Origin of the sequence: Klebsiella sp. 54, assembly GCF_018223875.1 — a bacterium.
Taxonomy (GTDB): domain Bacteria; phylum Pseudomonadota; class Gammaproteobacteria; order Enterobacterales; family Enterobacteriaceae; genus Klebsiella; species Klebsiella quasipneumoniae.
Map to the genome: position 1 here is coordinate 111,632 of NZ_JAGRRA010000006.1, position 112,023 is coordinate 223,654.

The following is a 112,023-nucleotide window of genomic DNA, read 5'->3' on the forward strand; positions in this document are numbered from 1 at the left end:
CGAGCTGTGGTGTGCGAACGCCTTTTACGTCTATGACCCGGATAGCGTGGCCTTTTATCTGCTCAGCGATGAGCACACCCGCCACGGCCAGATGACCGGCGAGCGGGCGAAGGTGGCCGGCACGGTCAACGGCCAGCCAAAAACCGTGGCCCTGATCCGCGGCGTGCAGTTCCAGGGCGAGATCCGCCGACTGCGCGGCGACGAAGAGGCGCGTATGCGTCAGCGCTACGTCAAGCGCTTCCCGGTGGCCCGCATGCTGTCGGCGCCGGTTTGGGAGATTCGTCCGGACGAAATCAAGTTTACCGACAACACGCTGGGGTTCGGGAAAAAGCTACACTGGCGGCGCGATGCCGGCGCCGAGCAGGCGTAGCGCTTCGCGATTGAAGGCCGGCAGATCGTCCGGCGTTCTGCTGGTGACCAGCTGTTCGTTATCGACCACCACCTCCTGGTCGTAAAACTCGCCCCCGGCGTTTTTCACATCCACCACGATCGGTTTTACCGCCGTGAGCTTACGCCCGCGGATCACATCGGCGCTGATCAGCAGCTGCGGGCCGTGGCAGATGGCGAAGACCGGCTTCCCGCCGTTGACAAAATCGCGGGTAAAGGTGACAAAGCGTTCATCCCCGCGCAGCTGGTCAGGGGAATAGCCCCCGGGCAGCAACAAGGCATCAAATTCACCCGGTGTGACGTCATCAATGGCCCGATCGATGGCGACCTCTGCTTCTCCCTGTTTACCCTTCACCGTCTTGCCAGCCTGCTTTTCGATGGTCACGACCTGATGCCCGGCGAGCTTAAACGCCTCGGCGGGAGAGGTAAATTCAGAATCTTCAAAGTCGTCGGTAATGAGCACGGCTATCTTTTTACTCATGTTTCCTCCGCTATCTGGATGGTCAATGAGGTAATTCCATGATGATGGTGGATACTTACCTTGTAAGGTATTAAGCCTGGAACATGAGCCCGAAAGTGCAAGGCGGAGAATTCTGTAAAGGAGAATCAATGAGTCAGGTATTATTGACCGGCGCGACCGGGTTAGTTGGCGGTCACTTACTTCGGCTGCTGCAGAATGAGCCGAGCATCAGCGCCATCGCCGCCCCGACGCGTCGCCCACTGGCGCCGGCGGAAGGGGTTTTTAATCCGCACGATCCCCAGTTGACCGATGCCCTGGCGCAGGTGGTTGACCCGGTGGATATCGTTTTCTGCTGTCTGGGAACGACGCGCCGGGAGGCCGGGAGCAAAGAGGCCTTTGTCCATGCTGACTACACGCTGGTGGTTGATACCGCACTGACCGGCAAACGGCTGGGTGCGCAACATATGCTGGTGGTTAGCGCGATGGGCGCCAACGCCCACTCACCGTTTTTCTACAATCGGGTGAAGGGGGAAATGGAGGCGGCGCTGATCGAGCAGGGTTGGCCGCGGCTGACCATTGCCCGGCCGTCGATGCTCTCAGGCGAGCGGGAAAAAAAGCGGGCCAATGAGACCTTCCTCGAACCGCTGTTCCGACTCTTACCGGGGAACTGGAAATCCATTGCGGCCCGCGACGTGGCGATTGCCCTGCTGGCGGAGGCGCTGTCGCCTACTCACGAAGGGGTGCAAATTCTCTCATCGTCCGAGCTGCGGGAGCGTGCCGCGCGGCAGGCGGAATAGCGGTTTGCAAACGCAGGCTTCCGGCGTAGTATTCACGGCTTCAATTCATATCCACATTTCTTGCTGGGGAATGCTATGGCTGGTCAGTCTTCATCTCAGGCGGCGTCACCATTTCAATGGTGGAAGCCCGCGCTTTTCTTTCTCGTCGTGATTGTCGGCCTGTGGTTCGTCAAATGGCAGCCATACTACGGGAAAGCCTTCACCGCTGCGGAAACCCACAGTATCGGTAAATCCATTCTCGCCCAGGCCGACGCTAACCCGCTGAAGGCGGCGTGGGACTACGCGGTGGTTTACTTCCTTGCCGTCTGGAAAGCGGCGGTGCTCGGCGTGCTGCTCGGGTCGCTGATCCAGGTGCTGATCCCGCGCGACTGGCTGCTGCGCACCCTGGGACAATCGCGTTTTCAGGGGACGCTGCTGGGGACGATTTTCTCGCTGCCAGGTATGATGTGCACCTGCTGCGCCGCGCCGGTCGCGGCCGGGATGCGCAAACAGCAGGTGTCGATGGGCGGGGCGCTGGCGTTCTGGATGGGCAACCCGCTGCTCAACCCGGCGACGTTGGTGTTTATGGGCTTCGTGCTGGGCTGGCAGTTTGCGTTGGTTCGCCTGGTGGCGGGCCTGGCGACGGTGTTGATTGTCGCGACGCTGGTGCAGAAATGGGTAAAAGAGGCGGCGACGCAGCCTGCCGTGGTGCCTGAAGCGCAAGCGAAAGCGGCCCAGGGCGGCTTCTTTAGCCGCTGGCTGCGGGCGCTGTGGACGTTGTTCTGGAACACCATCCCGGTTTATATCCTCGCGGTACTGGTGCTGGGGGCGGCGCGCGTCTGGCTGTTCCCGCACGCCGATGGCGTGGTGGATAATACCTTGTTCTGGGTCATCGCGATGGCGATTGCCGGCTGTCTGTTTGTGATCCCTACCGCGGCGGAAATTCCGATTGTCCAGACGATGATGCTGGCGGGGATGGGCGTTGCGCCGGCGCTGGCGCTGCTGATTACGTTGCCGGCAGTGAGCGTGCCATCGTTGATTATGCTGCGCAAAGCCTTTCCGGCTAAAGCGCTGTGGCTGACTGGCGGACTGGTGGCGCTGTGCGGGGCGATTGTCGGTGCGCTGGCGCTGGTGTAGTTTGCCGTAAACGTACGCATAGCCGGATGGGGTGTCGGGTGGCGGCTACGCCTTACCCGGCTCACAACGGACAGGGGGCGGTAGCCCGGCTAAGCGCAGCGCCAGCCGGGAAATTGCAGCTTTATTTAATATAGGTAAAGGCGGTGGTCACCCGGGACACGCCGCTCACCCGGCTGGCGATATCCGCCGCCGCGCGGCCTTCACGGTCGGTCACCAGTCCCATCAGGAAGACTTCGCTGTTTTCCGTGGTCACCTTCACGTTCGAGGATTTGACCTGATCGGTGCTCAGCAGCTGCGAACGCACCTTGGTGGTAATCCAGGTATCAGAAGAGGCGGTGCCTAAACCAATCGGCTGGCCCTGGCGCACTTCGTTAAACACTTCCGTGGTTCCTTCCACGCCCATGGCGATTTGCTTGGCGCGGGCAGAGAGATCCGGCGTCGGCGACTGACCGGTCAGCAGGACTTTGCCCTGATAAGCGGTAACGTTGATGCGGGCCTGTTTCTTAATCTGTTCATCTTTCGACAAGGCGCTATTGACGCGCAGTTCCAGGGTGCTGTCATCGACCTGGGTTCCCACCGTACGCGGGTCCGTTGCGGCTTTAGTGCCGACTGCTGCCGTTCCGACAACCGCGGCGGCAACGCAGCCCTGCAGCAGTAGTGCTGAAAGCAGGATGGCGAGGGGCGAGAGAGCCTTCATGTGTTCTCCTTAATCGTCCTGGTGTGGAAAAAGAGTGTTATCTATCAAATCGCACAGACAGTTGACGGTCAGCATATGCATCTCCTGGATACGCGCGCTGCGGTGTGAGGGGATGCGGATTTCGACATCCTGCTGACCTAACAGGCCCGCCAGCTCACCGCCGTCATAGCCGGTTAACGCGACGATGGTCATGTCGCGGGTCACGGCGGCTTCCACCGCCTTGACGATGTCCCGACTGTTACCGCGTGTGGAGATTGCCAGCAGCACATCGCCAGCGTGTCCCAGGGCGCGCACCTGCTTGGCGTAAATCTCGTCATGCAGGCGATCGTTAGCGATGGCAGTTAAGACCACATTATCGGTGTTTAGTGCAATGGCGGGTAAACCAGGGCGTTCCGTTTCAAAACGATTAATCATGCTGGCAGCAAAATGCTGTGCGTTGGCGGCGGAAGTGCCATTACCACAACAGAGGATTTTGTTGCCGTTGAGCAGGGACTGCACGAGCGTCATCGCCGCCCGGGAGATGGCGTCCGGGAGTGCTTCTGCTGCGGCAATTTGGGTTTGAATGCTTTCGGTAAAGCAGGCTTTGATTCTGTCGAGCACGGGATCCCTTACTTCTGGTATTACGCTATTCGCCAAAGGCGTTTTTTAGCCATTGGATGTCGTTTCCGGTGAAGGCTACCACATCGAAACGGCAATCCACAGTCTCAAAGCTCCCATTCTGTCGGCAGAGCCACAAACGGGCGGCTTTAAGCAGGCGTTGCTGTTTTTGCGGGGTGACGCTGGCCGCCGCGTCACCGTACAGAGCGCTGCGGCGGTAGCGCACCTCGACAAAGACGGTGACGGCGCCGTCGCGCATAATGAGGTCAATTTCGCCGCCACGCTCGCGAGCATTGGCGGCAATAAAACGCAGGCCCTGGCTTTCCAGCCAGCGGCGAGCACGGTTTTCCCATGCATCGCCGGTCTGTTTGCTTAGCTGGCCGGGACGATTTGTCCCTGCTGGTATTTGAGCCATGACAGTTTCCTGGTAATCACGCAGTCCTGAGTCGCCGTCAGATCGCCGGTATTCCCGTTCAGCTCGAAGCCCGGCGTCTGGCGCATTTGCGTGAAGTGGTTTGCCAGCGACCAGGCGTCAGCGCCCATCGCATACAGACGCGCCAGCGAGTAGTCATTGCGCACCGCAGACAGCGCCTGCTGCATCAACGCCGGGTTGCTGCCAGCCAGCATCGGGATTTCGCTATACTGCAGGCCTTCCATCTCCAGACGGAAATCCGGACCTGCGGTGCCCTGTGCGCTGCGCGAGCTGGCGTACAGGGTGACATTGCTCTGGCTGCCGTTGCGCATCGCGATCATGGGTTTGATATAGCCAATCTGTTCCGGGGTGGCGAGGATATAGGCCGCGTCGACGCTGCCGCCGCTGCTAACCGGCATTTCATCCGCCGTGCCGAGGACGCTGTTCTGCGCTGATGGCAGGGTGGAGACTGGGGTGCCGCTCAGCGCAATGCCCCCTCCGCCGTTAACGCCGGCGCGCAGCTCCGCCGTGGAGCCAAAACGCTGCTGCAGGACGCTGGCGCCGCCCAGCTTCAGCCACTCGTCGGCAAACGCGTTGACCACACGATCGCCCAGCGCGCCGCGCGGAACCAGCAGCAACGGCGTCTGTTTGCCCTGTTGATGGATGTGTCGGGCGGCGTCACGCGCTTCGTCTTCCGGCGACAGCGCGAAATAGCAGATATTAGCGCGGCCTTCGACCTTCTCCGGCTGGTTGAGCGCCAGCACATTGAGCGGCGTATTGCTCTTGAGAACATCTTCGACATTCTCTTTCAGCAGCGGCCCGACGACGAGGGTGGCGCCGTCCTGCTGAGCCTGGGCAAGGAGCTGGCCGATCGGCTGGCTGGTGGTATCGTAAATTTTCAGTTCCGCAGAGGGATTGGCGGCGGTGGCGACCACTGGCTGCGGCTGTGCGGCCGGGGCGGTGACCGGCTGGGTGGACGCGGTGGTTTGCGGCGTGGTGGCCGCTGCCGGCGCCTGAGCCGCCGGCTCCGCCGCTGGCGTTGCCTGAGTTTGCGCCGGGGCCTGCACCGGTTCAGCGCGACTTCCGGCAGCCGTCAGATCGCTAATTTCCGCCTGCGACGGGCTTACCACGTCATCGTTACCGGACGTGTTCGCCGCCTGAGCGACCTGAGCGGGAACCGCGCTGCCCGTCACCGACGGCGCGCCGTTTTTGGCGGCTTCGAAGCCCTGCTGGATGGTGCGGCCGAAGATCGAGGCCTGGCCGTTCAGCGGCAGGAAAAGCGCAATCTTGTTGATGGAGGCGGGCTTATAGTTTTGCATGTTCACCAGCGCCGTTGGCAGCATTTTGGCGCCAGGGTTTTGCGGGTAGCGCGTCTGCCAGTCTTTGACGCCGGCTTTCAGCAGCGTGGGATCGTTGCGGTTGTCAAACCACATCCGCTGCAGATCCAGCCAGCCCTGGAGGGTGTTTTCATCGGCATTGATCACCAGCGCATTGGCCTGATCCTGGGTCATCGCAGTCAGCGCTTGCCAGGTCGCGTCAATATTTTGCTGGCGCTGTTTGGCATCGCTCAGCAGCGGCTGCTGGGCGATTAAGGCGCGCAGCAGAGTCACCGAGGGTTTGCCCTGGCTGGCATCGATTTGCGCCTGCCAGTAGCGCGCCTGCTGAGGCTGCTCCAGGCTTGCCGGGTCAAGCTTAGCCAGCAGAGTACGGGCACCCTGATAGTCGTTCTGCGCCAGCTTCACTTCTATCGACAGCAGTGACTGTTCACGGGCCTGGGTGCTGTCCAGGTTTGACGGCAGCTGGTTAAACAGGTCGATGGCCTGCTGCTGCTTTCCTTCCTGCAGCAGTGCACGAATGGCGAGTAATTGCCAGTTGGTCTTGCTATCATTCGTGCTTTGCTGCATCTGCTGCAAGTAGAAACTGGAGTTGGCCTGCGACGTACCCTGCATAAACGCCGTGCTTTGATCCTGCGTGTGGGTGCCGCAGCCAGCAAAAAGAAGAGTCGCCAGCAATACGGGCAGACAGCGCGCGGGCTTAGAACGAAGAAATGTTGACGGTACCATAAGTGTCCAGTGATATTTTTTTGGCTCAATGCTCAATATTAAATCGGCAATACGGACGAGACAATGAAACAACACGAATCAGCGGATAATTCTCAGGGGCAGCTCTATATTGTGCCCACTCCGATAGGAAATCTGTCTGATATCACGCAGCGCGCACTGGAAGTGTTGCAAGCCGTTGATTTAATTGCTGCGGAGGATACCCGCCACACCGGTTTGCTGCTGCAACATTTTGCGATTAACGCCCGTTTATTTGCGCTTCACGACCATAACGAGCAGCAAAAGGCGGAAACACTTCTCGCTAAACTGAAAGAAGGGCAAAACATCGCGCTGGTCTCCGATGCGGGCACGCCGCTGATTAACGACCCAGGCTATCATCTGGTGCGTACCTGCCGCGAAGCCAATATCCGCGTCGTGCCGCTGCCGGGTCCTTGTGCGGCTATCGCCGCCCTGAGCGCCGCTGGCCTGCCTTCCGACCGTTTCTGTTATGAAGGCTTCCTGCCGGCGAAATCGAAAGGCCGTCGCGATACCCTTAAAGCGCTGGAAGAAGAGCCGCGCACCCTTATCTTCTATGAGTCGACCCACCGGCTGGTGGAGAGTCTGGAAGATATCTGCGCGGTACTGGGAGAATCTCGCTATGTGGTGCTGGCCCGCGAGCTGACCAAAACCTGGGAATCGATCCACGGCGCGCCGATTGGCGAGCTGGTGGCGTGGGTCAAGGAAGACGAAAACCGTCGCAAAGGCGAGATGGTGCTGATCGTCGAAGGTTTTAAGGCGCAGGAAGAGGCGCTGCCGGCAGCCGCGCTGCGGACTCTGGCGCTGCTGCAGGCGGAACTGCCGCTGAAGAAAGCCGCCGCGCTGGCCGCGGAAATCCACGGCGTGAAGAAAAATGCGTTGTATAAGTATGCCCTGGAGCAGCAGGGGGAGTGATCCTGTAGACCCAATTGAAGTCTGGCAAGCAGCCCTTCAGATAGTGAAGAGCTGCTTGAGCGTCATCCGACATGTCGGAAGAAATGTCGGAAGAAATGTTGGATGAAAAGTGCAGCCCCGCCTTCCTTGCCGCACAGCATTCCTGGCCAACAAGCCCGGATAAATCCGGGCTAAAAATGGTTAAAGCCTTACGCTCTCGATCAGGTCACCGGCGCCGGGTTGAATACCGCCAGTTGGTTATGCAAGCCCCACTGATCGGAGAAGGTTTTCTTGCGTCCGCTGGCGACGTCGAGAATAAATTCGAACAGCTTCAGCCCCACCTCCTCAATCGTCTCTTCGCCGGTGGCGATGGTGCCGGCGTTAATGTCCATTAAGTCATACCAGCGGTTAGCCAGCTCGGTGCGAGTCGCCATTTTTATCACCGGTACCGCCATCAGTCCGTAAGGCGTGCCGCGGCCGGTGGTGAACACCTGCACCGTGATGCCAGAGGCCACCTGCTGGGTGCCGCAGACAAAATCGCTGGCGGGGGTGGCGGCGTAAATCAGGCCACGTTTGGTCGGGCGCTGCCCGGGGGAAAGCACCTCAACGATGGCGCTTTTTCCTGATTTGGCAATCGACCCCAGCGCTTTTTCCACCACGTTGGCCAGGCCGCCTTTCTTGTTACCGGGTGAAGGGTTGGCGCTGCGGTCGGTTTTGCCCATATCGAGATAGTTATCGTACCAGGCCATCTCTTCCAGCAGGCGTTTACCCACCTCTTCGTTGATCGCCCGCGGCGTCAGCAGATGGATAGCGTCGCGGACTTCGGTCACCTCTGAGAACATCACCGTCGCGCCGCAGCGCACCAGCAGATCGGAAGCGTAACCCACCGCCGGGTTGGCGGTCACGCCGGAGAAAGCGTCGCTGCCGCCGCACTGCATACCCACCACCAGTTCAGAAGCCGGGCAGGTTTCCCGCTGACGCTGGTTGAGTTTCGCCAGATGGCGCTCGGCGACCTGCAGAATGTCATCGACCATCGATTTAAAGCCCACGTGCTTTTCATCCTGCAGGCTGACGATACTGGCGCTGTCCACCGGGATGCTTTTGACATCTTCCGTCCCCTGCAGCAGCCGCTCGGGCTGCAGCTTTTCACAGCCAAGGCCAATGACCATCACTTCGCCGCCGAAGTTCGGGTTAAGGGCGATATTGTGGATGGTGCGTATCGGCACCACCGCCGCTGGCGCATTAATCGCAACGCCGCAGCCATAGAGGTGATTCAGACCCACCACGCCGTCGACGTTGGGATATTTCGGCAGCAGGTCGCGTTCAATGAGTTTCACCACGTAATCGACCACGCCCGCAACGCAGTGCACGCTGGTGGTGATACCCAGCAGATTTTTGGTGCCCACGCTGCCGTCGGCATTGCGGTAGCCTTCGAAGGTGTAGCCTTCCAGCGGCGGCAGCGGGGCGGGCACTTTGGTGGCCAGCGGCAGGGTGTTCAACGGCGGGGCGGTGGGCAGCTCCACTAACGACTCGTCAATCCAGCTTCCCTGGGGGATGTCGCGCACCGCGAAGCCAATGACTTCTCCGTAACGGATAATTTCACCGTGGGCTGGGATATCCACCAGGGCGACTTTATGACCCTGTGGAATGTGCTCGATGAGCGTCAGGCCGTCCGGGAAACGCGTTCCGGCGGTTAATCCCCGATCGTTGACAATAATCGCCACATTATCTGTCGGGTCAACTTTTATATAAAACGCGGTAGGCGATTGTTGTCGAATTGAAATATCAGCCATTGTCCAGTTATCTCCAAACAGGTGCTAAAAATATCATTAAATGGTAATTCTGGCGCTGTTAAGCAGAATAATGAAATAAAGCATGTCAGGTGTGTCGGCGTGAAGATGTGATCTGAATCACTCCTTGTCGCCATGGACGCGCGCGGAGGGTGGGGAATCGTAAGAAGTGTGGATTAGCGCCCATAGCTTAAGGCGATTGCCCAACTAAGGCTTTAAAAAATGTGTTTATATTGTGTTTATGCATAGTGTCTGGCGAGTGGGAGCTGACTATACTGAGTCGTGTTTTTGTGACGTCCGATATGCGCATGGTTTGCCTTTTAATCGCGGGTTAATAATTTAGCAGTCACCTAACGAATATTAAAAGATGGTTAATTTGCGATGGGCTTACATTTTCCGGACTCAAGGGCAGGAAATAAAAAAGGACACCCATTCGCTGGTTTATTCTGCGGATAATATTTGGGGTCAGGCGATACGCTTTTCCAGCCTAATGGGGCTCTCTCGCCGGGCTGGTGATATAACGAATGAATTGCAGAAGTTAGCAACGATTAACGCAAGGTAAAAATCATGGATAACGCAATTTTCCCGAACAAATTTAAGGCCGCGCTGGCGGCTCATCAGGTGCAGATTGGCTGCTGGTGCGCGCTGGCCAATCCGATCAGCACCGAGGTGTTGGGTCTGGCGGGTTTCGACTGGCTGGTACTGGACGCGGAACATGCGCCGAACGACGTCACCACGCTTATCCCACAGCTTATGGCGCTGAAAGGCAGCTCCAGCGCTCAGGTGGTGCGCGTGCCGACCAACGAGCCCATCATCATTAAGCGCATGCTGGATATCGGCTTCTATAACTTCCTGGTGCCATTTGTCGAGACAGCGGAACAGGCGGCGCAGGCGGTGGCTTCTACTCGCTACCCGCCGGAAGGGATCCGCGGAGTCTCCGTTTCCCATCGCGGCAATATGTTCGGCACCGTGCCGGACTACTTCGCCCAGTCCAATAAAAACATTTCCATTCTGGTACAGATTGAGAGCCAAACCGGGGTGGACAACGTCGAGGCGATTGCCGCGACCGAAGGTGTCGATGGCCTGTTCGTCGGCCCGAGCGACCTGGCCGCCGCGTTAGGTCATCTGGGCAATGCCGCCCATCCTGAGGTGCAGCGCGCCATCCAGCATATCTTCGCCAGCGCGAAGAAGCACGGTAAGCCAAGCGGCATTCTGGCGCCGGTGGAGGCCGATGCGCGGCGCTACCTGGAGTGGGGCGCCACTTTTGTCGCCGTCGGCAGCGATCTGGGGGTCTTCCGTTCCGCAACCCAGAAACTTGCTGATGCCTTTAAAAAATAATCACCAGGATGAAGAGAGAGAACAATATGACAATCAAAGTGGGTTTTATCGGTCTTGGCATTATGGGCAAGCCGATGAGCAAAAATTTGCTGAAGGCGGGTTACTCGCTGGTGGTGTCTGACCGTAATCCGGAAGCGATTGCCGACGTGATCGCCGCGGGCGCAGAGACCGCGGCCACGCCGAAGGCGATTGCCGAGCAGTGCGACGTGATCATCACCATGCTGCCGAACTCGCCGCATGTCAAAGAGGTGGCGCTGGGGGAAAACGGCATTATTGAAGGCGCGAAACCGGGCACCGTGGTGATCGACATGAGCTCTATTGCGCCGCTGGCCAGCCGGGAAATTAGCGAAGCGCTGAAGGCCAAAGGTATTGATATGCTGGACGCGCCGGTAAGCGGCGGCGAACCAAAAGCGATCGACGGCACCCTGTCGGTGATGGTCGGCGGCGACAAGGCGATCTTCGACAAATATTACGATCTGATGAAAGCGATGGCCGGCTCCGTGGTGCATACCGGCGACATTGGCGCGGGCAATGTGACCAAACTGGCCAATCAGGTGATCGTCGCCCTGAACATCGCTGCCATGTCCGAAGCGCTGACCCTGGCCACCAAAGCCGGCGTCAATCCGGATCTGGTTTATCAGGCGATCCGCGGCGGTCTGGCGGGGAGTACCGTGCTGGATGCCAAAGCGCCGATGGTGATGGATCGTAACTTCAAGCCGGGCTTCCGGATCGATCTGCATATTAAAGATCTGGCCAATGCGCTGGATACCTCCCATGGCGTGGGCGCTCAGCTGCCGCTGACGGCGGCGGTAATGGAGATGATGCAGGCGCTGCGTGCGGACGGTCTGGGCACCGCTGACCATAGCGCGCTGGCATGCTACTACGAAAAGCTGGCGAAAGTGGAAGTGACTCGCTAACAAGAAGAGCCCCTGCGCGGCCTGGTGGTTATGCCTGGTGCAACAGTGCCAGACTGCCACGGCGGGGCTAGCATGGACGCGGTATTGATGCCGTTTCCGCGTGTTAACCTCAGTTGCGACGCAGGAAACGGCGTTTCGCGCGCGTTGGACAATATTTATCATGCATCGCGCAATATCGCCGCCACCTTGCTGGTCGGGATGACGACAGAGGGATGACAACGGGCGGTAAACCCACTATACTGCGCGCCGAAGCTGACCAGACAGTCGCCGCTTCGTCGTCGTCCTCCTTCGGGGGGAGACGGGCGGAGGGGAGGAAAGTCCGGGCTCCATAGGGCAAGGTGCCAGGTAACGCCTGGGGGGTGTCACAGCCCACGACCAGTGCAACAGAGAGCAAACCGCCGATGGCCCGCGCAAGCGGGATCAGGTAAGGGTGAAAGGGTGCGGTAAGAGCGCACCGCGCGGCTGGTAACAGTCCGTGGCACGGTAAACTCCACCCGGAGCAAGGCCAAATAGGGGTTCATAAGGTACGGCCCGTACTGAACCCGGGTAGGCTGCTTGAGCCAGTGAGCGATTGCTGGCCTAGATGAATGACTGTCCACGACAGAACCCGGCTTATCGGTCAGTTTCACTCCTTAGAAAACCCCGCTTCGGCGGGGTTTTTGCTATCTGAATACCGGACGCAGGATGAATGACTGTCCACGACGCTATACCAAAAACACGCGGCTTATCGGTCAGCTAGCGTTATTTAACCACCTTAGGATTCTGCAGCGTCGGTACCGTAGAATCTTGCACCTGATGAACCTGGCCGATAATCATGGCGATGCTGCCATTGCTTAAAGACTCGACGTCTGCGCTGTTATGCGATCCAAAATTAAAGGTCAGACGTTTATCCGTTTTATTCTGCTCATCGCGCATGGTCACGGTAAAATAGTAGCTGCCGGCGATGCCGCTCATTCTGCGAATGTCGACAATCACGCCGCGCACGTTAACCCATTTACCCAGATAATCGCTGCTGGCCTTCGCCGGATTGAGAGTAAACGGCTGCAGAAACTGCGCGACGGAATACGTTTGCATCGAAGCGACGGCGTCATCTCCCGGCTGAAATAATTTATCGCCTGCGGAATAAAAGGCTTTAGAGGCCAGGCCGCAGCCGCTTAACAACAATATGAAAAATACCAACGGTAATACACGAAAGCGTAATAACATACCTATCTCCTTATTTATTTTTTTAATGATATCCCTGATTCACTGGATAACGTGATGTGCGCTGATTAAATTAAAGAAAAAGTCACCACTGTCAACTATTTGATCTGCTTCTTTAATTGAAAGTAATGAGTTAATGTTGTTGTATGGAGTGTACGAATTAACATAGTGACCTCATTCATGTAATCAATGTGTTTGGTGTTTTTATTCTTATCACGAATGAAAATAATCTTTAGCTATTATTTTTTACAATTATTCACTCCCGGCTGTAAAATAATAAACCGCTATTTCTGGCAATTTCACATCAGGATAAGACAATGAAATTAATAACCCGTATTGCGTTCGCCACCCTTCTGACCAGCGGTTTCTCTCTGACGGCACAGGCCGCGGACGTGCAGGCGGCGCCAGCGCCAGCGCAGGATCCTATTGTCCAGCACTTAAAACTCACCAGCGATCAGGTGGCGAAAATTAAAAGCCTGCATCAGCAGCTGGAAAATAATGTGCAGCAGATTTCACAGCAAGACATTAAAGATGGCGCGCTGATTAACGTGATTGATTCCGGTAAATGGAATGAGAAAGCGGTGAAGGATCAGCTGGCGGCTTTCAGTAAAATTGATCAACAGGTACGTTATTATCGCGTGAAGTACTATTTTGATGTGAATCAAGTACTAACACCCGAGCAGCGTACCCAGGTGAAAAAAGATCTTGCCGACGCGCTGAGTGAATAATGCCATCGGCCCCTTTCGGGGCCGATATAAGTGGGAAGTCATCAAGGATAGCCGAATAATCCATACTGCAGGTTCAGGCGAGACTTTCTTCATCCCGCAGGCGAATCTCCGCCTCGGCAACAATGGCTTCCAGTTCGCTAAGCATCTCATCATAACCAAAGCTGACGACGCCGACGGTTTCCGGCGGCGTCGGGGCTAGCGGCGTCGGAGACGCCTTTTTTCTGTTTTTCTTCTTACTCACTGACAGACTCCATCACTTCCGTTGTTACACCGGTAAATCTATCAGCAAAGCGCGCAGCGGCGTATCGGCGACGAGGGTAATGTTAGCTTCGTCACGAATAAATGCCCCATCACCACAGGTGAGAGCCTGTTTTGGTTGTTCCTGCGCGATGGCATGGACCGTGCCGTGGATCGACTGCAGGTAGGCGCGTGGCCCATGCAATTGCACGTTGATCTGCTCACCTTTTTCCAGCGCGATATGATAGACCCAGGCCTGCTGGCGAAGCTGGAGGCTATTATTCCCCCCATCCGGTGAGGCCAGCAGCTGTAGCGGCGCGTTGGCGACCTCGATTTTCTGCTGCAACGGGTTTTCCCGCTGCGGGCAGGCATCGAGCCACAGCTGCATCCGCGTTAACGACTGCTCTTTGCTCAGATTGTGCTCGCTATAGCTCACGCCAGGCTGGGTGGCGATCAGCAGTGCTTCACCGGCTTTGGCCTGCACGTGGTTGCCGTCGCTGTCGCGATACTCCGCTTCGCCTTCCAGAATCAGGTTCAGGATATCGACTTTTGGGTACGTTCTGGCCTGGAAGGAAGCGCCTGGCGCCAGCACTTCCTGATTGAGAACGCGTAAGGACGCGAAGCCCAGTAATTTCGGGTCGAAGTAGTGGCCAAAGGAGAAGGTGTAGCGGGCCTGCAGCCAGCCGAAGTCTGCTTGTCCGCATTGTTTGGCTGTTCGGGTAGTAATCATGTTCTTGACCTCTCTTTACACTAAATCAATGGTAAAGGTATGGACGCTGTATTGTTAGCCAGATATTCTGCCCGGTATGTTCAAATTTCCTGAATGAGAAAGCGATGGCCAAAGAGAGAGCATTAACGCTGGAAGCGTTACGCGTGATGGATGCGATCGACCGTCGCGGGAGCTTCGCTGCCGCGGCTGATGAGCTGGGACGCGTGCCTTCCGCCCTGAGCTACACCATGCAAAAACTGGAGGAGGAGCTGGACGTGGTGCTGTTTGACCGCTCAGGTCATCGCACAAAGTTCACCAATGTCGGACGGATGCTGCTGGAGCGCGGGCGCGTGCTGCTCGAGGCGGCGGACAAGCTCACCACCGACGCCGAAGCCCTGTCACGCGGCTGGGAAACTCACCTGACGATCGTCACTGAAGCGCTGGTGCCCACGCCGGATCTGTTTCCGCTGATTGAGAAACTGGCGACCAAGTCCAACACTCAGCTGTCGATTATCACCGAGGTGCTGGCCGGCGCCTGGGAGCGGCTGGAGCAGGGGCGGGCGGATATCGTTGTCGCGCCGGATATGCATTTTCGTTCCTCCTCGGAGATTAACTCGCGCAAACTCTATTCGGTGCTCAGCGTGTACGTCGCGGCGCCGGACCACCCGATCCATCAGGAGCCTGAACCGCTCTCTGAGGTCACCCGCGTGAAATACCGTGGCGTCGCGGTGGCGGATACCGCGCGCGAGCGGCCCGTTCTCACCGTTCAGCTGCTGGATAAACAGCCGCGCTTAACGGTGAGCACCATTGAAGATAAGCGCCAGGCGCTGCTGGCCGGGTTAGGCGTGGCGACCATGCCCTATCCGCTGGTGGAAAAGGATATTGCCGAAGGACGCTTGCGGGTGGTCAGTCCGGAATATACCAATGAAATTGACATTATCATGGCCTGGCGACGGGACAGCATGGGCGAAGCGAAGTCCTGGTGCCTGCGCGAGATCCCTAAGCTTTTTGCCGGCAGATAGTCGAGGACGCTCCTCCCGCTAGCGGGAGGAGCAGGAAGATTTAGTATGAAAAGGGTTTTGGATCGGGCCCGAATCGGTTGTTGCCTTCCGTTCCGCGCTGGCAGTTAAAGATCAGAATCACCAGCCAGCCGATGACCGGGATCAACAGCAGCAGCAGCCACCATGCCGAGCGGTCGGTGTCGTGCAGACGCCGAAACTGCACCGCCCACCACGGTAAAAAGACCAGTATGCCATAGATGGTCGTCAGAATGCCTTCGCCGCCCGCCCGCTGCCAGCCCAGCATTTTATCGATGATGCTCAATACGCCGGTCAGGATGAGGTTGACCAGAATAAACATCCAGTACTCTTTGCGCCGCGCACGGCCGCCAAATCCTATATAGTTTTTTAATACCTTGAGATACCAGTCCATTTCTACGCCTCAATTAACCGTCAATCACTTGTTTTTTAAGCGATCGCAATAAGAATAGACGTGAATGAATGGTGGGTAAATATCTGTTTTCTGAATTATTGGGCGCCATCACTGGCGCCCGACGGATCAACGGAAGCGCTGGTCGCGACCGTGTGGTTCGCTGAGATCCTGCTGCGGCCCAATGGAGATGATGCCGGTAGGGTTAATGGTTTTATGGCTGCGGTAATAGTGGTGACGAATATGCGGAAGACTCACCGTCTCCGCGATACCCGGCATCTGGTAGATGTCGCGCAGGAAACCGTAGAGATTGAGATAATCGCTGATGCGTCGTTTGTCGCATTTAAAATGGGTCACATACACCGGGTCGAAGCGTACCAGCGTCGTCCACAGGCGAATATCCGCTTCCGTCAGCTGATTGCCCGTCAGGTAACGATGCTGACCGAGGATCTGCTCCAGCCGCTCCAGTGAGGTAAACACCGCATCCACCGCTTCGTCGTAAGCCTGCTGACTGGTGGCAAAGCCGGCTTTATACACGCCGTTATTGACGTTGTCGTAGATCCAGCCGTTCAGCTCATCAATTTGTTCCCGCAGCGCCGGCGGGTAGTAATCCCCGGCTCTGGCGCCCAGGCCATCGAAGGCGGTATTAAACATACGGATGATTTCTGCCGACTCATTGCTGACGATGGTCTGCTGTTTTTTATCCCAGAGTACCGGGACGGTGACGCGGCCGGTGTAGTGCGGGTCGGCGTGCAGATACAGCTGATAGAGAAAATCGTGCTGATAAAGGTTGTCACCGGTGGCTTCCGGGAAGCTGTCGTCAAAGGTCCAGCCGTTTTCCAGCATCAGCGGATGGACCACGGAGACAGGAAGAAAGGGCTCCAGTCCTTTCAGCTTACGCATAATTAACGTGCGATGCGCCCACGGGCAGGCGAGAGAGACGTACAGATGATAGCGATCTTTTTCCGCCGCAAATCCCCCTTCGCCACTCGGGCCGGCCGCGCCATCGGCGGTGAGCCAGTTACGGAAGGCGGAAACGGAACGCTTAAAACGCCCACCGGTGGATTTTGTGTCATACCAGGTATCCTGCCAGACGCCGTCGACTAATTGTCCCATCTTTGTTCCTCCTTCTGACTTCAGATAGCAAAAGCGAGGAGTGGTCTCCTCGCTTTTTTCATTCAGTATAGTGCGCTTACCATTTCTTATTCAGTACACGGTCGATGCTGAATGCGCCCGGTCCGGTAATGGCCAGCAGCAGGTAACCGCCAGCGATGGTCAGGTTTTTCATGAACATCAGGGAGTTCACGCCTTCCGCAAAGTTGCTGTGGAACAGGAACGCGGTCAACAGGGTAAAGCCTGCGGTGAACAGCGCGGTGGTCCGGGTCAGGAAACCGAACAGAATCGCCAGTCCGCCGCCGAATTCAAGGAGGATGGTCAGCGGCAGCAGCGCACCCGGTACGCCCATGGCTTCCATATACTGCTGGGTTCCCGCATAACCGGTGATTTTGCCCCATCCTGCAGTGATAAACAGAATCGGCATCAGAATGCGCGCTACCAGTACACCAACATCTTCTAATTTTTTCATTTCTTACTCCAGAAAACCCAAAGGGCGGCGGTTTTGTTTTTTAGCGCAATCCCGCGTAGTTACACGGTGTTGCTGTCGATGGAGAGGATAGTAGCGAGGCGGAGAGGGAATTGTTAGCAAGGAAAACTGTAGATCTAGTTCAAAGTTTCTGAGTAATCGGCAAGAGGGGGGGGGGCGAAAGATTCCTGAACGCGATAGATCACTACCGCTCCTGGTATAGGCCTGGCCAGGCGGATAAGAGGACTGGCTGACCGCGGATGGCGGCCAGGAGGCAAGCTGTTACGAACGGCGTTGCGTATCGGGCGGGGAAGTGGCAGAGCGGGGCGCCGGGAAAAGCGCCCGCGCTCCGGGCGGCTAGCGGACTGTCGACTGGCGCAGGATCCCGCGGACCAGCCGCCAGGTACTCCATAAACCCAGTCCGCGTTTGGTCCAGCGCATTAAAAAATGCGGGTGCCGTACGGACCACACGGCCATCAGACCGCTACCTACCATCAGCCACGAACGTAAACTGAGCAGCGTATGCCAGCCTCGGTCTAAGGGCGCAGTCGCATCCAGCCAGTGGCGGCGACAGGCGCTCAGCTCCAGCCGTTGCTGCTGGATCTGGCGCAGCAGTTGCGCCTTTTGCCGTTCACGCTCCTGTCGGCCATTCATGGTTTATCTTCCTCCAGAAGGGCACGGTCGTTCTCCAGCTCTTTCCGCGTCAGGCGCAGCAGCGTGGAGCGTCGCGCCTTACGTAAGGTAAGGATTCCGACAATCGCGGCGGCGAGTAGCAGCACGACGGTGGTGGCGATCATGACGTGCAGGCGGTACTGAGCGTCAACGGCCCAGATAACCAGCACCAGCAGACTCATGAGGCCAAACGCGGCAAATAGCAGCGTCAGTCCGGTCATGATCAGCAACTGGAAGAGGTTGGCTTTCTCCTCCTCCAGCTCCACGACGACCAGGCGCAGCCTTGTTTCCACCATTTCGACCAGCAGCGTAACGATACGCTGGCCAATGGAGAAGACGCGCTGACCCGGCCCCTGCGTGTGTTGTGTATTCGCCATAATCAGCGACGCGACAGCAGGACACCCAGCACCAGCCCGACGGCGGCGCCAATCCCGACCCCAGTCCACGGATTTTCGCGAACATAATCATCCGCTCGCGCGGCGGTCTCACGAGTTTGACGCAGAATCGCTTCGCTGGTCTCACCCAGGCGGGCGCGGCTCTCTTTCAGCGCGCTCTCCGCTTTACTGCGCAGTTTACCCATCTCTTCTTTCGACTTGTCCGCCGAGGAATTCAGTACTTCCTCCAGGGTGTCCGCCAGCGTTTTCAGTTCTGCACGAAGGTCGTCAGTCACATTCTCTTTAGCCATGTCGTTCTCCTGTAGCGTGGTCCGTATTGCGAAAGTTAATGGTGATTAGTAATCCCGAGACTCCAGCGTTTTCAACTCCTGTTGCGCTTCATTGAGTTTATGCTGGCGTTTGTTGATTTTGTCCGCATCGCCTTTCTTCCGGGCTTCCTGCAGATCGCGCTGACGTTCAGCGATCTCTTCCCGCTGTTTGGCAATTTTTTGCTGATGATCGGCTTTGAGTTTACTGTCGCTGCAGTTCTCCCGTACCTGACGTAGCGCGGTATTTAGCCCATCAATGCGACTTTGATTGTGATGCTTTTCGGCATAGCTGATCTCTCGTTGAATATCCTGCTCTTTTTCCTGGCAGGGAGAGGTGGCTATGGCGCTGGCGCTAAGTGAAGACAGGGCCAGAAGCAGAGCGATGCGGTGTTTCATGGATAGTACCTTCCATTGTCTTAGGGTATACCCGGAGGATAAACCCGTTCCCGTTGGTAAACGTGAATGCGTTGATTCACGCAGGTTTAAGCATAGTAACAAATGCGGGAAACCACCAGACTGCGTTGAAAACGCAGTCTGGTGGCCGTTTACCCGAGCCGATGCGGCGCGTCACGCAGGCGGGATAACCAGGCGGTGGGCGAGTTATCGTCCTCCAGCAAGGCGATAATATAACCATGTGGCAGAGCGCGACCGAGAACCTCTTTCGCCGCCGCGCCCTGGGCGGTGGAATCAAACTTAATCAGCAGGCCATCCTTTTGCGGCGTAATGCTCTTGAAGCGGATACCGTTAGCGTCGAGGTGATGCCAGACGGAGAAACCATCCGGCATACTGACGCCCTGGCCAACCGGACGGATCGCCAGCGTGGCCTCCTGCTGCTGCACCGCCAGCCAGAGCCAGAACAGCGAGCAGAGCAAAAGAGAGCCACCCAGCAGCCAGCTGAGCTGGCGCAGGGAAGGGCGTTTTATGACCATCATCAGCCCCGGCTTCTGTATTTTTTCTTCCACAGCACCACCAGCGAGCCGATCAGTCCGAAGACCAACAGCGCAACCGGCAGGAGCATCAGGCAGGACATCAGCTGATCTTCATACTTAAGGAATACCGGGGTTTTGCCCAGCAGATAGCCCAGCGAGGTCAGGATGAGCACCCACAGCAGGCCGCTCATCCAGTTAAAGAACTGAAAGCGGGCGTTATTGAGACCGGAAAGCCCGGCGATGGTCGGCAGCAGCGTGCGCACGAAGGCGATGAAGCGGCCGATCAGCAGCGCGGAGAGGCCATGCTTATGAAACAGGTGATGCGCGCGCTGATGATAGTGAGAGGGCAGATGCGACAGCCAGTTTTGCACGATCCGTGTGTTGCCTAGCCACCGCCCCTGGATGTAGCTCAGCCAGCAGCCGAGGCTGGCGGCGGCGGTGAGCAGCAGCAACGTTTCCGGAAAGCCCATCGCCCCTTTGGCGATCAGCACGCCCACGAGCACAAGCAGGCTGTCCCCCGGCAAAAACGCGGCAGGCAGTAACCCGTTCTCAAGGAACAAAATCATAAACAAGACAAAATACAGCATGCCAATCATGGAGGGATTCGCGAGCGTTTCGTAATCCTGAGCCCACAAGGCATTCAATAACTGGGTTAATAGTTCCATTCACGATTCCTGGTACATCGGTTAACGGCACGTCTGAGCGCGTGGCATGTAGGGCGACAAGATTTTTATGAGATTATGGTCGCTGCTTCGGCGCTCTGAACGCTTCCCTGTATAAAACTGAAGTAAGTCAATACCTACTCCCAGAACGGCAAAATGCATCTAATTGTAACAAATCGCCTGACTTTCCGTCAGAGAAATTGCAAGGTGTTGCTCGTTGATTTTGCTGATTGCGGCGATGTGAGGCGAGAGGATTTACACAGGCTGACACTATATATGTTTTGCTTACCTCAGCCTGCCTGGGGAACAGGCGCGCAGGGGCCGCGCGCCGGGGGGATAAAGGCTTATTTCGCGCCGTTGGCCGCCGTATCGAGATGAACCACCGGGTTTTCGGCAAATAAGTAGCGATCGGCATTAAATTCAAAGTCGTCGCTGGTTTCGTTAAACAGCATTTGCTTGGTATTTTCCAGATGCTGCCACATCGCCAGTTTGGCGGCGTTCGGATCTTTTCGCAGTAGAGCCTTCAGGATCTGATCGTGGTCGTCGCACCAGTTATCGACGGTGCGCAGGTCGATATGCTCATGCAGCTTTTTCCAGTACGGGTTATGCACGCGCTGGGTCCACATTTTTTCCACGATCGCCGCCAGGGCGCTATTCTGCGTGGCCAGCGCCACCTGGACGTGAAACTGCAGATCCCACTCGGAGTCGCGGAAACACTTCTCGTTGCGCGCTTTCTCCTGAATCTCCATCAGCTTCATGATGTCCTGCTTGGTCACCTGAGTGGCCGCGAATTCGGCGATATTGCTTTCAATAAGCTGCCGCGCCTGCAGCAGCTCAAAGGGGCCATAGTTGGCGAACTCAAGGCTTTCATCGGCCACTTGCTGGTATTTCGGATGGTTAGAGATGACGTGAATGCCCGACCCTTTGCGGACTTCGACATACCCTTCCACTTCCAGCATGATAATGGCTTCACGAACCACGGTGCGGCTAACGTTTTTTTCATCGGCGATAAAGCGCTCGGCGGGCAGCTTATCCCCTACAAGGTAGACACCTTGTTCGATGCGCGTCTTCAGCTCAGCGGCAAGCTGCTGATAAAGACGACGTGGTTCAATGATTTCCATATTCGCTCCCGCAAGATGGCGACAATATTCGATTTGTTATACCACTTTTACGCGATTTCCACCACTGGCAGGGATGAAAAAGCCGCCTGAGAAGGCGGCTTGGCAGGCGATCACCTCAGCATCAGCGTCTCTAACTCTGGGTGGCCGGTTTGCGGCTGCTAAGCGGCGGCGTGTCATCGTCAGCCGGTTTGTTTTTCAGCACCGTCCAGATGACCAGCGCGCCCAGCAGGTCAAAGACCGCCAGTACGGCAAACAGCGGGCTGAAGCCGATGGTGTCTGCCAGCGCGCCGACGACCAGGGCGAACATGGTGCTCGCCAGCCAGGCGGCCATCCCGGTCAGACCGTTGGCGGTAGCGACTTCGTTACGGCCAAAGACGTCGGAAGAGAGGGTAATCAACGCCCCGGACAGCGCCTGGTGAGCGAACCCGCCGATGCACAGCAGGGCAATCGCCACGTACGGGCTGGTGAACAGGCCGATCATCCCCGGGCCAATCATCAGCAGGGCGCCCATGGTGACCACCATTTTACGCGACACGATCAGATTGACGCCGAACCAGCGCTGGAACAGCGGCGGCAGGTATCCACCGACGATGCAGCCGAGGTCGGCGAACAGCATCGGCATCCAGGCGAACATGGCGATCTCTTTCAGGTTAAAGCCGTAAACCTTAAACATGAACAGCGGGATCCAGGCGTTAAAGGTACCCCAGGCCGGCTCGGCGAGAAAACGCGGCAGGGCGATACCCCAGAACTGACGGTTGCGCAGGATCTGCCACGGCGACATTTTCTTCGCGTTATTGGTCTGGTGTTGAGACTCCTGGCCGCCAATGATGTAGTCGCGTTCTTCGTCAGATAATTTCTTCTGATCGCGCGGGTGTTTGTAGAAGATCAGCCAGGCGATGGCCCAGGCGAAGCTCAGCACCCCGGAGATAATGAACGCCATCTGCCAGCTGTGCATGACAATCGCCCACACCACCAGCGGCGGCGCGATCATGGCGCCGATAGAGGAACCCACGTTGAAGTAGCCCACTGCGATAGAGCGCTCTTTCGCCGGGAACCATTCGGAGCTGGCTTTCAGCCCGGCGGGGATCATCGCCGCTTCCGCCGCGCCCACCGCGCCGCGGGCCAGCGCCAGGCCACCCCAGCTGCCGGCGAGGGCGGTCGAGCCACAGAATATCGCCCAGGCGATAGCGAAGAAGGCATAGCCGACTTTAGTCCCCAGAATATCAAGGACATAGCCTGCGACAGGCTGCATGACGGTATAGGCAGCGGAATAGGCTGCAATGATATAGGAGTACTGTTGGGTCGAAATGTGTAACTCTTCCATCAGCGTCGGCGCGGCCGCCGCCACGGTGTTACGGGTCAGGTAGCCCAGCACGGTGCCCAGCGTCACCAGTGCGATCATGTACCAACGTAACCCTTTAATTTTACGCATGTAAACCTCATCGTCTGTAATTTCTCCGCACCAGGTGCGGCCTCTCCTGACGGCGATACGCGGTCGGGAAAGCGAAACGGAGGGTTCAGGAGGGCGGTCCCCTCTGGCCCGAACCTTACCATCAGTTGTTATGTAAAAAGTCGGTATCCATTCCGTATAAGCCGATGCCATCAACACCGGTAAAGCATTCCGTCGGTTTATATGTTGCGACGGCAGAAAGATAACTTGTCATACAACTTTAAAAGTTGAGTGCTGTCACAAAAGTGGGAAAGTTAGTGTGGTCTTTATGACTGGCGAGGAAAGCCAGATACGGCGCGCCCTGGCGAGACGTTTGCCGCGGACAGGCGGTTTTTTTATCAGCGTTTATTGATCTAACTCACGAAAAACAGTTCGGTCTGTGGAAATTGGTGTGATAACTTTGTCAGCATTGTAGTCAATCATCTGAAAGGCTCCTGTTCCGGAGCGAAGAGGACACACGAATGACACCGTTTATGACCGAAGATTTTCTACTCGATAGCGAATTTGCCCGCCGCCTGTACCACGATTACGCGAAAGATCAGCCTATTTTCGACTACCATTGTCACCTTCCGCCGCAGCAGGTTGCCGAAAATTATCGTTTCAAAAATCTGTATGACATCTGGCTGAAAGGCGATCACTACAAATGGCGCGCAATGCGCACCAACGGCGTGCCGGAGCGTCTGTGTACCGGTGATGCCTCCGATCGCGAGAAATTTGACGCCTGGGCAGCTACCGTGCCTCACACGATTGGCAACCCGTTATACCACTGGACCCATTTAGAGCTGCGTCGCCCATTTGGTATTACAGGTAAGCTGCTGTCACCTTCCACCGCCGATGAGATCTGGGAACAGTGCAATGCGTTACTGGCGCAAGACGCCTTCTCCGCCCGCGGGATCATGAAGCAGATGAACGTGAAGATGGTCGGCACCACCGACGATCCGATTGATTCCCTGGAACACCATGCGGTTGTCGCCAAAGACACTTCATTTGATATCAAGGTGTTGCCGAGCTGGCGCCCGGATAAAGCGTTCAACATCGAGCAGGCGACCTTCAATGACTATATGGCTAAGCTGGGTGAAGTGTCCGACACCGATATTCGCCGTTTTGCTGACCTGCAAAGCGCGCTGACCAAACGTCTGGACCATTTTGCCGCTCACGGTTGCAAAGTCTCCGACCACGCCCTGGACGTAGTGCTGTTTGCGGAAGCGACCGATGCCGAGCTGGACGCCATTCTGGCGCGTCGCCTGGCTGGCGAAACCCTTAGCGAACGGGAAGTGGCGCAGTTCAAAACCGCGGTGCTGGTGTTCCTCGGCGCAGAGTATGCTCGTCGCGGCTGGGTGCAGCAGTACCACATCGGCGCGCTGCGCAATAACAACCTGCGTCAGTTCAAATTGTTAGGCCCGGACGTGGGCTTCGACTCGATCAACGATCGTCCAATGGCTGAAGAGCTGTCTAAGCTGCTGAGCAAGCAGAACGAAGAGAACCTGCTGCCGAAGACCATTCTCTACTGCCTGAACCCGCGCGATAACGAAGTGCTGGGCACCATGATCGGTAACTTCCAGGGCGAAGGGATGCCGGGCAAGATGCAGTTCGGCTCCGGCTGGTGGTTCAACGATCAGAAAGACGGCATGGAGCGGCAGATGACCCAGCTGGCGCAGCTCGGCCTGCTGAGCCGCTTTGTCGGGATGCTGACCGACAGCCGCAGCTTCCTCTCCTACACGCGCCACGAATACTTCCGCCGCATTCTGTGCCAGATGATCGGCCGTTGGGTGACCGCCGGCGAAGCGCCTGCGGATATCGCGCTGCTGGGCGAGATGGTGAAAAACATTTGCTTTAACAATGCGCGTGACTATTTCGCCATTGAACTGAACTAAGACCAGAGGTCGGTTGATATGCAATACATCAAAATCCATTCGCAGGATAACGTCGCGGTCGCGCTGGCGGATATGACGGCCGGTAGCGTGGTGACGATCGACAATGACCCGGTCACCCTCGGTCAGGATATCGTTCGCGGACACAAGTTTGCACTGCGCGCTATCGCGAAAGGGGAAAACGTCGTTAAGTATGGGCTGCCGATTGGCCATGCGCTGGCGGATATCGCTCCGGGCGAGCATGTCCATGCGCACAATACGCGCACCAATCTCAGCGACCTTGACGCGTATCGCTATCAACCGGAGCAGGTTGCCCAACCGCCGCAGCCAGCGGATCGCGACGTGCAGATTTATCGTCGCGCCAATGGTGACGTCGGCGTGCGCAATGAGCTGTGGATCCTGCCGACCGTCGGCTGCGTCAACGCCATGGCCCGCCAGATGCAGAACCGTTTTCTGAAAGAGGCAAACGGCGCTGAGGACATCGATGGAGTGCATCTCTTCAGCCATACCTATGGCTGCTCGCAGCTCGGGGACGATCACCTCAATACCCGCACCATGCTGCAGAATATGGTTCGCCATCCGAACGCCGGGGCGGTGCTGGTGGTGGGCCTTGGCTGTGAAAACAACCAGGTGGAGGCCTTTCGCGAAACGCTGGGCGAGTATGATCCGCAGCGCGTGCACTTTATGGTTTGTCAGCATCAGGACGATGAAGTGGAGGCGGGAGTGGCGCATCTCCACCAGCTGTATGACGTGATGCGTCAGGATAAACGTCAGCCGGGTAAGCTGAGCGAGCTGAAGTTTGGCCTCGAGTGCGGCGGGTCTGACGGCCTGTCCGGCATTACCGCCAACCCGATGCTGGGGCGCTTCTCAGACTATGTGATCGCCAACGGCGGCACCACCGTGCTGACCGAAGTGCCGGAGATGTTCGGCGCTGAACAGCTGCTGATGAGCCACTGCCGCGACGAAGCGACCTTCGACAAGCTGGTGACTATGGTCAATGACTTTAAGCAGTACTTTATCGCGCACGACCAGCCTATTTACGAAAACCCCTCGCCGGGCAACAAGGCCGGGGGGATCACCACCCTCGAGGATAAGTCGCTGGGCTGTACCCAGAAAGCGGGCTCCAGCCAGGTCGTGGATGTCCTGCGCTACGGCGAACGTCTGAAAGTTCATGGTCTGAACTTGCTGAGCGCGCCAGGCAATGATGCCGTCGCCACCAGCGCGCTGGCCGGCGCCGGCTGCCATATGGTGCTGTTCAGTACCGGCCGCGGCACGCCGTACGGCGGCTTTGTGCCGACGGTGAAGATCGCCACCAACAGCGAGCTGGCGGCAAAGAAAAAGCACTGGATCGACTTCGATGCCGGACAGCTGATCCACGGCAAAGCGATGCCACAGCTGCTGGAGGAGTTCGTGGATACCATTGTGGCTTTCGCCAACGGCAAACCGACCTGTAATGAGCAGAATGACTTCCGCGAGCTGGCCATCTTTAAAAGCGGTGTTACCCTGTAAAGGCGCATTCATATTGGCGCCCGGGCGGCGTTGATCGCGCATTGGCCTGATAGCGCAGCGTCATCGGGTAAGCAGCAGCGGCGTTTCAGCCTGTGAAGCGCCGTTTGTTTTTTCTCTCAGGGAGCTTTCATGACCGCGTATTGGCTGGCTCAGGGCGTCGGCGTTATCGCCTTTCTTATCGGCATTACCACCTTTATCAACCGCGACGAACGTCGCTTCAGGCTTCAGCTGGCGGTCTATAGCGCCGTTATCGGCGTCCATTTTTTCCTGATGGGCGCCGCGCCTGCCGGGATGAGCGCCGGGCTTAATGCGCTCCGCACGGTCATTTCCCTGCGCACCCGCAGCCTGTGGGTGATGACAGTCTTTATCCTGCTGACGTTGATCCTCGGCCTTGGCAAGCTGCAGCATGCTATGGAGCTGCTGCCGATTATTGGCACTGTCGCCAGCACCTGGGCGCTGTTTCGCTGTAAAGGGCTGACCGTCCGCTGCGTGATGTGGTGCTCCACCGCCTGCTGGGTGACGCATAACTTGTGGCTGGGTTCGATTGGCGGGACGCTGATTGAAGGCAGTTTCCTGATCGTCAACGGCCTGAATATCATTCGCTTCCGCCGGATGCAAAAGCGGGGTATCGATCCGTTCAGGGTTGAAAACGCGGTGCAGGAAGAGAGCCCCTCCGCGCGGTAGCGGAGGGGAAAGGCATTAACTGCGCAGGGCGTTTTTCGCCAGCTGGTCGTCTTCCGCCATGCAGGCGGCGGCGGTAAACAGGGCGTCGGTGGAGGAGTTCAGCGCGGTTTCGCAGGAATCCTGCAGCACGCCGATGATAAAGCCGACGGCAACCACCTGCATCGCCACATCGTTCGGAATACCAAACATATTACAGGCCAGCGGGATCAGCAGCAGCGAACCGCCCGCCACGCCGGAGGCGCCGCAGGCGCACAGCGAAGCGACCACGCTCAGCAACAGCGCCGTCGGCAGATCCACCGGAATGTTCAGCGTATGGACCGCCGCCAGCGTCAGCACGGTAATCGTGATTGCCGCGCCCGCCATATTGATGGTCGCCCCCAGCGGAATGGAGACCGAATAGGTATCGCGATCCAGGTTCAGCTTCTCGCATAGCGCCATATTCACCGGAATATTGGCGGCGGAGCTGCGGGTGAAAAACGCGTAGACGCCGCTTTCGCGCAGGCAGGTCAGCACCAGCGGATAGGGGTTACGGCGAATCTTCCAGAACACCAGCAGCGGGTTAATCACCAGCGCCACCAGCAGCATACAGCCCACCAGTACCAGCAGCAGCTGGGCGTAGCCCCACAGCGTTTCAAAACCGGTGGTCGCCAGGGTGGAAGAGACCAGGCCGAAGATCCCCAGCGGCGCAAAGCGGATCACCACTTTAACGATAAAGGTCACCGCGTGGGAGATATCGTTGATCAGGTTTTTCGTGGTGTCGTTACCATGGCGCAGGGCGAAGCCAAGCCCCACTGCCCACACCAGAATACCGATATAGTTGGCGTTCAGCAGGGCGTCGACCGGGTTGGACACCATGCTCATCAGCAGACTACGCAGCACCTCAACAATCCCCGACGGCGGCGTGATGCTGTCGGCGGCGGTGGTTAAGTGCAGAGTCGACGGAAAGAGAAAACTGAACAACACCGCGGTCAGCGCCGCGCTAAAGGTGCCCAGCAGATAGAGAAACAGAATAGGGCGAATACTGGTTTTTTGTCCGTGCTGATGGTTGGCGATCGAGGCCATGACGAGCATCAATACCAGCACCGGCGCTACCGCCTTTAACGCGCCGACGAACAGGGTCCCCAGCAGGCCGACGGCGATAGCCGCTGGCTTAGAGACCAGCGCCAGCAGCACGCCAAGCACCAGGCCGATTAAAATTTGTTTCACCAGGCTGCCTTGCGCCAGGCGGGAGAGCCACCCTGATGGGGGAGTGCGTGTTGTCATAATTCATTCCTTCCAGTGATGTAGCAAGCCATCCCAGCCACGTATTATTTGTTACGTTTATGTCAGGATGTAAATAGATGTTTGCATAGCCGAGTATACGGAAAGAAAGCCTGGCGGGAAGCGTAAAATACTGTGATTTTAATCTGGATCTTATTTTTTAACTACGCAGTAACATAATTGTGACATGAGCAGGCATTCTCGTTATGAGAAGGTCTGCTATAGCCGATTACCGCGCCGCCAGCGGGAGCCGACGGCGCGCCAGGCAGGTTATTCAGGCAGTTTGCGCTGCTTGTCGTGCTGCTTGTTGACCCAGGCGTTAATCAACAGCGTGACGGTCAGGATGCCGCCCACGACCCCCAGCGAGATGGCGACCGGGATATGGTAGAAGTCGACGATCAGCATCTTCACGCCAATAAACACCAGGATCACCGACAGGCCATATTTGAGCATCGAGAAGCGCTCAGCGACCCCCGCCAGCAGGAAGTACATGGCGCGCAGGCCGAGAATGGCAAACAGGTTCGAGGTCAGCACGATAAACGGGTCGGTAGTGACCGCGAAGATCGCCGGGATACTGTCGACGGCGAATATCACATCGCTCAGCTCGACCAGAATCAACACCAGCAGCAGCGGCGTGGCGAACAGCACCCCATTTTTACGGGTGAAGAAGCGCTCGCTCTCGATTTTATCGGTCATTCGCAGATGGCTGCGGATCCAGCGCACCAGCGGTTTGTCGCCGATGCCGGAATCGTCCTCTTTCGCCAGCGCCATCTTCACGCCGGTAAACAGCAGGAAGGCGCCGAAGACGTACAACAGCCAGTCGAACTGGGAGATAAGCCAGCTGCCGGCGAAGATCATAATGGTGCGCAGAACAATCGCCCCGAGGACGCCATACACCAGCACCCGGCGCTGCAGAGCAGGCGGCACGGCGAAGTAGCTGAACAGCATCAGCCAGACGAAGACGTTATCGACCGCCAGCGCTTTTTCAATCAGATAACCGGTGAGGAAGGCCAGGGCCTGCGGATCGGCGACGGCGCGGCCCTGGGTTTGCACCAGATACCACCAGAACGCGGCGTTGAACAACAGAGAAAGTGTGACCCAGAGGATAGACCAGCCAGCGGCCTGCTTCATGGTCATGCTATGCGAACCGCGTCGTCCCTGAAGCAGCAGGTCGATCGCCAACATGATCGCGACGACGACAGCGAATCCACCCCATAGCAACGGCGTGCCGACAGTATTCATTTGATATTCCTTACATAAAAACAAAAACGGCTGACGTCGGAAGACGGCAGCCGCTGCGCTTTTATGCATAGACCTCGCCTTCCGGCAAGGTCTCACTTACAACAACCAAAGTTCATCGCGATGGGCTTTGGTGATTGCCCGGCGACCGGATGCGGTATTACACGCATCGTAATGACGATCGGCCGGCAAGGAAGTTACTCCCCTTTGCTCGTAACAAAATATGTCACGAGGCGGTTTTCGTCAATGGCGGCCAGACGGGCCTTTACACTCTTTTACGCCAGCGGCTGCGTATCGGCCGGGAAGATCACCCCGGTCTGGCGACGAATTTCGCTCGACAGTTTCGCCGTGATACGGCTCACAGCCAGGCCCGGATGGTCGACATCCTCTGTTTCCACCAGCCGCGCGAAGGTCTCCGCCTCATACAGCATAGTATTGATATGCTGCGGCTGCGTCAGGTCCTGGGCTTTGCCGCCGCGCGGCACAAACGCCAGCTTCTGGCACTCGGAGATTTTTTCGATCACCAGTACCCCCTCTTCCCCCTGAATTTCGCTGGGGATCGCCGAGTCGCTCACCTTGGAGTGATGCAGCGTCACGTCGAAGTCGTCATAGCTCAGCACCACGGTGCCCTGGGCGTCCACGCCGCTGTCCAGCAGGCTGGCGGTGGCATGAACGGCCCGCGGTTCGCCCCACAGCGCCACAGCGGACGCCAGGCAATAGAAGCCGATATCCATAATCGAACCGTTGGAGAACGCCGGATTAAAGGTGTTGGGGTTTTCGCCGTCGAGGTAGCGCTGGTAGCGCGAAGAGTACTGGCAGTAGTTAATGAAAGCTTTACGCAGTTTACCCACTTTGCCGAGGGTTTCCTTCAGCAGCAGAAAGTTGGGCAGGCTGGCGGTTTTGAAGGCTTCAAACAGCACCACGTTGTTGGCTTTCGCCACCGCGATGGCCGCCTCGACCTCCTGCAGATTCGACGCCAGCGGTTTTTCGCAAATGACGTGCTTTTTGTGGCTCAGGAACAGCCGCGTCTGCGGGAAGTGCAGGGAGTTCGGGCTGGCGATATACACCGCGTCAATGGCGTCGCTTTGCGCCAGCGACTCCAGCGAGGTAAACAGATGCTCGACCGGATAGTCATTGGCGAAGGCTTGCGCCTGTTCGAGGCTGCGGGAGTAGATGGCGGTAAGTTTATATTTGCCGGTTTCATGGGCGGCATCGACAAACTGCTTAGTGATCCAGTTTGTGCCAACAACTGCGAAACGTATCATAAACGGTGACGAACTCCATTAAAGGGAACCTGTCGTCACTCTATCATGCCCCCATGACAAAACCAGTGCGTGACTACGCAGAACGATTTAACGAAAGGTGCGTCAGCCACAGGCGGGTGTCGAACTCCAGCTGGTGGTACTGCGGCTCCATATGGCAGCACAGCTGGTAGAAGGCTTTGTTGTGCTCCTTCTCTTTCAGATGCGCCAGTTCATGGACCACGATCATCCGCAAAAAGTCCTCCGGCGCGTCGCGAAATACCGTCGCCACGCGGATCTCCGCTTTGGCTTTCAGCTTGCCGCCCTGAACGCGGGAAATGGCGGTATGCAGGCCGAGCGCATTGTTCAGCACGTGGATCTTACTGTCATACATCACTTTGTTGATCGGCGCCGCGCCGCGCAGAAAGCGGTTTTTCAAATCCTGGGTGTACTGATATAGCGCTTTATCGCTGTTAACGTCGTGCCCATGCGGATAGCGCTTTTGCAGCACCTCGCCGAGGCGGTCTTGCTCGATTAACGTGGTCACCTGCGCCAGCAGCGATTCAGGATAGCCCTGTAAATAAATGAGTTTTGTCATCGTCTTATCATTATGTCTGTCAGGAGGGCAGTTCAGCCACGGTCATGGTAAAGACCAGCGGCGCGGGTCCCGCATTCCGGTACCCGTGCTCTGTTTCGGTACGGGCCACCGCGGATTCCCCGGCCGCCACCGTGCGGCAGGTCTCGCCAAGCGTCAGCGTCAGCGCGCCGGCTTCCACGTGCAGCAGCTCGAAGGTCGTCGCCGGATGGCCGGGCGAGGTAAAGGCTTCGCCGGGCTGCATCTCCCAGCGCCACAGCTCTATCATATTCGGCCCGGCGGTGCCGGCGAGGAGCCTGGCGCTGCCCCCCAGCGGCCCTTGCCAGAGGGTGGGGATCTGCTCGGCGGGAATAATATGCAACGCGGGTTCGCTAGCCACATTGACAATATCCGCCACCGAGACGCCCAGCGCGGCGGCGAGTTTGCAGAGGATCGCAATGCTGGGGTTGGCGGCCTCTTTTTCCATCTCGACCAGCATGCCTTTGCTGATGCTGGCCCGGCGCGACAGCTCGTCCAGCGACATTTTTTTCGCTTTACGGTAGGCCTTCAGCCGCGTGGCGACGGCGCGACTTACCTGGTCGACATCAGATCCTGAATCGGTCGTTATATTGACTTTTACGTTCATTGGTCACTATGATGAAACAAATTGGTCATTACAGGATTATCGAATGCGTAGCGTAACGCCGTCAATCGAATCTGCGGTCAGCCGCCTGGCGCCGGGCTTTCGGGCATTAAGTATTGTGGTGGAGAGCGCGCCGGTGGCCAATCCCGCCGTCGCGGAACAGGCGCTGGCCGAGGCCTGCCAGGCGGTGCAGCAGGATGATGTGCCCTGGGCGCAAGCGCACCTGGCAGCATGGGATGAAGCGTTCAGCGCCTTCGGCGCGAAGGCGAAACGTACCCCCTGTTCGGCGCAGGCGCTGCGCAAGCGGGTGCTGAAAGAGGGGAGCCTGCCGGCCATCGATCCGGTAGTGGATATCTACAACGCGATCAGCATTCGCTATGCCGTCCCGGTCGGTGGGGAAAATCTGGCCGCCTACCGTGGCGAACCGCGGCTGGCCATTGCCCGCGGCGATGAGCCATTCGATACGCTAAAATCGGCGGAGCCGGTGGTGGAATATCCGGAGCCGGGCGAAGTCATCTGGCGGGATGATATAGGCGTAACCTGCCGACGCTGGAACTGGCGACAGGGCGTACGTACCCGGCTGGACAGCGGCGCGCAGACGATGTGGTTTATTCTCGAAAGCCTGCCGGCGATGCCGTTGTCGGCCCTGCAAGAGGCGGGAGAGCGGCTGGTAGGCTATCTGCAGCAGCTGATGCCCGGTGCCCGCGCGTCGATAACGCTGCTGCAAGCCGATGACGAGGGCGATCTACGCTGAGCGGCGATGATCAGCGATCTCTCTTCAACTGGACAGGATTTGCGTATAAACTCGCGGGTTTTACTATTCCGGAGGCGGAGAGGCGATGAGCCAGGCAGAGTTAAACGGTGAGTTATTCACATTAGAGCGGTTCCCACCTAACGCTGAAGAAGAAGCGCTTCAGGCGTGGGAAGCGGCGGATGAATATCTGCTGCAACAGGTGAATGACGTCGACGGCCTGACGCTCATCTTCAACGACGGCTTCGGCGCGCTCGCCTGCGCGCTGGCGGAGCGCAACCCCGTCAGCATCAACGATTCCTTTATTTCCGAGCTGGCGACCCGCCACAACCTGCGGATGAACGGCATTGATGAAGAGAGCGTGCGCTTTCAGGATAGCCTGAGCCCGCTGCCGGCCGCGCCGGCGCTGGTGCTGATTAAGGTGCCAAAGCAGCTGGCGCTGCTGGAACAGCAGCTGCGCGCCCTGCGCCAAGTGGTGACGCCGGAAACCCGTATTATCGCCGCGGCGAAAGCCCGCGATGTGCATAACTCGACGCTGGCGCTGTTTGAAAAAATTCTCGGTACCACCACCACCTCGCTGGCATGGAAAAAAGCGCGTCTGATCCACTGCGTTTTCACCGCCCCTGAGCTGGCCGATGCGCCGCAAACCTACAGCTGGAAGCTGGACGGCACGCCGTGGACCATCCACAACCATGCCAACGTTTTTGCCCGCAGCGGTCTGGATATCGGCGCGCGCTTCTTCCTGCAGCATTTACCGTCAAATTTAGAAGGCGAGATCGCCGATCTCGGCTGCGGCAACGGGGTGATTGGCCTGCAGGCGCTGGCGCAGAACCCGAACGCGCGGGTCATGTTCACCGATGAGTCGCACATGGCGGTGGCTTCCAGCCGGTTGAACGTCGAGCACAACCTGCCGGACGATATCGACCGCTGTGAATTTATGGTCAACAACTCGCTCTCCGGCATTGAGCCGGACCGCTTTACGGCGATCCTGTGCAATCCGCCGTTCCATCAGCAGCACGCCATTACCGACCATATTGCCTGGCAGATGTTTAACGACGCCCGCCGCAGCCTGAAATACGGCGGCGAGCTGTACGTCGTCGGCAACCGCCACCTCGATTACTTCCGTAAGCTGAAGCGCGCGTTTGGTAATTGCACGACGATTGCGACGAACAATAAGTTCGTCATTTTGAAAGCGACCAAGGTGCGTAAGCAGCGCTGATGCTTGTCGCAGTTTACCCGGCTTGCGGCTGTCGCCTTAGCCGGGCTAGCGTGCGGGATTATCGTGGTAGCCCGGGGAAGGCGCATCGCGCCGCCCCCGGGACACGGCTAAATCGTCAGCGCCAGCTTCGTGCCCTGGGCAATCGCCCGGCGCGCATCCAGCTCCGCCGCCACGTCGCAGCCGCCGATCAAATGCACCGTTTTCCCTGCCTCGCGCAGCGGTTCCGCCAGCTCGCGGCGCGGCTCCTGACCGGCGCAGACAATCACATGATCCACCGCCAGCAGCTGGCGTTCACCGCCGATAGTCACATGTAACCCCTCATCATCGATCTTCTCATAGCTGACCCCCGGGATCATTTTCACGCCGCGCGCCAGCAGCGTCGCGCGATGGATCCAGCCGGTGGTTTTGCCGAGCCCTTCGCCCGGTTTGCTCGCTTTGCGCTGCAGCATCACAATTTGTCGCGGGCTTTGACTCAGTTGCGGGCCCTCAGGACTCAGCCCTCCCGCCGTTTGCAGGCTGGTATCGATACCCCATTCGCGGCAGAACTCGCCGATATCCTGGCTGGTGGCCACGCCCGACTGGCTTAGGTACATCGCGGTGTCGAAGCCGATGCCGCCGCAGCCGATGATCGCCACCTTCGCGCCAACCGGCGCTTTGTCGCGCAAGACATCCAGGTAGCTGAGCACCTTGGGGTGATCGATCCCGGCGATCGCCGGCAGGCGCGGGGCGATACCGGTGGCGAGGATCGTCTCATCGAAAGCCAGCAGATCATCTGCCGTAACGCGGGTGTTCAGGCGCAGATCGACGCCGTTAAGATCGAGCATGGTGCGGTAGTAACGCAGCGTCTCGTGGAACTCCTCTTTGCCAGGGATCTGTTTGGCGATATTAAACTGGCCGCCGATCTCCGGCAGCGCATCGAACAACGTGACCTGATGGCCACGGGCGGCGGCGTTAACGGCAAAGGCCAGACCGGCCGGCCCGGCGCCGACCACCGCCAGCCGTTTAGGCGCGTTGGCAGGCAGGACCGGCATCAGGGTTTCATGACAGGCGCGCGGGTTGACCAGACAGGAGGTGACTTTGCCGACGAAGATCCGATCGAGACACGCCTGGTTGCAGCCGATGCAGGTGTTGATCTGATCGGCACGATCGTTCTGCGCTTTTGACATAAATTCGGCGTCGGCGAGGAACGGGCGGGCCATCGATACCATATCGGCATCGCCGCGGGCGAGAATATCCTCCGCGACCTGCGGATCGTTGATGCGGTTGGTGGTGATCAGCGGGATCGACACCGCGCCTTTCAGCTTGCGGGTGACCCAGCTAAAGGCGCCGCGCGGTACCGGCGTGGCGATGGTTGGAATGCGCGCTTCGTGCCAGCCGATCCCGGTGTTGATGATGGTCGCTCCCGCCGCTTCAATCGCTTTGGCCAGTTCAGTGACTTCCGCCAGCGTGCTGCCGTCGTTGACCAGATCGAGCATCGATAGGCGGTAGATGATAATGAAATCGTGACCGGCGCGCTGGCGCACGGCCTTGACCACTTCAACGGCGAATCGCATACGGCGCGCGTAATCGCCGCCCCATTGATCGCTGCGCTGGTTAGTGCGCGCGGCGAGGAATTCGTTAATCAGATAGCCCTCAGAGCCCATCACCTCGACGCCGTCATAGCCCGCTTCCCGCGCCAGCTGGGCGCAGTGGGCAAAATCATCGATCAGCGTGAGGATCTCGTCGTGGCTCAGCTCATGAGGGGTGAACCGGTTTATCGGCGCCTGCAGAGGCGAAGGGGCGACCAGCGCGGGCTGGTAGCTGTAGCGCCCGGTGTGCAGGATCTGCAGGGCGATTTTACCGCCTTCCTGATGTACCGCGTCGGTGATCTGGCGATGATGCGCCAGATGGCTGGCATCGTTGAGCACCGCGCCGCCGGCCATGGTCACCCCGGACGGGGCGGGAGCGATGCCGCCGGTGACGATCAGCGCCACGCCGTGACGCGCGCGCTCGGCGTAAAAGGCCGCTAACCGCTGCGCGCCGTCGGGCAGTTCTTCCAGACCGGTATGCATGGAGCCCATCAACACGCGGTTTTTAAGGGTGGTGAAGCCCAGCTCAAGCGGGGCGAAAAGCGACGGATAGCGGCTCATAATGGCTTCCAATGTAAAATTATTGTTATGTGGTCGGATGAGTTACTAATTTAGCCGTCGTGGAGAAAAAGGGAAAAGGGGAGTGCGGTGATTGTGATGGGATTCAAAGAACGGCGAAGCGTTGCCCCTCACCCCGGCCCTCTCCCAAAGGGAGAGGGAGAAAGGCGGATCGGTACCGGTGGTTAGGGTGACGGGGAAGACGCAACGCGCTGGCGGCGTTCCAGACCCGGCGCCTGCCACATCGATGTTGTCAGCCCGCTATCGACAAGACCAAGCTGATCGGCATACACCGACTGCCATTTACTCATCATCTCCTGATAAAGCTCGCGATGTTGCGGATTAGGGCTGAATTCGCGGTGCCAGCTCACTAACTTTTCTCCAGCGCTGGCCATATCGCCGTACAGCCCGGCGCCAGCGCCGGCGGCAATGGCGCAGCCGAGGGCAGTGGCTTCGCGGACCACCGGTACCCGCACCGGCAGGCCGGTGACGTCGCTGAGGATCTGGCTCCACAGCGCGCCTTTAGAGCCGCCGCCGGCAAACACCAGGCTGTCGAAAGTCACCCCGGAAAACTGCGAAATCTGCGCCAGGTTGCAGGCGGAGACAATCGCCGCGTTCTCCTCCAGGGCCCGGAACAGGGTGGCTTTATTGCACTTCTCCGGATCGATGGAGAGGTTAATAAACGATGGCGCAGCGTGGTACCACTGCTTAAAGTGCATGGCGTCGGAAAAAATAGGCATCACGCCGTGGGAACCGGCGGGTACGCGGCTGGCCATCTCCTCCAGCAGCGCATAGGCATCGACGCCGAGACGCTCGGCAATCAGCTTTTCTTCAGCGCAGAAGGCGTCGCGGAACCAGCGCATGGTCAGTCCGGTAAAGAAACTGATCGATTCCGCCTGCGCCATGCCGGGGATCACGTGAGGATTGACGCGGATATTCATCTGCGGGTCGGTGCGCACCTGCGGCAGATTGACCACCTGCTGCCAGAAAGTGCCGCCGAGTACCGCGCTTTGCCCGGCGCGTACCACCCCGAGCCCGAGGCAGCCGAGCTGCACGTCGCCGCCGCCCATCACCACCGGCGTCCCGACGCGCAGGCCGCTCTGCTGGGCTGCTGCTTCGGTGACGGCGCCCAGCAGCGTGCCGGTCTCTTTCACCGGCGAGAGCATATCGGCGCGCAGCCCGGCCATATCCAGCAGCGCCGGACGCCAGTCGCGGCTGAACAGATCGAGCATGCCGGTGGTGCCTGCGTTTGACGGGTCGACCGCCAGCTCGCCGGAAAGCTTCGCCGCCAGCCAGTCGCTGATCATGGTGATAGTCGCCGCCTTGCGGTAGATATCGGGACGATGGTGCGCCAGCCACAGCAGGCGTGGCATGGCGCTGAGCGCCAGCGTTTGCCCGGAGACCTCGTACACCTCGGATTCAAAACGATAGTCGTGGATCTCCTTAAGCTCCGCCACTTCGCGGCTGGCGCGGGCATCAACGTTGGCGCAGGCCCAGATGGCCTCGCCGTTGCGGTCATAGAGGACGATCCCTTCGCGCATCGAACAGCAGGCGACGGACTGAATATCGGCGGCAGAGAGCCGGGCGGCGTCGAGAGCCTGGCGAATGCACTGGCAGGCCAGCTGCCAGTTGGTGGTAAGGTCGAACTCCATCGAGCCGGGGACGTTATCGACGCTCAGGTGTTTCCATTCGGCCTGGCCCACCGCCAGCTGGCGGCCATTAAGATCGAAAATGACCGCCCGTATGCTGCCGGTCCCGGCATCTAACGCTAACAGGTAACTCATGACATGCGCCTCACTGTTGTCGCGCGGCGCCGGGCCGTCAGGAGGCCAGTGCGAGCACCGCGCGTGCTGTTGTCTCTTCCGTTACCAGGCCATTAATGCGCTTGCCAATCAGAGCGGCATGAATCGCCTGCGCTTTTTGTTCTCCCCCGGCGACGCCGACGATGGTCGGCAGCTGCGCCAGCTCATCAAGGGTCACGCCGAGCAGTTCCCGATGGATCTCCAGTCCTTCTACCGGCCGGCCGTCGGCCTGCAGGAAATAACCTAAAATGTCGCCGACCGCCCCTTTGCGGGCGTACATCAGCTGTTCGCCCTCGCTGATATAGCCGGAGCGCAGAATGGTCGCGTCGCGCCGCTGATCGATAGCGCCAATGCCAACCACCGCCGCGTCCGCTGCCGTCGCCGCCAGCATCACATCGCGCACGCTGGATTCGCGGCGCAGGATCTCAGCGACCTCCGCCGACGAGACCCGCAGCGGCGCCGGAATAATACTGACGCTGCAGGCGGCATCCAGTTGGCCGATGCCGGTCATATAGGGGCCGACGCCGCCGGAGAGAGTGACCAGTCGCACCTGCTGCGAGCCGATAAAGCCGCTGAGATGCTGCAGGCAGCTCATGGTGGCTTCGCCGAAGCCGACCGCCAGCAGCTGTCCCGGTTGCAGAATGCCCATCAGCGACTGCGCGGCACCGATCCCCAGCCGGGTATTCATCGGCGGGGTGTTGAGCGCCGGCAGCACACGGGCAATCTTGAGGCCAAAGCGCTGCTGGAGTTCACTTTCCAGCGCCAGACAGCCCTCATAGCGCGAGTTGATCTGCACGCGGATCACCCCGGACTGGCGGCCTTTCTCCAGCAGGCGGGAAATCTTCAGCCGCGGCAGCCCCAAACGCTCGCCGATGTCGTTTTGCGTCAGGCCGTCGTGGTAGTAACACCACGCCACCCGCGCCACCAGCTCTTCCTCGGCTAACGCCAGCCCGGCATAGCGATGGTCTTCCGTAATGCGTTTTTCGCTCATAAATTGAACTCTTATAAAAATTTAGATCATATGTTCGCTATTGCGCGGCCGGAAAGTGTGAGCCGACTGGCAAAACGGATCTTTCATCTCTGGCCGCTTTTTTCCGGACGATCTAAAGCGCCAAACTGTGATCTTCGCACGGTTGTAAATATAGTTCACCGTCTACGCTTTTGAACATTATTAAATTTAAAAATCATTTGTTCAAACGAGGCGCGACGATGAAGCCACTGCTTGAAGCTCGCCAGATCCGCAAACAGTTCTCCGGCGTTGCCGTGCTGAAGGGCATCGACTTTACGCTATGCGCGGGCCAGGTGCATGCGCTGATGGGGGGCAACGGCGCGGGTAAATCGACGCTGATGAAGATCATCGCCGGCGTCGAAACCCCGGATAGCGGTGAACTGACGATCGGCGAACGCGCGTTTGCGCGCCTTAACCCGGCGCTGGCCCACCAGCTGGGCATCTATCTGGTGCCGCAGGAGCCAATGCTGTTTCCCAACCTCAGCGTGCGCGAGAACATTCTCTTTCGTCTGCCGAAGCGGGCGGATACCAACGCGCGGCTGCAGGAAAAACTGCAGCAGCTGAACTGCCAGATCAACCTCGATGCCAGCGCCAGCACGTTGGAAGTGGCCGATCAACAGATGGTCGAGATCCTGCGCGGCCTGATGCGCGAGGCGCGGATCCTGATCCTGGATGAACCCACCGCCTCTTTAACGCCGGGTGAAACCGAGAGACTGTTTAGCCAGATCCGCGCGTTACAGGCGCTGGACGTTGGGATCGTCTTTATCTCGCACAAACTGCCGGAAATCCGCCAGCTGGCCAGCCATGTGTCGGTGATGCGCGACGGGGCAGTGGTGCTCAGTGGCGAAACGGCGGGCTACGGCGACCAACAGCTTATCAGCGCCATGACGCCGGCCAGCCGCGACCATGCGCTGAGCGACACGCAAAAGCTGTGGCTGGCGCTACCGGGCAACCGCCGTACCCAGGCGCAGGATTTTCCCGTGCTGCGGGTGGAGGATCTCACTGGCGAAGGTTTTATCGATCTCAGTCTGGAGATCCGCGCCGGGGAGATCGTCGGCCTTGCCGGGCTGGTGGGATCCGGGCGCACCGAATTTGCCGAAACCTTATACGGCCTGCGTCCGCCGCGCGCCGGGAGGATCTGGCTGGAGAACCGCGAGATTAGTCAGGAGAGCACCCGCGCCAGGTTGGCCAGCGGGCTGGTCTATCTGCCGGAAGACCGCCAGGTCTCCGGGCTGTTTCTCGATGCGCCGGTGCGCTGGAACACGGTGATGTTCAATCAGCCGTCGTGGTGGCAGCAGGGGAAACGGGAGGCGGCGGTGGTCGAGCGCTATCACCGGGCGCTGGGGATCAAGCTGGCTGATGGCGACCAGCCGGTACGCACTCTCTCCGGCGGCAACCAGCAGAAGGTGCTGCTGGCGCGCTGTCTGGAAGCTAATCCGTTGCTGCTGATTGTCGATGAGCCGACGCGCGGCGTGGATGTCTCCGCCCGCGCCGATATCTATCAGCTGCTGAAAAGCGTCGCCGCGCAAAATGTGGCGGTGCTGATGATCTCTTCCGATGTGGAGGAGTTCGTCGGTCTGGCCGACCGGGTGCTGGTGATGCATCAGGGCCGCCACAGCGGCGAGCTGGCGCGGCAGGCGGTGACCGTCGATCGCATGATGACCCTGGCCTTCGGAGGGCAGGCATGAAAACGTTATTCAAGAATCGCGAACTGAGCGCCTTTTTTGCCATCGTGGCGCTGTTTGCCGTGCTGGTGGCGCTCAATCCGGCCTATTTCAGCCTGCAGACGCTGGCGATGATTTTCGCCAGCTCACAAATCCTGTGCCTGCTGGCGCTGGGGGCGACGCTGGTGATGCTGACCCGCAATATCGACGTGTCGGTGGGCTCCACCGTTGGCCTGAGCGCCATCGCCGTTGGGGTAGCGCTGAACAACGGCTACGGGCTGGCGACGGCGATCGCCTTCGCGCTGGCGATAGGCGCGCTGGCCGGGGCTTTTAACGGCCTGCTGGTGGTGGGGCTGCGCATTCCGGCGATCGTCGCGACGCTCGGCACGCTGGGGTTGTATCGCGGGGTGATGCTGCTGTGGACCGGAGGGAAATGGATCGAAGGCTTGCCCGACAGCCTGAAATCGCTTTCGGAGCCCGCGTTTATCGGCGTCTCGCCGCTGGGCTGGCTGGTGCTGGCGCTGCTGCTGGTGGGCGGCTGGCTGCTGTCGCGCACCGCCTCTGGACGTGATTTCTATGCCGTTGGCGATAACCTCGCCGCTGCCCGCCAGCTGGGCGTGGCGGTTAATCGCACACGGATGCTGGCTTTTACCCTCAACGGTATGCTGGCGGCCTGCGCCGGGATCGTCTTCGCCGCGCAGATTGGCTTTGTGCCCAATCAGACCGGCAGCGGCCTGGAGATGAAAGCCATCGCCGCCTGCGTGCTGGGCGGAATATCGCTGCTCGGCGGCACCGGTACGCTGCTCGGCGCGTTTCTCGGCGCCTTTTTCCTCACCCAAATCGACACCGTGCTGGTGCTGTTCCGCCTTCCTGCCTGGTGGAATGACTTTATCGCCGGCCTGGTGCTGCTCGGGGTGCTGGTGCTTGATGGCCGCCTGCGCCAGGCGCTGGCCCGCCATCAGCGGGCGCTGAAGTACGGTCGTTTCCAGCCCGGCAACAAAGGGGGCAAACAGGTTGCCCGCTTTCCCGAACGCAAAAGCAAAGAGGTGGCTTAAATGAAGCTGAAGCTTAACTGGGAAAGCGCGCTGCTGGCGTTATTAGTCGTGGAAATCCTGCTGTTCGGCGCGCTGAATCCGCGCATGCTGGATCTCAATATGCTGCTCTTTAGCACCAGCGACTTTATCTGCATCGGCATCGTCGCGCTGCCGCTGACGCTGGTGATTATCAGCGGCGGGATCGATATTTCGCTGGGCTCGACCATCGGACTGTGCGCCATCGCCCTCGGGGTGATGACCCAGGCGGGCTGGCCGCTGTGGCTGGCGGTGTCGCTGACGTTGCTGCTGGGGCTGCTGTGCGGGCTAATCAACGCCGCGCTGATCCACTACACCGGCATCAGCCCGCTGGTGATCACCCTCGGGACGCTGTATCTGTACGGCGGCGGCGCGCTGCTGCTTTCCGGCATGGCCGGCGCCACCGGTTATGAGGGGATCGGCGGCTTTCCCGACAGCTTCACCGCCTTCGCCAATTTAACCCTGGGCGGGCTGCCGCTGCCGCTGGTGCTGTTCGCGGGTATCACCTTTCTCTTCTGGCTGCTGGCCCATCGCGGGCGCTTTGGCCGCCACCTCTTTTTACTCGGGCAAAACCCGCGCGCCGCGCGCTATGCGGCGCTGTCGGTGAACGGCATCCCGTATGTGCTGTATGGCCTGGTCGGTATTGCCTCGGCGGTCGCGGCGCTGGTGATGGTCTCCTATTTCGGCTCGGCGCGTTCGGATTTAGGCCGTGACCTGCTGATGCCGGCGCTGACCGCGGCGGTGCTCGGTGGGGCCAATATTTACGGCGGCTCGGGATCGATACTGGGTACCGCGCTGGCGGCATTGCTGGTGGGGTATCTGCAACAGGGTTTACAGATGGTCGGCATCCCCAACCAGGTGTCGAGCGCGCTGTCAGGGGCGCTGTTGGTTGTGGTGGTGATGGGGCGTTCGCTGAGCCTGCACCGTGAATGGGTGCGCACGACCTGGCGGCGTCTTTTCTCGCGTAAAACAATCGGAGCACAACAATGAAAACAAAACGTATCCTGCAGGTCAGCACGCTGGCGCTGGCGATGAGCGTGGCAACCGCGCAAGCGGCGGACCGTATCGCCTTTATTCCTAAGCTGGTCGGCGTCGGCTTCTTTACCAGCGGCGGCAACGGCGCGAAAGAGGCGGGGAAAGCGCTGGGCGTGGATGTCACCTATGACGGCCCAACCGAGCCCAGCGTCTCCGGCCAGGTGCAGCTTATCAACAACTTCGTCAACCAGGGCTACAACGCGATTATCGTCTCAGCCGTCTCACCGGACGGCCTGTGTCCGGCGTTGAAGCGGGCGATGCAGCGCGGGGTGAAAGTCCTGACCTGGGATTCCGATACCAAGCCGGAGTGCCGCAGCATCTATATCAATCAGGGCACGCCGCAGCAGCTCGGCGGCCTGCTGGTGGAGATGGCGGAAAAGCAGGTGACGAAGCCCGCTGCCAAAGTGGCGTTTTTCTACTCCAGCCCGACGGTGACCGACCAGAACCAGTGGGTGAAGGAAGCCAAAGCCAAAATCGAAAAAGAACATCCGCAGTGGCAAATCGTCACCACCCAGTTTGGCTATAACGATGCCACCAAATCGCTGCAAACTGCCGAGGGGATCTTAAAAGCGTATCCGGATCTCGACGCCATTATCGCGCCGGATGCCAATGCGTTGCCGGCGGCGGCGCAGGCGGCGGAGAACCTCAAGCGTCAGGGCGTGGCGATCGTCGGCTTTAGTACCCCCAATGTGATGCGCCCCTACGTGGAGCGCGGCACGGTGAAAGCCTTTGGTCTGTGGGATGTGGTTCAGCAGGGCAAAATTGCGGTTAACGTCGCCGATCGATTACTGAAAAAGGGCGATCTTAACGTCGGCGATAGCGTTGAGGTGAAAGATATCGGCTCGCTGAAGGTCGAACCGAACAGCGTGCAGGGCTACCAGTATGAGGCGAAGGGCAACGGTATCGTGTTGCTACCGGAGCGCGTGGTGTTCAGCAAAGAGAACATCAATAACTACGACTTCTGACGGAGGATGAGATGGCTGATTTAGATGATATCAAAGAGGGCAAGGACTTCGGCCTCGACCGCCCGCAGCAGAACACGCTGTACACCCTGAAAGGCTGCGGCTCGCTGGACTGGGGCATGCAGTCGCGGCTGGCGCGCATTTTTAATCCGCACAGCAACCGCACGGTCATGCTGGCCTTCGACCATGGTTACTTCCAGGGGCCAACCACCGGGCTGGAGCGTATCGACCTGTCGATTGCGCCGCTGTTCGAGGAGACCGACGTGCTGATGTGTACCCGCGGCGTATTGCGCAGTCAGGTACCGGCGGCGACCAATAAACCGGTGGTGCTGCGCGCCTCCGGCGGTAACTCGATTTTGAGTGAACTCTCCAACGAATGCGTGGCGGTGGCGATGGAGGACGCCCTGCGTCTCAACGTTTGCGCGGTGGCGGCGCAGGTCTATATCGGCAGCGAATACGAACATCAGTCGATCAATAACATCATCAAACTGGTGGACGCCGGCAACCGCTACGGTATGCCGGTACTGGCGGTCACTGGCGTCGGCAAAGAGATGGCCCGCGACGCCCGCTACTTCTCGCTGGCCAGCCGGATTGCCGCCGAAATGGGGGCGCAGTTTGTGAAGACTTATTTTGTTGAGGACGGTTTTGAGAAAGTGACCGCCAGCTGCCCGGTACCGATCGTCATCGCCGGGGGCAAAAAGCTGCCGGAGCATGAGGCGCTGGAGATGTGCTGGCGGGCGATCGACCAGGGGGCGTCCGGGGTGGATATGGGACGCAATATCTTCCAGTCCAGCGCCCCACGGGCGATGCTGAAGGCGGTGAAAAAGGTGGTGCATGAGAATCTGAACGCGCGCGAAGCGTACCAGTTCTGGCAGGAAGAGAAACAGGGAGAGCGGAAATGAACGTGACGCTGGTGGAGATCAATATCAAACCGGAGCGGGTCGACGAGTTTCTCGAGGTATTTCGCGCCAACCACGAAGGCGCGCTGCGGGAGCCGGGCAACCTGCGCTTTGATGTCCTGCAGGATCCGGAAGTGAAGACCCGCTTTTTTATCTACGAAGCCTATAAAGACGATGAGGCGGTGCTGGCGCACAAGAAAACCCCGCACTATTTAGCCTGCGTCGAAAAGCTGGAGGAGATGATGTCGCAGCCGCGGCAGAAGCGCAGCTTTATCGGCCTGCTGCCGCAGGTGTGAGAGAAATCCAGAGGAGAAGGTAACCCCGGCCCTCTCCCATGGAGAGAGGGCCGGGGGGAGGGGCAGTGAATTACGCCTCTGCAACCGAGACGCGCAGGGCCGCCAGCGCCTTACGCGCCGCCTTCAGCACCTGCTCGCACTGCTCAAGGGTGAGCGTCAGCGGCGGTTCAACGCGGATCGTCTTGGCGTTATTTAACGTCCCGGCGACCAGCACCCGCTGTCTGAACATCTCGCTGGCAAAGTCGTAGCCAATCTCGTTATCGACAAACTCGATGGCCATCAGCATGCCTTTCCCGCGTACTTCATTCACCAGGTCCGGATACTCCTGCGCCAGCAGGCGGAAACCGTCCAGCAGCATATCGCCTTTCTGCGCCGCCTGCGCCGGCAGGTTTTGCGTCAACAGCACGTTGATGGTCGCCAGCGCCGCCGCACAGGCCAGCGGGTTGCCGCCGAAGGTCGTGGTGTGCAGGAACGGGTTGTCGAACAGCACCGAGAAGACCTCTTCCGTCGCCACCGTCGCGCCGATCGGCATCACGCCGCCGCCGAGCGCTTTCGCCAGACACAGGATGTCGGGCTGAACGTTCTCATGCTCGCAGGCGAACATCTTGCCGGTGCGTCCCATACCGGTCTGCACTTCGTCGAGGATCAGCAGGGCGCCAAACTCGTCGCACAGTTTGCGCACCGCCGGCAAATACCCCGTCGGCGGCAGGATCACCCCCCCTTCGCCCTGAATCGGCTCAAGGATCACCGCCGCGACGTCGTCGCCGGTTTTCTTGCACTCGCTCAGCATGGTGCGCATGGCGTTGATATCGCCGAACGGCACATGGCGGAAGCCCGGCAGCAGCGGCATAAACGGTTTGCGGAAAGTCGACTTGGCGGTGGCCGACAGCGCCCCCAGCGATTTGCCATGGAAGGCGCCGCTGGTGGCGATGAAGGTGAATTTACCTCGCGGCGACTGATAGGCTTTCGCCAGCTTGATGGCCGCCTCTACCGATTCGGTACCGCTGTTGCAGAAGAAGCTGTACTTCAGTTTGCCGGGCGTTAAGGCCGCCAGGGTTTTCGCCAGCATCGCGCGTAGCGGGTCCAGCAGTTCCTGACTGTGAAGCGGTTGTTTCGCGAGTTGATTCTCGACGGCGGATACCACAACTGGATTACGGTGCCCTACATTGAAGATGCCAAACCCGCCAAGGCAGTCGATAAACTCCTGTCCCTGGGTGTCGACAAGCGTATTTAACCCTCCCGCTTGCCACTCTACGGCTCCGTAATCCCCGCCGGCTGTGACCGATTTTCGATACTCTAAAAACCCCGGATTCACATGCTCTTTAAAGTATTCTCTAACCTCCTGGTTAAGTGCTTTCATTTCCTCATGGTCAAGCGTGCGCTTTTCAATGAGATTCAGTGCGTGTGCGCTGCAGGCCAGAGCCGATGCGCTGGAAGGTAACCTGTTCAAAATGTGCTCCTGGGGCGGACGTATCACACGATACTGGATTAAGTATTGCAGGGATTACGCCAGTTCGGCAGAAGCGGTGAAAATCGGGATAAATGCAAAGTAAAAGACGAAATGTGTAAAATTTAATCTCATGGCGCCATTATTGGCACGTTTTATTCCTGAGCTGACGAGATTTTCTGCCTTGCGGCGTTGAGCGGCACGATCCGTCGTGGTGCGGGCTGCCCCAGCGCGGGGCAGCTGATGGTGAGCAAGGAGGCTTAGTCGAGCTGGGAGATCTCCATCGCCGCCCGGTCGATAATGCCGATGATCTGCTTGAGCTGGGCGGCGCTGCTGGCCTGCTGGTTCACTTTCAGGTCGAGGACCGCTTTGAAATTCTCCAGCGCGCGCTTCATCTGCGGATCGCGGCGCAGCTCGCAGCCGACCATCCGCGCCTGCAGACGCTCCTGGATATGGGCCAGATGCTCCTGGTTCTCCGCGTGCAGCTGTTTCCCCTCTTCGCTGATGACGATTTTTTTGCGTCCGTTGTCGTCTTCCACGCTGATGAGACCCTGGTCCTGGAGCAGATCCAGCGTCGGGTAGATCACCCCCGGGCTGGGACTGTAGTTCCCCTGGGTGAGGGTTTCGATCTCTTTGATCAGCTCATAGCCGTGGCTGGCGCTGCGGCTGAGGATGTCCAGAATAATCAGCCGCAGTTCGCCGTGGCCAAAGAAACGCTGGCGACGTCCGCCGCCGCGACGGCCATGGTCGCCGTGTTCGCTGGGGTCACCGTGGCGCCCGCGCGGCCCACGCCCGTCTTCATGATGATGTCGCATGGTTACCTCCTGCTATGTTTTGATATATCTAATTTATATCTAAAAAATGAATTCTCGCAATGCTGGTTGTGATTTATTTTTTAATTTGTTGATATTTATCTCTTTATTTTTGATGCTGGTATTTTAATGCGGTTTGTTTTGACTATATCAAAAAAAGACTTGCATTCTTTTTAGATGGCAATCATTATCATTTGCATCGAGTTTAGATATATCTATTTACTGTTCACGAAGGCGATCGATGATGACAAAAACCAAAGCAGACAAGTACCCGCAGCGTGTCCGCAATGAGCTGCGTTTCCGTGAGCTGACGGTGCTGCGCGTGGAGCGCGCAGGCGCGGCCTTCCAGCGCATCGTGCTGGGAGGCGAGGCGCTGGAAGGTTTCGTTTCCCGCGGCTTTGACGACCACACCAAGCTTTTCTTCCCGGAGCCGGGCGCGGCGTTTGCCCCGCCGCAGGTGACCGAGGAGGGGATCGACTGGGGTGAGGGCGTGCGGCCTGCTACCCGCGACTATACGCCGCTGTACGATGCCGAACGCCATGAGCTGGCGTATGACTTCTTTATCCACGATGGCGGAATTGCCAGCCGCTGGGCGCTGGAGGCAAAAGTGGGCGATAAGCTGGTGATCGGCGGTCCGCGCGGCTCGCTGGTGGTGCCGGAGGATTACGCCTGGCAGTTATATGTCTGCGATGAGTCCGGTATGCCGGCGCTGCGTCGTCGTCTGCTGGGATTGCGTCAGCTGGCGGTGACGCCGCAGGTGACGGCCATCGTCACTATCGCCGATGCGTCATATAAAGATTATCTGGCTAACCTCGACGGCTTTAACATCGAGTGGGTGGTGGGCCACCATCCGGCGTTCGTCGCCGAGCGTCTGGCGCAGGTGAAGGTGCCGGCGGAGGATTATTTCATCTGGCTGACCGGCGAAGGCGCGGTGGTGAAATCGCTGCTGGCGCGCTTTGAAGATGAGAGCATCGATCAGCAGCTGGTGCGTTCGCAGGCGTACTGGCACAGCAAGTAAAAAGCCATCGTGGTAAAACCCGGATAGCGGCGCGTAGCGCCTTATCCGGGCTAACCGCGGTGCCGTTTTTTGTCGGGTGTCGGCTAACGCCTTACCCGACCTACCCTTCGGCGCTGTGACGTTGCCCCGGTAAGCGCAGCGCCACCGGGGAGGCTTATCGTTCCGCCAGCGCCTTAAACACCATCGCCACCGCGTGGGCGCCGGGGTCCATGTTGCCGAGCAGGCTGTCGCTGTTGAGATAGGACGCTCGTCCGGCGCCGGCTTTGCTCGACTGGCAGGTGCGATCCGCGCCGGCCTGCGCCGCGGCAAAAGCGGCCTGCAGGTTCTCCGGTTCGGCCAGCAGCGCCGTCAGCGCCGGCTGCAGAGCATCGATCATTGTCCGGTCGCCTTCATCGGCGCCGCCGTAAAATTTCATCTGCTCCAGACCAGCGTTCAGCGCCTCGGCCACGCTGGCGCCTTGCTCCAGTTTCTGCCCGGCAGCGGTGAAGAAGATCGACATCAATACCCCGCTGGAGCCGCCCATCACCACCGTCAGGCGTTCGCCCGTCAGCGCAAACAGCGTGGGCAGGTCGTTGAGCGGCAGCTGCTGGCGCTGCAGCAGGTCGGCAATCTCACGCGCCCCGGCGGCGAAGGTGGAGCCGGTATCGCCATCGCCCACTTTGGCATCCAGCGCGTTGAGATGATCTTCAAGCCCGACGAGGGTGCTGGTCACCTGCGCGACGTAATCGCCCACCTGCGGGTTGGCAGAGGGCGTAAAGTCGACGCGTGCGCTGGCGAGAGTGGAGGGCATGATGTTAACTGTCCGCGGCTGCACCGGCCGTGGCCAGCCGGCGGTTTCCACATCCGCCAGCAGCGCTTTCTCAATACTCTCTTCCAGCACGATGGCGCTCAGCGAGAAACCCTTCATATCCAGGGCCGTCACCAGCGAGGCCGGGCCAATCAGCCAGTCAACGCGTGCCTGCAGCGGCGTGTTAGCCAGTTCGCGAGTCAGGATCGCCATTTCGGCCACCGACACGCCGCCGAGGTTATTGAGCATCACCGCCAGACGGCCGGTTTCCGGCAGGGCGGCGGTCAGTTTTTCCACCATCAGGTTGATGATGTCCGCACTGTTTTGCGTGGCGATGGTGGAGGCGCCAGGCTCGCCGTGGATGCCCATTCCCAGCTCGGCGTGACCGGCCTGATGGCGCGGCGCGCTGTCGGCCTCCTGTGGCAGATGGCAGCTGGCCAGCGCCACCCCGATGCTGGCGGTGTGGTTGGCGGCGTACCGCGCTTCGCGCAGAACGGTGGCGAGGTTGTAGCCGCGTTCGGCAAAATAGCCCGCCACCTTATGGACGAACAGCGTACCGGCGATGCCCCGCGGCTGTTTGTTATCCGGCAGTGAAATGTCGTCGCCCACGATCAGCATTTCCACGTTGTAGCCAAGACGGCGCGCTTTCTCCGCCGCCAGGCCGAAGTTCAGTCGGTCGCCGGTATAGTTTTTTACGATCAGCAGGCAGCCCGCCTCGCCGGTCACCGCCTGAATGGCGGTAAGCACCGCGTCGACGCTCGGCGAGGCGAACAGATCGCCACAGACTGCGGCGGTCAGCATGCCTTTACCAATAAAGCCGACGTGCGCCGGTTCGTGGCCGGCGCCGCCGCCGGAGATCACCGCCACGTTGTTTTTATTCAGGTCGCGACGGACCACCACCCGGATCGCCGGGTCGCTCTCCAGCCGGGCGAGGTTATTCCACGGACTGGCGATGATGGTTCCCTCAATCACGTCGTTGACGAGGCTGGCGCGCTGGTTAAAAAAGAATTGAGACATAGTGGTTCCTGAAGAGTAAGCGAAAACTCACCCTCCGGAGGCAGACCTCCGGAGCGGTAACGGTCAAAGTGGATTTAATGGCGGATAAGGCGCTGGTGGCGCATATCGAGCGCGATGGGCTCGCCGGGCTGCACGCTGTTCAGCGCCTCGCCCTGCTGGCACAGCCAGGCGATCCCCGCCGCGCGGGCGATAATCGCGCCGTGGGCCTGTTCGCTGCCGTCGCGCAGGCACAGACCTTTGACGCGACTGGCATCCAGTTGCAGGACGGTCGACGGGAACATGTTGTCGGCGATAATAATGGTCGGCTCGCCGGGCGTCGGCAGCGTCTCCTGAACGTCCTGCAGATGGCGCAGGGTGCGCTGCAGAATATCTTCGATATCGATATAGCGCGCCTGCAGATAGGGGTCATCCAGCTGGCGATACTGCTGGCTGAGCTCCATCAGCACCTGATGCCACGCCCATTCCGCCGAGCACGGCTCGGTGAGCAGACGATCGTTGGCGGCATCAAACAGATCCTCATCGTCGAGCAGGGTGTGGTGCCCGGCGAAAATCGCCGCGATGTCGGCGTTAAATTTATTCTCCGCCAGCTCGGTCAGGGCGGTGAGCTCCGCCAGCGTCTGGTCGATGGCCCGGCGCAGTCGCTGCTGCTCGCGGGCGACATCGGCGGCGGCCGGACGCACAGGTTGGATCAGGGCCAGCGGATAGCGCAGCGCGATGCCTTCGACGCGCCCGGAGGCGGCAGGGGCTGGTGCCGGTTGCGCCGCAGGCGATTCGCCGAAGTTATCGGCGGCCAGCGCCTGAAACGCCGCCAGTGCCGCATCGGCCTCTGGCCCACGGGCCAGCAGGCGCAGCTTGTCGTTGCGTCGCACCTGCAACAGGGCGATTTGGTTGAGGCTGTCCGGTTTGACGCACTTCCCGTTTTTCTCCAGCAGCAGATCGGCGTTAAAGCCTGCCAGCGCGGCGACCAGCTTCGACGCCGGACGCACGTGCAGGCCGTTGTGGTTCTGTATGACCACCGCAAGCGATTTGCTGTCGCCATCGTCGGCAAGCGTCGGCGTCGGGGCGGCGTCAGGGGTTGGCGAAGGTAAACCCAGCTGGATCCGTTTGGTCTCCAGGGCGTTCATGGCGTCGGCGATCACTTTGTCGATCCCGGCGCCGGAGGCGGCGCTGACGGTGGCCGCCAGCGTCCCCTCCACCAGCGGCGCGGCGCACAGCCGCACCTTCGCGGCAATCGCCGGATCGAGCAGATCGAGAGCGGTCTCGGCGCTGAGCAACGCGCTGCCGATATCCATCATCACCAGCACGTGGTCGGTGTCGGCGACGGATTCGATCGCTTCCATGACCTTGATCGGGTCGGTGCCGATCGGGCTGTCGGGGTCGTCGATCCCGGCGGCGATCGCCAGCTTGCAGCCGTCGTTGATTAACATCTGCCGGGCCAGTTCTCCGACACCTTCGCCCAGCCGGGCGCTATGAGAAACAATAACCAGGTTTACCATCGCGATTTCCTTACTCTTTGGCCGCGGCGGCCAACATCTGCATCATAAACATCACTGACGTGGCGCCCGGATCCTGATGGCCGATGCTGCGTTCGCCAAGGTAGCTGGCGCGGCCTTTGCGCGCCTGCATGGTGATGGTACTGTGGGCGCCGGCTTCCGCTGCTTTGCAGGCGGCATCCAGCGCGGCGGCGATCGACAGGTGCTGCTCGCTGGACTGGCGCAGGGAGTCCACCACCGGCAGCCAGACGTCGCACATGGTTTTATCCCCCGGCTCCGCTTTGCCGCGGTTGACGACGCCGTCCGCGCCTTCGCGGATCATCAGGTACAGTTCGTCGAGCGTCAGGCTCTGGTGAGCCTGAGTGACCTGCGCGGCGCGAATGAAGAAGGTGCCGAACAGCGGGCCGCTGGCGCCGCCGACGTTGGAGAGCAGCGTCATGCCGGTGTTTTTGAGGATAAAGCCAATATCTTTATCGGCAATCGACGGCAGCTTTTCCACCACCTTGCTGAAGCCGCGGTGCATGTTCAGGCCGTGATCGGCATCGCCGATCTCTTTATCGAGGCCGGTGAGAAAATCGCTCTCTTTGGTGAAGATATCGCCGCAGCGGTACAGCCAGTCGACGATTTGCGTTCTGTTCAGTGACATGTCGTGCTCCTTAGTTTCCCCAGTTCAGCGCCGGGGTATGAACCGGGGCGTCCCATAGCGCCAGCGTCTCATCATCCACTTTCAGCAGAGTGATGGAGAAGCCCGCCATATCCAGCGAGGTGCAGTAGCTACCGACGAGGTTGCGTTCGATGATGATGCCGGACGCTTCGCAGCGCTGGGCGAGACGGTGATACACACCGTACAGTTCGGACAGCGGGGTGGCGCCGAGGTTATTGACCAGCGCGATGACCCGGTCGCCGTTTTGCAGCGCGGTTTTGCTCTGCTTCACTTCCTGCCACGCGCCCTTGACGGTATCCCACTGGCGCAGCGTGCGGCTGTAGGCGCCATTCTCCAGCAGGGTATCGAACATCTCATCGACGGTTTGGTCCAGCGAGCTGAAGCGACGGCGGTCGATGCCCGGCTCGCCGTGAATGCCGACGCCGAACTCCATTTCATCGTCCTGCAGGGTAAAGGAAGGTTGTCCGGCGGCCGGTACGGTGCAGGCGCCGAGGGCGATGCCAATGGAGTGGCCGAGATTATTCAGGCGGCGCCCCAGTTCAGCGCAGGCCTCCAGCGAATCGCCGCGCTCGGCGGCGGCGCCGACCAGTTTTTCGATCAGTACGGTATTGGCGACGCCGCGGCGGCCTGCGGTATAGAGACTGTCCTTCACCGCCACGTCGTCGTCGACCACCACGGTGGTGACTTTAATGCCGCTCTCATGCAGCAGCTCGGTGGCGGTTTCGAAGTTCAGGATGTCGCCGGTGTAGTTTTTGATAATCAGCAGGACGCCTTCGCCGCCGTCAATCTGCATCGCGCATTCGAACATTTTATCTGGCGTCGGCGAGGTGAAGATTTCCCCCGGGCAGGCGCCAGAAAGCATCCCCTGGCCGATATAGCCGCAGTGCATTGGCTCATGGCCGCTGCCGCCGCCGGAGAGGAGGGCGACCTTGCCGGCCACCGGCGCATCGGCGCGGGTGACGTACAGCGGGTCCTGATGCAGGGTAAGCTGCGGGTGGGCTTTAGCCAGCCCCTGTAATTGTTCATTCAGTACATCTTCAACACGGTTAATCAGCTTTTTCATTATTCAGTGCTCCGTTGGAGAAGGTTCGATGCGGCCTCTCTGCTGGCGGAGGCGGTCATCGCGTAGGGGTATCGTCTGACGGTGCAGCGTGCCTGGCGATATGATGATTCTGGCTGAGCGGACGAAAAAAAGAATGCCCCGGCGATCGGGTTTCATTACGAAACATCGCCTGCTTATTTTGTTTCTTTATGGAACGTTTTTGCTGAGAAAACGGTGAAAATGCGAGCTGGCGCGCTTTTTTTCACCTGCTTTAAGCCCCGGTCATCGCAGCCGGCACAGTAGGCGGAAAAAATTTTTCGCTGATTTTCACGCAGCTGCGCGGGAAAAGCCTGCCGCTAAAGGGGGATGGTAGGGGAATTATGCGGCAGAGGAGCGGATCGGGATCGCAATCCTGACGGAGAACAGGGCTTTTTGTTCCAATATGGAACGTAAAAATTTAACCTGTGTTTCATATCAGAACAAAAAGGCGAAAGATTTTTTTGTTCCCTGCCGGCCCTACAGTGATCGCACTGCTCCGGTACATTCCGTTGAGGCCGCGCTTTACCGGCCGGCGCGGATAACGCCAGGGCTCATCATGTCTACATGCGCACTTATTTGAGGGTGAAAGGAATGCTAAAAGTTATTCAATCTCCAGCCAAATATCTTCAGGGTCCTGATGCTGCTGTTCTGTTCGGTCAATATGCTAAAAACCTGGCGGAGAGCTTCTTCGTCATCGCTGACGACTTCGTGATGAAGCTGGCGGGGGAGAAAGTGGTGAATGGCCTGCAGAGTCACGATATTCGCTGCCATGCGGAACGGTTTAACGGCGAATGCAGCCATGCGGAAATTAACCGCCTGATGGCGATTTTGCAAAAACAGGGCTGCCGCGGCGTGGTCGGCATCGGCGGCGGTAAGACCCTCGATACCGCGAAGGCGATCGGGTACTACCAGAAGCTGCCGGTGGTGGTGATCCCGACCATCGCTTCGACCGATGCGCCGACCAGCGCGCTGTCGGTGATCTACACCGAAGCGGGCGAGTTTGAAGAGTATCTGATCTATCCGAAAAACCCGGATATGGTGGTGATGGACACGGCGATTATCGCCAAAGCGCCGGTACGCCTGCTGGTCTCCGGCATGGGCGATGCGCTCTCCACCTGGTTCGAGGCTAAAGCCTGCTACGATGCGCGCGCCACCAGCATGGCCGGGGGGCAGTCCACCGAGGCGGCGCTGAGCCTGGCCCGCCTGTGCTATGATACGCTGCTGGCGGAGGGCGAAAAGGCCCGTCTGGCGGCGCAGGCCGGGGTGGTGACCGAAGCGCTGGAGCGCATCATCGAGGCGAACACCTACCTCAGCGGCATTGGCTTTGAAAGTAGCGGCCTGGCCGCCGCCCACGCGATCCACAACGGTTTCACCATTCTGGAAGAGTGTCACCACCTGTATCACGGCGAGAAAGTGGCCTTCGGCACCCTGGCGCAGCTGGTGCTGCAGAACAGCCCGATGGACGAGATTGAAACCGTGCTGGGCTTCTGCCAGCGCGTCGGCCTGCCGGTGACCCTCGCGCAGATGGGCGTCAAAGAGGGGATCGACGCGAAAATCGCCGCGGTGGCAAAAGCCACCTGCGCGGAAGGGGAGACCATCCACAATATGCCGTTCGCGGTGACCCCGGAAAGCGTGCACGCCGCTATCCTCACCGCCGATCTGTTAGGCCAGCAGTGGCTGGCGCGTTAATTCGCGGTGGCTAAACCGCTGGCGCCGGTCAGCGGTTTCTCTTTCTCCCCTCTGGCAGTGGCTGCCGGAGGGGTTCTCTATGGTAAAACGCGGAAAACAGTATGACTGTTCAGACTCAGGATACCGGGAAGGCAGTCTCTGCCGTCATCGCCCAGTCATGGCATCGCTGCAGCAAGTTTATGCAGCGCGAAACCTGGCAAACGCCGCACCAGGCCCAGGGCCTGACTTTTGACTCTATCTGTCGGCGTAAAACCGCGCTGCTGACCATCGGTCAGGCGGCGCTGGAGGACGCCTGGGAGTTTATGGACGGTCGCCCCTGCGCGCTGTTTATCCTTGATGAGACCGCCTGTATTCTGAGCCGCTGCGGCGAACCGCAAACGCTGGCGCAGCTGGCTGACCTGGGGTTTCGCGACGGCAGCTACTGCGCGGAGAGCATTATCGGCACCTGCGCGCTGTCGCTGGCCGCGATGCAGGGGCAGCCGATCAACACCGCCGGCGATCGGCATTTTAAGCAGGCCCTGCAGCCATGGAGCTTTTGTTCGACGCCGGTGTTCGATAACCACGGGCGCCTGTTCGGCTCTATCTCGCTTTGCTGTCTGGTGGAGCACCAGTCCAGCGCCGACCTTTCCCTGACGCTGGCCATCGCCCGCGAGGTGGGCAATTCCCTGCTCACCGACAGCCTGCTGGCGGAATCCAACCGCCACCTTAATCAGATGTACGGCCTGCTGGAGAGCATGGACGACGGGGTGATGGCGTGGAACGAACAGGGGGTGCTGCAATTTCTCAATGTTCAGGCGGCGAGACTGCTGCATCTTGATGCCCAGGCCAGCCAGGGGAAAAATATCGCCGATCTGGTGACCCTTCCGGCGCTGCTGCGCCGGGCCATCAAACACGCCCGCGGCCTGAATCACGTTGAAGTCACCTTTGAAAGCCAGCACCAGTTTATCGACGCGGTGATCACCTTAAAACCGATCGTCGAGGCGCAAGGCAACAGCTTTATTCTGCTGCTGCACCCGGTGGAGCAGATGCGGCAGCTGATGACCAGCCAGCTGGGCAAAGTCAGCCACACCTTTGAGCAGATGTCAGCCGACGATCCGGAAACCCGGCGGCTGATCCACTTTGGCCGCCAGGCGGCGCGCGGCGGCTTCCCGGTGCTGCTGTGCGGTGAAGAAGGGGTGGGGAAAGAGCTGCTGAGCCAGGCCATCCACAATGAAAGCGAGCGGGCGGGCGGCCCCTATATCGCCGTCAACTGCCAGCTGTATGCCGACAGCGTGCTGGGCCAGGACTTTATGGGCAGCGCCCCCACTGACGATGAAAATGGCCGCCTGAGCCGCCTTGAGCTGGCCAATGGCGGCACCCTGTTTCTGGAAAAAATTGAGTATCTGGCGCCGGAGCTGCAGTCGGCCCTGCTGCAGGTGATTAAGCAGGGAGTGCTTACCCGCCTCGACGCCCGCCGCCTGATCCCGGTGGATGTGAAGGTGATCGCCACCACCACCGTCGATCTGGCCAACCTGGTGGAACAGAACCGCTTTAGCCGCCAGCTGTACTATGCGCTGCACTCCTTCGAGATTGTCATCCCCCCGCTGCGCGCCCGGCGCAACAGCATCCCGTCGCTGGTGCATAACCGGCTGAAGAGCCTGGAGAAGCGTTTCTCTTCGCGGCTGAAAGTGGACGATGACGCGCTGGCCCAACTGGTGGCCTACTCGTGGCCGGGAAATGATTTTGAGCTTAACAGCGTGATAGAGAACATTGCCATCAGCAGCGACAACGGCCACATTCGGCTAAGCAACCTGCCGGAATATCTCTTTTCCGATCGGCCGGGGGTCGATAGCGGCTCATCGCTGCTGCCGGCCAGCCTGACCTTTAGCGCCATCGAAAAAGAGGCCATCATTCACGCTGCCCGGGTGACCAGCGGGCGGGTGCAGGAGATGTCGCAACTGCTGAATATTGGCCGCACCACCCTGTGGCGCAAAATGAAGCAGTACGATATCGACGCCAGCCAGTTCAAGCGCAAGCATCAGGCCTAGTCTTCTCGATACGCGCCATGGAGAACAGGGCGTCCGACAGACGATTGCTGTAGCGTTTGAGCGCGTCGCGCAGTGGGCCAAATTGGCCATCCTCTGCCGTGCGAATGCGCTAGCGATGAGTGTGACGGGGCCCGCCGCATAACGGCGGGTAACGAGGTTAACTTTCCCCGGCGAGCGCCGGGGGAAGGCTTATTTTTTAATAACCGAGTTGAGGTCGCCGAGTTTAGTGGCGGGGTTCTTGTGGCACTGCTGCAGCATTTTCGGCACCGAGACGGTCTCGACTTCATGCCAGTCGACATAGTCCCCGCCGCTGAAGTCGGTGTTGCGATTCACTACCCAGAAGGCCACCGGGGTCATGCTTTTCGGGTTCATATCCATAAATTCCTGACAGGTCATATTCTGCGGTGTGGTTTCCTGTACCGCGAACGCCGGGCTGGTCATCAGACAGAATGTGGTGGCCGCTACGGTCAGTACGAGTGCTTTAGGCAAATTCATTTTCTTCTCCAGTGACAAAATAGGGCTTAAGCCTGGGCGTGCTTCATTTTATTGCGCAGGACCAGCAAGCCGATGGCGCTAAATATCATTTCAACGCCGATAAAGGCGGTAATAAATATCCAGCTTTGCTGCGGATTCATGGCCAGCCACAGGCAGGCGATAAGTAAATCCAACAGGCCGATAAAAATATTCCAGCCGGCGCCGCTTTGTTTTCGGGTTTGACATCCGTTGACGATGCGGGAAATACCGCCGAGAACAAATAAAAAGCCGAATAAGAGGGCCAGGCTGCTCATGCCGTTAAGAGGATTAACGACAAAGCTCAGGCCGAGCACGATCCAGGCGATGGCGAAGATCAGCGCCACCAGGCGTGATTTCCAGTGCTGCTGGCGGAAAACAATCAGGCTGTACAGTGAGTAGAAGCCGCAGATCATCAACAACATGCCGGTCACCGTGGCGAGATACCAGCCGGCGACCAGCGGCCAGGCCAGGCAACAGGCCCCGCAGATAAACAGCAGCGCGGCCATCAAGCCGGCATGCCGTTTATATCGAATCAAGACGCGTGGGTTAAACGCATTTAAGGTGTAATGGCTAAACATAAACATAATTGCTCCGCAGATCCCGGTTGCCGGCCTGACGCTGAATATAATGCGTCATGCTTTATTCAGCGGGCCAAAAGAAAGGTCTGAGGAAAATAGTAGGCCGTGCCATCGCCAGGCGTAAATAAGAGTGCTGAGGTCACTTTATACGCCTTGTCTGACAGCTGTCAGACAAGGCCCGCAATATCGATTCCGGGCTCTGATTCTCAATAACTACGATATTTTTTAAGCTGGCTGCGTTTGGTGATGCTTACCGATTTTAATCAGGAGTTAACGATGAAAAAAGTCATTCTGGCGAGCCTGCTGGCAACCATGATGGGTACCTCTCCGGTGTGGGCAGCAGATAACGCGACGGCAGCGCCTGCCGCGGCAGCCACAGCGCAGGTGCAGAAAGAAGCCGCCGATGTGTTACAGGTGGCGGTTCAGGGCGCGAACGCGATGCGCGACGTCCAGTTCGCCCGTCTGGCGTTGTTTCACGGCCAGCCGGAGAGCGCCAAAAAACTGACAGACGACGCCGCCGCGCTGCTGGCCGCCGATGACGCCAGCTGGGCGAAGTTCGTGAAAACCGACGCGACAGCCAAAATGATCGCCGATCGCTATGTGGTGATCAATGCGACCATCGCCTTGTCTGAAGACTATGTGGCCACCCCGGAAAAAGAGAGTGCCATTAAATCTGCCAACGAAAAACTGGCGAAAGGCGATCAGAAAGGGGCTATCGATACCCTGCGCCTGGCCGGTATTGGCGTGATTGAGAACCAGTATCTGATGCCGCTTAACCAGACCCGTAAGGCGGTGGCGCAGGCGCAAAAACTGCTGAAAGCCGGGAAGTATTACGAAGCGAATCTGGTGCTGAAAGGCGCTGAAGAGGGCATCGTGGTGGACAGCGAGATGCTGGTGGCGGGTAACTGATACCTGTTCCACCCTGAGAGAGCGCAGAGGAAGAGACTGACAAGGATGTCCCCTTAACGGTCGGGCAGCGGACTGCCCGACCGGAACGGCTAGCGGCCGATGAGGGCGTCGATTTCGCCATCGATCTCGCGCATGACGCCGGTGATGCGCTGTACCACCTCCAGACAGCTTGCCGGCGTCAGCGAATCAGGCCGCTTAGCCTCAAAAGGGGCGCACAGTTGTTGTAGCGCAGTAATCCCCAGGATTTGTGCTGAACCGTGCAGACGGTGCAGCGCCCGCAGAAAGGTCTGCGGTTCATGCCGGGCGATAGCCTGTCCGGCGGCCTGTAAATCTGTGGCCGACGCATCGCGGAACGTCTCCAGCATCTCAGCCATCAGCGCCTGGTCTCCCCCCGTATTTTCGGTCAGCACGCTGAGCTTCAGATGCCGGGCGGCGTTAGGTGATGCGTGGCCCACCGCTAAGCGGCTGAGCTCATGGCTCAGCGTCTGAACCGACACTGGCTTAAACAGACACATATTCATGCCGCTGGCCAGACATGCCTCCCGCGACTGCGGCAGCGCGCTGGCGGTCACTCCCCAAATCACCAGGCTCGGGTAGCGTCGGCGTAACGACGCCGCCAGCGCCAGGCCATCTTTCTTCGGCATATTGAGGTCCGTGATCAGCAGATCGTAATGTTTGCCGGCGAGCTTATTCTCCGCTTCTTCACCGTCGCAGGCTTCATCGACACTGTAGCCGATAGTGTTGAGCTGGCGTTTGAGCAACAGCCGGTTGGTGGGGTGGTCGTCCGCTATCAATATCGACAGCCCGGGCAGGGCCTGCGGCCTGACGGGCAATGCCTGTGGCGCGTGAATCGCGCAGCGACTCACCCTGACCGGCAGCGTGATGGTGAAAGTGGTCCCCACGCCCGGACGGCTGACCATCTCCAGCCGGCCCTGCATCAGCGTAACCAGCTCCTGGCAAATGACCAGCCCCAGCCCGGAGCCGGTCTGCTGGCGTCCCTGGCGCGCCTGGGCATAGCGATGAAAGAGGGTGGCCTGCTCTGCTTCACTGATCCCGCAGCCGCTGTCGCTAACGATGAGGGTCAGCTCTCCCTGTGTCTCATCCGCCTGCGCCAGCCGGCAGGAGATCTGAATCGCGCCCTCGGCGGTAAACTTCAGCGCATTGCCGATGAGATTATTGAGAATTTGCCGCAGCGCCTGAGGGTCGACCCACAGCGCGATCCCCTCCTGCAGAGGGAGATGGCTATGCAGCGCGATCCCCTTCTGCAGCGCCAGCGCGCCGAAGGTGTGGCACTGCTGCGACACCACCTGCGCCACATCGCTCCACTGTGGGGTGATCTGGTATTTTCCCGACTCAATCTTGTCGATATCGAGAATATTGCCGATAAGTCCCAGCAGGGTTTGCGCCGTCGACCCCGCCAGCTCGATCGCCTCTTTACGCTGACCGACGTTAAGCTCCGGTTTCGCCAGCAGTTCCAGAAAGCCGACGATGGCGCTCACCGGCGTGCGCAGCTCGTGGCTCATGCTGGCCAGAAAGCGACTCTTGGCTTTTGTCGCCTGAATCGCTTTGTCTTTTTCCCGCTCCAGCGCGCAGGAGAGGGCTTTCTTCTGCGCCAGCTCCTCTTCCAGCCGCTGCTGAGAGTCTTTACGTTTGCGCACTTCCCGGCACAGGGAGAGTCCCCAGCCGAGGCTGATGGCGATCAGCACCAGCGCGAAGGCGATCAGCTGGTAAAACTGGCGGCTGTACTGGCTCCAGTTCTCTATTTGCTGGCTGGAGATTTTCGACCACTTCTCGGTCATCTGCAGAATGTCCCGCGGCGGAATGGCCTGCAGCGCTTTGTTGAGCACGGCGGCCAGCACCGGTTCATCGCGTGGGATCGCCAGCCGAATGGCGGCGACCGGGAGTCCATCGATGCGGGTGTAGTGAAGATCTTGCGGATAGTAGTGATCGATCATATAGCGGGCGGAAAGCTCCGAGGCCACGGCGGCATCCACCTCGCCTTCCTCCACCATCTTCATGGCGACACCAACGTTATCCGTCTCCACCCAGTTAACCTGCGGAAAGCGCGCTTTCAGGTCGTGGGCGGCGATTGGCCCCACTGGCAGGGCGATCCGCGCCGGGCGGGTCAGCAGATGTGGGTCGGGGGCGCTGCCGCGGGCGACCAGCACAAAAGCCACGTTAATCAGCGGGTCGCTGAGGGTGACGTAGGCCTGCGGCTGTGGGGTCAGAGTCGCGGCGGGCATGATCGCCCAGTCCTCTTTTTCCATCCGCTTTGCCAGATCCTGACGGTTGCGCACCAGGATGGGGTCAAACTGCAGCCCGGTCTGTAGCGAGAAAATATTCAGCATATCGGCCATAATGCCGCGCAGCTCGTCCTCGTCATCCACCAGAGTAAAAGGCGGAAAGTAGGGGTTGACCAGCAGGCGGACGCGACGATGCTTCCGCAGCCAGCGCTGCTCTTCGGCGCTAAAGGATAGCGGCGTATTGAGAAATGACAGATCGCCGCGGTTGAGCCAGTTTTGCATGATCCGCATCGCGGTATCGCTGTCGATAGCGTGGATAAAACGGTCAAGGAGCTGGTGCAGCGCCGGTCGATCCTCGTGGGTGACAAAGCGGTTGTGTTGCTCCTGCTGACGAAAATAGTGTGCGATGACCAGCGATTGCGAGAAATATTTCGAGATGCAGTGGCCGGTGGTGATGTTGTTGCCGATGAAATACTGATTCTCGCCGCTGACCACCGAGGCGAGAGCCTGATAGTCGCTATCGTAAAGGGTGATTTTGGCGTTGGGAAACGCCTGCTGAATGATATCGAAAAAGGCGCAATCGCGGGTGCAGGCCAGCGTGACGCGGCGGTCGGTGGTCAGCGGCGGCAGGGGGGATTTTAGCGAGGTGACCAGCGTCGGCCAGGTTTTGATCAGCGGTGCGGTGTGCGTCAGTCCCGGCGCGAGCGCATCCCGGTGCGCCACCTGAGTGAGCAGGGTATCGACCTGGCGGTCGGCCAGGGCGGCCAGCGCCTGCTGCTCGGTGTCATATTGGCGGATAACCACCTTCAGCCCGAGGCTGTGCGCCATCAGCGCCAGATAGTCGGCGTTAATCCCCTGATAGCTTTCTTCGTCGCTGTCGTAGACGATGGGCGTCATCTCAGGGAGCCAGGTGCCGACGGTCAGCGTTGGCTGGGCGGCCAGCCAGGCCTTTGCCTTATCGTTGAGCGGAATATCGATCGCCGCAATGTGGGCATGGCTTTTCAGCTCCAGTTGCTTCATGGCAAACGCGGAGGGAGAGAGACTCAGCGCCAGCCCGACAATCAGGGATAAAATAAGACGAACGACCATGCCATCACCCTATTTTATTGCGTTGCGCAAAGTCATAAAGCTCAAGCAGGGAGCTGCAGCCTAATTTATCCATCAGACGGACCTTATAGGTGCTTACCGTCTTATTGCTGATATTCATTTTGCCACCGATGGTGGTGTAGTCGATGCCGCTGAGAATATAGCGGAAGACCTTCATCTCCTGCGTTGACAGCGTATCCAGTCGGTCCTGATCGGTGATGCCGTGGGTGCAGAAGCGCTCCAGTGAAAAAGGGAAATAGCTGTAGCCATTATTGGCCGCGTCGATCGCGGCGAGGATATGATTCATCCCCTCTTTTTTACTCACAAAACCATTGGCCCCGCAGTCGGCGCTACGTTTGCCGTAAAACAGTTCATTCTTGGCGGAAATGACGATGATTTTTCCCCGGTAGCGGCGTTTTCGCAGCTGCTCCAGAACGTCTATGCCGCTGAGTTCCGGAATATCAACGTCGACGATCAGCAGGTCAGGCTGCATGGTTTCGGCGGTCTGTACCGCATGGGCGCCGCTGTCGAGTTCCGCTGCGACGGTAATGCCGTTGCTGTCGAGAAGGTTGCGAATGGCGATACGTGCCAATGGATGATCGTCAATGATTATCGCATTCATGGGGGCGTAAATCCTGATATGAAAAAAGAGGGCGATGCCTGATGCAGGTGCGGCGGGGGTTATTTTTATCGGTGCCGTAATAAGGCGCAATTGTAACACAAATCGTTTTCGGCCGGGAAAATATTGTGGATGTGTGCCTGCCGAATATATTTGCATATCGGGATGACAGCTGTAGGAAAAGGCGTTCGCTTGCTTCAGCGCTGTCTGCTGTTAAAAAAAATGCAAACGATTAATCTGCGCTTTTTAAGGTGAGGTGCCGGGAATATCGTCCGGTGACAGCTGGCAGGTAAAATAATAACAATGGTAAAAGCAAAGTGCTCCCTCTGGCGAAAATGGGCTTGGAAACGTCTGATGGCAGGAATAATCGTCCTGGCAATAAGTAACGCCGCGGTGGGAAAGGACGTGACGACCACTGAGGCGCGGACGCGCGATATGATGCGCTGTCAGGATTATCTGCAGCTGGATCCGCGCACCTGGACGCCGATGGTGATCTGGCTGATGAACGATCCTTTTTCCCTGCAGCCGCCGGAGTGGACCGACTTCCATGAAGCCGAGCTGGTGCTGACGCCGATCCTCACCGAAATCTGCCGTCAGGAGCCAGATGCCTGGCTGACTTCGCTGCGGGAACGGCTCAATTCTTATCAGCAGGTGCGGTCGCTGAACTAAGCGACCGCGGTAAAGCGGCAGAAAAAGTGACTAAACGTGCAGTTAGCGGCCAATTTCTGCGCCGAAGATCAGCAGCGGCCCGCTTTTTTCGACAGGGCGTCGCAGGTTTTGCTCGCTGGCGTCGGGTTGGCGCCGGCACAGATGGCATCCGAGACGGTGCTACTGCCGCCCAGCGGGATCAGTCCATACAGTTTCGGCTCGGCGGCTTTAGTCACATAGCAGCGATGGCGGGTGTTGCCGATGGTCGCCACAAAGTTGGTTTTCACATCCTGCTGCTTCGCATCGGAAATGGTCACCTGCGAAACATCGACATTAAAGGCAAAAGCGGCGGCTTCTTTCATTTCGCTTTCCGTCGCCATCGGTGGTTTAGCTACGCAACCCGTTAATAACAGTGCCAGACAGGTACTGACTGATATATCCCGTATTTTCATATTTTCATCCTTTTGTGTGAGTCAGCGGGTTGTATATATGAGCGACGGGAGGGGGGTGTTGATTTTGATCAGCTGGTAAAGGGAAGGGGTATTTTTCGGAAATTGGCCTGAATTGTTAAAGTTATCGTGAGCAGTATGAATTCCAGCGTTGCGGGAATGAAAGGTGTTTTATGCCGACCTTGCGTAGTAAGACAGAGTAAACAGGAACGCGGCAATGATGGACTGGCTTCGGGAGATGGACAACGCAGATGGCCTGCGCAAACTTTTGCCAGGATAGAGCACTGTCTATTTTAGCGTAAGCGTAAATTTTCCTTTTCGCGATAACGGATTGTTTTATCCTCTTAGCGGAATGGCAAGAAAATGCTGACCACGCGCATTGCTCAACGGCTTATGTTGCCATTTTATCGCTATTCTAAAATTTAGAAACAAAAAAGCCACTCTTTCGAGTGGCCTAACTATATGTATTTACTGCTAAAATTTGGTGGCCCCTGTTGGGTTTGAACCAACGACCAAGCGATTATGAGTCGCCTGCTCTAACCACTGAGCTAAGGGGCCGTGGCGAGGGATTATAAAGTAACTGACGGTTGCAATCCAGCGTAAAGCGCGCAGCTGCTGTTTTTATAAACAATGCATTTTCAATCCTTTATAATCATGTTTTAGCCATACAGCCGGAGAAAACATGATTAGCGATATCCTTGCGCCGGGCCTGCGCGTCGTCTTTTGCGGTATCAACCCGGGGAAGTCTTCCGCCCATACCGGCTTTCATTTTGCCCATCCTGGCAACCGCTTCTGGAAGGTCATCCATCAGGCCGGCTTTACCGATCGGCAGCTCAGGCCGGAAGAGGAGCTGCAGCTGCTGGATACGCGCTGCGGCATCACCATGCTGGTTGAGCGTCCGACGGTGCAGGCCAGCGAGGTCGCCCTGCAGGAGCTGCGCAGCGGCGGCCGTGAGCTGGTGAAGAAGATTGAGGAGTATCAGCCGCAGGCGCTGGCGGTGCTCGGCAAGCAGGCCTTCGAGCTGGCCTTTAACCAGCGCGGGGCGAAGTGGGGGAAACAGGCGATGACCATTGGCACGACCCAGGTGTGGGTGCTGCCCAATCCCAGCGGTTTAAACCGGGCGACGCTCGATAAGCTGGTGGCGGCCTATCGTGAACTGGATGATGCCCTGGCGACCCGCGGTCAGTAGCGGAGAGCGGCGGCTTTCCCCGAGCGGCCAGCGAAACGCCATAAAAAAAGCTCCCTGCAGGGAGCTTTTTAACCGGCTGTGGACGCTGTCCCGCGACGATTAATCGTCGAGGAAGCTACGTAGCACTTCAGAACGGCTCGGGTGGCGCAGTTTACGCAGCGCCTTCGCTTCGATCTGACGGATACGTTCGCGAGTAACGTCGAACTGTTTACCCACTTCTTCCAGCGTGTGGTCGGTGTTCATGTCGATACCGAAACGCATACGCAGGACTTTCGCTTCACGAGCGGTAAGGCCGGCCAGCACGTCGTGCGTTGCCGCACGCAGGCTCTCGGTGGTCGCGGAATCCAGCGGCAGCTCGAGGGTGGTATCCTCGATGAAATCCCCCAGATGCGAATCTTCATCGTCGCCGATCGGCGTTTCCATGGAGATAGGCTCTTTGGCGATCTTCAGCACTTTACGGATTTTGTCTTCCGGCATCAGCATGCGCTCAGCCAGCTCTTCCGGGGTCGGTTCACGGCCCATCTCCTGCAGCATCTGACGGGAGATACGGTTGAGCTTGTTAATGGTCTCAATCATATGCACCGGAATACGGATGGTGCGCGCCTGATCCGCGATGGAGCGGGTGATCGCCTGACGGATCCACCAGGTAGCGTAGGTCGAGAACTTGTAGCCGCGACGGTATTCGAACTTATCCACCGCTTTCATCAGACCGATGTTGCCTTCCTGAATCAGGTCGAGGAACTGCAGACCGCGGTTGGTGTATTTCTTGGCGATAGAGATAACCAGACGCAGGTTCGCTTCCACCATCTCTTTCTTCGCACGGCGGGCTTTCGCTTCACCGATGGACATGCGACGGTTGATATCCTTCACCTGCTCGATGGTCAGGCCGGTCTCTTCTTCGATCTGCTGCAGCTTCTGCAGGCCGCGCTGCACGTCTTCTTTCACTTCCAGCAGCTTCTCGGACCACGGCTTGTTCATCGCCACCGCGGCGTTGAACCAGGTTTCGCTGGTTTCGTTGCCGGTGAACAGGGTGATGAAGTTTTTCTTCGGCATTTTGCACTGCTCAACGCACAGCTTCATGATGATACGTTCCTGAGTACGAACGCGATCCATCATGCTACGCATGCTGTTGACCAGGTAATCGAACTGCTTCGGCACCAGGCGGAACTGCTTGAAGACTTCAGACAGCTTCAGGATCTCTTCCTGGGCGGCGGCATGGCTACGACCTTTGGCTTTGATAGTGTCGCGGGTCAGCTCGTACTGGGTACGCAGCTCGGCGAACTTCTCACGGGCCAGCTCAGGGTCGATGCTGTTGTCGTCATCGCTGTTGTCGTCGGCGTCTTCATCTTCGTCTTCGTCTTCGTCGTCATCCATCTCTTCCTGAGACAGCTCGGAGCCAACGTGGGTGGCGGTCGGCGCCATATCTTCTTCGGCGTTCGGATCGACGAAACCGGTGATCAGATCGGACAGACGGGCTTCTTCCGCTTCCACGCGGTCGTACTGCTCAAGCAGGTAGGTGATCGCTTCCGGGTATTCGGCAACGGAGCACTGCACCTGGTTGATGCCGTCTTCAATGCGTTTGGCGATGTCGATTTCGCCTTCACGGGTCAGCAGCTCTACGGTACCCATTTCACGCATGTACATGCGCACCGGGTCGGTCGTACGCCCGATTTCGGATTCCACGCTGGAGAGCACCTGCGCGGCGGCTTCGGCAGCATCTTCATCCGCGGTGTTTTCGGCAAGCATCAGATCATCGGCATCCGGTGCTTCTTCCATCACCTGAATGCCCATGTCGTTGATCATTTGGATGATGTCTTCGATCTGATCGGAATCGACGATATCTTCCGGCAGATGGTCATTGACCTCGGCATAGGTCAGATAGCCTTGCTCCTTACCACGTTGGACAAGAAGCTTCAGCTGTGACTGCGGGTTTTGCTCCATAAGACGGTATCCACACTTAATTCGTTTGATTGGTGTCGGCAGGCGGGCTGTCGACATTTAAAGCGAGGGCGTACTTATATTATTGCCGCTGCGCCTCTGCGCGGCTGTCGGGGGCTTCCCGATCGATACTCGGCACTTAAGCCGTTAAATACGGTGTCCTTCACGTTGCTCTGCGTTCTGCTGCTGCATCAATGCAACGTGAATGACTGAGTCTGTCATTTATTTTTTCGCCAGCTCCTGGCTGATGGTCCAGAGCTCCCGGCGTTCCTCACTGCTTAAACCGTGTGTGCGATCGCGAGCAATCAACTCTTCCTGTCGCAGTTCCAGCAGTGAATCAAACATATGGTTGAGCGAGTCGGTGAAGGTTTGTTCAGCGATATCTTTATCTGCTATATCGTCCCACATCGACAGTTTTTCAAGGGTTGCGGCCTCTTTTGTGCCGCGATATTGCTCTAAAAGTTGCCCGGTTGTCAGACCAGGCTGCGCCAGACAGCTCTTCACCAGCTCGCCGAACAGGCTCAGCCCCGGCATTTTGCGCGAGTCCAGCCCCTCCAGCGGTGGGACTAACGGCGCCAGATCCGGGTTTTGCACCAGCAGTCCTATTAGTATACGCATGGTCGTGCGTTTTAGCTGTGGTGCGGGGCGCGGGGCGCCATTTTCCGCCTGTTTTGGCATTAAACGTTCAAGCTGGGCGTCATCTAAAATGCCCAGCTTGTTGCCCAGCTCCTGACGCAAATAGATGCGCAGGGTTTCGCCCGGCACCTGGGTTATCAGTGGCAGCGCCAGCGTGCTCAGCTGCGCGCGCCCGTCCGGCGTGCTCAGGTCGACCTGCGGCAGCAGGCTGTTAAACAAGAACGTGGAGAGCGGCTGAGCCTGCTCCATCCGCGCCTCGAACGCCGCTTTGCCCTCTTTACGCACCAGCGTATCCGGGTCTTCGCCGTCAGGCAGAAACATAAAACGCAGCTGGCGACCATCGGTCATGTACGGCAGCGCCGTCTCCAGCGCGCGCCAGGCGGCATCGCGGCCGGCCCGGTCGCCGTCGTAGCAGCAGATGACGTTATTGGTCACCCGGAACAGCAGCTGGATATGATCGGCCGTGGTCGAGGTACCCAGCGAGGCGACAGCATAATTGATGTCGTACTGCGCCAGCGCCACGACGTCCATATAGCCTTCGACAACCAGCAAACGCGGTGGTTCGGGGTTGTCCTGCTGCGCTTCATACAGGCCATATAGCTGACGGCCTTTATGGAATATGTCGGTTTCCGGGGAGTTGAGATACTTCGGCAGGGCATCGCCCAGCACCCGTCCGCCAAACCCAATCACCCGGCCTCGCTTATCGCGGATGGGGAACATCACCCGTTCGCGGAAGCGGTCGTAACTGCGTCCCTGATCGTTGGTGACCAGCATGCCGGCATCAATAAGCGACTGGCGGTTTTCCTGATTGCCGCCAAAACGTTTTAAAATGTTATCCCAACCTGGGGGAGCATAGCCGATGGCAAAGCGCGTAATCACCTCGCTGCTTAACCCCCGTTTTGCCAGGTACTGGCGCGCAGGGTCTGCGGCGGGCTGCATCAGAGACTGTTGATAAAACGTATTCAGACCATCCAGTAACTGGTAGAGATTCTGCCGTTGATGGCGCTCTATCTGGCTGGGTCCGTTGCCTGCTTCATAAGGCACTTCGAGGTTGTGCATGGCGGCCAGCTCTTCGACCGTTTCCACGAACTCGAGCTTGTCGTAGTTCATCAGGAAATCGATAGCATTGCCGTGCGCCCCGCAGCCGAAGCAGTGGTAAAACTGTTTTTCACCGTTGACGGTGAAAGAGGGGGTTTTTTCGTTATGGAACGGACAGCACGCGTGAAAATTTTTGCCCTGCTTTTTCAGCTTTATCCGCGCATCGATCAGATCGACGATGTCGGTTCTGGCAAGCAGATCGCTAATAAATACACGTGGAATTCGTCCAGCCATAAGCCCCGTTATTTCTGATGACTATAAACGAAAATAAGCCGCGCATTCCTTTCGGAAGCACGGCCTTACAACTACAACTCGGTCTGAATTGAGAGCGTCGCTCTCAACAGATTAGTACAGACGAGTACGGCGTGCGTTTTCGCGAGCCAGTTTCTTCGCGTGACGTTTCACTGCAGAAGCTTTAGCGCGCTTACGTTCGGTAGTCGGTTTTTCATAGAACTCACGACGACGAACTTCCGCCAGAACACCTGCTTTTTCGCAGGAACGCTTGAAGCGACGCAGAGCTACGTCGAACGGCTCGTTTTCACGTACTTTAATTACCGGCATGTGCCTCTCACCTTTGATTAATTCGGTTTGCCGCTGGCCGCAATGCCAGCTTATTTCAAAATGGTGCGGAATTTTACTGCAACTACTGCTGCTTTGTAAAGCACCTGCGCCTTTTTTGAAAGGGACTTTTATAAGGGTGAGGAGTATACACGAAGAGAACACCAGGGGTGAGCAAAGTTTTACATCGCCGGTCATTGGACCTACACTGCGCGGTATTGAAGCGAGGTAAAACAACTCATGCGTGTACTGGGCATTGAAACATCCTGCGATGAAACCGGCATCGCGATTTATGACGACCAGCAAGGTCTGTTAGCCAACCAATTGTATAGTCAGGTGAAACTGCATGCGGACTACGGCGGCGTGGTGCCGGAGCTGGCATCGCGCGACCACGTGCGCAAAACGGTGCCGCTGATCCAGGCGGCGCTGAAAGAGGCCGGCCTGACGGCGAAAGATATCGACGCCGTCGCCTATACGGCGGGTCCTGGCCTGGTCGGCGCGCTGCTGGTCGGGGCGACCGTTGGCCGGTCGCTGGCCTTCGCCTGGAACGTGCCGGCGATCCCGGTACACCATATGGAAGGGCACCTGCTGGCGCCGATGCTGGAAGATAACCCGCCGGCGTTCCCGTTCGTCGCGCTGCTGGTTTCCGGCGGCCATACGCAGCTGATCAGCGTCACCGGTATCGGCCAGTACGAACTGCTGGGCGAGTCGATTGACGATGCGGCGGGCGAAGCCTTTGATAAAACCGCGAAACTGCTGGGGCTGGATTATCCCGGCGGGCCGATGCTGTCGAAAATGGCGTCCCAGGGTACTGAAGGCCGCTTCGTCTTCCCGCGTCCGATGACCGACCGTCCGGGGCTGGACTTCAGCTTCTCCGGACTGAAGACCTTCGCCGCCAACACCATTCGCAGCAACGGCGACGATGAACAAACCCGCGCCGACATCGCCCGCGCGTTTGAGGATGCGGTTGTCGATACGCTGATGATTAAATGTCGCCGCGCGCTGGAGCAAACCGGCTTTAAGCGTCTGGTGATGGCGGGAGGCGTGAGCGCCAACCGCACCCTGCGGGCGAAGCTGGCGGAGATGATGCAAAAACGCGGCGGTGAGGTATTCTACGCCCGCCCTGAGTTCTGTACCGATAACGGCGCGATGATCGCCTACGCCGGCATGGTGCGTCTGCAAACCGGCGCCAAAGCTGAGCTCGGCGTGACGGTCCGCCCGCGCTGGCCGCTGGCCGAACTACCTGCCGCCTAAAGCGTCCTGAAACAGGCCGACGTCACGTCGGCCTGCCTACCTGACTACTCCATACTTTTACACAGTGAGCAGATGGCACCCTGATGCTTATGCGAATGCATCACGTCCGGGCGCTCGTACTCTTCCTCACAGCTAACGCATTGATACACGCTGGTCGAGGCGTTCCCCGCCGCGTCATAGCGCGGTTCGGCGATCCCGTCATCCACCTGCTTAATATAGTAGCGCCCGCGGGTGAGGATCCCCATCAGCGGGGTCATGACAAAGGCGACGACCAACGCGATCAGCGGCGAGAACGGCGCCAACGTCGTCCCCAGCAGGCCGAAGAAAGCGCAGATCGACAGCCCGGCGGCCAGGCCAAAGGAAACCACGCCCACCGGGTTAACGTTGTAGATCATGCCGCGACGATATTCCGGCTGCGCCGGGGCCAGCTTGAGCAAGCCTTTATTAAAGGTGATGTCGGTCGCCACCACCACGACCCAGGCGATAGCGAAGTTGGAGTAAAAGCCGAGGATCCACGACAGGGCGCTGAACATATCGCCTTCCATCAGCGCCAGGGCAATCGCCAGATTGACCACCACAAAAATAATCCGCCCCGGATAGCGTTTGGTGGTGCGGGTCCAGGCGCTGGTCCACGCCAACGAGCCGGAGTAGGCATTGGTGACGTTAATTTTGATCTGCGAGATCACCACCAGCACCACCGCCAGCGTCAGGGCCAGCCAGCCGGGCACCAGATTATCGAAGACGCTGACGAACTGCTGCACCGGTTCGGTATTGTGCACCGCCGGAAAACGGGTCAACAGATAGAAGCCGAGGAAGGCGCCGATGATCTGTTTGATCGCGCCTAGCACCACCCAGCCCGGTCCGGCGGAAAAGACCGCCAGCCACCAGCTTTTACGGTTCTCCGTGGTTTTAGGCGGCATAAAGCGCAGGTAATCAATTTGCTCGCCAATCTGCATGATCAGCGACAGGCATACCCCGGCGCCGAGCATGATGGCGGTGATATCCACCGTCGACGCGCTGTTTTTACCGGCGAAATGCAGGAAGCCGTCCACCAGCTGCGGATCTTTGACAATCAGCCACACCACCGGCACCACCATCAGCACCAGCCACAGCGGAGTGGTCCACACCTGCAGGCGGGTCAGGGCTTTCATGCCATAGACCACCAGCGGGAGCACCATCAGGGTGGCGATCAGATACCCCATCCACAGCGGGATCCCGAGGCCCACCAGCAGCCCCTGGGCCATGATCGAGCCTTCGAGGGCGAAGAAGATAAAGGTGAAGCCGGCAAAAATAATGCTGGTGATCACCGAGCCGAAATAGCCGAAGCCGGCGCTGCGGGTGATCAGGTCAAGGTCAATGTTGTAGCGCGCGGCGGTGATCGCCAGCGGAATGCCGGTGAGGAAGATCACCAGCGCCGCCACCAGGATCGAATAGATGGCGTTGCTGGTGCCCCAGGCCATACCGATGCTGGCGCCGATGGAAAAGTCCGCCAGATAGGCGATGCCGCCCAGCGCCGTGACCGCGACGACGCCCGGTCCCCAGCGGCGGAAGCTCAGCGGGGCGTAACGTAAGGTGTAATCTTCTAAGGTTTCCCGGGAGCCGGAAGTCCGCGCGGTCGCGGGTAATTCAGGGTTGAGATCCAGTGATGACATAGTCATTCCTTAATGGTTAGGCATGACTTGAATTAGCAAACCTTATGCCATATTGCAGGGCAGGCGTGGCGGGGAGGGGAGCGCAGGGTGATAGAAGAGAGGGCAGGGGCTGCACCATCCGGACGCGCTTGCGCCCGGCTGGTGCAAAAGGCCTATTTGCCGAGCATGCCTTTGTCTTCGAGGAAGGCAATAATGGTGCTCAGGCCGTCGCCACGCTTCAGGTTGGTGAAGGTCCATGGGCGATCGCCGCGCATACGCTGGGTATCGCTCGCCATCACCTCCAGTGAAGCGCCGACATAGGGGGCAAGGTCGGTTTTATTGATCACCAGAAAATCGGATTTGGTGATCCCCGGTCCGCCTTTGCGCGGGATCTTCTCCCCTTCGGCCACGTCGATAACATAGATGGTCAGATCCGCCAGCTCCGGGCTGAAGGTGGCGCTCAGGTTATCGCCGCCGCTTTCCACGAAGATAAGGTCGAGGTTACCGAACTTTTCACTCAGCGCTTCCACGGCGGCGAGGTTCATCGAGGCATCTTCACGGATCGCCGTGTGCGGGCAGCCGCCGGTTTCCACCCCGACAATGCGTTCAGGCGCCAGCGCGCCCGCTTCAGTGAGGATGCGCTGATCTTCTTTGGTGTAGATGTCGTTGGTGACCACCGCCAGCTGCCAGGTATCGCGCATCGCTTTGCACAGCGCTTCCAGCAGGGCGGTTTTACCGGAGCCGACCGGGCCGCCAACGCCGACGCGCAGCGGGTGTTTATAAGAATTCATGGCTTCTCCTAGGAACGGAATAATCGGGAGTATTGGGTTTCATGCCGGGCAGAGGCGATGGCGGCGAGCGGCGTGGCCGATCCGATATCGCCGTCCGGCGCGGCCAGCGCGCGGGGCATCGCCGCCGCGTAGTGGTCGCAAAGACGTAAAATCAGCTGTTGAGCGGCCTGCTGGCCGAAGGGCACCAGCTTAACGCCGGCCATCACGGCGCTCTCAATCCAGCTGTAGCCCAGGCTTAGGGCCATCTCGGGCAGCGCGATGCGCCAGCGCACGCCGAGCCAGGCCATCCCGGCGAGCTGGCTTTGCTGGCACAGCGTGCGCCACGGCGGTGGACAGTCCGGCTGCCAGTCGCTCAGCAGGCGGGCAAACGCCGCGCCGCGGTTGCGCTCTTCCTCCCGCAGTTCACGGGTCTCCCGGCAGGCCAGCAGATAAGCCGTCCAGCGCCGGGCCGCGGCGATATCGCCTTGTTCGCAGGCGCGGTACAGGCGGGCGAACAGCGGCAGGTCGACGGTAAAAAAGCCTTCCGTCATCTGCCGTCGCTGCCAGCGCTCGAAGGCCGCGACGTCCGGCACCCAGCCGGCTTCCACAGCCCACTCCAGCCCCTGGGACCAGCTGTAACCTCCTACCGGCAGGTTGCTGCTGGCCAGCTGCATCAGCCGCAGGCGTTGTTCCGCTGTCGACATGCTAGTGGCTGTGAGCGTGGTGGTCATGATGAGCATGATGATGACCGTGGCTTTCGCTGGCGTAAGCGCCGGCTTCCGGCTCGAACGGCAGCTGGCCAAAGGTCACCGTCAGGCCGAACTGGCGCAGCATATCGTCCAGCACGTGATCGTGATGGTAGCGCAGCTCGCCCGGCATAATCTGCAGCGGTACGTGACGGTTGCCGAGGTGATAGCAGGCCTTCGCCAGCATAAACGGGTCGTCGCAGCGCACCACCGACACCCCTTCATCAGCGGCAATCACCTGCACAAATTCGGTGCCGTCTTCGTTACTTAGCACATCGCCGCCGCGCAGCAGCAGGCCGCGGGGCAGCAGCAGACCGGCTTCCCGGCCATCGTTGAGGGTAACTTTTACCCGGCTTTTGACGCGAACATCAATCGGCAGCGTAACGCTGGCGGTCGCGGCGGCGGGGGTCTCCAGACGTTGAGTTAAATAAAGCATCCGCACTCCTTAAAACAGAAAATAACGTTGCGCCATCGGCAGAACCTCTGCCGGCTCGCTGGTGATAAGTTCGCCATCCACCCGCACCTCATAGGTCTGCGCGTCGACGGTGATGTTAGGCTGCAGGCTGTTGTGCACCATGTCGGCTTTCTGCACCGTGCGGCAGCCTTTCACCACGGCAATCGCGCTGCGCAGGTTCAGCCGCTCGGCTACGCCATGGTCCGCCGCTGCCTGCGACAGGAAGGTGAGGCGGCAGTGATGGCGGGCGCTGCCCAGCGCGCCAAACATCGGACGGTAGTGTACCGGCTGCGGGGTCGGAATAGAGGCATTGATATCGCCCATCGGCGCGATGGCGATCATGCCGCCTTTGATCACGGTGGCCGGTTTCACGCCGAAGAAGGCAGGCGACCAGACCACCAGGTCCGCCAGCTTACCCACCTCAATGGAGCCGACTTCGTGCGCGATGCCGTGGGTCAGCGCCGGGTTGATGGTGTATTTGGCGATGTAGCGCTTCACGCGGAAGTTGTCGTTATCCCCGGTCTCCTCCGCCAGCGCGCCGCGCTGCACCTTCATGCGGTGCGCCACCTGCCAGGTGCGGAGAACCACTTCTCCGACGCGGCCCATGGCCTGCGAATCGGAGGAGGTGAGCGAGAAGGCGCCAAGGTCGTGCAGCACGTCTTCTGCGGCGATGGTTTCCCGGCGAATGCGCGACTCGGCAAAGGCCACGTCCTCGGCAATGTCCGGGTCCAGATGGTGGCAGACCATCAGCATATCGAGATGTTCGTCGATGGTGTTGAGGGTGTAGGGCAGCGTTGGGTTGGTGGAGGACGGCAAAATGTTCGGGTGGGCGCAGGCGGTGATGATGTCCGGCGCATGGCCGCCGCCGGCTCCTTCGGTATGGAAGGTGTGAATGGTGCGCCCGCCGATGGCGGCAAGGGTATCTTCCACAAAACCGGACTCATTGAGGGTGTCGCTGTGCAGGGCGACCTGAATATCCATCTCATCGGCGACGGTTAATGCGCAGTCGATCGCCGCCGGGGTGGCGCCCCAGTCCTCATGGATCTTCAGGCCAATAACGCCCGCCGCCACCTGCTCGCGTAGAGCGTCCGGCTGAGAAACGTTGCCCTTGCCCAACAGGCCGATATTAACCGGCAGGCTGTCGGCAGCCTGCAGCATGCGTGAGATATACCATGGCCCCGGGGTGCCGGTGGTGGCATGGGTACCCGCCGCCGGGCCAGTACCGCCGCCGACCATGGTGGTCACGCCGGAGACCAGCGCCTCTTCCGCCTGCTGCGGACAGATCCAGTGAATATGGGTATCGATCCCGCCGGCGGTGACGATTTTTCCTTCGGCGGCAATCACTTCCGTCGCGGCGCCGATGGGGATGGTGACGTTGGGCTGGATGTCGGGGTTGCCGGCTTTGCCGATGGCGAAGATCCGGCCGTCCTTCACGCCGATATCGGCCTTAACGATGCCCCAGTGATCGACGATCAGCGCGTTGGTGAGCACCAGGTCAACACAGTCGGCGGCCAGCATCTGTCCTTGGCCCATCCCGTCGCGGATCACTTTGCCGCCGCCGAATTTGACCTCTTCCCCGTAGGTGGTCAAATCGTCCTCCACCTCGATCCACAGCTCGGTATCGGCCAGGCGCACCTTATCGCCGACGGTGGGGCCGAACATGTCGGCATAGGCCTGGCGTGAAATATTACTCATCGTTTGCCTCCAGTGGGCCCATGACTTCGCCGCGGAAGCCGAAGACGGCGCGGTGACCGGCGAAGGCCACCAGCTCAACCTCGCGTTTCTGGCCAGGTTCAAAGCGTACCGCCGTGCCGGCCGGGATATTCAGGCGATAGCCGGTGGCCTGCTGACGGTCGAACTTCAGCGCCGGGTTGACCTCGGCGAAATGGTAGTGCGAACCGACCTGAATCGGCCGATCGCCGTGGTTTTCAACGACCACGCGACAGGTCGCCCGGCCGGTGTTGAGGGCTATCTGGCCGGGCTTAACGTGATATTCACCAGGGATCATGGCGCTGCCTCAGATAATCGGGTTGTGAACGGTGACCAGCTTCGAGCCGTCCGGGAAGGTGGCTTCGACCTGGATATCCGGGATCATTTCCGGGACGCCTTCCATCACCTGCTCGCGGGTCAGGACGTGACGACCTTCCTCCATTAGCGAGGCCACGCTTTTGCCGTCGCGGGCGCCTTCCATAATAAAGGCGCTGATCAGGGCCACGGATTCCGGATAGTTGAGCTTCAGGCCGCGGGCCAGGCGGCGTTCCGCCACCAGCGCGGCGGTAAACAGCAACAGCTTGTCTTTTTCTCGGGGGGTCAGTTCCATAACGTTCTCTTAAGTCAGCCAGATTCGGGGGAGTACGGGGGACTTGCCGGTGAGATGAGGACGCAGAAACTGCCAGACGTCGCGCATCACCTGCTGGCAAATCAGATTATCGTCACTGAGGAAGCGCACCGTCAGCAGGCGGTCGGTCAGGCTGGCGCCGGCGTAGAGGCCGAGCGGCGCCAGCGCGTCGCGCACCCCGTCGAGCAGGGCATCGGTTGCCGGATAGCACAGCAGCGTGCCGACCCAGGGACGTCCAGCGATGCTGGAGAGCTCTCCCTCCTGCAGGTGCAGGCGCTCGACCAGCAGCGGCTCATTGTCCACCCATACCTCCAGCCGGTTGCTGAGGGTGCCGTGGCTGAAGGTTTCGCCGATCACCGGGCGGCCAAGGCAGAGCAGATCCCAGGCCAGCAGGGTGCTGGAGGCACACAGGTGAAAGGTGGTGGACAGCCGGGCGTTCGCCCCGGGAAAGAAGATGGCATCCTGCGGGAGCCACTCCAGGGTCGCCTGCGGGGCGAGGGTCAACTGCTGGCGCAAAAGCGCTTGCGCGCCGCTGCTGCGGTAAAACTTGCTGGCGCCAGGCATGGTGATCAGGGTATGGCAGCCGGGATCAAGGTGGGCGCTAATCGTCAGTTCATCACCGCCGACGATGCCGCCGGGGGGGTGAAGCAGATAGAGGTGACAGGTCTCTTCTTCCGGGTAAAACGGGCGCTGGACGGTCAGCGGGCCGACGTGTTGGGCGCTGGCGAGAACGGTCTTGCCGCCGGCCTGCTGAAAGCGCAGATCCAGCGTGGCCTGCCAGCCTTTTTTGAGTGGTGGTAACACGGTGCCGTGCAATGTTGCGCCCCTGCAAAATCAAGATAAAACAGCAGCAATGAGTATTGATCGGCGGGAGATTATCCCGGTCATACGAAACGCTTATGTCATCTGTTACCCGCAGCGTCGCATTGGGCGCGAGGGGAAAGCGGCATAACCGCTCCGGATTATTCACCCGGATAATCATTGCCGTCAATATCCTGATCCGCTGCCTGGCCGCGGCGGAAAAGGCGCCAGCGGGGGGGACGCCGCGCCGCTGGTCGCTGGCGTGATTTTTGCTGTGGGTCACCGCTAACGCATTGTTACAAAAGAGGGATGTGGTGAAGATCGCCAATCATGACGACGTAAGGCGAAAAGGCGGGTGAGACAGGTAAATAGAAGCGGGGATCCCTCCGGCTGGCGGGGCCGGGAGGGGAGATTACTTCTCTTCTGGCGTTTTTTTCTTCTTCACACGCGTCCAGATTTTGCTCTCCTGGCGGCGCCACAGACGCTGAATGTTGTCGTGATGGCGCAGGAGGATCAGGCAGGAGAGCATCGACACCGGGAAGGTGTACTGCGGTTTAAACCACCAGACGTAGAACGGAGCGATCAGCGCGCTGACGATAGCGCCAAGGGAAGAGTAACCGCTGAGCAGGATGGTCAGCAGCCAGGTCCCGGCCATCACGCCGGTCAGGTCGAGGCCGATGGGGGCGATAGCGCCGAAGGCCGTGGCGACGCCTTTACCGCCGCGGAAATGAAAGAAAACTGGCCAGATATGGCCCACGCAGGCGGCAATCGCCACTAAACCCAGCCAGAACGGCGTCAGGCCCAGCGCCCAGGCGCCCCATACCGGCAGCATGCCCTTCAGCACATCAAAAATAAGTACCGCTACGGCCGCCCCTTTTCCGCCAATTCGTAGTACGTTAGTGGCCCCGGGGTTGCCTGAGCCGCTGTCGCGTGGGTCGGGCAGGCCAGCAAGGCGACATACCAGAATGGCGCTGGAAATGGAGCCGCAGAGGTAGGCGAGGAGTACCAGTCCAGGCGCGATTGCACTCATAACGCTGTTCCGTTTTGAAAATGTCGTTGTATTCTCTGCATCTGTGGATAATACGCATAATTCGCCGGAAGTGGTATCCGGTTTAGCTAAAAAGCAGGCAGGGCGTGATGGATATTGTATTTATAGAGCAACTTTCGGTAATCACCACCATTGGTGTTTATGACTGGGAACAAACCATTGAGCAGAAGCTGGTGTTCGATATCGAAATTGCATGGGATAACCGCAAGGCGGCCGCCAGCGATGATGTCAGCGATTGCCTCAGCTATGCTGATATCAGCGAGCGCGTCATCGCGCATGTTGAGGGGGGAAAATTCGCGTTAGTGGAGCGTGTGGCGGAAGAGGTGGCCGACCTGCTGCTGGAGACATTCCAGTCGCCATGGGTGCGCATTAAAGTCAGCAAACCTGGCGCCGTGGCTCGCGCGGCAAACGTCGGGGTGATTATTGAACGTGGCCTTAATCTGAAACAAAACTTTTCAGGTCATACTTGTTAAACAAATTGCGTTTATACCGGTCATAGCATCCGGTCATCAGGCAATTTTACTGGCGATCTTCTACCAGAACGGCAGGCGAATCCTTGTGTACGCCGTGTATGCTGCGGATTGCGCGCCCTCTGGCAGTCGGGTTGTGCCTGTTGAACGATACCGTGTTCCTGGTTTTTTTCATTTTACTTTTTTAAAGGGTTTAATTGGATGAGCGATATACACTCGCTGCTGGTGGCGGCAATATTGGGTGTGGTTGAGGGGTTGACAGAGTTTTTACCTGTTTCCAGTACCGGTCATATGATTATTGTTGGTCACCTGCTGGGGTTTGAAGGTGATACGGCAAATACCTTTGAAGTGGTTATTCAGCTAGGCTCGATACTCGCCGTGGTGGTCATGTTCTGGCGTCGCCTGTTCGGCCTGATCGGCATCCATTTCGGCAGGCCGCCGGAGCACGAAGGTAAAGGCAGCGGTCGCTTGTCGCTTATCCATATCCTTCTCGGCATGATCCCCGCGGTGGTGATGGGGCTTATTTTCCACGACACCATTAAATCTTTGTTTAACCCGGTAAACGTGATGTACGCCCTGATTGTCGGCGGTGTGCTGTTAATTGCGGCGGAAGTGCTGAAGCCGAAACAGCCGCGCGCGGTCGGGATTGACGATATGACCTATCGTCAGGCGTTCGTTATCGGCTGCTTCCAGTGCCTGGCGCTGTGGCCGGGCTTCTCCCGCTCAGGGGCGACCATCTCCGGCGGCATGCTGATGGGCGTCAGCCGCTACGCGGCGTCGGAATTCTCATTCCTGCTGGCGGTACCGATGATGATGGGCGCCACGGTGCTGGACGTCTACAAGAGCATCGGCTTCCTCAACATGGGCGATGTCCCGATGTTCGCCGTCGGCTTCGTGATGGCGTTTATCGTGGCGCTGATTGCGATTAAAACCTTCCTGCAGCTGATCAAACGGATCTCGTTCATTCCGTTCGCTATCTACCGCTTTATCGTCGCGGCAGCGGTTTACGTGGTCTTCTTCTAAGGCCTGCGCCCTCAGCCTTGCGGCTGGGGGCAACGCTGTTCCTTCCACTGCGCCACCGCCGCAATTCTCCGCCGCGTCAGCTCCTCGCGAATTTCCGCCCCTTTAAACCCCGCCGCCACCACCTCTTTGGTGGAGACCGACCGCGCCACTTCCCAGGCCTCTAATAGCAGGCGCCCCTGCGGATAATCGCTAGCCTCGAAACCGGTGCGCCCGCGAACGTCGGCTTCGCTGGTGAGGGCGATCTGCTGCACGCGCTGCGGTTTACGCCAGGCGTCAATGCTGTCGAAGAGTTTGACGAGGGTTTTCGGCTGCAGGATCGGTAGGGTGTGGATCAGATCATGATACTCTGCCACCAGTTTCGCGAGATCGCGGATATCGTTCGGCACCCGCAGACGCGCGCAGAGCTGCTCCACCAGCTTGACTCCCGCCGGGCCATGGCCGTGGTGACGCGGCCAGAGCGCTTTCGGCGTCAGCCCTTTGCCGAGGTCATGGCATAGGGTGGCGAAGCGCACATCGACGTCCGGCGACAGCATCGCGGCCATCGTGACGGTCATCAGGGTGTGCAGGCCGGTGTCGATTTCCGGGTGCCATTTGGCCGGGGCCGGCACGCCGTACAGGGCGTCAATCTCCGGGAACAGCACCTTGAGGGCCTGGCAGTCGCGCAGCGTCTGAAAAAAGACCTGCGGGTTGCGGGTGGTCAACGCGCTTTCCGTCTCTTTCCACACCCGCTCCGGCGTTAAATGGGCCAGTTCGCCGGCCTCAACCATGGCGGCCATCAGGGTCTGGGTCTCTTCGGCAATGCGAAAACCGAGATGGGCATAGCGGGCGGCAAAGCGCGCCACGCGCAGCACGCGCAGCGGATCTTCGCTAAAGGCGGGGGAGACATGGCGCAGCAGACGCTGGCGGAGATCGTTTTGTCCGCCGTAGGGGTCGATAATTGCGCCGTCGGCGTCCTGGGCGAGGGCGTTGACCGTCAGGTCACGGCGCAGCAGATCCGCTTCGAGGGTGACGTCCGGGGCGGCATAGCAGGTAAAACCGGTATAGCCTGCGCCGGATTTGCGCTCGGTGCGGGCCAGGGCATACTCTTCCCGGCTTTGCGGATGAAGGAACACGGGAAAGTCGCGGCCTACCTGCTGATAGCCCGCGTCAAGCATCTGTTGCGGGGTGGCGCCCACCACCACCCAGTCTCGGTCTTTGACCGGCAGTCCTAACAGCGCGTCGCGCACCGCACCGCCGACCAGATAACTCTTCACGCCTGATTCTCCCGTATCTGTTTTTTGCAAGATGATACGTAAGTCTGGCAGAGAAGACGAATTAGTTCATCCACCGGTCTTTACGTTTGCGGCTTGGCACCAGATGCGGCAGCACCAGACCCAGCAGCAGACCGACGCCCAACACGCCGCCACCGTACATAAACCACTGCATGATAATGGTGCGCTGTTTGTCATCAAGCTGCAGATTCGCCGCATTCACCTTCTTCTGCGCGACAACCAGCTCATTTTTCAACTTTTGGTTCTCGTCTTTCAGCGCGTTGATCACGCTGTCGCTGCCGGCGACTTTCTTCTGCATATCCGCCGTGCGCTGGTTCCAGGTGGCGTCGATATTATTCAGCTTATCGGTCAGCGTTTTGACCTGGTTTTCCAGATCCGGGACGCGGGTGCGCAGGCTGGGCTCGTTGCTCAGCTCTTTCAGCGGGATCCAGGCAGTACGCCCATTGGCGTCGCGGATCTGCGCGTAACTGGTGCTGTCGTTGGTTTGCAGCACCGCCACTTCTTCCCCGGCGTTGATGGTGCCGACCAGACGATAATTATCGCCCGGGCCGCTGCGAACCCAGGTGTTCAGCTCATCGGAAACGTAGCGCTTTTCTTCTGCGTGAACCGCCGTGGCGGCGCTAAGCGCGAGCAAAGTAAAAGTAATCAGGCGTAATTTTGGCATCAGGTCATCGTTTGGTCATAAAAAGTGGAACGATAGTAGAGGCATCGCCAGAGCGACGCAAAGTTTTCCGCCACAATCGGAATCATCCAGGAGGTGGCCCGGCAAAAAGCGCGTTGCATGGCGATTCGCCGCAAAATACTATCTACTGACAAAAAATATCGTCGTAAGTTCGCCGCAATTTGTCGGCGCAGCACAGAAGCGGAAGAATTCAGTCATGGCTCAAGAAATCGAACTTAAGTTTATCGTCGCTCAGGATGGGGTAGAGACGCTGCGCGAGCAGCTCAATGCGCTCGAGGCGAAACATACGCCCGCGGGCCAGTTGCTGAACATTTATTACGAAACCGCCGATAACTGGCTGCGTCGTCACGACATGGGGCTGCGCATCCGCGGCGATCAGGGGCGTTATGAAATGACGCTGAAAATCGCCGGTCGGGTGGTGGGCGGCCTGCACCAGCGCCCGGAATACAATATTCCCCTGGATAAACCGGAGCTGGCGCTTGAGCGCCTGCCGGCGGAGGTTTGGCCGCAAGGGGAACTTCCGACCGCGCTGGCGGAGCATGTCCAGCCGCTGTTCAGCACCGATTTTGCCCGTGAACGCTGGGTGATCCAGGAAGGAAAGAGTGAGATTGAGATTGCCCTCGATCGCGGCGAAGTGAAGGCGGGCGAGCATCAGGAGCCGATCTGCGAGCTGGAGCTGGAGTTGCTCGCCGGGGAGACCGCCGATCTGCTGCGCTTCGCGCAGCGTTTGCTGGAGAGCGGCGTCCTGCGTCAGGGGAGCCTGAGCAAAGCCGCGCGCGGGTATCATCTGGCGCAAGGCAACAATGAGCGCCCGGTGGCCCGGCTGGCGGTGCTGCCGGTGGCGGCGAAGGCCAGCGTGGAGCAGGGGCTGGAGGCGGCGCTGGAGAGCGCCCTGGCGCACTGGCTGTATCACGATGAGGTCTGGCTGCGCGGCAACGCGAAAGCTAAAGCGGAAATCCTGCTGGCGTTGGCCCGCGTGCGCCATGCCCTCGTGCTGTTCGGCGGCATCGTGCCGCGGAAGGCGACCACCCACCTCCGTGCCTTGCTGAACGACGCCGAAGCCGCGCTGCTGGCCGCGGACACCGCCGAGGAGGCGTTATTCTGCACCGAGGTCGTCGCCGCCAAACTGGCGCTGACCGAATGGCTGGTCCAGCGCGGCTGGCGTCCGTTCCTCAACGAGGCGGGAGAGAAAAAAATAGCCGGATCGTTCAAACGGTTTGCCGATATTAACCTCTCGCGGGTGGCGGCCGAGCTGCGCAGCGCCGTGCAGCATCTGGCGGTTGAAGATGCCGCCGACCAGTTGCCGAAGCTGTCCCGCGATATCGACAGCGTCCAGCTGCTGGCGGGCGCCTATGGCGACGCCGTCGCGCCGTGGCTGGAGAACTGGCAGGAGCTTCAGCGTGCGATAGAGCATGACGACCGCAGCGTCTTTGAATATTTCCGTCGCCAGGCGCTGGCTGCCGAGCCGTTCTGGCTGCATAGTGGAAAACGATAATTACAGGCCAGGGAGCCCCTATGATGCCGCTTTCTTCGCAGTTACAGCAGCACTGGCAGACGGTCGCTGACCGCCTGCCAGCGGATTTTCCCGTCGCCGAACTGAGCCCGCAGGCCCGGTCGGTGATGGCGTTCAGTGATTTTGTCGAACAGAGTGTGATCGCCCAGCCAGGCTGGCTGAACGAGCTTGCGGACTCCTCGCCGGAGGCGGAAGAGTGGCGGCATTACGAGACCTGGCTGCAGGATCGCCTGCAAGCGGTGGCTGACGAAGCGGGGTTGATGCGAGAGCTGCGTCTTTTCCGCCGCCAGATGATGGTCCGCATTGCCTGGGCGCAGGCGCTGTCGCTGGTAAGCGAAGAAGAGACGCTGCAGCAGCTGAGCGTCCTGGCAGAGACCCTGATTGTCGCCGCTCGCGACTGGCTGTATGCCGCCTGCTGTAAGGAGTGGGGAACGCCCTGCAACGCCGAGGGTCAGCCGCAGCCGCTGCTGATCCTCGGGATGGGAAAGCTGGGCGGCGGCGAGCTGAACTTCTCTTCCGATATCGATCTGATTTTTGCCTGGCCTGAGCATGGCGCCACCCGCGGCGGCCGCCGCGAGCTGGATAACGCCCAGTTCTTTACCCGCCTGGGGCAGCGGCTGATCAAGGCGCTCGACCAGCCGACGCAGGACGGCTTTGTCTATCGGGTGGACATGCGCCTGCGACCGTTTGGCGACAGCGGGCCGCTGGTGCTCAGCTTTGCGGCGCTGGAGGATTATTACCAGGAGCAGGGCCGGGACTGGGAACGCTACGCGATGGTGAAAGCGCGGATCATGGGCGATAACGACGACGCCTACGCCAGCGAGCTGCGCGCGATGCTTCGCCCCTTCGTCTTCCGCCGCTATATCGACTTCAGCGTGATCCAGTCGCTGCGTAACATGAAAGGGATGATCGCTCGTGAAGTGCGGCGTCGCGGGCTGAAAGACAACATCAAGCTCGGCGCCGGCGGGATCCGTGAAATTGAGTTTATCGTGCAGGTCTTTCAGCTGATCCGCGGCGGTCGCGAACCTGCGCTGCAGCAGCGGGCGCTGCTGCCGACGCTGGCGGCGATTGATGAGCTGCATCTGCTGCCGGAAGGCGACGCGGCGCTGCTGCGCGCGGCCTATCTGTTCCTGCGCCGGCTGGAAAATCTGCTGCAGAGCATCAACGATGAGCAGACCCAGACTCTGCCGCAGGATGAACTGAACCGCGCCAGGCTGGCGTGGGGGATGCATACTGACGACTGGGAGACGCTGAGTGCGCAGCTGGCGAGCCATATGGCCAGCGTGCGGCGGGTGTTTAATGAGCTGATCGGCGATGATGAGGCTCAGTCGCCGGATGAGCAGCTCGCCGAGTACTGGCGCGAGCTGTGGCAGGATGCGCTGGAAGAAGATGACGCCAGCCCGGCGCTGGCGCATTTAAACGACGCCGACCGCCGCAGCGTGCTGGCGCTGATTGCCGATTTCCGTAAAGAGCTGGATCGGCGCACCATCGGCCCGCGCGGCCGCCAGGTGCTGGATCAACTGATGCCGCATCTGCTGAGCGAAATCTGCTCGCGCGCCGATGCGCCGCTGCCTCTGGTGCGGATCACGCCGCTGTTGACCGGGATCGTCACTCGCACCACCTATCTTGAACTGCTGAGCGAATTCCCCGGCGCGCTGAAGCACCTGATTACGCTCTGCGCCGCGTCGCCGATGGTCGCCAGCCAGCTGGCGCGCCACCCCCTGCTGCTTGATGAGCTGCTGGATCCCAACACCCTCTATCAGCCGACGGCGACCGATGCCTATCGCGATGAGCTGCGTCAGTATCTGCTGCGGGTGCCGGAAGAGGATGAAGAGCAGCAGCTGGAGGCATTGCGCCAGTTCAAGCAGGCGCAGCTGCTGCATATCGCCGCGGCGGATATCGCTGGCACGCTACCGGTGATGAAGGTTAGCGATCACTTAACCTGGCTTGCCGAAGCCATCCTCGACGCGGTGGTGCAGCAGGCATGGGGACAGATGGTGGCCCGCTACGGCCAGCCGACCCATCTGCACGATCGCCAGGGGCGCGGCTTCGCCGTCGTCGGCTACGGCAAGCTCGGCGGCTGGGAGCTGGGCTACAGTTCCGATCTCGACCTGGTGTTCCTCCATGACTGCCCGCCGGAGGTGATGACCGACGGCGAGCGTGAGATCGACGGCCGTCAGTTCTACCTGCGGCTGGCTCAGCGGATCATGCATCTGTTCAGCACCCGCACTTCGTCCGGTATTCTCTACGAAGTTGACGCCCGGCTGCGCCCTTCCGGCGCGGCGGGGATGCTGGTCACCACCGCCGACGCGTTTGCCGACTATCAGCAGAACGAAGCCTGGACATGGGAGCATCAGGCGCTGGTGCGCGCTCGCGTGGTCTATGGCGACCCGGCGCTGCAGGCGCGATTTGACGCCATTCGGCGCGATATTCTGACCACCGTGCGGGATGGCGCGACCCTGCAGACCGAGGTTCGCGAGATGCGTGAGAAGATGCGCGCCCACCTTGGCAACAAACATGCCGATCGTTTTGATATCAAAGCCGATGCCGGTGGGATCACGGATATTGAATTTATTACCCAGTATCTGGTCCTACGCTATGCCAGCGACAAGCCAAAGCTGACCCGCTGGTCTGATAACGTGCGTATTCTCGAGCTGCTGGCACAGAACGACATCATGGACGAGGAGGAAGCGCGAGCTTTAACGCACGCGTACACCACCTTGCGTGATGCGCTCCATCACCTGGCCCTGCAGGAGCTGCCGGGACACGTGGCGCTGGAGGCATTCAGCCGGGAGCGTGAGCAGGTCAGCGCCAGCTGGCAGAAGTGGCTGATGGCTTAACTATAAAATCGGGTGTGCTATTATCGCGCGCAAAGTTTGCGTCTCGCAGGAGAGAGTCATGAAAGTAACGCTGCCGGAGTTTGAACGTGCAGGAGTGTTGGTGGTGGGTGATGTGATGCTGGACCGCTACTGGTACGGCCCCACCAGTCGTATTTCCCCGGAAGCCCCGGTGCCGGTGGTGAAGGTGGAAAATATCGAAGAACGTCCTGGCGGCGCGGCAAACGTAGCGATGAACATCGCCTCCCTGGGGGCAACGTCGCGCCTGGTGGGATTGACCGGGATTGATGACGCCGCTCGCGCGCTGAGCCAGGCGCTGGCCAACGTCAATGTGAAGTGCGACTTCGTCTCCGTCCCGACTCACCCGACCATCACCAAGCTGCGGGTGCTGTCGCGCAACCAGCAGCTGATCCGCCTCGACTTTGAAGAGGGCTTCTCCGGCGTTGATCCGCAGCCGATGCACGAGCGCATTCAGCAGGCGCTGGGCGCCATTGGCGCGCTGGTTCTCTCGGATTACGCCAAAGGGGCGCTGGCCAGCGTCCAGACGATGATCAAGCTCGCCCGTGAAGCAGGCGTGCCGGTACTGATCGATCCGAAAGGCACCGATTTCGAACGCTATCGCGGCGCGACGCTGCTCACCCCGAACCTCTCTGAGTTTGAAGCGGTGGTGGGCAAGTGCCAGGACGAAGCGGAGATCGTTGAGCGCGGCATGAAGCTTATCGCCGAATTCGAACTGTCAGCGCTGCTGGTGACGCGCTCTGAGCAGGGGATGACGCTGCTGCAGCCGGGGCGTCCGCCGCTGCATATGCCGACCCAGGCTCAGGAAGTGTACGATGTCACCGGCGCCGGCGACACGGTGATTGGCGTGCTGGCGGCGACCCTGGCGTCCGGCAACACCCTGGAAGAGGCCTGCTATTTCGCTAACGCCGCGGCGGGCGTGGTGGTCGGTAAGCTGGGGACCTCCACCGTTTCTCCGGTCGAACTGGAAAATGCGGTTCGCGGCCGGGCTGAGACCGGCTTCGGCGTGATGAGCGAAGCGGAACTCAAACAGGCGGTAGCGGCCGCGCGCAAGCGCGGCGAGAAAGTGGTCATGACCAATGGCGTCTTCGACATTCTGCACGCCGGCCATGTCTCCTATCTGGCGAATGCGCGCAAACTGGGCGACCGTCTGATCGTGGCGGTCAACAGCGATGCCTCCACCAAACGACTGAAAGGCGAAACCCGCCCGGTGAACCCGCTGGAGCAGCGGATGATCGTACTGGGGGCGCTGGAGGCGGTCGACTGGGTGGTCTCCTTCGAAGAAGATACACCGCAGCGCCTGATTGCCGGGATCCTGCCGGATCTGCTGGTGAAAGGCGGCGACTACAAACCGGAGCAGATCGCCGGCAGTGAAGAGGTCTGGGCGAACGGTGGCGAAGTGCTGGTGCTCAACTTTGAAGATGGTTGCTCAACCACCAACATTATTAAGAAAATACAAAAAGATAGCGAAAAATAACCGTTTCGTTATTCCCCCGCCATAACGGTGCGGCATCACGGCCTGCGATAGCGATATCGCGGGCCGTTTTTATTTAATGATGTGGAAAATGATTTGGCGCAATAAATAATCATATTAAGCGCATTTTTCGTACAAATGGCGTTAAGGTAAGCGTAAATACTGAAGTGAGTAAAAGGCATATGACTGATCAGAACATCCACCGCTGAAGGAGTATGCGCATGAACCATAACGACATGTATTCAATGAAGAATTTTGATTTTTTGGCACGGAGTTTCGCCAGAATGCACGCCCAGGGCCAGCCAGTTGATCTTCAGGCCATCGTCGGCAATATGGATGAAGAACATCGTGAATGGTTTTGCCAGCGCTATGAACTGTACTGCCGTCAGGTCAACAGCCCGGCGGAAGCCGCACACTAAGCCAACGCAAACGGGCCCCTGAGGGCCCGTTTTTTTACTGCTGCTCTTCGCTACCAGGCGTCGTCGCCGGGCGGTTTTCGAGGTCATTCAGGCGCTGTTCCAGCAGCGCCAGTTTTTCGCGGGTCCGCAGCAGAACCTGAGTCTGCACGTCAAACTCTTCGCGGCTAACCAGGTCCAGACGGGTCAGCTGCGACTGCAGCGCCTGGCGGATTTTCTTTTCAACATCCTCACCCAGATCGCGAAGTCCTTTTGGCATCGACTCATGGACCTGGCGGGCGATTTGTTCAATTTTTTTCGGGTCAATCATGGTGGTTTCCTGCTCGGGTCGGATGATTGATCATTGTAGTGCGAACCAGGCCGCCTATAAACCAGAAATGTTTGAAGCTTATGCATTGCCGAGGATAGTCAATAGCGTTATAGTTATCTCGCTTATTCTCAGGGCGGGGCGAAATTCCCCACCGGCGGTAAATCAACCATGGCGTTGAAAGCCCGCGAGCGCTTCCCGTGACTACGGGAAGGTCAGCAGATCCGGTGTAATTCCGGGGCCGACGGTTAAAGTCCGGATGGGAGAGAGTAACGGCACAGTCGGGCCCAGGCCCGCTCGCGTTGACTTTTGCCGCTAAACCGGCGCTCCTAAGACTGCCCTGATTCTGGTAACCATAATTTTAATGAGGTTTTTTTACCATGAATCAGACGCTCCTTTCTTCTTTTGGTACCGCTTTTGAACGTGTGGAACACGCTTTGGACGCCCTGCGCGAAGGCCGCGGCGTGATGGTGCTTGACGATGAAGACCGTGAAAACGAAGGCGATATGATCTTCGCCGCCGAAACCATGACCGTAGAGCAGATGGCGCTGACCATTCGTCACGGCAGCGGCATTGTGTGCCTGTGCCTGACCGAAGATCGCCGCAAACAGCTGGATCTGCCGATGATGGTGGAGAACAACACCAGCGCCTACGGCACCGGCTTTACCGTCACCATCGAAGCGGCGGAAGGCGTGACCACCGGCGTTTCCGCTGCTGACCGCGTGACCACCGTCCGCGCGGCGATTGCCGACGGCGCGAAACCTTCCGATCTCAACCGTCCTGGCCACGTTTTCCCGCTGCGGGCGCAGCCGGGCGGCGTACTGACCCGCGGCGGCCACACCGAAGCCACTATTGACCTCGTGACCCTCGCTGGCTTCAAACCGGCAGGCGTGCTGTGCGAGCTGACCAATGACGATGGCACCATGGCGCGCGCGCCGGAGTGCATCGCGTTCGCTCAGCAGCACAATATGGCGGTGGTCACGATTGAAGATCTGGTGGCCTATCGTCGCGAACATGAGCGTAAAGCCAGCTAATCAGCGGCTCACAACGCCAGCGAAAACAGCCCGCTTATTAGTGGGCTGTTTTGTTTCTGTGCCTTAACCGATGCCCATCGTCTGGAGCACCACCAGACTCAGCCCCATCACCGACATCCCGCACAGAACGCCATAGCTCGGGTTGCTTTGCGGATCGATCTCTTTCGCCAGCGGCATCAGTTCATCGACCGACAGCGCCACCATAATCCCGGCGACGGCGGCCATGATCGCGCCCATGACCACCGGCGAGACCAGGCTACCCAGAATCAGCCACGCCAGCACGCCGCCCAAAATCTCCGCCATGCCGGAAAGACCGGCCCAGAGCACCGCCTTACTGCGCGATCCGGTGGCGGCATATACCGGCCCGGCAACGGCCAGTCCTTCAGGAATATTGTGCAGGGCGACGGCAAGCGCCACACCCATGCCAAGCTCGAGGTTGTTGCTGGCCGTGACATAGGTGGCGATCCCTTCCGGAAAGTTATGCAGGCTGATACCCAACGTCAGCAGAATGGCGGTGCGGCGTAAATTGCGCGGGCGCGGCGCGGCGGGGGTCATCAAATCCTGCGGGTGGGCATGCGGCAGCAGGCGATCGAGACCAAAGTAGCCCAGCAGGCCGAAAACAAACATTCCGTAGCCGAGCAGCGGCGACATGTCCTCGGCGGCCAGCGCGGCAGGCAGCATTTCCATCAACGAAATCAACAGCATGATCCCGGCGGCAAAGCCGAGGGAGAAGCCCAGCAGGCGGTTAGAGGGTTTCTGGCCAATCACGCCAAAAATGGCGCCTATAAAGGTTGCGCTACCGGCTAACAGCGTCAATATTAAGGGTGATGACATCGCTTCTCTCCCTGCGAAAATAAGTGCATAGGAGTATATTGCCTGAGGATGCGCGTACGGGACAGCTCCCTTTACCGCGAATTACATTCAAATTTTCTGACGATCATCATCATGGTTATCTGAGTTTATCCTGGCGCAAAAGCGCGTAATGTGAGCACATCACATTGACACCCTAAGGATATCATCATGTCCCGTACCCGAATGCCCGCGTTGTTTCTCGGCCATGGCAGCCCAATGAACGTGCTGGAAGACAACCGCTATACCCGCGCCTGGGCTCACCTGGGCGAAACCCTGCCGCGTCCGAAAGCGATCGTGGTGGTCTCTGCGCACTGGTTCACCCGCGGTACGGGCGTGACGGCGATGGAGGCCCCGAAGACCATTCACGACTTTGGCGGTTTCCCGCAGGCGCTGTATGACACCCATTACCCGGCGCCGGGCTCCCCGGCGCTGGCGCAACGGCTGGTGGAGCTGCTCTCGCCGGTGCCGGTCACTCTCGATAAAGAAGCCTGGGGATTTGACCATGGCTCGTGGGGCGTGCTGATCAAGATGTATCCGCAGGCGGATATCCCGATGGTTCAGCTGAGCATCGACAGCACCAAACCGCCGGCCTGGCATCTCGAAATGGGGCGCAAGCTGGCCTCGCTGCGTGATGAAGGGATTATGCTGGTGGCCAGCGGCAACGTGGTGCACAACCTGCGTACCGCCCGCTGGCATGGCGAGAACACGCCGTATCCGTGGGCGGAGTCCTTCAACAACTACGTGAAGGCGAATCTGCAGTGGCAGGGCCCGGACGATCAGCACCCGCTGGTTAACTACCTGGCACACGAAGGGGGCTCGCTCTCCAACCCCACGGCGGAGCATTTCCTGCCGCTGTTATACGTGCTGGGGGCATGGGATGGCGTGGAGGCGATTTCGACCCCGGTCGATGGCATCGAGATGGGTTCGCTGAGTATGCTGTCGGTGGTGGTTGGCGCCTGATAAAAATTGAGCTCCGGCGGCGGTATCGTCGCCGGAGCGCGACATTATTCGACGAAAATGTGCGGATAGAAACGCGACAGATCCTGGGTAATCAGCGCCCGGTCTTCACGAATGCCGATCCCGGCGGGCTGATCGTTGATGAGCCAGCTGCCAATCAGCGTGTAGCTGTCACCAAACTTCGGCAGCGGGTAAAATTCCTGCACGATAGTGCCTTCTTCCCCATACGGACCTTCCACCGACTCCACCACCTTGCCCTGTTCAACGATCGACACGTTGGCGCCTTCGCGGGAGAAGATCGGCTTAATGACGTACTTCTCCATCTCCGGATGGGCATCTTCGCTGAAGTAAGCCGCCAGCAGATTCGGGTGATTGGGGAACATTTCCCACAGCATCGGCAGCAGCGCTTTGTTGGAGATGATGCTCTTCCACGCCGGCTCCAGCCAGCGAACGCCGGCGTCTTCCAGCTTGGTGGAGAACATCTCCCGCAGCATAAACTCCCACGGATAGAGCTTGAACAGGTTGCCAATCACCTGATCCTGGAGATCGGTAAACTGGCCTTTTTCACCCAGCCCAATATCTTCGATGTAGAGGAATTCCGTCGCCAGCCCCGCCTCGGCGGCGCAATCCTGCAGATATTGCACGGTGCCGCGATCTTCAACGGTATCGCGGCAGCAGGCCATATGCAGCAGCTGGAAGCCAAACTGCTCGCGCAGCTCACCGAAGCGATCGATCAGCTTCTCCTGCAGGCTATTGAACTGGTCGCTGCCCGCCGGCAGCTTGCCGGCGTTGAGCTGGTCTTCCAGCCAGATCCACTGGAAGAAGGCCGCTTCATACAGCGAGGTCGGCGTGTCGGCATTGTTCTCCAGCAGCTTCGGCTCGCCGACGCCATCCCAGGCCAGGTCGAGACGTGAGTAGAGTGACGGCTGGTTGGTTTTCCACGACTGGCGCACAAAGCCCCAGGTGTGTTTAGGGATGCGGAATTTGGCCATCAGCTCATCGCTGGCGATCACTTTTTCCACCACCTGAAGACACATCTGATGCAGCTCGGCGGTGACCTCCTCCAGCTTTTCCACCTGGGCGAGGCTCAGCTTGTAATAAGCCTCTTCGCTCCAGTAGGGCTCGCCGTACATGGTGTGGAAGTTGAAGCCGTATTCGGTCGCTTTCTCGCGCCAGTCCGGGCGCTCGGTAATGCTGACTCTTTCCATGTTGCTTAGCCGCCCATTGAGCGAGAAGAAGAGGTTGAGCCTGCGGCGCTACGCTGCATAGTCGACTGCTTCGCCACCGACTCGCCGAAGCCCCCGCGGGTGACGGTCGTGGTGGTTGCCGGTTTCGGCGCCATCGCGGTTTTCGGCACGTTCATGGTGCGGCCCGGCTGGGCGGCGCCATAGCTCTTACCGCTGGCGTCAGTGTACTGACCGTAGGCCGGGCTGGCAGGGTTTTTGGAGCTGAACAGCGGCTGCTGTTGCGCCATGCCGCCGCCCATCAGGCGGCCCATCATGTAGCCGGCCATCAGCGGCATCCAGAAGCTGCCGCTGCTTTGCGCCTGCGCCTGGTTTTCCGGGGCGACGCCCGCCTGGGCAGGCGTTTGCTGGCACTGACCTTCGCCAAACTCGGCGACGCAGTCTTCGCGGGTGGCATATTTCGGCGCGGTGCGCTCTGCCTCTTTCACCGCGTTGGTGTAGGCCGTGGTGCATTCGGCTGCTTTGCCCGGGTTGGCGGCGGAGCAGTCATCGGCGTTCTGGTACAGCGAGACCGTTTCGTCGCTTTTTTCACAACCGGCAAGCATAAAGACCGCGGTGACGGCCAGGGCGACCGGCGTCAGGTGGCGTGCGCTCCAGCTTTTGCGGAACGACGAATGATTAATATTTTTTGTCCGTTTCATATTTGTCTTCCAGGACCCAGTGGTATGGCGTGTGTTAACGCTCAGGATAGAGGATGAGTGGTGGAAAATGAAGCGAAGAGGGGCGCTAAGCGGGGGATCTTTACGTTGCCTTACGTTTAACGCATCGCCTGTCCGACGGACAGGCGATGCGCGTCACAGTATGAAAATTACTGACGGAACGGATTGCTGCCGCTGCTATGGGTCGTCGTCCGTGCGGACGCCGGCTTCATAGCCGCAGTCGTGTTGCCGTAACCATCGGCAGTAGCATCCTGCTGCGGATTTTCCGGCGCGACGCTGTCGGCAGAGGTCGAGATCGGTTTGCCCAAGGTGTTGTTCAGGGCGATCAGATCCTGCTCGTTCAGCGTACCTAACGCCGACTTGATGTTCAGCTCGTTGATCAGGTAGTTGTAGCGCGCATTAGAGAGCTGCTGTTTGGCGTTGTACAGCGTGGTGGTGGCGTCGAGGACGTCAACGATAGTACGGGTACCCACCGAATAGCCAGCTTCCATCGCATCCAGGGAGCTTTGCGCAGAGACCACCGCCTGTTTGTAGGCGTTGATGCTGCTGATAGAGGCATTCACGTTGTTAAACGAAGAACGCACGGTCTGGACCACGCTGCGGTGAGCGCTTTCCAGCTGCTCGCTGGCGCCGACGAAATTGTACTGCGCCTGTTTGACCTGCGAGTTAACCATCCCGCCCTGGTACAGCGGCAGGGAGAAGCTCAGGCCGATTTTATTCTGACCGATATCAGCATCTTGCGAGATGCTTTTTGAGCCGCTGTAGCGGTTGTTGGAAACGCCAGACGAGGCGTTTAAATCCAGGGTCGGCAAATGGCCGTCCTGCGCCTGGCGAATCTGCTCGCGGGCCAGGTCCTGATTCAGACGCGCCTGCAGCAGCGACAGGTTGCGGTTCTCCGCTTCCTTCAGCAGGGCGTTCACCGCCTGCGGTTTGCTGGTTTTGAAGCCGTCTACGTTCAGGGAGGCCAGCTCCGGGTAGTAGTTGCCGGTAACCTGGCGCAGTTCTTCCACGGCGTTGTCGAGATCGTTACGCGCGGTCACTTCGTTCGCCAGCACGGCGTCGTATTGTGAGCGGGCGTTCTGCACGTCGGTGATCGCCACCAGACCGACGTTAAAGCGCTGGGTGGTTTGATCCAACTGACGGTAAATAGCCTGTTTCTGCGCTTCGGTATAAGAGAGCGTATCGATGGCGGCCAGCACTTTGAAATAGGCCGTCGCGGTATTCAGAATCAGCGTTTGCTGATCGGTCTGATACGTGACATCCTGAATGCCTGCCGCTTTTTCCTGCAGCGTCAGGGCGCGCCATTTCGACATATCAAACAGAACCTGCGTTAACTGCAGCGAGCCGCTGGTGACGTTAGAATTCTGGTCTTTATAATCACGGAAGCCGCTGGTATAGGTATAATCCGCTCCCAGCCCGAGCTGAGGCAGTAATGGACTGCGCGCTTCGTTGATCTTTTCGAATGCGGCGTCACGATCGGCTGCCGATTTACGCAGATCGGGGTTGCTGATGCGCGCCTGCTGGTAAACCTGAAGCAGGTTTTCCGCCTGGCTCATGGCGCTGAACCCGGTCAGGCTCAGGCCGATAAGAATGGGGAGCAATTTCTTCATTTGCATTCCTTGTTGTGAAGCATTTAGCGCTGGTCTAATTCTAAGAAAAATTCCGCTGATTGTATCGATTCTGCCGCCGTAAAAAGTTGGCGTTACGTGCCATCCGGCGGTAATTTGCACCAATCTAACATACGGACCGTAAAACGGTAGCCAAACGGTCTGGAAATCCCTCATTTCGGATTAGCAGGACATAACAATGAGCAAACCCATCCACCAGGGAATTACCTTCTCCAAAAATGATGTAGAAATTATTGCACGCGAAACGCTGTATCGTGGTTTTTTTTCACTCGATTTATACCGTTTTCGCCACCGCCTGTTTAACGGCGGCATGAGCGGCGAAGTCACCCGTGAAATTTTTGAGCGCGGGCATGCCGCCGTCTTGCTACCCTTTGACCCGGTGCGGGACGAAGTGGTGCTGGTCGAACAAATCCGTATCGCCGCCTATGATACCAGCGAGAGCCCGTGGCTGCTGGAAATGGTCGCCGGCATGATCGAGGCGGGTGAGACGGTGGAAGATGTCGCCCGTCGGGAAGCGCTGGAAGAGGCCGGGCTTGAAGTTGGGCGGACGAAACCAATATTAAGCTATCTGGCCAGTCCTGGCGGCACCAGTGAACGGTTATCGATCCTGGTGGGCGAAGTTGATGCATCGACGGCAAAAGGCATTCACGGCCTGGCCGAGGAAAATGAGGATATTCGGGTGCATGTGGTAAGCCGGGAGCAGGCTTACCAGTGGGTAGAAGAGGGGAAAATCGACAACGCAGCCTCTGTCATCGCCTTGCAATGGCTGCAATTGCATTATCACAATTTACGAAACGAGTGGACAAAATGAAGCGTTATACACCTGACTTCCCTGAGATGATGCGCCTGTGCGAGACCAATTTCGCCCAGTTGCGCCGCCTGTTGCCGCGAACGGATGCAGCGGGTGAGAAGGTGAGCTATCAGGTGGGAAGCGCGCAATATCGGTTAACGATAACGGAATCAACCCGCTACACTACTCTGGTGGCGATAGAGCAGACTCTGCCAGCGGTGAGCTACTGGAGTCTGCCATCCATGACCGTTCGCCTCTACCATGACGCCATGGTGGCCGAAGTGTGTTCGAGTCAGCAGATCTTTCGCTTCAAAGCGCGATATGATTATCCTAATAAAAAGTTGCATCAACGCGACGAAAAGCATCAAATTAACCAGTTTCTGGCCGACTGGCTGCGTTACTGTTTAGCACATGGAGCGATGGCGATTCCGGTTTGTTAGCGTCGTTAAACCTAAGGACACCATTTGGAAAGCCTGTTAAACCTACCTCTGGCTGGTGAGGCCAGAGTCAGGATCTTACAAATTACTGATACTCACCTGTTTGCTGAAAAACATGAAACGTTGTTAGGCATCAATACCTGGGAAAGCTATCAGGCCGTACTGTCGGCCATTCATGCCTCACAGCGTCCATGCGATTTGATTGTCGCAACAGGCGATCTGGCGCAGGATCACTCCTCCGCGGCCTACCAGCATTTTGCTGAGGGCATCGCGAGTTTTGCTGCACCCTGCGTCTGGCTACCGGGCAACCATGATTTCCAGCCGGCGATGTACAGCACCCTGCAGGAGTCGGGCATTTCCCCCGCCAAGCGCGTGTTTCTCGGCGACCACTGGCAGATCCTGCTGCTGGACAGCCAGGTGTTCGGCGTTCCCCATGGCGAGCTGAGCGACTTCCAGCTGGAATGGCTCGAACATAAGCTGGCGGAGGCGCCGGAGCGTTATACCTTACTTCTGCTGCATCATCATCCGCTGCCGGCCGGCTGCAGCTGGCTGGATCAACACAGTCTGCGCAACGCCGGCGCGCTGGACAGCGCGCTGAGCGCCTGGCCGCGGGTGAAGCATCTGCTGTGCGGCCATATTCATCAGGAACTGGATCTCGACTGGAATGGCCGACGTATGATGGCGACGCCGTCGACCTGCGTTCAGTTCAAGCCGCACTGCGCCAATTTCACCCTCGATACGGTGTCGCCGGGCTGGCGCTGGCTGGAGCTTCACCCTGACGGAACGCTGACCACCGAAGTGTGCCGCCTGGAAGGCGCGGCGTTTCATCCGGATATTGCTTCAGAAGGCTACTGATGGCGACGCTTCTTTATCTGCACGGCTTTAACAGTTCCCCGCGCTCGGCGAAGGCGACGGCGTTAAAGACCTGGCTGGCGCAGCACTATCCTGAGATCGCCATGGTGGTGCCTGAGCTGCCGCCTTACCCGGCGGAAACGGCGGAGCTGCTGGAGTCCATCGTGCTGGAGCACGGCGGCGAGCCGCTGGGGGTCGTAGGGTCGTCGCTGGGCGGCTACTACGCCACCTGGCTGTCGCAATGCTTTATGCTGCCAGCGGTCGTGGTTAACCCGGCGGTGCGGCCGTTTGAGCTGCTGAACAATTTTCTCGGCCACAATGAGAATCCGTACACCGGGCAGCAATATGTGCTAGAGTCTCGCCATATTTACGATCTCAAAGTCATGCAAATCGACCCGCTCGAAGCGCCGGATTTACTCTGGCTGCTGCAGCAGACCGGGGATGAAGTGCTTGATTACCGCCAGGCCGTTCATTACTACGCCTCCTGCCGGCAGACGGTGGAGGAGGGCGGTAATCACGCATTTGTCGGCTTTGACGATCATTTCACTCAGATTATCGAATTTCTCGGCCTGCGCTAAACGGCCCTGAACGACCTACGAATACACACCATGACGCAATCTTCATATAACGCTGATGCCATTGAGGTACTCACCGGGCTAGAGCCGGTGCGCCGCCGTCCGGGCATGTATACCGACACCACCCGTCCTAACCATCTTGGTCAGGAAGTGATTGATAACAGTGTGGACGAAGCGCTGGCAGGCCACGCCAAACGCGTGGAAGTGATCCTTCACGCCGACCAGTCCCTCGAGGTGATTGACGACGGGCGCGGGATGCCGGTCGACATTCACCCGGAAGAGGGGGTGCCGGCGGTTGAGCTGATCCTCTGCCGACTGCACGCGGGCGGTAAGTTTTCCAACAAAAACTACCAGTTTTCCGGCGGCCTGCACGGGGTGGGGATTTCGGTGGTCAACGCCCTGTCTAAACGCGTGGAGGTCAACGTGCGTCGCGACGGTCAGGTCTACAGCATCGCCTTTGAGAATGGTGAGAAAGTAGAAGACCTGCACGTCACCGGCACCTGCGGTAAACGCAACACCGGGACCAGCGTCCATTTCTGGCCTGACGAAAGCTTCTTCGATAGCCCGCGCTTCTCCGTTTCGCGTTTGACCCACTTGTTAAAAGCGAAAGCGGTGCTGTGCCCGGGCGTGGAAATTGTTTTCCGCGATCAGGTCAACAACAGCGAGCAGAGCTGGTGCTATGCCGATGGCCTTAACGACTACCTTAGCGAAGCGGTGAACGGCCTGCCGCTGCTGCCGGAAAAACCCTTCGTCGGCACCTTCTCCGGTGAGACGGAGGCGGTGGACTGGGCGCTGCTGTGGCTGCCGGAAGGCGGCGAGCTGCTGACCGAGAGTTATGTCAACCTGATCCCGACCATGCAGGGCGGGACGCACGTCAACGGCCTGCGCCAGGGGCTGCTGGACGCGATGCGTGAGTTCTGCGAGTACCGTAATATTCTGCCGCGCGGGGTGAAACTGTCGGCGGAAGATATCTGGGATCGCTGCGCCTACGTGCTGTCGGTGAAGATGCAGGATCCGCAGTTCGCCGGGCAAACCAAAGAGCGCCTGTCGTCGCGCCAGTGCGCGGCGTTCGTCTCCGGCGTGGTGAAAGACGCCTTCAGCCTGTGGCTGAACCAGAACGTGCAGGCTGCGGAGCTGCTGGCGGAGATGGCCATCTCCAGCGCCCAGCGTCGTCTGCGCGCCGCCAAGAAAGTGGTGCGCAAAAAGCTGACCAGCGGTCCGGCGCTGCCGGGTAAGCTGGCCGACTGCACCGCCCAGGATCTGAACCGTACCGAACTGTTCCTCGTCGAAGGGGACTCGGCGGGCGGGTCAGCCAAGCAGGCGCGCGATCGTGAATATCAGGCGATCATGCCGCTGAAAGGCAAGATCCTTAATACCTGGGAAGTCTCTTCCGATGAAGTGTTAGCTTCGCAAGAAGTGCACGACATTTCGGTGGCGATTGGTATTGACCCGGATAGCGATGATTTAAGCCAGCTGCGCTACGGCAAAATTTGTATCCTGGCGGATGCGGACTCCGATGGCCTGCACATTGCCACGCTGCTGTGCGCGCTGTTCGTGAGACATTTCCGGACTCTGGTGAAAGAGGGGCACGTCTACGTGGCGCTGCCGCCGCTGTACCGTATCGACCTCGGCAAAGAGGTTTACTACGCGCTAACGGAAGAAGAAAAGACCGGCGTGCTGGAGCAGCTGAAGCGCAAGAAAGGCAAGCCAAACGTCCAGCGCTTTAAAGGTCTCGGCGAGATGAACCCGATGCAGCTGCGGGAAACTACCCTCGACCCAAATACCCGCCGCCTGGTGCAGCTGGTGATCAGCGATGAGGATGAGCAGCAGACCACGGCGATGATGGATATGCTGTTGGCCAAGAAGCGTTCTGAAGACCGTCGCAACTGGCTGCAGGAGAAGGGCGATATGGCGGACCTGGAAGTGTAAGACCGCACGCTGCGCCAGACGTAAAAGGGAGCCTCAGGCTCCCTTTTCTTATTCCGTTTCAGCGTCGGCGGGCTTAGACGCCGGCCTGCAGGATACGGATGGTGGTCTCCAGCACATCGCCTTTGACCGCTTCCGACCAGGCTTTCATGTGCGGGGTCTGCAGGTGCGCTTCAAGATGCGCGACGCTTTCCCACTGCTCCACCATGACGATAGAGTCAGGAGCGGTGGTCTGGAAGCTGACGCCAGCGGCATGATCCACCATAGGCGCATAGCCGTGGCAGCCGGCTTCCTGCAAAACGGTCGGAATAATTTTCGCGAACTGATCGAGAACCGCCTGGCGGTGGTGCTGGCCCGGACGGGTACGGATTTCTGCAATCACTGTTAACATGGTTAACTCAACTCCTTCTGTGTGGATCTTGTCATACTCCAGGTTCCAATAACTCGAAATATGTAGAGCATAGACCCCTAGTTAACCAAAAATTTCCGCCAGATGCTTGCGATATTCTGCGATATACCGTGGGACATCAGGCATTTTTATCACGTCGTTGGCGATAAAGGTTGGCAGCGCCTCCATACCCAGGAACTGGTTGGCTTTATGGAACGGCAGGTAAACGCCGTCAACGCCAACGCCGTGGAAGAACTGCTCTTCGTCGGTGAAGGCCTCCATTGGCGCGTTCCAGGTCAGGGAGAGCATATATTTTTTCCCCTGCACCAGGCCGCCGGAGCCATATTTTTTGCTGGCGTCGGAGCGGGTACGGCCGTCGCTGGCGTACAGCGAACCGTGGCCTTCGGTAAAGACGTCATCCATATATTTTTTCACCGTCCACGGGGCGCCCATCCACCAGCCCGGCATCTGCCAGATCACCACATCGGCCCAGAGGAAATTCTGCACTTCGGCTTTTACGTCGTACTCGCTTTCGGCGCGAACGCTTTTAACATCGTGCCCGGCGTCGCGCAGATAACTCTCCGCGACCTCGGTCAGGGTGTCGTTCAGTTGGCCATTCGAGTGGGCGAATTTTTTTGCGCCATTGATAATCAGGATGTTGCTCATCATTTGTCCTCAATCTTGAAAATTTGCCGACGATCTTACCCCGCGAAGCGGGGCAGTAAAATGAGCAAAATGTGCAAAGTCTTTTGCTAAATGAGCAATAATCCCGCTACCAGCCAACGCGGGCTTCGAAGCCGCCGTCGCGGGCGTTGGCAAACTCGACGCGCATGCCATGCAGCGAGGCGATGCGCCGGACGATAGACAAGCCCAGGCCGCTGCCCGGAGCATCCTGACCCGGTGGGCGATAGAAACGCTCGCCGATGCGCGCCAGCGCCTGCGGGCTGATGCCGGGGCCGTTATCGCGGACCCGAAACTCGCGGGCGTTGAGAGTGATATCGACCTGGCTGCCGCGCGGGCTGTAGCGCACCGCGTTATCCAGCAGATTGCGCACCAGCAGGCTGAGGAGCAGCGGCTGGCCGGTGCGGGAGATGCCAGAGGCATTAAGATGCAGGCGCAGCTCAATCCCGGACTGCTGCGCCGGGTGGTACATCTCCATTACCGCCGACTGCAGCAGGTCGTCGAGGGCGACCGGCTGCAGGTCGTCCAGCTGGGCGAGCGAGTCCAGCCGCGACAGCGTCAGCAGCTGATCCACCAGACGGGTGGCGCGATCGATCCCCTGATGGAGCTGAGCCAGGGCTTTCTCCCGCCCTTGTGGATCGTCCAGAGAGAGCTGGGCGACTTCAGTCTGCACCTTCAGCGCCGCCAACGGGCTGCGCAGCTCGTGGGCGGCATCAGAGGTAAACCGACGCTCGCGCAGCATGACGTCGTGGGTGCGCTGGAACAGCTGATTCAGCGCTTCGACCAGTGGGCGGACTTCAGGGGGGATCTTCTCCACGCTGAGCGATTCCGCCGAGTCCGGCGCGCGCAGACGCAGCGTGCGCGCCAGATGTTTCAACGGCGCCAGTTCGCGGCTTAACAGCACGATGAGTAGCACGAACATCAGCGGCAGGGCGACCATCCACGGAGTGAGCTGCGAGGTGACAATGTCCATCGCCATTTCGCGGCGATAATCCCACTCCTGGCCGACGGCGATGCGGTGGCGGCCATCGGCGGTGGTTAACCACAGGAAGCGCCACTCGTCATCATCGCCGCGCAGGTAGCCATCGCTAAAGCCCTCACGCTGCGAGTGCCACTGTATATCCTCTCCGTTCTCGCCGTCGTTAAGCACCATTTTGCCGTCGCGGGTGAAGATGGCGAACGCCAGCGCATCGTCGTCGATATGCCCGTGGCGCACCTTTTTCTTTTCCCCGAGCGATACCGGCGGGGCGCGCAGTTCATCGAAATGCATGGCGCTCAGGCGGCGGGCGAACAGCAGCTGCTGGGTATCAAACAGCTTATCCAGCTTTTTACTGGTCTGCTGCCAGGCGATCACGCTGGCCACGCCCCAGGCGGCGGCGGTCAGCACGGCAAACAGCAGCGTCAGGCGCAGGCGCAGGCTCAGGCGGGCAAGTCGTTTCATGCGTCACCCAGGGTATAGCCGATGCCGTGGACGGTGCGGATAAATTCACTGCCGAGTTTGCGCCGCAGATGGTGGACGTGAACTTCCACGGCGTTGCTGGAGACCTCGTCGTCCCAGTTGTAGAGCTTTTCTTCAATAAGCTTACGCGGCAGCACGCGCCCGGCGTTACGCAGCAGCAGTTCCAGCAGGGCGAACTCCTTCGGCTTCAGCGTCAGGCTTTCGCCGTCGAGGCTGGCGGTTAAGCGGTTCGGGTCAAGGCGTACCTTGCCGTGGCGCAACTCGCTGCTGCTCTGGCCGTGGGCACGGCGGATCAATGCTTCGAGGCGGGCCGCTACCTCAATCAGGGCGAAAGGTTTGCACAGATAATCATCGGCACCCAGGCGCAGCCCCTCCACCCGCTGGCTGAGCGCATCGCGGGCGGTGAGGATCAGCACCGGTTCATGGCGGCCTTTGTCGCGCCACTCGCGCAGAATATCGAGGCCATCAACGCCAGGAAGAGTGAGATCAAGAATTGCCGCGTCGTAGGGGGCGCTGTATAGGGCGTTTTTGCCCTCCAGCCCGGCGGTAAACCAGTCGATGCTGAAGCCCATTTTGCTCAGCCCGGCCTTGATGCCATCGCCGATTAACTTGTCATCTTCCACCAATAATATGCGCATGTTTCCCTCTGACGATCCTGATTCTTTGCGCAGTAAACCGCGTTGAAGCGGGTGATGTACAGCATTAAAATTTCTTTTTTCCGCTTAAGAAGTCGTTAAGTTTTGTCGGGCGTAATAGGAGCCATATCAACACGAAGGGAGAACACATCATGAAAAAAATTGCTGCGATGACCGCGATCGTTGCCCTGGTTTCCATGCCGGCGCTGGCTGCCGGACAGGGCGGGTATACCGGTCCTTCTGCGACCACGCCGGCAAGTTCAACCACCCAGGGCGGCGGCTTCACCGGCCCGAGCGGCGCGGTCACCACCGTCACCAATGTCAAATCGCTGCGGGACGATACCTGGGTGACCCTGCGCGGCAAAATCACCGAGCGCGTTTCCGACGATCTGTATAAGTTCCAGGATGCTACCGGAGTGATCAATGTCGATATCGACCACAAACGCTGGAACGGCGTCACCGTCGGCCCACAGGACACGGTAGAAATTCAGGGGGAAGTCGATAAGGACTGGAACTCGGTGGAAATCGACGTTAAACAGATCCGTAAAATCGCGCCATAAGTCTCCGTCGGATAAGCGCAAGATCGGTCAGGCATCGCTATCCTCGCTCTGTCAGAGTATGTCGCGAGGAGGAGACGATGAACGATATTAAGGCCAGCCCGGCGTATGTCGGGCGCTTTCAGCGCGTCTGTAGGTACATTGCGCACCATCTTGATGAGCCGCTGTCGCTGGAGATGCTGAGCGCGATAGCGCACAGTTCGCCTTACCATTTTCACCGGCAATTTAGCGCTTATACCGGCATTCCCTTGTACCGGTATATTCAGTGGTTGCGTCTGCGACGCGCCTGTTGGCGCCTGGCGTTCAACCCCCGCGATAAAGTCATCGATATTGCCCTTGATGCCGGATTTCAGAATGCGGAGTCGTTCAGTCGTGCCTTCCGTACCGCGTTTGACCAAAGCCCGACCCAGTTCCGTCAGCAACCGGACTGGGCCGAGTGGCATCGACGCGTACCGAAACATACGCTACAGGAGCAAACGTCGATGGACGTCAACATTATTTCGTTCCCCACCACCCGGATAGCCGTACTGCAACATCGCGGCAGCCCGGACCTTGTCAACGCCACCGCCGCGCGTTTTATCGCCTGGCGTAAAACGAGCGGATTATCGCCCATCGCCACCTGCGATACCTGGGGGATCGCCTGGGACGATCCGCAGACCACCCCGCAGGGGGAATTTCGTTTTGACATCTGCGGTACGGTCGCACGGCCGGTCGGTGAAAACGCCTTTGGCGTGATTAACGGCGAAATCCCCGGCGGACGCTGCGCCGTCGTGCGCCATCACGGCTCGCTGGACACGCTGGCGAACAGCGTTTGGTTTCTCTATCGCGACTGGTTACCCGCTTCAGGCGAGACGTTACGGGATTTTCCGGTGTACTTCCGTTACCTCAATTTTGTCCATGAGGTGGCTGAGCATGAGCTGCAAACCGATATTTATCTGCCGCTGGCCTGATTAAGGTGACGGAATCCTCAACCGATCTCACGGCCTGTGACTCAGGGCGTGAGATCGGGTATTATCGCGGGTAGTTTTGCCGTCCGAACGGTCGGTACCCAGATTGAGGATCCACGATTAATGAGCGATATGGCAGAGCGCCTTGCGCTGCATGAATTTACGGAAAATGCTTACCTGAACTACTCCATGTACGTGATCATGGACAGGGCATTACCGTTTATTGGCGATGGCTTAAAACCGGTCCAGCGTCGCATCGTCTATGCGATGTCCGAACTGGGGCTGAACGCCAGCGCCAAATTCAAAAAGTCCGCCCGCACCGTCGGCGACGTGCTGGGTAAATATCACCCGCACGGCGACAGCGCCTGCTATGAAGCGATGGTGCTGATGGCGCAACCCTTCTCCTATCGCTATCCGCTGGTGGATGGCCAGGGGAACTGGGGGGCGCCGGACGATCCGAAATCCTTCGCCGCCATGCGTTACACCGAATCCCGCCTGTCGAAGTATGCCGAGCTGCTGCTCAGCGAGCTGGGGCAGGGGACGGTCGACTGGGTGCCAAACTTTGACGGCACGCTGCAGGAGCCGAAAATGCTGCCGGCGCGCCTGCCAAACATCCTGCTCAACGGCACCACCGGCATCGCGGTGGGCATGGCGACCGATATTCCGCCGCACAACCTGCGTGAAGTAGCGAAAGCGGCGATTACGCTGATTGAGCAGCCGAAAACGACCCTCGACGAACTGCTGGATATTGTCCAGGGGCCGGATTTCCCGACCGAGGCGGAGATCATCACTTCGCGGGCGGAAATTCGCAAAATCTACCAGAACGGACGCGGCTCTGTGCGCATGCGCGCGGTGTGGAGCAAAGAGGACGGCGCGGTAGTGATCAGCGCGCTGCCGCACCAGGTCTCCGGCGCCAAAGTTCTGGAGCAAATTGCGGCGCAGATGCGCAATAAAAAGCTGCCGATGGTGGATGACCTGCGCGACGAATCGGACCACGAAAATCCGACCCGTCTGGTGATCGTCCCGCGCTCCAACCGGGTGGATATGGAGCAGGTGATGAACCATCTGTTCGCCACCACCGATCTGGAGAAGAGCTACCGCATCAACCTCAATATGATCGGTCTCGACGGCCGCCCGGCGGTAAAAAACCTGCTGGAGATCCTCAGCGAATGGCTGGTGTTCCGTCGTGATACCGTACGTCGCCGTCTGAACCACCGGTTAGAGAAGGTCCTTAAGCGCCTGCATATCCTCGAAGGTTTGCTGGTGGCGTTCCTTAATATCGATGAAGTCATTGAGATCATCCGCACGGAAGATGAGCCGAAGCCAGCTCTGATGTCGCGCTTTGCCATCAGCGAAACCCAGGCGGAAGCGATTCTGGAACTGAAGCTGCGCCATCTCGCCAAACTGGAAGAGATGAAGATCCGCGGCGAGCAGAACGAGCTGGAAAAAGAGCGCGATCAGCTGCAGGCGATTCTGGCCTCTGAACGTAAGATGAACAATCTGCTGAAGAAAGAGCTGCAGGCCGATGCCGATGCTTTCGGCGACGATCGCCGCTCGCCGCTTCACGAGCGTGAAGAAGCGAAAGCGATGAGCGAGCATGACATGCTGCCGTCTGAGCCGGTGACTATCGTTCTGTCGCAGATGGGCTGGGTGCGCAGCGCCAAAGGGCACGACATTGACGCCCAGGGCTTAAGCTATAAGGCGGGCGACAGCTGGAAAGCCTCGGCGAAGGGCAAGAGCAACCAGCCGGTGGTGTTTATCGATACCACCGGGCGCAGCTATGCCATCGATCCGATTACTCTGCCCTCGGCGCGTGGCCAGGGTGAGCCGCTGACCGGTAAGCTCACGCTGCCGCCGGGCGCGACCGTGGAACATATGCTGATGGAAGGCGACGATCAGAAACTGCTGATGGCCTCCGACGCCGGCTACGGTTTTGTCTGCACCTTTAACGATCTGGTGGCGCGCAACCGCGCCGGTAAAGCGTTGATCACCCTGCCTGACAACGCGCATGTGATGCCGCCGCTGGTCATTGAGGACGAGTCCGATATGCTGCTGGCCATCACCGCCGCCGGGCGGATGCTGATGTTCCCGGTCAGCGATCTGCCGCAGCTGTCGAAAGGCAAGGGCAACAAAATCATCAACATTCCCGCGGCGGAAGCCGCCGCCGGCCAGGACGGCCTCGCACATCTGTTTGTCCTGCCGCCGCAGAGTACGCTGACCATTCACGTCGGCAAACGGAAGATCAAACTGCGTCCGGAAGAGCTGCAAAAAGTCACCGGCGAGCGCGGCCGCCGCGGTTCGCTGATGCGCGGGCTGCAGAAAATTGACCGTGTTGAAATTGACTCTCCGCGCCGTGCCGCGGCAGGCGATAGCGAAGAGTAAGCGCTTCTCCTCCCGTCTTTGACGGGAGGAGGCGAAAAAATGCCGCAAAATCGTTGTTTATTCAGGCGTTGCGATTAACAATGTCCATCATCAGGGACCCAGGAAGAACGGTCCCGGCCTGCGCAGAACTCGTGAGCCTGCCTTCTGCCAGCAGCGAATAATTCTAAGCGGTTTGGGTTTTAGAGGTAGCTATGCTATTCATTTTTCGAGTAATTTTCGTGGTCATTTATTGCATCGTGGTGTGCATACTTGGCTGTCTGTACTGCTTGTTCAGCCCGCGTAATCCAAAACACGTTGCCACTTTCGGCCATCTGTTTGGCCGCTTATCCCCGGTGTTTGGCCTCAAGGTGGAGCTGCGCAAACCTGCCGACGCGGAAAGCTATGGCAACGCGATCTACATCGCTAACCACCAGAACAACTATGATATGGTGACGGCGTCTAACATCGTGCAGGCCCCGACGGTTACCGTGGGGAAAAAGAGCCTGCTGTGGATCCCGTTCTTTGGCCAGCTGTACTGGCTGACCGGTAATCTGCTGATTGACCGTAATAATCGAACCAAAGCGCACGGCACCATTGCCGAGGTCGTTAACGCCTTTAAAAAGCGTAAAATTTCGTTCTGGATGTTCCCGGAAGGGACCCGCAGCCGCGGCCGCGGTCTGCTGCCGTTTAAAACCGGCGCCTTCCACGCGGCTATTGCCGCCGGAGTGCCGATTATTCCGGTGTGTGTCTCGAATACATCGAATAAAATAAAGCTCAATCGCTGGAACAACGGTCTGGTGATTGTGGAAATGCTGCCGCCGGTGGATACCAGCCAGTTCGGTAAAGACAACGTGCGCGCGCTGGCGACGCATTGCCGCGAGCTGATGGCCGCCAAAATCGCTGAGCTGGACAACGAAGTGGCCGAGCGCGAAGCGGCCGGCAAGCAATAAGACAGGAAACGCCGCCACCGCGCGCGTATTGCTGGCGGGAAACGAATTCCCTTTTTCATTTGTCAGTATGTCATGGAGTTAATATGTCACTCAGTCGGCGTCAGTTTATTAAGGCTTCCGGCGTAGCGCTGTGCGCTGGCGCCGCGCCGCTGAAGGCCCATGCCGCCGGCCAGCAGCCTGCGCTGCCGGTTCCGCCGCTGCTGGAATCCCGTCGCGGTCAGCCGCTGTTTCTGACGCTGCAGCGTTCGCACTGGTCGTTTACGCCAGGCACCCGCGCCCCCGTCTGGGGGATCAATGGCCGCTATATGGGGCCGACGATCCGCGTCTGGAGCGGAGACGACGTCAAGCTTATCTACAGCAACCGTCTGACAGAGAACGTCGCGATGACCATCCGCGGCCTGCAGGTGCCGGGCCCGCTGATCGGCGGCGCGGCGCGCATGATGTCGCCGAACGCCGACTGGGCGCCGGTGCTGCCGATCCGCCAGAGTGCGGCGACGCTGTGGTACCAGGCCAATACGCCGAACCGGATGGCGAAGCAGGTCTATAACGGTCTGGCCGGCATGTGGCTGGTGGAGGATGAGGTGAGCAAGAACCTGCCGATCCCTAACCACTATGGCGTCGATGACTTCCCGGTGATAATTCAGGATAAACGGCTGGATAACTTCGGCACGCCGGAATATAGCGAACCGGGCAGCGGCGGCTTCGTCGGCGACACGCTGCTGGTCAATGGCGTGCAGAGCCCCTATGTCGAAGTGTCGCGCGGCTGGGTGCGACTGCGCCTGCTGAACGCCTCCAACTCCCGGCGCTATCAGCTACAGATGAGCGATGGCCGACTGCTGCATGTCATTTCCGGCGACCAGGGGTTCCTGCCGGCGCCGGTTTCGCTCAAGCAGCTGTCGCTGGCGCCGGGGGAACGGCGTGAAATCCTGGTCGATATGACCAACGGCGATGAAGTGTCCATTACCTGCGGCGAAGCGGCGAGCATTGTCGACCGTATCCGCGGCTTTTTTGAACCGTCCAGCATTCTGGTCTCCACGCTGGTGCTGACCCTGCGCCCGACCGGGCTGCTGCCGCTGGTCACCGACAGTCTGCCAGTGCGTCTGCTGCCGACCGAGCTGCTCTCCGGTACGCCGATCCGCAGCCGGGATATCACCCTCGGCGACGATCCAGGGATTAACGGCCAGCTATGGGATCCGCAGCGTATTGATATTACGGCGCAGCAGGGGACCTGGGAGCGCTGGACAGTGCGCGCCGACCGCCCGCAGTCGTTCCATATTGAAGGGGTGATGTTCCAGATCCGTAACGTCAACGGTTCGACCCCTTTCCCGGAAGACCGTGGCTGGAAGGACACCGTGTGGGTCGACGGGCAGGTCGAACTGCTGGTCTACTACGCCCAGCCGTCGTGGCCGCACTTCCCGTTCCAGTATCTGAGCCAGACGCTGGAGCTGGCCGACCGCGGTTCGATTGGCCAGATGCTGGTGAATCCTGCGCCATAATCTCTTCGACCCTGGCCGGCATACGGTCAGGGTTTGAGAAAATCCTCCTTCATTTCCACTATCATTCCGGCTTATAATCCACGCCCTTTTGGTTATTTTTTTATCATTTTCCCCGGAAGCAATATGAGCGCAATATCCCTGATCCAACCGGATCGTGACCTTTTTTCCTGGCCGCAATACTGGGCTGCCTGTTTCGGCCCTGCGCCATTTTTACCGATGTCGCGAGAAGAGATGGATCAACTTGGCTGGGATAGCTGCGACATTATTCTGGTGACCGGCGACGCCTACGTCGACCACCCGAGCTTCGGGATGGCCATCTGCGGCCGTATGCTGGAAGCGCAGGGGTTCCGCGTGGGGATCATCTCCCAGCCGGACTGGAACACCAAAGACGACTTCATGCGTCTGGGCAAACCGAACCTGTTCTTCGGCGTGACCGCCGGCAACATGGACTCGATGATCAACCGCTACACCGCCGACCGTAAGCTGCGTCATGATGACGCTTACACCGCCGGCAACGTGGCGGGCAAGCGTCCGGACCGCGCCACCCTGGTCTACACCCAGCGCTGTAAAGAGGCGTGGAAAGATGTGCCCGTGATCCTCGGCGGCATCGAAGCCAGCCTGCGCCGTACCGCCCACTATGATTACTGGTCCGATACCGTGCGCCGCTCGGTGCTGGTGGACTCCAAGGCCGATATGCTGATGTTCGGCAACGGCGAGCGTCCGCTGGTGGAAGTGGCTCATCGCCTGGCGATGGGCGAAACCATCGATCAGATCCGCGATGTGCGCAATACCGCCATCATGGTGAAAGAGGCCCTCCCGGGCTGGAGCGGCGTTGACTCCACCCGTCTGGATACCCCGGGCAAAATCGACCCCATCCCGCACCCGTATGGTGAAGATCTGCCGTGTGCAGACAACAAACCGGTGGCCCCGAAAAAAGCCGAGGCTAAAGCCGTTGTCGTGCAGCCGCCGCGGCCAAAACCGTGGGAAAAGACCTATGTGCTGCTGCCCTCCTTCGAGAAGGTGAAAGGCGATAAGGTCCTGTACGCTCACGCCTCGCGCATTCTGCACCATGAAACCAACCCCGGCTGCGCCCGGGCGCTGATGCAAAAGCACGGCGAGCGCTACATCTGGATCAACCCGCCGGCAATCCCGCTCTCCACCGAAGAGATGGACAGCGTTTTCGCGCTGCCCTACAAGCGCGTGCCGCATCCTTCCTATGGCGATGCGCGCATCCCGGCGTATGAGATGATCCGCTTCTCTATCAACATCATGCGCGGCTGCTTCGGCGGCTGTTCGTTCTGCTCGATCACCGAGCACGAAGGACGCATTATCCAGAGCCGTTCTGAGGATTCGATCATCAATGAGATCGAAGCCATTCGCGACACGGTGCCGGGCTTTACCGGCGTGATCTCCGATCTCGGCGGACCCACCGCCAACATGTATATGCTGCGCTGCAAATCGCCACGAGCCGAGCAGACCTGTCGCCGTCTCTCCTGCGTCTACCCGGATATCTGCCCGCACATGGATACCAACCATGAGCCGACGATCAACCTTTACCGTCGCGCCCGCGAGCTGAAGGGCATCAAGAAGATCCTTATCGCCTCCGGGGTACGCTATGACATCGCGGTCGAAGATCCGCGCTATATTAAAGAGCTGGCGACCCACCACGTCGGCGGCTATCTGAAGATCGCGCCGGAGCATACCGAAGAGGGCCCGCTGTCGAAGATGATGAAGCCGGGAATGGGCAGCTACGACCGCTTTAAAGAGCTGTTCGACACCTATTCGAAGCAGGCGGGTAAAGAGCAGTATCTGATCCCGTACTTTATCTCCGCCCACCCGGGGACCCGTGATGAAGACATGGTGAACCTGGCGCTGTGGCTGAAGAAGCACCGCTTCCGTCTCGACCAGGTGCAGAACTTCTATCCGTCGCCGCTGGCGAACTCGACCACCATGTATTACACCGGCAAAAACCCGCTGGGCAAGATCGGCTATAAGAGTGAAGAGGTGGTGGTGCCGAAGGGCGATAAACAGCGCCGTCTGCACAAAGCGCTGCTGCGCTACCACGATCCGGCCAACTGGCCGCTGATCCGTCAGGCGCTGGAGGCGATGGGCAAGAAACACCTGATTGGCTCTCGTCGCGACTGCCTGGTGCCGGCGCCGACCCTGGATGAGATGCGCGAAGCGCGTCGCCAGAACCGTCATACCCGCCCGGCGCTGACCAAGCACACGCCGATTGCGCATCAGCGTTCTAACGGTGGCGCAACGGCGAAAAAGCCCGTCAAACGGGGTAAAGTCGCCGGGCGTTAAGCCTGACTTTGCGCCCGGCTGCGTTTCGCTGGCCGGGTGGTTTCTCAAGCCGGGCACGCATCAGCGCAGCCCGGCTTTTTTACCTGTTATCCGCCGAACTGATCCGGGTCAGGACCCAGACGCTTGCCCTGATCCAGCTTCGCAATCTCACCCAGCTCCTCTTTATCCAGGCGAAAATCCCAGACGTTAAAGTTTTCAGCGATGCGCGACGGCGTGACGGATTTCGGGATCACCACCAGACCGCTGTCGAGATGCCAGCGGATGACAATCTGCGCCGGCGTTTTACCATATTTATCAGCCAGCTGATGGATGACTTTCTGATCGAAGACGCCCTTACCGCCCTGGGCCAGCGGGCTCCAGGATTCGGTCTGGATCTTGTGGGTGGCGTTCCAGGCGTGCAGCTGCCGCTGCTGAAGCAGCGGATGCAGCTCTATCTGGTTGATCACCGGCGCGACGCCGGTTTCATCAATCAGCTTCTGCAGATGCGGCACCTGGAAATTACACACGCCGATGCTCTTCGCCAGCCCCTGCTGCTGCAGCTCAATCAGCGCCTGCCAGGCCTCGACGTAATGGCCGATAGCCGGCACCGGCCAGTGGATTAAATAGAGATCCACATAGTCCAGTTTCAGCTTGCTGAGACTCTCTTTCAGCGCCTCGTGCGGCCGTTTTTGATCGTCGTTCCATAGCTTGGTGGTGATGAACAGCTCATTGCGATTGACGCCAGCGCTTTGCAGCGCGTTGCCGACGCCAGCCTCATTTTGGTACGCGGCGGCGGTGTCAAAAGAGCGATAACCGACTTCCAGCGCCTTATGAATGGCGGAGACGACTTCCTCGTTGCCAGCTTTCCACACGCCGAGACCCAGCTGCGGCATCAGGTTGCCGTCGTGTAGTTTTATAACGGTTGGATGTGTCATGCCTTCCTCCTGTTAATGAACTCGGCGAAGCAGGATCCGCCGAGGGGTAGCATTAAGTCTGGAC

General features: G+C 59.1%; 109 protein-coding genes, 1 tRNA gene, 1 other RNA gene, 5 pseudogenes and 1 riboswitch (1 of these 117 running past the window's edge). Of the genes and pseudogenes, 48 read left to right on the forward strand and 68 right to left on the reverse strand.

Annotated elements, in window-relative coordinates; translation table 11 throughout:
* Positions 1–370 carry the 3' portion of a YhbP family protein gene (locus tag KHQ24_RS15325; RefSeq protein ID WP_004206161.1) on the forward strand. The gene continues 74 nt to the left of window position 1, outside the view, so only the last 370 of its 444 coding nucleotides appear in the window; its start codon lies beyond the left edge, outside the window; the stop codon is at positions 368–370.
* Here KHQ24_RS15325 and KHQ24_RS15330 read toward each other — a convergent pair.
* The gene (locus KHQ24_RS15330; RefSeq protein WP_004206160.1) at positions 332–868 is read right to left on the reverse strand and encodes a type 1 glutamine amidotransferase domain-containing protein; all 537 of its coding nucleotides are present in this window, start codon (positions 866–868) and stop codon (positions 332–334) included. The genes KHQ24_RS15325 and KHQ24_RS15330 overlap by 39 nt on opposite strands.
* 128 nt (positions 869–996) lie before the next feature.
* Here KHQ24_RS15330 and KHQ24_RS15335 point away from each other — a divergent pair, with 128 nt between their 5' ends.
* Entirely contained in the window at positions 997–1,644 is a 648-nt protein-coding gene (locus tag KHQ24_RS15335; RefSeq protein WP_004206158.1) for an NAD(P)H-binding protein, read from the forward strand.
* Between the two features lie 75 nt (positions 1,645–1,719).
* Positions 1,720–2,760, forward strand: coding sequence for a permease (locus KHQ24_RS15340; RefSeq protein ID WP_004206156.1), 1,041 nt, complete (start codon positions 1,720–1,722; stop codon positions 2,758–2,760).
* A 121-nt stretch (positions 2,761–2,881) separates the two neighbouring features.
* On the opposite strand, the gene dolP is transcribed toward KHQ24_RS15340, so the two are convergent.
* From dolP to KHQ24_RS15360, 4 genes are read right to left on the reverse strand one after another with little or no spacing between them, the layout of a single operon-like run.
* The gene (gene dolP / locus KHQ24_RS15345) at positions 2,882–3,457 is read right to left on the reverse strand and encodes a division/outer membrane stress-associated lipid-binding lipoprotein (RefSeq protein WP_002918214.1); all 576 of its coding nucleotides are present in this window, start codon (positions 3,455–3,457) and stop codon (positions 2,882–2,884) included.
* Between the two features lie 9 nt (positions 3,458–3,466).
* Positions 3,467–4,057 carry a DnaA initiator-associating protein DiaA gene (diaA, locus tag KHQ24_RS15350; protein WP_002918211.1) on the reverse strand — a complete coding sequence of 197 codons (591 nt, stop codon included), beginning with the start codon at positions 4,055–4,057 and terminating at the stop codon, positions 3,467–3,469.
* 25 nt (positions 4,058–4,082) lie between these two features.
* Complete coding sequence (locus KHQ24_RS15355) at positions 4,083–4,469, reverse strand: YraN family protein (protein ID WP_004206155.1); 387 nt, start codon at positions 4,467–4,469, stop codon at positions 4,083–4,085.
* The gene (locus KHQ24_RS15360) at positions 4,427–6,529 is read right to left on the reverse strand and encodes a penicillin-binding protein activator (protein WP_043520973.1); all 2,103 of its coding nucleotides are present in this window, start codon (positions 6,527–6,529) and stop codon (positions 4,427–4,429) included. Before KHQ24_RS15360 ends, KHQ24_RS15355 begins: the two co-directional genes overlap by 43 nt.
* A 63-nt stretch (positions 6,530–6,592) precedes the next feature.
* On the opposite strand from KHQ24_RS15360, the gene rsmI reads away from it, so the two are divergent.
* Positions 6,593–7,456 (forward strand): 16S rRNA (cytidine(1402)-2'-O)-methyltransferase, encoded by an 864-nt coding sequence (gene rsmI, locus KHQ24_RS15365; RefSeq protein WP_004144878.1) that lies wholly within the window; start codon positions 6,593–6,595, stop codon positions 7,454–7,456.
* A gap of 200 nt (positions 7,457–7,656) precedes the next feature.
* Here rsmI and garD read toward each other — a convergent pair whose 3' ends face one another.
* Positions 7,657–9,228 carry a galactarate dehydratase gene (garD, locus tag KHQ24_RS15370; RefSeq protein ID WP_057212880.1) on the reverse strand — a complete coding sequence of 524 codons (1,572 nt, stop codon included), beginning with the start codon at positions 9,226–9,228 and terminating at the stop codon, positions 7,657–7,659.
* A gap of 564 nt (positions 9,229–9,792) precedes the next feature.
* Between garD and garL the strand changes: the two genes are divergently transcribed.
* The 4 genes and pseudogenes from garL to rnpB all read left to right on the forward strand — a co-directional run bounded on the left by garL (position 9,793) and on the right by rnpB (position 12,111).
* Positions 9,793–10,563, forward strand: coding sequence for a 2-dehydro-3-deoxyglucarate aldolase (gene garL / locus KHQ24_RS15375; RefSeq protein ID WP_004206138.1), 771 nt, complete (start codon positions 9,793–9,795; stop codon positions 10,561–10,563).
* A gap of 26 nt (positions 10,564–10,589) precedes the next feature.
* Positions 10,590–11,480, forward strand: a complete 891-nt coding sequence (gene garR / locus KHQ24_RS15380; RefSeq protein ID WP_004206137.1) for a 2-hydroxy-3-oxopropionate reductase — start codon at positions 10,590–10,592, stop codon at positions 11,478–11,480.
* A gap of 71 nt (positions 11,481–11,551) precedes the next feature.
* Positions 11,552–11,696 (forward strand): annotated as a pseudogene (locus KHQ24_RS15385) (glycerate 2-kinase); the annotation flags it as partial.
* 32 nt (positions 11,697–11,728) lie between these two features.
* Positions 11,729–12,111: RNase P RNA component class A (rnpB, locus tag KHQ24_RS15390), an RNA gene on the forward strand.
* A gap of 110 nt (positions 12,112–12,221) precedes the next feature.
* Here rnpB and KHQ24_RS15395 read toward each other — a convergent pair.
* On the reverse strand, positions 12,222–12,686 hold the full coding sequence (locus KHQ24_RS15395) for an OB-fold putative lipoprotein (RefSeq protein WP_211777345.1): 465 nt from the start codon (positions 12,684–12,686) through the stop codon (positions 12,222–12,224).
* A gap of 314 nt (positions 12,687–13,000) precedes the next feature.
* On the opposite strand from KHQ24_RS15395, the gene KHQ24_RS15400 reads away from it, so the two are divergent.
* The gene (locus tag KHQ24_RS15400) at positions 13,001–13,411 is read left to right on the forward strand and encodes a Spy/CpxP family protein refolding chaperone (RefSeq protein WP_004206135.1); all 411 of its coding nucleotides are present in this window, start codon (positions 13,001–13,003) and stop codon (positions 13,409–13,411) included.
* 73 nt (positions 13,412–13,484) lie between these two features.
* Here the strand turns inward: KHQ24_RS15400 and KHQ24_RS15405 are convergent, their stop codons facing one another.
* Both KHQ24_RS15405 and KHQ24_RS15410 read right to left on the reverse strand, forming a co-directional pair.
* Positions 13,485–13,652: a hypothetical protein gene (locus KHQ24_RS15405; RefSeq protein WP_004206134.1), complete on the reverse strand. Its 168-nt coding sequence runs from the start codon at positions 13,650–13,652 to the stop codon at positions 13,485–13,487.
* Positions 13,653–13,676: 24 nt separating this feature from the next.
* On the reverse strand, positions 13,677–14,378 hold the full coding sequence (locus tag KHQ24_RS15410; protein WP_017900661.1) for a pirin family protein: 702 nt from the start codon (positions 14,376–14,378) through the stop codon (positions 13,677–13,679).
* 104 nt (positions 14,379–14,482) lie between these two features.
* On the opposite strand from KHQ24_RS15410, the gene KHQ24_RS15415 reads away from it, so the two are divergent.
* Positions 14,483–15,379, forward strand: coding sequence for a LysR family transcriptional regulator (locus tag KHQ24_RS15415; protein WP_004144865.1), 897 nt, complete (start codon positions 14,483–14,485; stop codon positions 15,377–15,379).
* Positions 15,380–15,419: 40 nt separating this feature from the next.
* Here KHQ24_RS15415 and KHQ24_RS15420 read toward each other — a convergent pair whose 3' ends face one another.
* The 11 genes from KHQ24_RS15420 to KHQ24_RS15470 all read right to left on the reverse strand — a co-directional run bounded on the left by KHQ24_RS15420 (position 15,420) and on the right by KHQ24_RS15470 (position 22,886).
* A complete protein-coding gene (locus tag KHQ24_RS15420) occupies positions 15,420–15,788 on the reverse strand; it encodes a DUF805 domain-containing protein (RefSeq protein WP_017900662.1) in 369 nt (122 codons plus the stop codon).
* 126 nt (positions 15,789–15,914) lie between these two features.
* Entirely contained in the window at positions 15,915–16,901 is a 987-nt protein-coding gene (locus tag KHQ24_RS15425; RefSeq protein ID WP_064178183.1) for a glutathione S-transferase family protein, read from the reverse strand.
* A 76-nt stretch (positions 16,902–16,977) separates the two neighbouring features.
* Positions 16,978–17,370 (reverse strand): DoxX family protein, encoded by a 393-nt coding sequence (locus KHQ24_RS15430; RefSeq protein ID WP_002917920.1) that lies wholly within the window; start codon positions 17,368–17,370, stop codon positions 16,978–16,980.
* Between the two features lie 354 nt (positions 17,371–17,724).
* Positions 17,725–18,021 carry a YqjK-like family protein gene (locus tag KHQ24_RS15435; RefSeq protein WP_017900664.1) on the reverse strand — a complete coding sequence of 99 codons (297 nt, stop codon included), beginning with the start codon at positions 18,019–18,021 and terminating at the stop codon, positions 17,725–17,727.
* Positions 18,018–18,416: a phage holin family protein gene (locus tag KHQ24_RS15440; protein WP_004206125.1), complete on the reverse strand. Its 399-nt coding sequence runs from the start codon at positions 18,414–18,416 to the stop codon at positions 18,018–18,020. Before KHQ24_RS15440 ends, KHQ24_RS15435 begins: the two co-directional genes overlap by 4 nt.
* Positions 18,417–18,418: 2 nt before the next feature.
* On the reverse strand, positions 18,419–18,724 hold the full coding sequence (locus KHQ24_RS15445) for a DUF883 family protein (RefSeq protein WP_002917916.1): 306 nt from the start codon (positions 18,722–18,724) through the stop codon (positions 18,419–18,421).
* A gap of 45 nt (positions 18,725–18,769) precedes the next feature.
* Positions 18,770–19,138 (reverse strand): DUF1090 domain-containing protein, encoded by a 369-nt coding sequence (locus tag KHQ24_RS15450; protein WP_064178185.1) that lies wholly within the window; start codon positions 19,136–19,138, stop codon positions 18,770–18,772.
* A gap of 149 nt (positions 19,139–19,287) precedes the next feature.
* Positions 19,288–19,665, reverse strand: coding sequence for an EnvZ/OmpR regulon moderator MzrA (gene mzrA / locus KHQ24_RS15455; RefSeq protein WP_074186567.1), 378 nt, complete (start codon positions 19,663–19,665; stop codon positions 19,288–19,290).
* A gap of 8 nt (positions 19,666–19,673) precedes the next feature.
* Positions 19,674–20,336: a DedA family general envelope maintenance protein YqjA gene (gene yqjA / locus KHQ24_RS15460; protein ID WP_004206121.1), complete on the reverse strand. Its 663-nt coding sequence runs from the start codon at positions 20,334–20,336 to the stop codon at positions 19,674–19,676.
* Positions 20,337–20,677: 341 nt separating this feature from the next.
* Positions 20,678–21,454 (reverse strand): transcriptional regulator ExuR, encoded by a 777-nt coding sequence (gene exuR / locus KHQ24_RS15465; protein ID WP_004206120.1) that lies wholly within the window; start codon positions 21,452–21,454, stop codon positions 20,678–20,680.
* A 130-nt stretch (positions 21,455–21,584) separates the two neighbouring features.
* The gene (locus KHQ24_RS15470; RefSeq protein WP_004206119.1) at positions 21,585–22,886 is read right to left on the reverse strand and encodes an MFS transporter; all 1,302 of its coding nucleotides are present in this window, start codon (positions 22,884–22,886) and stop codon (positions 21,585–21,587) included.
* A gap of 479 nt (positions 22,887–23,365) precedes the next feature.
* Between KHQ24_RS15470 and uxaC the strand changes: the two genes are divergently transcribed.
* The 3 genes from uxaC (at position 23,366) to KHQ24_RS15485 (ending at position 26,968) form a co-directional block, all read left to right on the forward strand.
* A complete protein-coding gene (gene uxaC, locus KHQ24_RS15475) occupies positions 23,366–24,778 on the forward strand; it encodes a glucuronate isomerase (RefSeq protein ID WP_004206118.1) in 1,413 nt (470 codons plus the stop codon).
* A gap of 18 nt (positions 24,779–24,796) precedes the next feature.
* The gene (locus tag KHQ24_RS15480; protein WP_004206117.1) at positions 24,797–26,284 is read left to right on the forward strand and encodes a UxaA family hydrolase; all 1,488 of its coding nucleotides are present in this window, start codon (positions 24,797–24,799) and stop codon (positions 26,282–26,284) included.
* Positions 26,285–26,413: 129 nt separating this feature from the next.
* Entirely contained in the window at positions 26,414–26,968 is a 555-nt protein-coding gene (locus KHQ24_RS15485; protein WP_004206116.1) for a YgjV family protein, read from the forward strand.
* A gap of 15 nt (positions 26,969–26,983) precedes the next feature.
* On the opposite strand, the gene sstT is transcribed toward KHQ24_RS15485, so the two are convergent.
* The 5 genes from sstT to KHQ24_RS15510 all read right to left on the reverse strand — a co-directional run bounded on the left by sstT (position 26,984) and on the right by KHQ24_RS15510 (position 31,928).
* A complete protein-coding gene (gene sstT / locus KHQ24_RS15490) occupies positions 26,984–28,231 on the reverse strand; it encodes a serine/threonine transporter SstT (protein ID WP_004206115.1) in 1,248 nt (415 codons plus the stop codon).
* 267 nt (positions 28,232–28,498) lie between these two features.
* On the reverse strand, positions 28,499–29,470 hold the full coding sequence (locus KHQ24_RS15495) for a TerC family protein (protein WP_004188496.1): 972 nt from the start codon (positions 29,468–29,470) through the stop codon (positions 28,499–28,501).
* A 272-nt stretch (positions 29,471–29,742) separates the two neighbouring features.
* Positions 29,743–30,732 carry a Gfo/Idh/MocA family protein gene (locus KHQ24_RS15500; protein ID WP_043520968.1) on the reverse strand — a complete coding sequence of 330 codons (990 nt, stop codon included), beginning with the start codon at positions 30,730–30,732 and terminating at the stop codon, positions 29,743–29,745.
* A 73-nt stretch (positions 30,733–30,805) separates the two neighbouring features.
* On the reverse strand, positions 30,806–31,306 hold the full coding sequence (locus tag KHQ24_RS15505; RefSeq protein ID WP_062913589.1) for a M48 family metallopeptidase: 501 nt from the start codon (positions 31,304–31,306) through the stop codon (positions 30,806–30,808).
* Between the two features lie 19 nt (positions 31,307–31,325).
* Complete coding sequence (locus KHQ24_RS15510; protein ID WP_043520967.1) at positions 31,326–31,928, reverse strand: helix-turn-helix domain-containing protein; 603 nt, start codon at positions 31,926–31,928, stop codon at positions 31,326–31,328.
* A 43-nt stretch (positions 31,929–31,971) separates the two neighbouring features.
* On the opposite strand from KHQ24_RS15510, the gene KHQ24_RS15515 reads away from it, so the two are divergent.
* Both KHQ24_RS15515 and rlmG read left to right on the forward strand, forming a co-directional pair.
* Positions 31,972–32,679: a B3/4 domain-containing protein gene (locus KHQ24_RS15515; protein WP_065903892.1), complete on the forward strand. Its 708-nt coding sequence runs from the start codon at positions 31,972–31,974 to the stop codon at positions 32,677–32,679.
* A gap of 85 nt (positions 32,680–32,764) precedes the next feature.
* The gene (gene rlmG, locus KHQ24_RS15520) at positions 32,765–33,895 is read left to right on the forward strand and encodes a 23S rRNA (guanine(1835)-N(2))-methyltransferase RlmG (protein WP_048295620.1); all 1,131 of its coding nucleotides are present in this window, start codon (positions 32,765–32,767) and stop codon (positions 33,893–33,895) included.
* A 107-nt stretch (positions 33,896–34,002) separates the two neighbouring features.
* On the opposite strand, the gene KHQ24_RS15525 is transcribed toward rlmG, so the two are convergent.
* From KHQ24_RS15525 to lsrR, 3 genes are all read right to left on the reverse strand, one after another.
* Entirely contained in the window at positions 34,003–36,024 is a 2,022-nt protein-coding gene (locus KHQ24_RS15525) for an NADPH-dependent 2,4-dienoyl-CoA reductase (RefSeq protein ID WP_211777346.1), read from the reverse strand.
* Positions 36,025–36,206: 182 nt separating this feature from the next.
* Positions 36,207–37,805, reverse strand: a complete 1,599-nt coding sequence (lsrK, locus tag KHQ24_RS15530; protein ID WP_102006757.1) for an autoinducer-2 kinase — start codon at positions 37,803–37,805, stop codon at positions 36,207–36,209.
* 37 nt (positions 37,806–37,842) lie between these two features.
* Entirely contained in the window at positions 37,843–38,814 is a 972-nt protein-coding gene (gene lsrR, locus KHQ24_RS15535; RefSeq protein WP_004206105.1) for a transcriptional regulator LsrR, read from the reverse strand.
* 218 nt (positions 38,815–39,032) lie between these two features.
* Between lsrR and lsrA the strand changes: the two genes are divergently transcribed.
* Genes lsrA through lsrG form a run of 6 tightly spaced genes read left to right on the forward strand, consistent with a single transcriptional unit; the run spans position 39,033 to position 44,758 of the window.
* Complete coding sequence (gene lsrA, locus KHQ24_RS15540; RefSeq protein ID WP_004206104.1) at positions 39,033–40,520, forward strand: autoinducer 2 ABC transporter ATP-binding protein LsrA; 1,488 nt, start codon at positions 39,033–39,035, stop codon at positions 40,518–40,520.
* Positions 40,517–41,551 (forward strand): autoinducer 2 ABC transporter permease LsrC, encoded by a 1,035-nt coding sequence (gene lsrC / locus KHQ24_RS15545; RefSeq protein WP_032456643.1) that lies wholly within the window; start codon positions 40,517–40,519, stop codon positions 41,549–41,551. Before lsrA ends, lsrC begins: the two co-directional genes overlap by 4 nt.
* Positions 41,552–42,556 carry an autoinducer 2 ABC transporter permease LsrD gene (gene lsrD, locus KHQ24_RS15550; RefSeq protein WP_117263783.1) on the forward strand — a complete coding sequence of 335 codons (1,005 nt, stop codon included), beginning with the start codon at positions 41,552–41,554 and terminating at the stop codon, positions 42,554–42,556.
* The gene (gene lsrB, locus KHQ24_RS15555) at positions 42,553–43,566 is read left to right on the forward strand and encodes an autoinducer 2 ABC transporter substrate-binding protein LsrB (protein ID WP_032456641.1); all 1,014 of its coding nucleotides are present in this window, start codon (positions 42,553–42,555) and stop codon (positions 43,564–43,566) included. Before lsrD ends, lsrB begins: the two co-directional genes overlap by 4 nt.
* An 11-nt stretch (positions 43,567–43,577) precedes the next feature.
* A complete protein-coding gene (gene lsrF / locus KHQ24_RS15560; protein WP_004206100.1) occupies positions 43,578–44,465 on the forward strand; it encodes a 3-hydroxy-5-phosphonooxypentane-2,4-dione thiolase in 888 nt (295 codons plus the stop codon).
* A complete protein-coding gene (gene lsrG / locus KHQ24_RS15565; protein WP_004181386.1) occupies positions 44,462–44,758 on the forward strand; it encodes a (4S)-4-hydroxy-5-phosphonooxypentane-2,3-dione isomerase in 297 nt (98 codons plus the stop codon). The genes lsrF and lsrG overlap by 4 nt, the downstream gene beginning before the upstream one ends.
* A gap of 70 nt (positions 44,759–44,828) precedes the next feature.
* Here the strand turns inward: lsrG and ygjG are convergent, their stop codons facing one another.
* Both ygjG and KHQ24_RS15575 read right to left on the reverse strand, forming a co-directional pair.
* On the reverse strand, positions 44,829–46,208 hold the full coding sequence (gene ygjG / locus KHQ24_RS15570) for a putrescine aminotransferase (protein WP_023319182.1): 1,380 nt from the start codon (positions 46,206–46,208) through the stop codon (positions 44,829–44,831).
* Between the two features lie 257 nt (positions 46,209–46,465).
* Positions 46,466–47,020, reverse strand: coding sequence for a PadR family transcriptional regulator (locus KHQ24_RS15575; protein ID WP_023291070.1), 555 nt, complete (start codon positions 47,018–47,020; stop codon positions 46,466–46,468).
* A 238-nt stretch (positions 47,021–47,258) separates the two neighbouring features.
* Between KHQ24_RS15575 and KHQ24_RS15580 the strand changes: the two genes are divergently transcribed.
* The gene (locus KHQ24_RS15580; protein WP_211777347.1) at positions 47,259–48,035 is read left to right on the forward strand and encodes a siderophore-interacting protein; all 777 of its coding nucleotides are present in this window, start codon (positions 47,259–47,261) and stop codon (positions 48,033–48,035) included.
* A gap of 154 nt (positions 48,036–48,189) precedes the next feature.
* On the opposite strand, the gene KHQ24_RS15585 is transcribed toward KHQ24_RS15580, so the two are convergent.
* From KHQ24_RS15585 to KHQ24_RS24520, 5 genes and pseudogenes are all read right to left on the reverse strand, one after another.
* A complete protein-coding gene (locus KHQ24_RS15585) occupies positions 48,190–49,839 on the reverse strand; it encodes a glycerone kinase (RefSeq protein WP_043520960.1) in 1,650 nt (549 codons plus the stop codon).
* 74 nt (positions 49,840–49,913) lie between these two features.
* Positions 49,914–51,335 (reverse strand): dihydroxyacetone kinase phosphoryl donor subunit DhaM, encoded by a 1,422-nt coding sequence (dhaM, locus tag KHQ24_RS15590; RefSeq protein ID WP_211777348.1) that lies wholly within the window; start codon positions 51,333–51,335, stop codon positions 49,914–49,916.
* Positions 51,336–51,345: 10 nt separating this feature from the next.
* Positions 51,346–51,978, reverse strand: coding sequence for a dihydroxyacetone kinase subunit DhaL (gene dhaL, locus KHQ24_RS15595; protein WP_017899726.1), 633 nt, complete (start codon positions 51,976–51,978; stop codon positions 51,346–51,348).
* A 10-nt stretch (positions 51,979–51,988) separates the two neighbouring features.
* Positions 51,989–53,059: a dihydroxyacetone kinase subunit DhaK gene (dhaK, locus tag KHQ24_RS15600; protein WP_004206091.1), complete on the reverse strand. Its 1,071-nt coding sequence runs from the start codon at positions 53,057–53,059 to the stop codon at positions 51,989–51,991.
* Between the two features lie 173 nt (positions 53,060–53,232).
* A pseudogene (locus KHQ24_RS24520) lies at positions 53,233–53,417 on the reverse strand (hypothetical protein).
* 251 nt (positions 53,418–53,668) lie between these two features.
* Here KHQ24_RS24520 and KHQ24_RS15605 point away from each other — a divergent pair.
* Positions 53,669–54,766 carry a glycerol dehydrogenase gene (locus KHQ24_RS15605; protein WP_008806556.1) on the forward strand — a complete coding sequence of 366 codons (1,098 nt, stop codon included), beginning with the start codon at positions 53,669–53,671 and terminating at the stop codon, positions 54,764–54,766.
* Positions 54,767–54,867: 101 nt separating this feature from the next.
* On the forward strand, positions 54,868–56,793 hold the full coding sequence (gene dhaR, locus KHQ24_RS15610; protein WP_004206088.1) for a dihydroxyacetone kinase operon transcriptional regulator DhaR: 1,926 nt from the start codon (positions 54,868–54,870) through the stop codon (positions 56,791–56,793).
* On the opposite strand, the pseudogene KHQ24_RS15615 reads toward dhaR, so the two are convergent.
* The 3 genes and pseudogenes from KHQ24_RS15615 to KHQ24_RS15625 all read right to left on the reverse strand — a co-directional run.
* Positions 56,771–56,902: pseudogene (locus KHQ24_RS15615) on the reverse strand (cobalamin adenosyltransferase); the annotation flags it as partial. The gene dhaR and the pseudogene KHQ24_RS15615 sit on opposite strands and share 23 nt — an antisense overlap.
* Positions 56,903–56,982: 80 nt before the next feature.
* Positions 56,983–57,288, reverse strand: a complete 306-nt coding sequence (gene hdeB, locus KHQ24_RS15620; protein ID WP_053809941.1) for an acid-activated periplasmic chaperone HdeB — start codon at positions 57,286–57,288, stop codon at positions 56,983–56,985.
* A gap of 26 nt (positions 57,289–57,314) precedes the next feature.
* Positions 57,315–57,890 carry an HdeD family acid-resistance protein gene (locus tag KHQ24_RS15625; RefSeq protein ID WP_064155339.1) on the reverse strand — a complete coding sequence of 192 codons (576 nt, stop codon included), beginning with the start codon at positions 57,888–57,890 and terminating at the stop codon, positions 57,315–57,317.
* A 240-nt stretch (positions 57,891–58,130) separates the two neighbouring features.
* Here KHQ24_RS15625 and KHQ24_RS15630 point away from each other — a divergent pair, with 240 nt between their 5' ends.
* Entirely contained in the window at positions 58,131–58,793 is a 663-nt protein-coding gene (locus tag KHQ24_RS15630; protein WP_072140371.1) for a YfdX family protein, read from the forward strand.
* 89 nt (positions 58,794–58,882) lie between these two features.
* Here the strand turns inward: KHQ24_RS15630 and KHQ24_RS15635 are convergent, their stop codons facing one another.
* Entirely contained in the window at positions 58,883–62,125 is a 3,243-nt protein-coding gene (locus KHQ24_RS15635) for an ATP-binding protein (RefSeq protein ID WP_211777349.1), read from the reverse strand.
* A 4-nt stretch (positions 62,126–62,129) separates the two neighbouring features.
* Entirely contained in the window at positions 62,130–62,744 is a 615-nt protein-coding gene (gene evgA, locus KHQ24_RS15640; protein WP_119621002.1) for an acid-sensing system DNA-binding response regulator EvgA, read from the reverse strand.
* Between the two features lie 300 nt (positions 62,745–63,044).
* Here evgA and KHQ24_RS15645 point away from each other — a divergent pair, with 300 nt between their 5' ends.
* A complete protein-coding gene (locus KHQ24_RS15645) occupies positions 63,045–63,410 on the forward strand; it encodes an HdeA/HdeB family chaperone (RefSeq protein WP_162994615.1) in 366 nt (121 codons plus the stop codon).
* Between the two features lie 68 nt (positions 63,411–63,478).
* Here the strand turns inward: KHQ24_RS15645 and KHQ24_RS15650 are convergent, their stop codons facing one another.
* Positions 63,479–63,751 (reverse strand): hypothetical protein, encoded by a 273-nt coding sequence (locus KHQ24_RS15650; protein WP_004205279.1) that lies wholly within the window; start codon positions 63,749–63,751, stop codon positions 63,479–63,481.
* Between the two features lie 569 nt (positions 63,752–64,320).
* Positions 64,321–64,396, reverse strand: a tRNA-Ile gene (locus KHQ24_RS15655).
* Positions 64,397–64,520: 124 nt separating this feature from the next.
* On the opposite strand from KHQ24_RS15655, the gene mug reads away from it, so the two are divergent.
* On the forward strand, positions 64,521–65,027 hold the full coding sequence (gene mug, locus KHQ24_RS15660; RefSeq protein WP_004205266.1) for a G/U mismatch-specific DNA glycosylase: 507 nt from the start codon (positions 64,521–64,523) through the stop codon (positions 65,025–65,027).
* Between the two features lie 99 nt (positions 65,028–65,126).
* Here the strand turns inward: mug and rpoD are convergent, their stop codons facing one another.
* The 3 genes from rpoD to rpsU form a co-directional block, all read right to left on the reverse strand.
* Positions 65,127–66,968 (reverse strand): RNA polymerase sigma factor RpoD, encoded by a 1,842-nt coding sequence (rpoD, locus tag KHQ24_RS15665; protein WP_004174339.1) that lies wholly within the window; start codon positions 66,966–66,968, stop codon positions 65,127–65,129.
* 219 nt (positions 66,969–67,187) lie between these two features.
* The gene (dnaG, locus tag KHQ24_RS15670; RefSeq protein WP_211777350.1) at positions 67,188–68,933 is read right to left on the reverse strand and encodes a DNA primase; all 1,746 of its coding nucleotides are present in this window, start codon (positions 68,931–68,933) and stop codon (positions 67,188–67,190) included.
* Positions 68,934–69,044: 111 nt separating this feature from the next.
* Positions 69,045–69,260, reverse strand: a complete 216-nt coding sequence (gene rpsU, locus KHQ24_RS15675) for a 30S ribosomal protein S21 (RefSeq protein WP_001144069.1) — start codon at positions 69,258–69,260, stop codon at positions 69,045–69,047.
* Positions 69,261–69,497: 237 nt separating this feature from the next.
* On the opposite strand from rpsU, the gene tsaD reads away from it, so the two are divergent.
* Complete coding sequence (tsaD, locus tag KHQ24_RS15680) at positions 69,498–70,511, forward strand: tRNA (adenosine(37)-N6)-threonylcarbamoyltransferase complex transferase subunit TsaD (RefSeq protein WP_002916879.1); 1,014 nt, start codon at positions 69,498–69,500, stop codon at positions 70,509–70,511.
* A 44-nt stretch (positions 70,512–70,555) separates the two neighbouring features.
* Here the strand turns inward: tsaD and KHQ24_RS15685 are convergent, their stop codons facing one another.
* The 8 genes from KHQ24_RS15685 to KHQ24_RS15720 form a co-directional block, all read right to left on the reverse strand.
* Complete coding sequence (locus KHQ24_RS15685; RefSeq protein ID WP_211777351.1) at positions 70,556–72,163, reverse strand: purine-cytosine permease family protein; 1,608 nt, start codon at positions 72,161–72,163, stop codon at positions 70,556–70,558.
* Between the two features lie 152 nt (positions 72,164–72,315).
* Positions 72,316–72,933, reverse strand: a complete 618-nt coding sequence (gene ureG, locus KHQ24_RS15690) for an urease accessory protein UreG (protein WP_023291043.1) — start codon at positions 72,931–72,933, stop codon at positions 72,316–72,318.
* A gap of 8 nt (positions 72,934–72,941) precedes the next feature.
* On the reverse strand, positions 72,942–73,616 hold the full coding sequence (locus tag KHQ24_RS15695; RefSeq protein WP_017899735.1) for an urease accessory protein UreF: 675 nt from the start codon (positions 73,614–73,616) through the stop codon (positions 72,942–72,944).
* 1 nt (position 73,617) lies between these two features.
* The gene (gene ureE, locus KHQ24_RS15700) at positions 73,618–74,094 is read right to left on the reverse strand and encodes an urease accessory protein UreE (protein ID WP_017899736.1); all 477 of its coding nucleotides are present in this window, start codon (positions 74,092–74,094) and stop codon (positions 73,618–73,620) included.
* A 9-nt stretch (positions 74,095–74,103) separates the two neighbouring features.
* Positions 74,104–75,807 carry an urease subunit alpha gene (gene ureC / locus KHQ24_RS15705; protein WP_211777352.1) on the reverse strand — a complete coding sequence of 568 codons (1,704 nt, stop codon included), beginning with the start codon at positions 75,805–75,807 and terminating at the stop codon, positions 74,104–74,106.
* Complete coding sequence (locus KHQ24_RS15710; protein WP_022064951.1) at positions 75,800–76,120, reverse strand: urease subunit beta; 321 nt, start codon at positions 76,118–76,120, stop codon at positions 75,800–75,802. Before KHQ24_RS15710 ends, ureC begins: the two co-directional genes overlap by 8 nt.
* 9 nt (positions 76,121–76,129) lie before the next feature.
* Entirely contained in the window at positions 76,130–76,432 is a 303-nt protein-coding gene (locus KHQ24_RS15715) for an urease subunit gamma (RefSeq protein WP_002916871.1), read from the reverse strand.
* A gap of 9 nt (positions 76,433–76,441) precedes the next feature.
* Positions 76,442–77,266: an urease accessory protein UreD gene (locus KHQ24_RS15720; protein WP_048325760.1), complete on the reverse strand. Its 825-nt coding sequence runs from the start codon at positions 77,264–77,266 to the stop codon at positions 76,442–76,444.
* Between KHQ24_RS15720 and KHQ24_RS15725 the strand changes: the two genes are divergently transcribed.
* Positions 77,256–77,402 carry a hypothetical protein gene (locus KHQ24_RS15725; protein WP_032426100.1) on the forward strand — a complete coding sequence of 49 codons (147 nt, stop codon included), beginning with the start codon at positions 77,256–77,258 and terminating at the stop codon, positions 77,400–77,402. The genes KHQ24_RS15720 and KHQ24_RS15725 overlap by 11 nt on opposite strands.
* Positions 77,403–77,412: 10 nt before the next feature.
* On the opposite strand, the pseudogene KHQ24_RS24420 reads toward KHQ24_RS15725, so the two are convergent.
* Positions 77,413–77,514, reverse strand: a pseudogene (locus KHQ24_RS24420) (hypothetical protein); the annotation flags it as partial.
* Between the two features lie 149 nt (positions 77,515–77,663).
* Positions 77,664–78,281: a glycerol-3-phosphate 1-O-acyltransferase PlsY gene (gene plsY / locus KHQ24_RS15735; RefSeq protein ID WP_004205257.1), complete on the reverse strand. Its 618-nt coding sequence runs from the start codon at positions 78,279–78,281 to the stop codon at positions 77,664–77,666.
* A 107-nt stretch (positions 78,282–78,388) separates the two neighbouring features.
* Here plsY and folB point away from each other — a divergent pair, with 107 nt between their 5' ends.
* Together folB and bacA are read left to right on the forward strand one after the other, a co-directional pair.
* Positions 78,389–78,772: a bifunctional dihydroneopterin aldolase/7,8-dihydroneopterin epimerase gene (gene folB, locus KHQ24_RS15740; protein ID WP_004150923.1), complete on the forward strand. Its 384-nt coding sequence runs from the start codon at positions 78,389–78,391 to the stop codon at positions 78,770–78,772.
* A gap of 198 nt (positions 78,773–78,970) precedes the next feature.
* Entirely contained in the window at positions 78,971–79,792 is an 822-nt protein-coding gene (bacA, locus tag KHQ24_RS15745; RefSeq protein WP_004205255.1) for an undecaprenyl-diphosphate phosphatase, read from the forward strand.
* An 11-nt stretch (positions 79,793–79,803) separates the two neighbouring features.
* On the opposite strand, the gene KHQ24_RS15750 is transcribed toward bacA, so the two are convergent.
* Both KHQ24_RS15750 and KHQ24_RS15755 read right to left on the reverse strand, forming a co-directional pair.
* Entirely contained in the window at positions 79,804–81,045 is a 1,242-nt protein-coding gene (locus KHQ24_RS15750) for a multifunctional CCA addition/repair protein (RefSeq protein WP_017899740.1), read from the reverse strand.
* 61 nt (positions 81,046–81,106) lie between these two features.
* Entirely contained in the window at positions 81,107–81,727 is a 621-nt protein-coding gene (locus KHQ24_RS15755) for a TIGR04211 family SH3 domain-containing protein (RefSeq protein ID WP_004205252.1), read from the reverse strand.
* Positions 81,728–81,941: 214 nt separating this feature from the next.
* Here KHQ24_RS15755 and KHQ24_RS15760 point away from each other — a divergent pair, with 214 nt between their 5' ends.
* The 3 genes from KHQ24_RS15760 to hldE are packed head-to-tail and all read left to right on the forward strand — an operon-like array spanning position 81,942 to position 87,590.
* A complete protein-coding gene (locus KHQ24_RS15760; RefSeq protein ID WP_049115652.1) occupies positions 81,942–83,240 on the forward strand; it encodes an inorganic triphosphatase in 1,299 nt (432 codons plus the stop codon).
* Positions 83,241–83,260: 20 nt separating this feature from the next.
* The gene (gene glnE, locus KHQ24_RS15765; protein WP_211777353.1) at positions 83,261–86,098 is read left to right on the forward strand and encodes a bifunctional [glutamate--ammonia ligase]-adenylyl-L-tyrosine phosphorylase/[glutamate--ammonia-ligase] adenylyltransferase; all 2,838 of its coding nucleotides are present in this window, start codon (positions 83,261–83,263) and stop codon (positions 86,096–86,098) included.
* 58 nt (positions 86,099–86,156) lie between these two features.
* A complete protein-coding gene (gene hldE / locus KHQ24_RS15770) occupies positions 86,157–87,590 on the forward strand; it encodes a bifunctional D-glycero-beta-D-manno-heptose-7-phosphate kinase/D-glycero-beta-D-manno-heptose 1-phosphate adenylyltransferase HldE (protein ID WP_043520953.1) in 1,434 nt (477 codons plus the stop codon).
* An 80-nt stretch (positions 87,591–87,670) separates the two neighbouring features.
* Here hldE and KHQ24_RS15775 read toward each other — a convergent pair.
* Positions 87,671–87,817, reverse strand: a pseudogene (locus KHQ24_RS15775) (hypothetical protein); the annotation flags it as partial.
* Here KHQ24_RS15775 and glgS point away from each other — a divergent pair.
* Positions 87,809–88,006: a cell surface composition regulator GlgS gene (gene glgS / locus KHQ24_RS15780; RefSeq protein WP_004205248.1), complete on the forward strand. Its 198-nt coding sequence runs from the start codon at positions 87,809–87,811 to the stop codon at positions 88,004–88,006. The pseudogene KHQ24_RS15775 and the gene glgS overlap by 9 nt on opposite strands.
* 34 nt (positions 88,007–88,040) lie before the next feature.
* Here the strand turns inward: glgS and ubiK are convergent, their stop codons facing one another.
* Positions 88,041–88,313 (reverse strand): ubiquinone biosynthesis accessory factor UbiK, encoded by a 273-nt coding sequence (gene ubiK / locus KHQ24_RS15785; protein WP_004174355.1) that lies wholly within the window; start codon positions 88,311–88,313, stop codon positions 88,041–88,043.
* A gap of 120 nt (positions 88,314–88,433) precedes the next feature.
* A riboswitch (FMN riboswitch) is annotated at positions 88,434–88,585 on the forward strand.
* A gap of 105 nt (positions 88,586–88,690) precedes the next feature.
* Between ubiK and ribB the strand changes: the two genes are divergently transcribed.
* The gene (gene ribB / locus KHQ24_RS15790) at positions 88,691–89,344 is read left to right on the forward strand and encodes a 3,4-dihydroxy-2-butanone-4-phosphate synthase (protein ID WP_017899745.1); all 654 of its coding nucleotides are present in this window, start codon (positions 88,691–88,693) and stop codon (positions 89,342–89,344) included.
* Positions 89,345–89,407: 63 nt separating this feature from the next.
* On the opposite strand, the gene zupT is transcribed toward ribB, so the two are convergent.
* Positions 89,408–90,178: a zinc transporter ZupT gene (gene zupT, locus KHQ24_RS15795; RefSeq protein ID WP_043520952.1), complete on the reverse strand. Its 771-nt coding sequence runs from the start codon at positions 90,176–90,178 to the stop codon at positions 89,408–89,410.
* 186 nt (positions 90,179–90,364) lie between these two features.
* Between zupT and ygiD the strand changes: the two genes are divergently transcribed.
* Entirely contained in the window at positions 90,365–91,156 is a 792-nt protein-coding gene (gene ygiD / locus KHQ24_RS15800; protein WP_004205244.1) for a 4,5-DOPA dioxygenase extradiol, read from the forward strand.
* Between the two features lie 44 nt (positions 91,157–91,200).
* On the opposite strand, the gene KHQ24_RS15805 is transcribed toward ygiD, so the two are convergent.
* From KHQ24_RS15805 to tolC, 3 genes are all read right to left on the reverse strand, one after another.
* Positions 91,201–92,361 carry a glutathionylspermidine synthase family protein gene (locus KHQ24_RS15805; RefSeq protein WP_017899748.1) on the reverse strand — a complete coding sequence of 387 codons (1,161 nt, stop codon included), beginning with the start codon at positions 92,359–92,361 and terminating at the stop codon, positions 91,201–91,203.
* Positions 92,362–92,366: 5 nt separating this feature from the next.
* On the reverse strand, positions 92,367–93,038 hold the full coding sequence (locus tag KHQ24_RS15810; RefSeq protein ID WP_002916849.1) for a DUF1190 family protein: 672 nt from the start codon (positions 93,036–93,038) through the stop codon (positions 92,367–92,369).
* Positions 93,039–93,205: 167 nt separating this feature from the next.
* Positions 93,206–94,666, reverse strand: coding sequence for an outer membrane channel protein TolC (gene tolC, locus KHQ24_RS15815; RefSeq protein ID WP_004205242.1), 1,461 nt, complete (start codon positions 94,664–94,666; stop codon positions 93,206–93,208).
* A 196-nt stretch (positions 94,667–94,862) separates the two neighbouring features.
* Between tolC and nudF the strand changes: the two genes are divergently transcribed.
* Genes nudF through parE form a run of 5 tightly spaced genes read left to right on the forward strand, consistent with a single transcriptional unit; the run spans position 94,863 to position 99,267 of the window.
* Positions 94,863–95,495: an ADP-ribose diphosphatase gene (gene nudF, locus KHQ24_RS15820; RefSeq protein WP_004205241.1), complete on the forward strand. Its 633-nt coding sequence runs from the start codon at positions 94,863–94,865 to the stop codon at positions 95,493–95,495.
* Positions 95,492–95,914 carry a DUF1249 family protein gene (locus KHQ24_RS15825; protein ID WP_004205239.1) on the forward strand — a complete coding sequence of 141 codons (423 nt, stop codon included), beginning with the start codon at positions 95,492–95,494 and terminating at the stop codon, positions 95,912–95,914. Before nudF ends, KHQ24_RS15825 begins: the two co-directional genes overlap by 4 nt.
* Positions 95,915–95,938: 24 nt before the next feature.
* Positions 95,939–96,766 (forward strand): 3',5'-cyclic-AMP phosphodiesterase, encoded by an 828-nt coding sequence (gene cpdA, locus KHQ24_RS15830; protein ID WP_004205237.1) that lies wholly within the window; start codon positions 95,939–95,941, stop codon positions 96,764–96,766.
* Positions 96,766–97,341, forward strand: coding sequence for an esterase YqiA (yqiA, locus tag KHQ24_RS15835; RefSeq protein WP_004205236.1), 576 nt, complete (start codon positions 96,766–96,768; stop codon positions 97,339–97,341). The genes cpdA and yqiA overlap by 1 nt, the downstream gene beginning before the upstream one ends.
* A 30-nt stretch (positions 97,342–97,371) precedes the next feature.
* Entirely contained in the window at positions 97,372–99,267 is a 1,896-nt protein-coding gene (parE, locus tag KHQ24_RS15840) for a DNA topoisomerase IV subunit B (protein WP_004205235.1), read from the forward strand.
* Between the two features lie 73 nt (positions 99,268–99,340).
* Here parE and KHQ24_RS15845 read toward each other — a convergent pair whose 3' ends face one another.
* The 4 genes from KHQ24_RS15845 to qseB form a co-directional block, all read right to left on the reverse strand.
* Positions 99,341–99,655 carry a putative quinol monooxygenase gene (locus KHQ24_RS15845; protein WP_004205233.1) on the reverse strand — a complete coding sequence of 105 codons (315 nt, stop codon included), beginning with the start codon at positions 99,653–99,655 and terminating at the stop codon, positions 99,341–99,343.
* Positions 99,656–99,736: 81 nt separating this feature from the next.
* Positions 99,737–100,318, reverse strand: a complete 582-nt coding sequence (locus tag KHQ24_RS15850) for an NAD(P)H-dependent oxidoreductase (RefSeq protein ID WP_017899750.1) — start codon at positions 100,316–100,318, stop codon at positions 99,737–99,739.
* 106 nt (positions 100,319–100,424) lie between these two features.
* Entirely contained in the window at positions 100,425–101,774 is a 1,350-nt protein-coding gene (gene qseC / locus KHQ24_RS15855; protein WP_032456627.1) for a quorum sensing histidine kinase QseC, read from the reverse strand.
* Positions 101,771–102,430 (reverse strand): quorum sensing response regulator transcription factor QseB, encoded by a 660-nt coding sequence (gene qseB / locus KHQ24_RS15860; RefSeq protein WP_023319162.1) that lies wholly within the window; start codon positions 102,428–102,430, stop codon positions 101,771–101,773. The genes qseC and qseB overlap by 4 nt, the downstream gene beginning before the upstream one ends.
* Positions 102,431–102,579: 149 nt before the next feature.
* Here qseB and KHQ24_RS15865 point away from each other — a divergent pair, with 149 nt between their 5' ends.
* From KHQ24_RS15865 to KHQ24_RS15890, 6 genes are all read left to right on the forward strand, one after another.
* The gene (locus KHQ24_RS15865; protein WP_004205226.1) at positions 102,580–102,987 is read left to right on the forward strand and encodes a YgiW/YdeI family stress tolerance OB fold protein; all 408 of its coding nucleotides are present in this window, start codon (positions 102,580–102,582) and stop codon (positions 102,985–102,987) included.
* Positions 102,988–103,064: 77 nt separating this feature from the next.
* The gene (locus KHQ24_RS15870; RefSeq protein WP_043520949.1) at positions 103,065–103,934 is read left to right on the forward strand and encodes an AraC family transcriptional regulator; all 870 of its coding nucleotides are present in this window, start codon (positions 103,065–103,067) and stop codon (positions 103,932–103,934) included.
* 120 nt (positions 103,935–104,054) lie between these two features.
* On the forward strand, positions 104,055–106,313 hold the full coding sequence (gene parC / locus KHQ24_RS15875; RefSeq protein ID WP_004205224.1) for a DNA topoisomerase IV subunit A: 2,259 nt from the start codon (positions 104,055–104,057) through the stop codon (positions 106,311–106,313).
* Between the two features lie 191 nt (positions 106,314–106,504).
* On the forward strand, positions 106,505–107,242 hold the full coding sequence (gene plsC / locus KHQ24_RS15880; RefSeq protein ID WP_004205223.1) for a 1-acylglycerol-3-phosphate O-acyltransferase: 738 nt from the start codon (positions 106,505–106,507) through the stop codon (positions 107,240–107,242).
* A gap of 83 nt (positions 107,243–107,325) precedes the next feature.
* Positions 107,326–108,738, forward strand: coding sequence for a cell division protein FtsP (gene ftsP / locus KHQ24_RS15885; protein ID WP_004205222.1), 1,413 nt, complete (start codon positions 107,326–107,328; stop codon positions 108,736–108,738).
* 33 nt (positions 108,739–108,771) lie between these two features.
* Positions 108,772–111,045 (forward strand): YgiQ family radical SAM protein, encoded by a 2,274-nt coding sequence (locus KHQ24_RS15890; RefSeq protein ID WP_072140373.1) that lies wholly within the window; start codon positions 108,772–108,774, stop codon positions 111,043–111,045.
* A gap of 86 nt (positions 111,046–111,131) precedes the next feature.
* Here KHQ24_RS15890 and dkgA read toward each other — a convergent pair whose 3' ends face one another.
* Positions 111,132–111,959, reverse strand: coding sequence for a 2,5-didehydrogluconate reductase DkgA (gene dkgA, locus KHQ24_RS15895; RefSeq protein WP_048325746.1), 828 nt, complete (start codon positions 111,957–111,959; stop codon positions 111,132–111,134).
* Between the last annotated feature and the right edge of the window lie 64 nt (positions 111,960–112,023).

Coding starts and splice junctions, on each gene's coding strand:
- KHQ24_RS15330 (WP_004206160.1), bottom strand. CDS start 868: ATGAGTAAAAAGATAGCCGTGCTCATTACCGACGACTTTGAAGATTCT.
- KHQ24_RS15335 (WP_004206158.1), top strand. CDS start 997: ATGAGTCAGGTATTATTGACCGGCGCGACCGGGTTAGTTGGCGGTCAC.
- KHQ24_RS15340 (WP_004206156.1), top strand. CDS start 1,720: ATGGCTGGTCAGTCTTCATCTCAGGCGGCGTCACCATTTCAATGGTGG.
- dolP (WP_002918214.1), bottom strand. CDS start 3,457: ATGAAGGCTCTCTCGCCCCTCGCCATCCTGCTTTCAGCACTACTGCTG.
- KHQ24_RS15355 (WP_004206155.1), bottom strand. CDS start 4,469: ATGGCTCAAATACCAGCAGGGACAAATCGTCCCGGCCAGCTAAGCAAA.
- KHQ24_RS15360 (WP_043520973.1), bottom strand. CDS start 6,529: ATGGTACCGTCAACATTTCTTCGTTCTAAGCCCGCGCGCTGTCTGCCC.
- rsmI (WP_004144878.1), top strand. CDS start 6,593: ATGAAACAACACGAATCAGCGGATAATTCTCAGGGGCAGCTCTATATT.
- garD (WP_057212880.1), bottom strand. CDS start 9,228: ATGGCTGATATTTCAATTCGACAACAATCGCCTACCGCGTTTTATATA.
- garL (WP_004206138.1), top strand. CDS start 9,793: ATGGATAACGCAATTTTCCCGAACAAATTTAAGGCCGCGCTGGCGGCT.
- garR (WP_004206137.1), top strand. CDS start 10,590: ATGACAATCAAAGTGGGTTTTATCGGTCTTGGCATTATGGGCAAGCCG.
- KHQ24_RS15395 (WP_211777345.1), bottom strand. CDS start 12,686: ATGTTATTACGCTTTCGTGTATTACCGTTGGTATTTTTCATATTGTTG.
- KHQ24_RS15400 (WP_004206135.1), top strand. CDS start 13,001: ATGAAATTAATAACCCGTATTGCGTTCGCCACCCTTCTGACCAGCGGT.
- KHQ24_RS15410 (WP_017900661.1), bottom strand. CDS start 14,378: ATGATTACTACCCGAACAGCCAAACAATGCGGACAAGCAGACTTCGGC.
- KHQ24_RS15415 (WP_004144865.1), top strand. CDS start 14,483: ATGGCCAAAGAGAGAGCATTAACGCTGGAAGCGTTACGCGTGATGGAT.
- KHQ24_RS15420 (WP_017900662.1), bottom strand. CDS start 15,788: ATGGACTGGTATCTCAAGGTATTAAAAAACTATATAGGATTTGGCGGC.
- KHQ24_RS15425 (WP_064178183.1), bottom strand. CDS start 16,901: ATGGGACAATTAGTCGACGGCGTCTGGCAGGATACCTGGTATGACACA.
- KHQ24_RS15430 (WP_002917920.1), bottom strand. CDS start 17,370: ATGAAAAAATTAGAAGATGTTGGTGTACTGGTAGCGCGCATTCTGATG.
- KHQ24_RS15435 (WP_017900664.1), bottom strand. CDS start 18,021: ATGAATGGCCGACAGGAGCGTGAACGGCAAAAGGCGCAACTGCTGCGC.
- KHQ24_RS15440 (WP_004206125.1), bottom strand. CDS start 18,416: ATGGCGAATACACAACACACGCAGGGGCCGGGTCAGCGCGTCTTCTCC.
- KHQ24_RS15445 (WP_002917916.1), bottom strand. CDS start 18,724: ATGGCTAAAGAGAATGTGACTGACGACCTTCGTGCAGAACTGAAAACG.
- KHQ24_RS15450 (WP_064178185.1), bottom strand. CDS start 19,138: ATGAAACACCGCATCGCTCTGCTTCTGGCCCTGTCTTCACTTAGCGCC.
- yqjA (WP_004206121.1), bottom strand. CDS start 20,336: ATGGAACTATTAACCCAGTTATTGAATGCCTTGTGGGCTCAGGATTAC.
- exuR (WP_004206120.1), bottom strand. CDS start 21,454: ATGGAAATCATTGAACCACGTCGTCTTTATCAGCAGCTTGCCGCTGAG.
- KHQ24_RS15470 (WP_004206119.1), bottom strand. CDS start 22,886: ATGCGTAAAATTAAAGGGTTACGTTGGTACATGATCGCACTGGTGACG.
- uxaC (WP_004206118.1), top strand. CDS start 23,366: ATGACACCGTTTATGACCGAAGATTTTCTACTCGATAGCGAATTTGCC.
- KHQ24_RS15480 (WP_004206117.1), top strand. CDS start 24,797: ATGCAATACATCAAAATCCATTCGCAGGATAACGTCGCGGTCGCGCTG.
- KHQ24_RS15485 (WP_004206116.1), top strand. CDS start 26,414: ATGACCGCGTATTGGCTGGCTCAGGGCGTCGGCGTTATCGCCTTTCTT.
- sstT (WP_004206115.1), bottom strand. CDS start 28,231: ATGACAACACGCACTCCCCCATCAGGGTGGCTCTCCCGCCTGGCGCAA.
- KHQ24_RS15495 (WP_004188496.1), bottom strand. CDS start 29,470: ATGAATACTGTCGGCACGCCGTTGCTATGGGGTGGATTCGCTGTCGTC.
- KHQ24_RS15500 (WP_043520968.1), bottom strand. CDS start 30,732: ATGATACGTTTCGCAGTTGTTGGCACAAACTGGATCACTAAGCAGTTT.
- KHQ24_RS15505 (WP_062913589.1), bottom strand. CDS start 31,306: ATGACAAAACTCATTTATTTACAGGGCTATCCTGAATCGCTGCTGGCG.
- KHQ24_RS15510 (WP_043520967.1), bottom strand. CDS start 31,928: ATGAACGTAAAAGTCAATATAACGACCGATTCAGGATCTGATGTCGAC.
- KHQ24_RS15515 (WP_065903892.1), top strand. CDS start 31,972: ATGCGTAGCGTAACGCCGTCAATCGAATCTGCGGTCAGCCGCCTGGCG.
- rlmG (WP_048295620.1), top strand. CDS start 32,765: ATGAGCCAGGCAGAGTTAAACGGTGAGTTATTCACATTAGAGCGGTTC.
- KHQ24_RS15525 (WP_211777346.1), bottom strand. CDS start 36,024: ATGAGCCGCTATCCGTCGCTTTTCGCCCCGCTTGAGCTGGGCTTCACC.
- lsrK (WP_102006757.1), bottom strand. CDS start 37,805: ATGAGTTACCTGTTAGCGTTAGATGCCGGGACCGGCAGCATACGGGCG.
- lsrR (WP_004206105.1), bottom strand. CDS start 38,814: ATGAGCGAAAAACGCATTACGGAAGACCATCGCTATGCCGGGCTGGCG.
- lsrA (WP_004206104.1), top strand. CDS start 39,033: ATGAAGCCACTGCTTGAAGCTCGCCAGATCCGCAAACAGTTCTCCGGC.
- lsrC (WP_032456643.1), top strand. CDS start 40,517: ATGAAAACGTTATTCAAGAATCGCGAACTGAGCGCCTTTTTTGCCATC.
- lsrD (WP_117263783.1), top strand. CDS start 41,552: ATGAAGCTGAAGCTTAACTGGGAAAGCGCGCTGCTGGCGTTATTAGTC.
- lsrB (WP_032456641.1), top strand. CDS start 42,553: ATGAAAACAAAACGTATCCTGCAGGTCAGCACGCTGGCGCTGGCGATG.
- lsrF (WP_004206100.1), top strand. CDS start 43,578: ATGGCTGATTTAGATGATATCAAAGAGGGCAAGGACTTCGGCCTCGAC.
- lsrG (WP_004181386.1), top strand. CDS start 44,462: ATGAACGTGACGCTGGTGGAGATCAATATCAAACCGGAGCGGGTCGAC.
- KHQ24_RS15575 (WP_023291070.1), bottom strand. CDS start 47,020: ATGCGACATCATCATGAAGACGGGCGTGGGCCGCGCGGGCGCCACGGT.
- KHQ24_RS15580 (WP_211777347.1), top strand. CDS start 47,259: ATGATGACAAAAACCAAAGCAGACAAGTACCCGCAGCGTGTCCGCAAT.
- KHQ24_RS15585 (WP_043520960.1), bottom strand. CDS start 49,839: ATGTCTCAATTCTTTTTTAACCAGCGCGCCAGCCTCGTCAACGACGTG.
- dhaM (WP_211777348.1), bottom strand. CDS start 51,335: ATGGTAAACCTGGTTATTGTTTCTCATAGCGCCCGGCTGGGCGAAGGT.
- dhaL (WP_017899726.1), bottom strand. CDS start 51,978: ATGTCACTGAACAGAACGCAAATCGTCGACTGGCTGTACCGCTGCGGC.
- dhaK (WP_004206091.1), bottom strand. CDS start 53,059: ATGAAAAAGCTGATTAACCGTGTTGAAGATGTACTGAATGAACAATTA.
- KHQ24_RS15605 (WP_008806556.1), top strand. CDS start 53,669: ATGCTAAAAGTTATTCAATCTCCAGCCAAATATCTTCAGGGTCCTGAT.
- dhaR (WP_004206088.1), top strand. CDS start 54,868: ATGACTGTTCAGACTCAGGATACCGGGAAGGCAGTCTCTGCCGTCATC.
- hdeB (WP_053809941.1), bottom strand. CDS start 57,288: ATGAATTTGCCTAAAGCACTCGTACTGACCGTAGCGGCCACCACATTC.
- KHQ24_RS15625 (WP_064155339.1), bottom strand. CDS start 57,890: ATGTTTATGTTTAGCCATTACACCTTAAATGCGTTTAACCCACGCGTC.
- KHQ24_RS15630 (WP_072140371.1), top strand. CDS start 58,131: ATGCTTACCGATTTTAATCAGGAGTTAACGATGAAAAAAGTCATTCTG.
- KHQ24_RS15635 (WP_211777349.1), bottom strand. CDS start 62,125: ATGGTCGTTCGTCTTATTTTATCCCTGATTGTCGGGCTGGCGCTGAGT.
- evgA (WP_119621002.1), bottom strand. CDS start 62,744: ATGAATGCGATAATCATTGACGATCATCCATTGGCACGTATCGCCATT.
- KHQ24_RS15645 (WP_162994615.1), top strand. CDS start 63,045: ATGGTAAAAGCAAAGTGCTCCCTCTGGCGAAAATGGGCTTGGAAACGT.
- KHQ24_RS15650 (WP_004205279.1), bottom strand. CDS start 63,751: ATGAAAGAAGCCGCCGCTTTTGCCTTTAATGTCGATGTTTCGCAGGTG.
- mug (WP_004205266.1), top strand. CDS start 64,521: ATGATTAGCGATATCCTTGCGCCGGGCCTGCGCGTCGTCTTTTGCGGT.
- rpoD (WP_004174339.1), bottom strand. CDS start 66,968: ATGGAGCAAAACCCGCAGTCACAGCTGAAGCTTCTTGTCCAACGTGGT.
- dnaG (WP_211777350.1), bottom strand. CDS start 68,933: ATGGCTGGACGAATTCCACGTGTATTTATTAGCGATCTGCTTGCCAGA.
- rpsU (WP_001144069.1), bottom strand. CDS start 69,260: ATGCCGGTAATTAAAGTACGTGAAAACGAGCCGTTCGACGTAGCTCTG.
- tsaD (WP_002916879.1), top strand. CDS start 69,498: ATGCGTGTACTGGGCATTGAAACATCCTGCGATGAAACCGGCATCGCG.
- KHQ24_RS15685 (WP_211777351.1), bottom strand. CDS start 72,163: ATGTCATCACTGGATCTCAACCCTGAATTACCCGCGACCGCGCGGACT.
- ureG (WP_023291043.1), bottom strand. CDS start 72,933: ATGAATTCTTATAAACACCCGCTGCGCGTCGGCGTTGGCGGCCCGGTC.
- KHQ24_RS15695 (WP_017899735.1), bottom strand. CDS start 73,616: ATGTCGACAGCGGAACAACGCCTGCGGCTGATGCAGCTGGCCAGCAGC.
- ureE (WP_017899736.1), bottom strand. CDS start 74,094: ATGCTTTATTTAACTCAACGTCTGGAGACCCCCGCCGCCGCGACCGCC.
- ureC (WP_211777352.1), bottom strand. CDS start 75,807: ATGAGTAATATTTCACGCCAGGCCTATGCCGACATGTTCGGCCCCACC.
- KHQ24_RS15710 (WP_022064951.1), bottom strand. CDS start 76,120: ATGATCCCTGGTGAATATCACGTTAAGCCCGGCCAGATAGCCCTCAAC.
- KHQ24_RS15715 (WP_002916871.1), bottom strand. CDS start 76,432: ATGGAACTGACCCCCCGAGAAAAAGACAAGCTGTTGCTGTTTACCGCC.
- plsY (WP_004205257.1), bottom strand. CDS start 78,281: ATGAGTGCAATCGCGCCTGGACTGGTACTCCTCGCCTACCTCTGCGGC.
- folB (WP_004150923.1), top strand. CDS start 78,389: ATGGATATTGTATTTATAGAGCAACTTTCGGTAATCACCACCATTGGT.
- bacA (WP_004205255.1), top strand. CDS start 78,971: ATGAGCGATATACACTCGCTGCTGGTGGCGGCAATATTGGGTGTGGTT.
- KHQ24_RS15755 (WP_004205252.1), bottom strand. CDS start 81,727: ATGCCAAAATTACGCCTGATTACTTTTACTTTGCTCGCGCTTAGCGCC.
- KHQ24_RS15760 (WP_049115652.1), top strand. CDS start 81,942: ATGGCTCAAGAAATCGAACTTAAGTTTATCGTCGCTCAGGATGGGGTA.
- glnE (WP_211777353.1), top strand. CDS start 83,261: ATGATGCCGCTTTCTTCGCAGTTACAGCAGCACTGGCAGACGGTCGCT.
- hldE (WP_043520953.1), top strand. CDS start 86,157: ATGAAAGTAACGCTGCCGGAGTTTGAACGTGCAGGAGTGTTGGTGGTG.
- glgS (WP_004205248.1), top strand. CDS start 87,809: ATGAACCATAACGACATGTATTCAATGAAGAATTTTGATTTTTTGGCA.
- ubiK (WP_004174355.1), bottom strand. CDS start 88,313: ATGATTGACCCGAAAAAAATTGAACAAATCGCCCGCCAGGTCCATGAG.
- ribB (WP_017899745.1), top strand. CDS start 88,691: ATGAATCAGACGCTCCTTTCTTCTTTTGGTACCGCTTTTGAACGTGTG.
- zupT (WP_043520952.1), bottom strand. CDS start 90,178: ATGTCATCACCCTTAATATTGACGCTGTTAGCCGGTAGCGCAACCTTT.
- ygiD (WP_004205244.1), top strand. CDS start 90,365: ATGTCCCGTACCCGAATGCCCGCGTTGTTTCTCGGCCATGGCAGCCCA.
- KHQ24_RS15805 (WP_017899748.1), bottom strand. CDS start 92,361: ATGGAAAGAGTCAGCATTACCGAGCGCCCGGACTGGCGCGAGAAAGCG.
- KHQ24_RS15810 (WP_002916849.1), bottom strand. CDS start 93,038: ATGAAACGGACAAAAAATATTAATCATTCGTCGTTCCGCAAAAGCTGG.
- tolC (WP_004205242.1), bottom strand. CDS start 94,666: ATGAAGAAATTGCTCCCCATTCTTATCGGCCTGAGCCTGACCGGGTTC.
- nudF (WP_004205241.1), top strand. CDS start 94,863: ATGAGCAAACCCATCCACCAGGGAATTACCTTCTCCAAAAATGATGTA.
- KHQ24_RS15825 (WP_004205239.1), top strand. CDS start 95,492: ATGAAGCGTTATACACCTGACTTCCCTGAGATGATGCGCCTGTGCGAG.
- yqiA (WP_004205236.1), top strand. CDS start 96,766: ATGGCGACGCTTCTTTATCTGCACGGCTTTAACAGTTCCCCGCGCTCG.
- parE (WP_004205235.1), top strand. CDS start 97,372: ATGACGCAATCTTCATATAACGCTGATGCCATTGAGGTACTCACCGGG.
- KHQ24_RS15845 (WP_004205233.1), bottom strand. CDS start 99,655: ATGTTAACAGTGATTGCAGAAATCCGTACCCGTCCGGGCCAGCACCAC.
- KHQ24_RS15850 (WP_017899750.1), bottom strand. CDS start 100,318: ATGAGCAACATCCTGATTATCAATGGCGCAAAAAAATTCGCCCACTCG.
- qseC (WP_032456627.1), bottom strand. CDS start 101,774: ATGAAACGACTTGCCCGCCTGAGCCTGCGCCTGCGCCTGACGCTGCTG.
- qseB (WP_023319162.1), bottom strand. CDS start 102,430: ATGCGCATATTATTGGTGGAAGATGACAAGTTAATCGGCGATGGCATC.
- KHQ24_RS15865 (WP_004205226.1), top strand. CDS start 102,580: ATGAAAAAAATTGCTGCGATGACCGCGATCGTTGCCCTGGTTTCCATG.
- KHQ24_RS15870 (WP_043520949.1), top strand. CDS start 103,065: ATGAACGATATTAAGGCCAGCCCGGCGTATGTCGGGCGCTTTCAGCGC.
- parC (WP_004205224.1), top strand. CDS start 104,055: ATGAGCGATATGGCAGAGCGCCTTGCGCTGCATGAATTTACGGAAAAT.
- plsC (WP_004205223.1), top strand. CDS start 106,505: ATGCTATTCATTTTTCGAGTAATTTTCGTGGTCATTTATTGCATCGTG.
- ftsP (WP_004205222.1), top strand. CDS start 107,326: ATGTCACTCAGTCGGCGTCAGTTTATTAAGGCTTCCGGCGTAGCGCTG.
- dkgA (WP_048325746.1), bottom strand. CDS start 111,959: ATGACACATCCAACCGTTATAAAACTACACGACGGCAACCTGATGCCG.